This window comes from Paraburkholderia strydomiana (genome assembly GCF_046030495.1).
GTDB lineage: Bacteria > Pseudomonadota > Gammaproteobacteria > Burkholderiales > Burkholderiaceae > Paraburkholderia > Paraburkholderia strydomiana_A.
Genome location: NZ_JAQQCJ010000033.1, coordinates 1 through 85,688, shown reverse-complemented (window position 1 = coordinate 85,688; position 85,688 = coordinate 1). Strand labels below are relative to the sequence as shown.

The window sequence follows — 85,688 nt, the reverse complement described above, 5'->3', positions numbered from 1 at the left end:
CGTGGGAGCGGGCGCGGGAACAGCGTCGTGCGGACTAACGGAAAAAGACCGGGCGGCGGCTTCGCCCGTACGCTCCACACCCGTACCTCAGCGCTTCCCGATCCGCAGCGCGTCTGCATACACCAGCAGTGCTAAATGGCGCGAGTACATTTCCCGCCAATCACATTACCAACGCCATCACGCGCCCGCTCGGCAGCGCAATCCAAGCGGCGCTGCACAAACGCCGCCTCACATCACGACCGCTATTTTCCTTGCGCCAGAAACCGGTGTGCCAGACGAACCCAATACGTCGACCCGATTGGCAATAACTCGTCGTTGAAATCGTAACTCGCGTTATGCAGCATACAAGGGCCGGCTCCATGACCGGCATCCCGATGGCCGCCGTCGCCGTTGCCCAAAAATGCGTAACAACCCGGCTTCGCCAGCAGCATGAACGAGAAGTCCTCGGCGCCCATTGTGGGCTCAACTGCGTCGTCGACATTCTCTGCCCCAACGACCTCCTTCATAACCGAAGCTGCGAAACGGGCTTCTTCGCCACTGTTGATAGTCGGCGGATAATTTCGATGAAAGTGGATCGTGACGGAACAATCGTAAGCGTCGGCTGTACTTTCAGCGATCTTGCGCATGCGCGCTTCGATCAGATCGAGTGTTTCAGTGGTGAATGTCCGAACCGTCCCGGCGATCCAGGCATCATTTGGGACGACATTGACCGCGTCGCCGGCGTGAATCTGGGTAATGGACAGGACTGCAGTATCGAGCGGCTTTTTGTTCCGCGTGATGATGCTCTGCAGCCCGTTTGCGATCTGCACCGCTGTAAAGACGGGATCTCGGCCGTTGTGCGGGAGCGCCGCGTGCGAGCCCACGCCTTTAATTTCGATACGGAACTCGTTGCTCGATGCCATGATCGGGCCTTCGGTCACGCCGAAGTGCCCCGCCGGCATTCCCGGCCAGTTATGAATGCCGAACACCGCATCGACCGGAAACTTGACGAACAGACCGTCGTCGATCATCGCCTGGGCGCCGGCACCGCCTTCTTCAGCCGGCTGGAAAATGAATACGATCGTGCCATCGAATTCGCCGTGTTTGACCAGATGCCGCGCGGCCCCGAGAAGCATCGCGGTATGTCCGTCATGGCCGCATGCGTGCATTTTGCCGTCGTGTTTCGACCGATGATCGAAGCTGTTCAATTCCTGGATCGGCAGCGCGTCCATATCAGCGCGCAGGCCAATGGCGCGAGAACTATTGCCACGCTTCAAGATGCCGACCACGCCGGTTTTGCCTAATCCTCGATGAGTCTCAATGCCCCAGGACTCAAGCGTTCTGGCAACGAGATCTGCAGTCGAAGTCTCTTCGTAACGCAGTTCAGGGTTGGCGTGAATTGTTCGTCGAAGGGTCTGGATTTCGCCGTGAGCGGCTTGGATTTCTGGGATCAGTTTCATGATGGAGTGATATTGCGCTTGTGCTTTGACTTGCGTTGGATCGCTCGGGGTCAAATCGACCCGGGCACGGTGATAAACGATTCTACGCCGAAGGCAATTTTGGCGGCACCATCCAGGCTAACTGCCGATGGACGTAATAAAATCCCGCTTAACTCACCGCTTACTGCTTCTTCGACGAATCTCCGACAATGAACGCCCCGACTGAATTCGCTCGCGCCGTGTGCCCGCACGATTGCCCTGACACTTGCGCGATGCGTGTGACTGTCGAGAATGGCCGGGCGATCAAGATTGCCGGTGATCCCGAGCATCCTCCGACGCAAGGCGCGTTGTGTACCAAGGTCAGCCGCTATGCGGAGCGTGTGTACCATCCGAACCGGCTCACCACGCCGATGAAGCGTGTCGGCCGCAAAGGCGAGGGCCGCTTCGAGTCGATCACCTGGGACGAAGCGCTAGAACTCGCGGCCACCCGTCTATCGGAGATTGCGCGCCGTTCGCCGGAGGCGATCTTGCCTTACAGCTATGCCGGCACGATGGGGCTGGTGCAGGGCGACAGCATTGCGCAGCGGTTCTTTCACAAGCTCGGCGCCTCGCAGCTCGACCGCACGATTTGCGCGGCGGCCGGCGCAGCCGGCTTGAAGTACACGTATGGCGCGGGCATCGGCATGCTCACGGAGTTTTTCGCCGAGAGCGAGGTGATCCTGATCTGGGGCGCGAATCCCATCGCATCGAATTTGCACTTTTGGACCCGCGCCCAGGAAGCCAAGCGTCGTGGCGCGCGTCTGATTGCGATTGATCCGTACCGTTCGCTGACGGCGGAAAAATGCCACCAGCACATTGCACTGAAGCCCGGCACGGACGGCGCTCTAGCACTCGGCATGATGCACGTGCTGATCACGGAGAACCTGCTCGATCACGCTTACATTGCGGCTCACACACTGGGCTTCGCGGAACTGAAGGCGCGTGCGCTCAGTTATCCGCCGTCGCGCGTCAGCGAGATTTGCGGTATCGAAGAGTCGGTGATCGTCGATCTTGCGCGACTTTACGGCAGTACGAAGAAGGCCGCGATTCGCATGAACTACGGCTTGCAGCGGGTGCGCGGTGGCGGCAACGCCGTACGCGCGATTGCTTGCCTGCCGTCGCTGACGGGCGCATGGCGCGAAAGAGCGGGCGGAGCGTTGCTTTCATCGGGAGGCTGGGCACCGGTCGATTCGCATGCGCTGCAGCGTCCGGACCTGATGCCGGGTTGGCCCGCCAAGCCAAGCCGCGTGATCAATATGAACGCGATTGGCGACGCGCTGCTGCATCCGGGCGACGCCGCGTTCGGCCCCAAGCTCGAAGCCATCGTCGTCTACAACTCGAATCCTGTTGCGGTCGCGCCGGACTCGGAGCGGGTCGCGGCGGGTTTCGCGCGCGAAGACCTGTTCACGATCGTCCTCGAGCATTTTCAGACTGACACTGCGGACTATGCCGATCTGCTCCTGCCCGCGACGACGCAGCTCGAACATCTCGACGTGCACAAGTCGTACGGTCACACGCATGTGATGCTCAACTTGCCGGCGATCGCCCCGGTCGGAGACGCACGTCCGAACACGGAAATCTTCCGTGGCCTCGCACGCCGGATGGGTCTCGACGAACCGGCGCTGTTCGAAAGCGACGAAGCCGTTGCACAGGCCGCCTTCCGCTGGCAGGACAGCACGCTGGACGACGCTGACTGGGAGACGCTGAAGAAGGTCGGCTGGGCGAAGCTGAATCTGCCCGACGCGCCTTTCGCCGACGGTGGCTTCAGAACGCCGTCCGGCAAATGTGAGTTCTACAGTGAACGCCTCGCGCAACAAGGCCTGGATCCGTTGCCCGACTATCTGCCGCCCTACGAATCCGCCGACGGTGCGCCCGAACTCGCCGCGCGTTACCCGCTCGCGATGATCTCGCCGCCCGCCCGCAATTTCCTGAACAGCACGTTCGTCAATATCGAGAGCCTGCGCGCGACGGAAGGCGAGCCGCATCTGGACATCCATCCTGTGGATGCGCACGCGCGGGGCATCGTCGACGGTGTTCAGGTGCGCATCTTCAACGATCGCGGCTCGATGCAAGCGCGCGCCCGCGTCACCGACAAAGCGCGCGAAGGGCTGGTCGTCGGCCTCTCCATCTGGTGGAAAAAGCTTGCGCCAGACGGTCGCAATGCGAACCAGGTGACGAGCCAGGCGCTCACCGATCTGGGCGGATCCGCCACTTTCTACGACTGCCTCGTCGAAGTCGAGCGTGTCTGAGACCCGCTAGCAATCCCTGCAGCGCTCGCCTCCCCGCGGGTTGGAGGCTATCGTCTAACCCGGCCGCATTTCGCGAATAGCGACGAGGTGCCCATGCTACGATGCGTTTTTAGCACGACCATTCGAAAATAAATCAGGAGACGCTGCATGGACAAAATCTGGCTGAATTCCTATCCGCCCGGCGTTCCCGCAGACATCGACGCAACGCGCTATTCATCGGTTGCCGAGCTGCTCGAAGAGGCCTTTCGCGAGCATCGCGCCAAACCGGCATTCGTCTGCATGGGCCAGGAGATCAGCTACGGCGAGCTCGACGCGCTTTCGCGCAAGCTCGCTGCGTGGTTTCAGGCGAAGGGCCTCGCGCGCGGCGCGCGCATCGCGATCATGATGCCGAACGTGCTGCAATACCCGGTCGCGATTGCCGCGATTCTGCGAGCGGGTTACGTGGTCGTGAACGTGAACCCGCTGTACACGCCGCGCGAACTCGAACATCAGTTGAAGGACTGCGGCGCGGAAGCGATCATCCTGCTCGAAAACTTTGCGGTCACGCTGCAAGCGATCGTGCGCAATACCTCGGTCAAGCACGTCGTTGTGGCGGCGATGGGCGATCTGATGGGCATCAAGGGCACGCTGGTCAACTTCGTCGTGCGCAAGATGAAGAAGATGGTGCCGGTGTGGAATCTGCCGGGTCACATCAGATTCAACACTGCGATCTCGGAAGGCGGGCGCCAGCACTTCAAGCCGGTGCCACAAGGTCCGGACGACGTCGCATTTCTCCAGTACACAGGCGGAACGACCGGCGTGGCCAAGGGCGCGACGTTGCTGCATCGGAACCTGATCGCCAATGTCTTGCAGTCGGAAGTCTGGCTCAATCCGGTTCGCGAGAACCGTCCGGACATCGATCAGTGCATCACCGTCGTAGCATTGCCGCTCTATCACGTGTTTGCGCTGACCGTATGCGGGCTGCTGACGATCCGCACCGGCGGCCTTGGCGTGCTGATTCCGAATCCGCGCGACGTTCCCGGCATGATCAAGGCGCTGCAAGGTTATGCGATCACGACGATCCCCGCCGTCAATACGCTGTACAACGCGTTGCTGAACAGTCCGGACTTCCACAAGCTCGACTTCTCGAAACTGCTCACCGCGAATGGCGGCGGCATGGCCGTGCAGGAGGCGGTCGCTAAACGCTGGTACGAGTTGACGAATACGCCGATCGTCGAAGGTTACGGGTTGTCGGAGACGTCGCCGTGCGTGACGTGCAATCCGGTGACCGTCACCGAATACAGCGGGACGATCGGTTTGCCGCTACCGTCCACGGAAGTGTCGATTCGCGACGACGAAGGCAACGAAGTGCCGCTCGGTCAGCCGGGCGAAATCTGCATTCGCGGCCCGCAGGTGATGGCCGGCTACTGGAACCGGCCGGACGAAACCGCCAAGGTGATGACGCCGGACGGTTTCTTCAAATCGGGCGACGTCGGCCTGATGAACGCCAACGGCTTCGTGAAGATCGTCGACCGTAAGAAGGACATGATTCTGGTGTCCGGCTTCAACGTATACCCGAACGAAATCGAGGACGTGGTCGCCAAGTTGCCGGGCGTGTTCGAAGTCGCCGCGGTCGGCGTGCCGGACCAGCACTCGGGCGAGGCCGTCAAGCTGTTCGTCGTGAAGAAGGACGAGGCGCTGACCGACACGGATATCTTCGCGTACTGCAAGACGCAATTGACCGGCTACAAGCGGCCGAAGATCGTCGAATTCCGCGCGGAACTGCCGAAGAGCAATGTCGGCAAGATTCTGCGCCGCGAGTTGCGCGACGGGCGGGCATAAGGCGACCATCAAGGCGCCTGATTTGGCACGAAGCTGACGCAAGCTAATGCATAGCGAAAGAGAAAGCCCCGCAGACCTTCGTCTGCGGGGCTTTCTCTTTCGCCATCACATCGCACCACGCAACACAGCGCAATCCGCCATAAAAAAAGGCGCCCGAAGGCGCCTTGGAGGCAAACTGCTTTTTTACAACTTATTAGAACTTGTGGCGGATGCCGACGCGAGCCGCGAACTGGTTGTTGCTCGTCGAACCCGTCAGGCCGTTGATGCCTGCCGTTGCGTCGACCGGAGCGCCAGCCTGGTTGAGCGTTTCGCCCAGAGCATGCTGGTACACGCCGATCACGTAGACATCGGTACGCTTGGACAGGAAGTAATCCACGCCCACCGAGCCTTGGTGGTACTGAGCGCGGTCCGCACCGTTGATTTCCGCGCCGCGCGTGTAGTCATACGCTGCGCCGACCAGCAATGCCGGGGTCAACTGATACTTGAAGTTGATTTCGCCGTTGTTGAACGTAGCCGACTGGCCAGTGACCTGCGACGCGAACGTCTTGCCGAGGTTGGCGAAGCGGATGTTCGAGTACGTCAGGCCGATCGTTGCCGCGCCGAACGTGTATGCGCCGCCCGCACCGATCACCTGGTACGTGTTAGCCGACGTGAAGCCACCGTAGATCGGGTTCGTCACGGCAGCACCCGCTGCCGTCGTGGTGCCGCCGTTGTTGAACAGGCCGCCCGTCGCTGCCGGCGTGCGTGCGTTCAAGTAGCCGACGCCCAACACGAGAGGACCGTTGTTATAGCCAGCACCCAACGACCAGATCTGGTTGCCGGTGAAGTTGCCTGCCTGGCCACCAAGGCTGTACGTGCCGCCGAACGTCAGGCCGCCGTAGTTCACGCTCGTGAACTTGACCGTGTTGTTGGTGCGGTATGCGTTGTTGAAGTTGTCGATGTCGCCCGGGTGAGCACCGATGTAGCCGCCCCATTGGTCGCCCGATTCCAGCGGACCGACGTAGTCGACGACGGAGTCGTACTGACGACCCAGCGTGACCGTGCCGAACTGGCTCGACAGGCCGACGTAAGCTTGACGACCGAACATCAGGCCGCCTTGACCCAGCTTGCCGTTGGTCACGTCAAAACCGTTTTCCAACACGAAGATTGCCTTCAGACCGCCGCCCAGATCTTCCGTGCCGCGCAGGCCGAAACGCGAGCCTTGCATCACGCCGCTGGACATGTCGTACTTGTGGCTGCCGTTTGCGTTGGTATTCATGTTGATACCAACGTCAATAATGCCGTACAGGGTCACGCTGCTCTGAGCATGTGCGACGCCTGCGAATGCGCCCAGTGCTGCAAGAGCGAGAAGCGACTTTTTCATCGAATGATCTCCAAGGATTACGAATCTTTTGTACAAGGCGAATATTTATCTAGCGTTGAGGCCTTGCTGTCTAACTTCGCGAGAAGTTGCACGTAATGTAACAAAAGGCATACATGGCACAAAGAAAAAGGAGATCGCCAGGAACGCTCCTGTTTCGTTTACGCAACATGGTCTAAAATCGAAAATTGGCCGGTTGATTCATGTGGATTCGCGCTCGCCGCGAAATCGGTTTTGCGCCTTAAAGCCTTGTCGCGCGGACCCGCCGGTTCGAGAAAGCGGTTGTTGAATCAGGGAGTGCTTAATGTTTCTGGACGAGTTGATTAGCGAGTTTGATCGGGGTTTACGCTCAATGACGGGCGTATCGCGGATGAGTCGTCCGTTACCGGTTCCGCAAGAATCGGCGGTGACGGCGCAGGTGCCCGAACTGTCACCGGCGGAGCGTGCGCACGCGGCCGGATTGATGCGCGTGAATCATGTCGGCGAGGTATGCGCGCAGGCGCTGTATCAGGCCCAGAAACTCGCGACCCGGTCGCCGTCGTTGCGTGCCGTGTTCGATCACGCCGCCGTCGAGGAAGAGGATCACCTCGCGTGGACCGCCAAACGTCTCGAAGCGCTCGACTCGCGTCCCAGCCTGCTGAATCCGCTCTGGTATACCGGGGCGCTGGCGATCGGCCTCGCGGCGGGGCGTCTCGGCGACCGCGTGAGTCTCGGCTTCATGGCTGAAACCGAGCGCCAGGTGGAGCAGCATCTCGACAGCCATCTGGATCACCTGCCCGCTGCGGACCACGAGTCGCGCGCAATCGTCGCGCAGATGCGCGCGGACGAAATGGCGCACGGCAAGGCGGCCATGGATGCCGGCGGCGTTGAGTTGCCGTTCCCCGCGCGCGCGCTGATGCGTGCGGCTTCGAAAGTCATGACTCGCACTGCCTATTACATATAAAGGCGCGGCCACCGCGCACTCGCTTCCGAAAGTGGGACGGCGCCTCGCGCGCCGTCCCCCGCAGGTCCCCGAATCGCCCTCTGCTATCTCTTAATTCCCCGCCGCGATCTCTTTCATTCCGTACTGTTCCCTCAGACTTTTCACGTATCACCTTCACAAGTTGCACTAGCTCATTCATTTATAACGGTTTTCCGTTTTATGTCTGATGTGAAGTAGTCGCGCTAAGTCCTTGTTCTAACAAACAAAATTCGCTCGAAAACCGGCTAGCTCCCTTGACCCCTGTTTATCGTTACTCTAAAGTGGGAGACAGTGTGAGAAAGTGTATTTTTGTGTGATCTCACGGGCGGTTTGGGGTAGATTTTCACGAATCGGACAGCGGGCACAAAAGTGCCGCGAGCAACCAGTTGTATGGGAGCGGAGTAGGCGCTAAAGCGCCAACTCCGGTCGACAGGGGAGAACGAAGTGTTCCAAGGGGCGTCGGCGCTGACGCTCGATGCGAAAGGGCGGATGTCGATTCCCTCTCGCTATCGGGATGCGCTGCAAACACAGGCAGAGGGCCGGGTGACGATCACCAAGCACCCGGACGGCTGCCTGTTGCTCTTTCCTCGCCCTGAATGGGAAATCTTCCGCGACAAGGTCGACAAGCTGCCGATGAACGCGGCCTGGTGGAAGCGCATTTTTCTCGGCAACGCAATGGATGTGGATATGGACGGCGCAGGCCGCGTGCTCGTATCGCCGGAACTGCGCACGGCCGGTGGGCTGGAGAAAGAAGTGACCTTGCTCGGCATGGGGCGTCACTTCGAGTTATGGGACGCACAAACCTACGCCGCGAAGGAACAGGCGGCGATCGCCGAGGGCATGCCCGAAGCGTTGAAGAATTTCACGTTCTGATCGCGGCTTACATATATGGCACCTGCGATGGGAAACGAATTGCAGCATCGCACGGTGCTGCTGGATGAAGCGGTCGATGCGCTGGTCACACGCGCGGACGGCGTGTATGTGGACGGTACGTTTGGGCGCGGCGGTCATAGCCGCCTCGTGCTGGAGCGGTTGAGCGAGTCGGGGCGTCTGATCGCGTTCGACAAGGACCCGCTCGCCATCGCCACGGCGCAGAGAATCGCGGATCCGCGCTTTGGCATCGTGCACGAGAGTTTTGCTTCACTGCGCACCGCGATTGCGGAGCGCGGGGTAGGACGGGTGTCGGGGGTTTTACTGGATCTGGGCATATCGTCGCCGCAAATCGACGATCCGGAGCGGGGCTTCAGCTTCCGCGCCGACGGCCCGCTCGACATGCGGATGGACCCGACGCGCGGCGAGTCCGCGGCTGACTGGCTGGCGCGGGCCACAGTGCAGGAACTGACGGAGGTGATACGAGATTATGGGGAAGAACGGTTTGCTTTTCAGATTGCAAAGGCGCTTGTTGCTCGCCGGGCAGAGTCCGACCGTCTTGGGCCTCTCGTCAGCACGGGCGAGCTTGCCCAAATCGTGGCTAACGTCGTCAAAACCCGTGAGAAGGGCAAGGATCCGGCAACCCGCACCTTTCAAGCTATACGGATTCACATCAATCAAGAGCTTGCGGAGCTGCAAGTCGTTTTAGAAGCAGCGTTGTCGCTGTTGGAGCAAGGGGGGCGGCTGGTGGTCATCAGCTTTCATTCGCTCGAGGACCGGATCGTCAAGCGATTCATGCAGGCGCACGCCAGTGCGCCTGCGGTCGATCGCCGTCTGCCGATCCGCGCCGTCGATCTGCCGAGTCCCCCGCTCAAAATCATCGGCCGCGTGTTTGCGAGCGACGCTGAAGTCGCCGCGAATCCGCGTGCCCGTTCTGCCGTGATGCGTGTGGCGGAGCGGATCGCGCCATGAATCGTCTCAACATCTTCCTGCTGATCATCGTGATGGGTTGCGCCTTGTCGGTCGTCAATGCGACCAATCAGCAGCGCCAGATCTTCATCCAGTTGCAGCGCGCTCAATCGCAGGAGCGCCAGCTGCAGCAGGACTATTCGCAGCTTCAATATCAGCAGAGCGCGCTCTCCAAGACCTCGCGCATCGAGCAGCTCGCCACCGCTTCGCTGAAGATGCAGTCGGTCACGACCGGCCGCACGCAATATCTGACGCTCGATCCGGGCGCCGCGCGCGCCGAAGACGCGCCGATTCCGACCTCCGGTCCGGCGTCCGCGCCGGCGGCGACCCGTCGCGGAGGCGTGCGATGAAAAAATCGTCAGCTCGCAAGAGCGTCGCCTTTTCGGCCAATCCGATCCTGTCCGTGCGCTTGCCGATGTGGCGCTCGAAACTCGTCGTGTTCCTGCTGTTCATGGCGTTCGTCGCGCTGGCCGCGCGCGCCTTCTGGATTCAGGGGCCCGGCAATGCGTTCTACCTGAAGCAGGGTGAAATCCGCTATCAGCGCCGCCTCGAATTGCCGGCCACGCGCGGCAAGATTCTCGACCGCAACGGGCTCGTGCTCGCCACGAGCCTGCCGGTGCGTGCGATCTGGGCGATTCCCGAATCGGTGCCGGACGACCTCGGCGCGGACAAGCTGAATTCGCTCGGGCAATTGCTCGGCATGACGAACAAGGAACTGCGCCGCAAGCTGTCGGAGGACAAGAACTTCGTCTACGTGAAGCGCCAGGTGCCGGTCGACGTCGCCGCGAAAGTGACGGCGCTGGACATCCCCGGCATTTATGCGCGCGACGAATACAAGCGTTTCTATCCGGAAGGCGAGATCACGGCTCACCTGATCGGCTTCACGAACGTCGAGGACGAGGGCCAGGAAGGCGTCGAACTCGGCGACCAGAAGCTGCTCGCCGGCATGTCGGGCAGCCGGCGCGTGATCAAGGACCGCATGGGCCACATCATCGAGGATGTGGACGAGCAGGTCGTGCCGCACAACGGCCAGGACGTCGATCTGTCGATCGACAGCAAGATCCAGTACATCGCGTACACGAACCTGAAAGCGGCCGTCGAAAAGTTCAAGGCGAAGGCCGGCGCAGCGATGGTGATCGACGTGCGCACCGGCGAAGTGCTCGCGCTCGTCAATTATCCGACCTACAACCCGAACGATCGCTCGCACCTGACCGGCGACCAGTTGCGCAACCGCATCCTGACCGACACGTTCGAGCCGGGCTCGATCATGAAGCCGTTCACGGTGTCGCTCGCGCTCGATCTGCACCGCGTGACGCCGACTACACTGGTAGATACGGGAGGGGGCCGCTTTGTGCTCGATGGCGCACCGATTACCGACGACAGCGGCTTCGGCGTGCTGACGGTGGGCGGCGTGATCCAGAAGTCGAGCAACATCGGCGCGACGAAGATCGCGATGCAGCTCAAGCCCGAAGAGATGTGGAACATGTACACCAGCATCGGTCTCGGTCAGGCGCCGAAGGTCGGTTTCCCCGGCGCGGCGGCGGGCCGTCTGCGTCCGTGGAGAAGCTGGCGCCGCATCGAGCAGGCGACCATGTCGTACGGCTACGGCCTGTCGGTGTCGCTGTTCCAGCTGGGCCGCGCGTACACCGCGATCGCGCATGACGGCGAGATCATGCCGGTGTCGATTTTCCGCACGCCTGGAGACCAGCCGGCCACCGGCCCGCAGATCTTCGCGCCGACCACCGCGCGTGAAGTGCGCGCGATGCTCGAAACCGTGACGGCGCCCGGCGGCACGTCGCCCGATGCGGCGGTGCCGGGTTATCGCGTCGGCGGCAAGAGCGGTACCGCGTACAAGCACGGTGCGCACGGCTACGACCACTCCAAATACCGCGCATCGTTCGTCGGCATGGCGCCGATGCCGAATCCGCGCATCGTCGTGGCCGTGTCGGTCGACGAACCGACGGCGGGCAGCCACTTCGGCGGCCAGGTGTCGGGCCCGGTGTTCTCGGGCATCGTCGGCGATACACTGCGCTCGCTGAACGTGCCGCCGGACATGCCGGTCAAGCAGATGGTCGTGTCCGACGATTCGGCGCCGCCCGCCCCCGGCGCGCCGGCTACGCCGCCGGGCGCCAAGAAGATTTCCACCAGCGCCGGCGCGAAGAAGATGACGATTTCCGCCAGCGCGAAGAGCCACCCCGGAGTCGAGCGATGAGCGCGCTGCGTAAAAAGCATCCAGCGCACCGGCAGATCGCCGACGCCCTGACCTGGCTGCACGCTCACGTGCAGCCAGACGCGCATCTGCATGCCGACACGCGCTCGCTCGCGGCTGGCGACGTGTTTTTCGCCTATGCGGTGGAGGGCGCGGACAACCGCCCATTCATCGACGGCGCGATCGAGCGTGGCGCAGCTGCGGTGCTGGTTCAGCCCGAAGGCTTTGGCGGCACGATCGATCCGTCCATCACGCTCGCCGTGCCGGCGTTGAACGAACTCGCCGGTTCGATTGCGAGCGGCTGGTACAACGATCCGAGCGACAGCATGCTGACGGTCGGCATCACCGGGACGAACGGCAAGACCTCGTGCAGCCAGTGGATCTCGGCGGCGCTGACCGCGCTCGGCCAGCGTTGCGCGATCATCGGCACACTCGGCACCGGTTTGCCGGGTCAGCTCGTGCACACCGGGTTCACGACGCCCGACGCGCCGCAACTGCAGCGCAGCCTCGCGCAATTGCGCGAGGCGGGCGCGCAGGCGGTGGCGATGGAAGTGTCGTCGCACGCGCTGCATCAGGAGCGCGTGAACGGCACCGCGTTCGACATCGCCGTGTTCACGAATCTCACGCAAGACCACCTCGACTATCACGGCACGTTCGACGCCTATGAGGCCGCGAAGGCGCGTCTGTTCGCGTGGCCGGACCTGCGCGCGGCCGTGATCAATCGCGACGATGCCGCCGGCCGCCGCCTGCTCGCCAGCACGCGGGGCCAAGCGCGCACCCTTGCCTACGGACTCGACGCCGCATTGCAGGACGCGCCGCAAGCCGACGCGTTGCTGCTCGCCTCGAACGTACGCGCAACCGCCACTGGTACCGCATTCCAGCTGACCACGTCGGACTGGGGCAACGCCGAAGTCGAAGTGCAAACGCTCGGCGCGTTCAACGTCAGCAATCTGCTCGGCGTGCTCGGCGCGCTGCTCGCCGCCGACGTGCCGTTCGACGCCGCGCTCGCCGAGCTCGCGAAGCTCGAATCGGTGAACGGCCGCATGCAACGCCTCGGTGGTCGCCTGCAAAACGACGAACCGCTCGTTGTAATCGATTACGCACACACGCCGGACGCGCTCGAAAAAACGCTGGACGCGCTGCGCCCGATGGCCGCCGCGCGCGGCGGCGAACTGATCTGCATGTTCGGCTGCGGCGGCGACCGCGACGCGACCAAGCGTCCGCTGATGGGCGCGATCGCCGAGCGATTCGCGGACGCCGTCGTCGTGACCAGCGACAACCCGCGCAGCGAAGACCCGCAGTCGATCATCGAACAGATCGCCGCGGGCATGAAGGACGCGTCGAAGGCGCGCCGCGTCGAGGACCGCGCGAGCGCGATCCTGCAAGCGATCCGCGGCGCCGCGCGCGAAGACGTCATCGTGCTGGCCGGCAAGGGGCATGAGGCAACACAGGAAATCATGGGCAAGAAACGCGCTTTCTCCGATCAGGACCACGCCCGCCTCGCGCTCGCCGCGCGGGCGACGCACGCACGCGGAGGTGGCGAATGAGCATGTTCACGCTGCGTGACGCCGCCGCGCTGATTCCCGGCGCAACCGTGCTCGGCGACGACGGCGTCGCCTTCGAGCGCGTGTCGACCGACAGCCGCAGCGCCGGCCCCGGCGATCTGTTCGTCGCGATCAAGGGCGAGCGTTTCGACGCGCACGACTTCCTGCCGGAAGTCGCGGCGCGCCACGTCACGGCCGCGCTCGTCACGCGCACGCCGGACGGCTGGAACGTGCCCGCGATTCGCGTGGCCGACACGCGCGTCGCACTGGGCGCGCTCGCCCGCGGCTGGCGTCGCCAGTTCGGCATGCCGCTCGTCGCGGTGACGGGCAGCAACGGCAAGACCACGGTCAAGGAAATGATCGCGTCGATCTTCGCCGCCGCCGTCGGCGATCACGCGCGTCTCGCAACCGCGGGCAACTTCAACAACGACATCGGTTTGCCGCTCACGCTGTTCCGTCTGCACGCCGCGCATCAACTGGCGGTGGTCGAACTCGGCATGAACCACCCGGGCGAAACCTCGCTGCTCGCAAAAATCGCCGAGCCGACGGTGGCCGTGGTGAACAACGCGCAGCGCGAGCATCAGGAGTTCATGGCGACCGTCGAGGCGGTCGCGCTCGAACACGCGAGCGTGATTCACGCACTCAAGCCCGAAGGCGTCGCGGTTTTCCCGGCGGACGACGCCTACGCGAGCATCTGGCGGGTGGCCGCAACCGGCAACCGCATCATCGACTTCGCGTTGAACAACGATGGCCGCGCGACCGAAGCGGCGGTCACGGGCACGTTCGACGGCAAGCAACTGAGCATCGACACGCCCGAAGGTCATCTCGACGTCACGCTGCAAGTGCTCGGGGACCACAACGCGCACAACGCGTTGGCCGCAACGTCCGCCGCGCTGGCAGCGGGCGTGTCGCTCGACGCGATCAAGCGCGGCCTCGAATCGTTCGGCGCCGTGAAAGGGCGCTTGCAGGTGAAGCAGGCCGTGCTCGGCACGCTCGCCGGCGCCACCGTGATCGACGACACCTACAACGCCAATCCCGACTCGATGCGCGCCGCGATCGACGTGCTGGCCTCGCGCGCCGCACCGCGCGTGCTGGTGATGGGCGACATGGGCGAAGTCGGCGACAACGGTCCGGCGTTCCACCGCGAAATCGGTGCGTACGCCAAAGAGCGCGGCATCGACGCGCTGTACGCGATGGGCGACGCTTCGCGCGACGCCTGCACCGCATACGGCGCGGGCGCGCATCACGTGGCCGACGTCGGCGCGTTGATCGCGCAATTGCAGCAGGCCGGTTTCGGCGCTGCCGCAACGTTTCTCGTGAAAGGCTCGCGCTTCATGCAAATGGAGCGCGTGGTGGACGCCGTAACGAGTCCACAACCCAACGCTGCGGGCTCGACGCCCGCCGCACATTGAAATAGAAGGACCGAAGCATGCTACTGGCGCTGGCGCAATGGCTGCAGAATGACGCAAGCTTCTTGCGCGTGTTCAGTTATCTGACTTTCCGTGCGGTGATGGCGACCATCACCGCGCTGCTGATCGGGCTCGTCTGCGGCCCGGCGGTGATCCGCAAGCTGACCGCGATGAAGGTCGGCCAGGCCGTCCGCAAAGACGGCCCGCAGACTCACCTCGTCAAATCCGGCACGCCGACCATGGGCGGCGTGCTGATTCTGCTCGGCATCGCCGTGGCCACGCTGTTGTGGGCCGATCTGACCAACCGCTTCATCTGGATCGTGATGCTCGTCACGTTCGGCTTCGGTGTGATCGGCTGGGTCGACGACTATCGCAAGGTGGTCTACAAGGACCCGCGCGGCATGTCCTCGCGCGAGAAGTATTTCTGGCAGTCGGTGATCGGTCTGTTCGCGGCGGTGTATCTCGCGTTCAGCGTCTCGGAAGCGAGCAATGTGCGCGTGTTCGATCTGTTCATGGCGTGGGTGCGCAGCGGCTTGTCGATGGGCTTGCCCGCGCGCGCCGACCTGTTGCTGCCGTTCGTCAAGTCGATCAGCTATCCGCTCGGCGTGTGGGGCTTCATCGTACTGACGTATCTGGTGATCGTCGGCGCGAGCAACGCGGTCAATCTCACCGACGGTCTGGACGGTCTCGTGATCATGCCGGTCGTGCTCGTCGGCGCATCGCTCGGCGTGTTCGCGTACGTGATGGGCAGCTCGGTCTATTCGAAGTATCTGCTGTTTCCGCATATCGCCGGTGCCGGTGAATTGCTGATCTTCTGTTCGGCGATGGGCGGCGCGGGGCTCGCGTTCCTCTGGTTCAACACGCACCCGGCGCAGATGTTCATGGGCGACGTCGGCGCGCTCGCACTCGGCGGCGCGCTCGGCACGGTCGCGGTGATCGTGCGTCAGGAAATCGTGCTGTTCATCATGGGCGGCATTTTCGTCGCGGAAACGCTCTCCGTGATGTTGCAGGTCACGTGGTTCAAATTCACCAAGCGCCGTTTCGGCGAAGGACGGCGTCTCTTCAAGATGGCGCCGCTGCATCACCATTTCGAACTGTCGGGATGGAAGGAAACGCAGGTGGTCGTGCGCTTCTGGATCATCACGTTGATGTTGTGTCTGTTCGGTTTGTCCACGCTCAAACTGCGTTAAGCATTAGTCGAAGTTAAGGGAAAGCAAGCGATGTTCGGCGAGAAGTTTCGGGATCGGCAAAAGCCGATGGTGCTCGTGCTGGGACTGGGTGAATCCGGTCTCGCGATGGCGCGCTGGTGCGCGCGGCACGGCTGTCGGCTGCGTGTGGCCGATACGCGCGAGGTGCCGCCGAACCTGTCCGCGCTGGAAGCGCACGGCGTCGACGCTGACTTCGTCGGCGGCCCGTTCTCGACGGTGCTGCTCGAAGGTGTCGAACTCGTTGCTATCAGCCCGGGCCTGTCGCCGCTCGCCGCCGATCTGTTGCCGCTGATCACGGCGGCGCGTGAGCAGGGCATTCCCGTGTGGGGCGAACTCGAGTTCTTCTCGCAGGCGCTGAAGACGCTCGGCGAAAGCGGCTACGCACCGAAGGTGATCGCGATCACCGGCACCAACGGCAAGACCACGACCACGAGCCTGACCGGCCTGCTGTGCGAGCGCGCCGGCAAGAAGGTCGCGGTGGCCGGCAACATCAGCCCGGCCTTGCTCGACAAGCTCAGCGAAGCGATCGATCACACCGCGCTGCCCGACGTGTGGGTGCTCGAACTGTCGAGCTTCCAGCTGGAAACCGCGCACACGTTTTCGCCGGATGCGGCAGTCGTGCTGAACATCACGCAAGACCACCTCGACTGGCACGGCGGGCTCGACGCGTATGCGGCGGCGAAGGGCCGCATCTTCGGTACACAGACCGTGCGCGTGCTGAACCGCGACGACTCGCGCGTGATGTCGCTCGCACCTTCGGGCGACAGCGAAGCGGACACGATCACCTTCGGCGTCACTGAGCCGAAGAATGACGGCGACTACGGTTTGCTGCGCGACAACGGCATGATCTGGCTCGTCGAAGCGCACGATCGCGACCCGAGTGATGAGCCCACGCCGAAGCGCCGTCGCAAGAACGAAGTGGCGACGCCGCCGGCCATCGCGCTCAAGCGTCTGATGCCCGCCGACGCGTTGCGCATTCGCGGCCTGCACAACGCCGCTAACGCGCTGGCCGCTTATGCGCTGGCGCGTGCGATCGGCTTGCCGGGCGCGCCGTTGCTGCACGGTCTGCGTGAGTACCACGGCGAGCCGCATCGCGTGGAGTTGATCGCGTCGATCGACGGCATCGACTACGTGGACGACAGCAAGGGCACCAATGTCGGCGCGACGGTGGCCGCGCTCGACGGCCTCGCGCAGCGCGCGGTGCTGATCGCCGGCGGCGACGGCAAGGGCCAGGCGTTCGAACCGCTCGCCGCGCCGGTGATGCGCTGGTGCCGCGCGGTGATGCTGATCGGCCGTGACGCGCCGCTGATTCGCGCGGCGCTCGAACACTGCGGCATCGCCATGACCGATCACGCGACGCTCGAAGAAGCGACGCGTGCCGCCGCCGCGCTGGCCCAACCGGGCGACGTCGTGCTGCTGTCGCCGGCTTGCGCGAGCTTCGACATGTTCAAGGGTTATGCACACCGTGCCGCCGTGTTTCGCAGCACGGTGGAAGACATCGCGGCCGAACGGGGGACGATGATATGAGCTGGTCGGAACGTTTCGGTTCTCGCCAGGCGGCTGCCGGCGATGCGGGCGGCTCGGGTGGAGCGGCGCGCATGGCGGGCCGCACGGGCGGCAGCGGCCTGGCGAGCGCCGTCAACGGCGTGCGTCCGCTGCGTTCGCGGATGCTCGACTACGATCACTCGCTGCTGTGGGTCGTGGTCGCGCTGCTCGGACTCGGCGTCGTGATGGTGTATTCGGCGTCGATCGCGATGCCCGATTCGCCGAAGTACGCGTCGTATCGCGACTATGCATTCCTCGTGCGCCAGATCATTTTCGTGACGATGGGCGCGGTAATCGGCGTCGTGTCGTTCCGCATCCCGATCTCGACGTGGGACAAGTACGCGCCCAAGCTCTTCCTGATCTCGCTCGTCGCGTTGGTGATCGTGCTGATCCCGCACGTCGGCAAGGGCGTGAACGGTGCGCGCCGCTGGATTCCGCTCGGCATCACGAACATGCAGCCGTCGGAGATCATGAAGCTCGCGGTGACGATCTACGCGGCGAACTACACGGTGCGTAAGCAGGAATACATGCACAGCTTCGCCAAGGGCTTTCTGCCGATGGCGGTGGCGGTTGGTCTCGTCGGGGCGTTGCTGCTGCTCGAACCGGACATGGGCGCGTTCATGGTGATCGCGGCGATTGCGATGGGCGTGCTGTTTCTCGGCGGTGTGAACGGCAAGCTGTTCGGCGGCCTGGTCGCCACGGCCGTAGGCACGTTCAGCTTGCTGGTGTGGGCGTCGCCGTGGCGTCGCGAGCGGATTTTCGCGTACCTCGATCCGTGGGATGACCGTTACGCGCAGGGCAAGGCTTATCAATTGACGCACTCGCTCATCGCGTTCGGGCGCGGCGAGTGGTTCGGCGTGGGCCTCGGCGGCAGCGTCGAGAAGCTCAACTACCTGCCGGAAGCGCATACCGACTTCATCCTCGCGGTGATCGGCGAGGAGTTGGGTTTCGTCGGCGTGCTGGTCGTGATCCTGATGTTCTACTGGATCGTGCGCCGCTCCTTCGAGATCGGCCGTCAGGCGCTCGCACTCGACCGCACGTTCGCGGGCCTGGTTGCGAAGGGCGTCGGCATCTGGTTCGGCGCGCAGACCTTCATCAACATGGGCGTGAATCTCGGCTTGCTGCCCACTAAAGGTCTCACGCTGCCGCTCGTCAGCTACGGCGGCTCGGGCATTTTGCTGAACTGCGTGGCGGTCGCTGTGTTGATGCGCGTGGATTACGAGAACCGTGTGTTGATGCGTGGGGGCAAAGTATGACCGCTCTCCACCAACGCACGCTGATGGTGATGGCCGGCGGCACCGGAGGACACGTGTTCCCGGGTCTCGCGGTCGCGCATCTGATGCAGGCGTGGGGCTGGAAGGTCGTGTGGCTCGGCAATCCCGCGGGCATGGAAGCGACGCTGGTGCCGAAGCACGGCATCCCGATGGAATACGTGCGCTTCGGCGGACTGCGCGGCAAAGGTCTCAAGACCAAGCTGATGCTGCCGCTGAATCTGCTGCGCGCGTGCACGCAGAGCCTCTCCGTACTGCGCCGCGTGAAGCCGGACGTCGTGCTCGGCATGGGCGGCTACATCACGTTCCCGGCTGGATTGATGGCCGCGTTGAGCGGCCGTCCGCTGGTGCTGCATGAACAGAATTCGATCGCCGGTCTCGCGAACAAGGTGCTCGCAAAGCTCGCCAAACGCGTGCTGGTTGCGTTTCCGAATGCGCTGCCGCACGGCGAATGGACCGGCAATCCGATTCGTGAGGAACTTGCGCGCGCGATTGCACCCAAAGCACGCTACGCACAACGCACGGGTCCGCTGAATGTGCTGGTGGTGGGCGGCAGTCTCGGCGCGGCGGCGTTGAACGAAGTGGTGCCGCGCGCGGTCGCGCTTCTCGCGCCGAACGAACGGCCGCGCATCGTGCATCAGGCGGGCGCGAAGCATATCGACGCGCTGCGCGAGAACTACGCGGCAGCGGGCCTGCAAAGCGGAGCCGAGGTCGAACTCGTGCCGTTCATCGACGACATGACGAGCGCGTACGCGAAGGCCGACCTCGTGATTTGCCGCTCCGGCGCGATGACGGTGTCGGAGATTTCGGCGGTGGGCGTGGCGGCGTTCTTCGTGCCGTTCCCGTATGCAGTAGACGATCACCAGACCACCAATGCAGCGTTTCTCGCCGATCACGGCGCGGCGCTAGTCGTGCAGCAACGTGACCTGTCGGCGGACACACTCGCCGACTGGTTGCGCAGCCAGACGCGGGAAACTCTCGCGGACATGGCGGAGCGTTCGCGCTCGCTCGCGAAACCCGACGCCACGGAGCAGGTCGCGCAGATTTGCGCGAGCGTGGCGGGTTCGATTTCGGGCGCGAGCCCAGAAGGACAGCAATGAAACATATCGTCAAACACATTCACTTTGTCGGCATCGGCGGTGTCGGCATGAGCGGCATCGCGGAGGTGCTGGTCAACCTGGGCTATCAGGTAAGCGGCTCGGATCTGTCGAGCAACGCAATCACGGATCGCCTCGCCGCGCTCGGCGCGCGCATTGCGATCGGTCACGCGGCCGAGAACATCGAAGGCGCGAACGCGGTGGTGGTTTCCACGGCTGTGCGCAGCGACAACCCCGAAGTGCTGGCCGCGCGTCATCGCCGCATTCCGATCGTGCCGCGCGCGGTGATGCTCGCGGAACTGATGCGCCTGAAGCAGGGCATCGCGATTGCCGGCACGCACGGCAAGACCACGACCACTTCGCTGGTGGCGAGCGTGCTGGCCGCGGGCGGGCTCGATCCGACCTTCGTGATCGGCGGACGGCTCATCAGCGCGGGCGCGAATGCGCGACTCGGCACGGGCGACTTCATCGTCGCCGAAGCGGACGAGTCGGACGCGTCGTTCCTGAACCTGTTCCCGGTGATCGAGGTCATCACGAACATCGACGCCGATCACATGGACACCTATGGCCACGACTTCGCGCGGCTCAAGCAGGCGTTCATCGAGTTCACGCACCGTCTGCCGTTCTACGGCATCGCAGTGCTGTGCGTCGACGATCCGAACGTGAAGGAGATCCTGCCGTTCGTGTCGAAGCCGATCATCCGCTACGGCCTTGCGCCGGACGCGCAGGTTCGCGCGGTGAACGTTCAGGCGCGCGACGGCAAGATGCATTTCACTGCGATGCGCGAAGACGCGGCGCCGCTCGACATCGTGTTGAACCTGCCGGGCGAGCACAACGTGCAGAACGCGCTGGCCGCGATTGCGATCGCGACTGAACTTGAAGTGAAAGATGCCGATATCCAGCGAGCGCTCGCGGATTTCAACGGCGTGGGCCGGCGCTTCCAGCGTTACGGCGAAGTGCCGGTGGCAACGGAGGGCAAGGTCGCGGGCGCGTACACGCTGGTCGACGACTACGGTCATCACCCGGTCGAGATGGCGGCCACGGTGGCGGCGGCGCGCGGCGCGTTTCCCGGCCGGCGCCTGGTGCTGGCGTTCCAGCCGCACCGCTTCACGCGCACGCGCGATTGCTTCGAAGATTTCGTGAAGGTGCTGTCGACCGTCGACGCGCTCGTGCTGACCGAAGTCTATTCGGCCGGCGAAGCGCCGATCGTCGCCGCGGACGGCCGCGCGTTGGCGCGCGCGCTGCGGGTGGCGGGCAAGGTCGAGCCGGTGTTCGTCGATACGGTGGATGAAGTGCCGGACGCGCTCGCAGCATTGGTGCGCGACGGCGACGTGGTGATTACGATGGGCGCGGGTTCGATCGGCGGTGTGCCGGGTCGTCTCGCGCAGGAACTGAAGGTGTGAGATGAGCAGTAATAAATCGGGCGAACTCGCCAAACAATTCGGCAAAGTGGCAGTGCTGCTCGGTGGAGATTCCGCCGAGCGAGAGGTATCGCTCAACTCCGGACGTCTCGTGTTGCAAGGTCTGCGCGACGCGGGCATCGACGCGCATCCGTTCGATCCGGCCGAGCGTCCGCTCGCCGCGTTGAAGGAAGAAGGCTTCGTGCGCGCGTTCAACGCGCTGCATGGCGGCTACGGCGAGAACGGCCAGATCCAGGGCGCGCTCGACTTCTACGGCATCAAGTACACCGGCAGCGGCGTGCTCGGCTCGGCGCTGGGTCTGGACAAGTTCCGCACCAAGCTCGTGTGGCAGCAGCTCGGCATTCCGACGCCGCCGTTCGAAGCGGTGCTGCGCGGCGACGACTATGACGCGCGCGCGAAAGAAATCGTCGCGAAGCTCGGCTTGCCGCTCTTCGTGAAGCCGGCGAGCGAAGGTTCGAGCGTCGCGGTGATCAAGGTGAAGAGCGCGGACGCATTGCCGGCCGCGCTGATCGAAGCGGTGGAGTACGACAGGATCGTCGTGGTCGAAAAGAGCATCGAAGGCGGCGGCGAATACACCGCGTGCATCGCGGGCGACCTGGACCTGCCGGTGATCCGCATCGTGCCGGCCGGCGAGTTCTACGACTACCACGCGAAGTACATCGCCAACGACACGCAGTACCTGATTCCGTGCGGTCTGGCGGCGGACGAGGAAGCGCGCCTGAAAGTGCTGGCGCGCCGCGCGTTCGACGTGCTCGGCTGCACCGACTGGGGCCGCGCCGATTTCATGCTCGACGGCGAAGGCAATCCGTACTTTCTGGAAGTGAACACGGCGCCTGGCATGACCGATCACTCGCTGCCGCCGAAAGCGGCGCGCGCGGTGGGCATCAGCTATCAGGAACTGGTTGTCGGCGTGTTGGCGCTGACGCTGCAGGACTAAACGGGGCGACCCGAAAGCAACACCATGTGGAACAACGTTCGCCAGCTCAATCTTGCCACCAATGCATTGCATGTGTTGCTGGTGCTCGTGCTGCTGGCGGCGGGCGGTTACTGGCTGATCCAGCGCCCGAATTTCGCGCTGCGCGAAATCCAGATCGACGGCGACACCGAGCACATCAATTCGCCGACGGTGCGCGCCGGCGTAGTGGGGCGGTTGAAGGGCAACTTTTTCACGGTCGATCTCGACGTCGCGCGCCAGGCGTTCGAGCAGATGCCGTGGGTGCGTCACGCGAGCGTGCGGCGGGTCTGGCCGAACGCGCTGGCTGTCACGCTCGAGGAGTACAAACCGCTGGGAACGTGGGGCAGCGATCAGCTGGTCAGCGTCGATGGCGAGCTGTTCACCGCGAACCAGGGCGAGCTGGAAGAAGATCTGCCCGCGTTCGACGGCCCGGACGGCACGGCAAAAGAGGTGGTCGCGCGTTATCACGACTTCCAGAAGTGGTTTGCGCCGTTGGGCGCGACGCCGGACGAAGTGACGCTGTCGCCGCGCTACGCGTGGACGGTGAAGCTGTCGAACGGCACGCAGGTTGAACTTGGACGCGAACGCAATCAGGACACGCTGCTCGATCGCAGCAAGCGCCTGACGGCGGCGTGGAGCGCGGTGACGCAACGTTGGGGAAAGGATATCGAGTATGCGGACTTGCGCTATCCGAACGGTTTCGCGATTCGCGCGGCTGGCATGCGCTTTATCAGCGAACCCGACAAGGGCAAGAAGTAAACGGACATCACACGCAATGAGCACGCTATGAGTAAAGACTATAAAGATCTGCTGGTCGCCCTCGACATCGGGACGTCGAAGGTCGTGGCCATCGTCGCTGAGTTGAAGGGCGAAGGTCACTACGAGGTGATCGGCCTCGGCCAGAGCGAATCGAAGGGGCTCAAGAAAGGCGTGGTGGTGAATATCGAAGCCACCGTGCAGTCGATTCAGCGCGCCCTCGAAGAAGCCGAGCTGATGGCCGACTGCAAGATCACGAATGTGTTCACCGGGATCGCCGGCAGCCATATCCGCAGCTTCAATTCGAGCGGCATGGTGGCGATCAAGGAGAAGGAAGTCACGCAGACGGACGTCGCCCGCGTGATCGAAACGGCCAAGGCGATCAACATCCCGACCGATCAGCAGGTGCTGCATATCCTCACGCAGGAATTCATCATCGACGGTCAGGAAGATGTGCGCGAGCCGATCGGCATGAGCGGCATTCGCCTCGAAGTGAAGGTGCACATCGTCACCGGCGCGGTGAGCGCGGCGCAGAACATCGTCAAGTGCGTGCGCCGTTGCGGGCTCGAAGTGAACGATCTGATTCTGCAGCCGCTCGCGTCGTCGCTCGCGGTGCTGACGGAAGACGAGAAGGAACTCGGCGTGGTGCTGGTCGATATCGGCGGCGGCACGACTGATATTGCGATTTTCAGCGAAGGCGCGATCCGTCATACGGCGGTGATTCCGATCGCCGGCGACCAGATCACGAGCGACATCGCGATGGCCTTGCGCACGCCGACGCCGGACGCCGAAGACATCAAGGTCGATTACGGCATCGCCAAGCAGGCCTTGGCCGATCCGGACGAGATGATCGAAGTGCCGGGTCTCGGCGAGCGCGGTCCGCGCACGCTGTCGCGCCAGGCGCTGGCGGCGGTGGTCGAGCCGCGCGTCGAAGAACTGTTTTCGCTCGTGCAGCAGGTGGTGCGCGAGTCGGGTTACGAGGAACTGCTGAGCTCCGGCGTGGTGCTGACCGGCGGCGCGTCGATGATGCTCGGCATGGTCGAACTGGGTGAAGACATTTTCCTGAAGCCGGTGCGCATCGGCGTGCCGGAATACGCGGGCGGTCTCGCCGACGTCGTGCGCAATCCGCGCTATTCGACGGCGATGGGCCTGCTCGTCGAAGGACGCTCGCAACGCATGCGCGGGCGCAAGGTCGCGGTGCAGTCGGGCTCGATGGGACAGGTGTTCACGCGCATGAAGGACTGGTTCCTCGGTAACTTCTGACGCAACGGTTTTGCTGCACAGATTTAGCTGAACGGGTTTCGAACGGGTTCTAAAAAATACGCGCTGGTGCCGGCGGCCGGCGCGCGACAGGCGGTTGCCCGATCTCCTGCCGAATAACGGCCGAGTGGCTGTAATTTTTTATCTTGACGGAGGCAACATGGAATTCCAGATGCTGGAAACCGAAACGAACGGCACCATCATCAAGGTGGTCGGAGTAGGTGGCGCTGGCGGCAATGCCGTTCAGCACATGATCAACAAAGGCGTGCAAGGCGTCGACTTCATCGTGATGAACACGGACGCGCAGGCACTGTCGCGTTCGCGCGCCACCGCGGTGATCCAGCTCGGCAACACGGGTCTGGGCGCAGGCGCCAAGCCGGAAATGGGCCGCGCCGCAGCCGAAGAAGCCCGTGAGCGCATCGCCGACGCACTGCGCGGCGCACACATGGTCTTCATCACGGCCGGCATGGGCGGCGGCACGGGCACGGGCGCAGCACCCGTGGTCGCGCAGATCGCGAAGGAAATGGGCATTCTGACCGTCGGTGTGGTCAGCAAGCCGTTCGAGTTCGAAGGCGGCAAGCGCATGCGCGTCGCTGAAGCCGGTTCGCAGCAACTGGAGGATCACGTCGATTCGCTGATCGTCGTTCTGAACGACAAGCTGTTCGAGGTGATGGGCGACGACGCCGAGATGGACAAGTGCTTCCAGTGCGCAGACGATGTGCTGAACAACGCAGTGGCCGGTATCGCGGAAATCATCAACGTCGACGGTCTGGTGAACGTCGACTTCGAAGACGTGAAGACGGTGATGGGCGAGCAAGGCAAGGCGATGATGGGCACGGCGACGGTCGCCGGCGTCGATCGCGCGCGCCTCGCCGCCGAGCAGGCTGTCGCCAGCCCGCTGCTGGAAGGCGTGGATCTGTCGGGCGCGCGTGGCGTGCTGGTCAACATCACGTCGAGCCGTTCGCTGCGTCTGTCCGAAACGCGCGAAGTGATGAACACCATCAAGAGCTATGCTGCAGAAGACGCAACCGTGATCTTCGGCGCGGTGTACGACGATGCGATGGGCGACGCGCTGCGCGTGACGGTCGTGGCAACGGGTCTGGGCCGCGCGGCGAAGAAGCAACAATCGGCACCGATGACGCTCCTGCGCACCGGCACCGACAACCAGCCGATCGGCGCGATGCAGCACGCAGCGTATGCACCGTCGGCGTCGCACGCGAGCACGGCCGATTACGGCGCGCTGGACACGCCGGCAGTGTGGCGCACCTCGCGCGATACGGCCGCTTCGCATGTGCAGGCGTTGCAGGAAAAAGGCGTCGACACGTACGACATTCCGGCATTCCTGCGCAAGCAGGCGGACTGAGCGCGCGAGCAGGCTTTCGTTGCCGCGCTGTCTTCAGCAGCGCTGGCCGACGAATGCACGAGCGTGGCGGGTGAACGGCGAACAGGCCGCGTATCGTTCAGATTCGCGGCAAGGAAAAGTGCCCTCTTCGGATTCGCGAAGCGGATTGGGCGACTGTCGCCGGACGGCGGAGCCAGTAGTACGGTAGGGCCCAGCCGGATTTCACTGCGACACGAGAACGTGCGAGCGTGCTTCGCATCGATGCAAAGGACTGAGCATGATTCAAGCAGGTGACAAGCTGCCCGACGCAACGCTTTTCGAGTTTGTCGAAGACGAGCGGGCGGGCTGCACGTTGGGGCCGAACAGCTTCAGCGTGCGCGAGCAGACGGCGGGCAAGCGCGTGGTGATCTTCGGATTGCCGGGCGCGTTCACGCCGACCTGTTCGGCCAAGCATGTACCGGGTTATGTCGAGCACGCCGGGCAGTTGCGCGCTGCGGGCATCGACGAGATCTGGTGCGTGTCCGTCAACGACGCGTTCGTAATGGGCGCGTGGGGACGCGATCAGCACGCCTCGGGCAAGGTGCGCATGATGGCGGACGGCAGTGCGGCTTTCACACGGGCGCTCGGTCTCGAGCAGGATTTGTCGGCGCGCGGCATGGGAATCCGTTCCCAGCGCTACGCGATGGTGGTCGACGACGGCGTGGTCAAGACGTTGAACGTCGAGGCTGCCGGCAAATTCGAAGTCAGCGATGCAGGGAGTATTCTCGCCACGTTGAGCTAGTTGCGCGGCGTCGCGCCTTCGCCTCTCGCCTGCGCGGCTGTGCCGCGTTGTCGCAGGGCAACGGTGAGTAAGACGCTTTTGTGACAGGCCGTTACGCGGGCCGATGACCGGAAACGCCTCCGTTCCGGACATCGGCCCGTCACGCTTTCCCTGACGGGCGCCCATTGGGTAATGCAGCGAAACAGATTGATACGTTCCGCGCAACGACGCTCCTTAGGGTATTGGAGTATAATTCGCGCTATGGAATAAAAAGTCCCGATTGGGATTTTCAATCGAATAGAAGATCACCATGTTGAAGCAGCGCACTATCAAATCAATCGTCAAGACAGTTGGCATCGGCCTGCACTCCGGCCGTAAAGTCAACCTGACGCTCCGCCCGGCGGCGCCGGACACTGGCATCGTGTTTTCGCGCGTGGATCTGCCCACGCCGGTAGACATTCCGGCGTCGGCGATGGCGATTGGCGATACGCGTCTGGCTTCCGTGTTGCAGAAAGACGGCGCGCGCGTGTCGACCATCGAGCACCTGATGTCCGCCTGCGCCGGTCTCGGCATCGACAATCTTTATGTCGACGTCACCGCCGAAGAAATTCCGATCATGGACGGCAGTGCCGGTTCGTTCGTGTTCCTGATCCAGTCGGCGGGTATCGAAGAGCAGAACGCGGCGAAGAAATTCATCAAGGTCACCAAGCCGGTCGAAATTCGCGACGGCGACAAGTTCGCGCGCCTCGATCCGTACTTCGGTTTCAAGCTGAAGTTCACGATCGACTTCCGTCACCCGGCCGTTGACAAGACCGGTCAGGCGCTGGAAGTGGATTTTGCCAACACGTCGTACGTGCGTGAAATCGCGCGTGCCCGCACGTTCGGCTTTGCGCATGAAGTGGAAATGATGCGCGAACTGGGTCTCGCGCGCGGCGGCAGCATGGACAACGCGATCGTGCTCGACGAATACCGCATTCTGAACAACGACGGCCTGCGCTACGACGACGAGTTCGTGAAGCACAAGATGCTCGACGCGATCGGCGACCTGTATGTGGTCGGCCATCCGTTGCTGGCGTCGTACAACGCGTACAAGTCGGGTCACGGCCTGAACAACGCGTTGCTGCGCGAGTTGCTGGCGCACGAAGACTCGTACGAAATCGTCACTTTCGAAGACACGCAGAAGGCGCCACGCGGGTTCGCGTACGAGACGCAAACGGCATTCGCCTAACCCTTTGGTTTGATCGCGCGGAAGCAAGCGCATAAAAAAACGGCCCATACGGGCCGTTTTTTTCGTTCAGCGATTTCTCCGATGCCGGGCCGCCATTCTCGCCAGCGCTTCCTGGAGCGGCGACGGCGCGAGCGACTCGGAGAGCGCATGCAGCGCGTCGGCGCCGGTCGGCGTCATACGCGCCTGCTTGACCGGCGGCGGCGCCTTGACCGGCTGCGGTCGCACGCGAATTCTCAGCGCCTTGACCGGCCAGCCTCGTTGCTGCAAATCCGCCAGCAGCCGCGGCTCCAGATGCCGCAGGCGCGCCGCGAGCGCATTGTGCGCGGCAAAGAGGGCCAGCACGCCGTCCTTGATGAAGCCCGGCTCGACGCTCGTCGCCAGATAATCGGGCAGCAGCGCGCGCAGATCCTTTTCCAGCGCGGCAATCTGCTCGACGCCCGCGCGCAGGGCCGCGAAGGCGTCCGTGCGATTGAGCACCTCGGCGACAGGCTGGGGGCGGCGCGCTTTGAACTGCTGGGGCGGCGGCCTTGAAAAGGACGGAAAACGGCTCATGTTTGACGGTAGCGGCGTGTTCGCACCCGATGCGCGTTCACGTTGCGATTGTACCGTGCGGGATGCCCGCGAGCCCGTCTCGATGCGTACTGTCAAAGGTCGCTGCGGCGGGCTTCGGATGCCTTGCCGCCGTCGCGCCTCTGACACAGGCGCTGCCGGGGGCGCGTGCTAAAATGCCCGATTCGAATTCACTCTTGGACTAAGCCGCCGAGGCCCTTCCGACCCCGGAGCGCACGTGCCTGAACAGCACGCCGCGACCCAGCCGAAGCCGCGACGCAGACACCGATCCGATGACCACCGGTTTTCTACAAAAGATTTTTGGCAGCCGCAACCAGCGGTTAGTCAAGCAATATCAAAAGACCGTCGCGGCGATCAATGCGCTCGAACCGCAGATCGAGCAATTGACGGACGATCAACTGCGCGCCAAAACGGGTGAATTCCGCCAGCGCGTCGCGAGCGGCGAATCGCTCGACAAGCTGCTGCCCGAAGCGTTTGCCGTGTGCCGCGAGGCCAGCAAGCGGGTGCTGAAAATGCGCCACTTCGACGTGCAGTTGATCGGCGGCATGGTCCTGCATTACGGCAAGATCGGCGAAATGCGCACCGGCGAAGGCAAGACGCTCGTCGCTACGCTGCCGGTGTACCTGAACGCGCTATCGGGCCGCGGCGTCCACGTGGTCACGGTCAACGACTACCTCGCCCAGCGCGACGCCGAATGGATGGCGCGCCTGTACAACTTCCTCGGTTTGTCGGTCGGCATCAACCTGTCGCAGATGGACCACGAAGCGAAGCAGGCAGCTTACGCCGCGGACATCACGTACGGCACGAACAACGAATTCGGCTTCGACTACCTGCGCGACAACATGGTCTACGAGACCGACGCGCGCGTGCAGCGAGCCTTGAATTTCGCGGTCGTCGACGAGGTCGACTCGATCCTGATCGACGAAGCGCGTACGCCGCTGATCATCTCCGGCCAGGCCGAAGATCACACCGAACTCTACGTGCGCATGAACGCACTGCCGCCGCTGCTCGAACGCCAGATCGGCGAAGAGAAGGCGGACGGCACGGGCGTCGAAAAGCCGGGTGACTACACGCTGGACGAGAAGGGCCGTCAGGTGTTCCTGACCGAGTCGGGTCACGAAAAGGCCGAGCGTCTGCTCGCCGAGTGGGGCCTGATCGGCGAGGGCGAAAGCCTGTACGCGCCGCAGAACATCACGCTGATGCACCACGTGTATGCGGCGTTGCGCGCGCACACGCTGTTTTTCAAGGACCAGCATTACGTCGTGCAGAACGGCGAAGTCGTGATCGTCGATGAATTCACCGGCCGTCTGATGGCGGGCCGCCGCTGGTCGGACGGTTTGCACCAGGCCGTGGAAGCGAAGGAACACGTGAAGATCCAGAGCGAGAATCAGACGCTCGCATCGATCACGTTCCAGAACTACTTCCGCATGTACGCGAAGCTGGCCGGCATGACCGGCACGGCCGACACCGAAGCGTACGAATTCAACGAGATCTACGGCCTCGAAACGGTCGTGATCCCGACCAACCGTCCGCCCAAGCGGATCGACAAGCAGGATCAGATCTACAAGACCGCCAAGGAACGCTACGACGCGGTGATCCGCGACATTCGCGAGTGCTACGAGCGTGGTCAGCCGGTGTTGGTCGGCACGACGTCGATCGAAAACTCCGAGCTGCTCTCGCATCTGCTGAAGCAGGCCGGTCTGCAGCACGAAGTGCTGAACGCCAAGCAGCACGCGCGTGAAGCCGAGATCGTCGCCGAAGCGGGCCGTCCGAAGCGCATCACGATCGCCACCAACATGGCCGGCCGTGGTACCGACATCGTGCTCGGCGGCAACGCGGAAAAGCAGGCGTCCTTCATCGAGCAGGACGAGACGCTGGCCGACGAAGAGAAGCAGCGCCGCATCCAGAAGCTGCACGACGAGTGGCAGGCGCTGCACGACCAGGTGAAGGCCGCGGGCGGTCTGCATATCATCGGCACCGAACGTCACGAATCGCGCCGGATCGACAACCAGTTGCGCGGCCGTGCCGGTCGCCAGGGTGACCCCGGTTCGTCGCGCTTCTATCTGTCGCTGGAAGATCCGCTGTTGCGCATTTTCGCGGGCGACCGTGTGCGCGCGATCATGGATCGCCTGAAGATGCCGGAAGGCGAGGCGATCGAAGCGGGCATCGTGTCGCGCTCGATCGAATCAGCGCAGCGCAAGGTCGAAGCGCGCAACTTCGACGTTCGTAAGCAGTTGCTCGAATACGACGATGTGTCGAACGATCAGCGCAAGGTGATCTACCAGCAGCGCAATGAATTGCTTGAAGCGAACGACATCACCGAGACCATCGGTGCAATGCGTCATGGCGTGATCGCCGACATCGTTCACCAGTTCGTGCCGGCAGGCAGCATCGAAGAGCAGTGGGACGTGCCCGAGCTGGAGGAAGTGCTGCGCAACGAATGGCAGCTCGACCTCGCGATCCAGGAAATGATCAACGAGTCGAACTCGATCAGCGCGGACGAGATTCTCGAAGCGGTCGAAGCTGCCGCGGACGAAGCGTACGAGGCGAAGGTCGAACTGGTCGGCCGCGAATCGTTCAGCGCGTTCGAACGCTCCATCATGCTGCAAACGCTGGACCGCAGCTGGCGCGAACATCTGGCCGCACTCGACCATCTGCGTCAGGGCATCCATCTGCGCGGCTATGCGCAGAAGAACCCGAAGCAGGAATACAAGCGCGAGGCGTTCGAACTGTTCGCCGCGATGCTCGACGCGGTAAAGCTCGAAGTCACCCGTGTGGTGATGAACGTGCAGATCCAGTCGCCGGAACAGTTGGAAGAGGCCGCCGAGCAACTGGAAGAGCAGGGCAGCCATCTCGAGAACGTCGAGTTTCGCCACGCCGAGTTCGCCGAAGCCGCGGCCGCAGCGCCGGTCGCCGCCGAAGCGGCCACCGCTGCGATGATCGGCGAAGCGATGAGCCACGGCCACGGTGCGGCGTCGCAAGCGGCAGTGAATGTCGGTGCGGACAACGTGCCGAAGGTCGGCCGCAACGACCCCTGCCCGTGCGGCAGCGGCAAGAAATACAAGCAGTGCCACGGCAAGATCGTCTGATGCCGAAAGCGGCGCGCTCCTGAGCGCGCCGCGTCGTTTTACGCAGTGCTTTGCTGTTGATTTCGCGGTGGTCCGGCAACCTGCCCGGGCCATCAGTTCCGTTTCCTCGATGCCGGCGCCTGCCGGCATTTTCTTCGACAGGTCGCGACCATGGCTGTCAATTTCCCCTCGATCGATCCCGCTCAACTCCACCCCGTCGCCGGCGTTACGCTCGGCTGGGCCGAGGCGAACATCCGCAAGCCGAACCGTAAAGACGTGCTCGTCATCTCCGTCGACGAAAGCGCGACGGTAGGCGGCGTGTTCACGCAGAACCGCTTTTGTGCGGCGCCCGTCACGGTGTGCCGTGAGAATCTGGAGCGTGTGCGCGCTGGCGGCAGGGCGATCCGCGCGCTGGTGATCAACACGGGCAACGCGAACGCGGGCACGGGTGAGCCGGGTCTCGTGGCGGCGCGCGAAACGTGCGCCGAACTCGCGCGTCTCGCCGACATCGCACCGGAACAGGTGCTGCCGTTTTCGACCGGCGTGATTCTCGAACCGCTGCCGGTCGATCGTCTGAAGGCCGGTTTGCCGGCCGCGCTGGCCAACCGTAAGGAAGCGAACTGGTACGACGCCGCGCAGGCGATCATGACCACCGACACGCTGCCTAAAGCCACCTCGCGCCAGGTCACGATCGACGGCCATACGGTCACGCTGACGGGCATCAGCAAGGGCGCCGGCATGATCAAGCCGAACATGGCGACCATGCTCGGCTTCCTCGCGTTCGACGCAGCGCTCGCGCAGCCGGTGCTGGACGCGCTGGTCAAACACGTCGCGGACCGCTCGTTCAACTGCATCACGATCGATGGCGATACGTCGACCAACGATTCGTTCATCCTGATCGCGTCGGGCAAATCGAGCCTGCCGGCGATCACGTCTACCGATTCGCCCGCTTATGCAGCGCTGCGCGATGCGGTGACCGAAGTCGCCCAGACCCTCGCGCAACTGATCGTGCGCGACGGCGAAGGCGCGACCAAATTCATGACCGTGCATGTCGAAGGCGGCTCGAGCGTTAGCGAATGCCGCCAGATCGCGTATGCGATCGGCCACTCGCCGCTCGTGAAGACAGCCTTCTATGCATCGGACCCGAACCTCGGCCGCATTCTGGCGGCCATCGGTTATGCCGGCGTGGACGATCTCGACGTCGGCAAGATCGATCTGTATCTGGACGACGTGCTGGTCGCGACTGCCGGCGGCCGCAACCCGGCGTACCGTGAAGAAGACGGCCAGCGCGTCATGAAGAAGAGCGAGATCGGCATTCGCGTCGTACTCGGCCGCGGCGATGCGCAAGCCACGATCTGGACTTGCGATCTGTCGCACGACTACGTGAGCATCAACGCCGACTATCGCTCGTAACCAGGTTCATTGCGCGGCCTCCCGCCGCGCAATGGGCCGCTTACTTCACCGTCATGGATAAACTCGAACAGTTTTTGACCCGGGCCGAAGCCGTGCTCGTCCGTCTGGAGGCAATGCTTCCGCCCGCCGCGCCTGAGATCGACTGGTCGGCTGCGGTCGCATTTCGCTGGCGCAAGCGCCAGGGGCGCGGCTACCTGCAGCCGGTGCCCGCCATCTCGTCGATCACGCTCGACGACTTGCAGAACATCGATCGCCAGAAAGGGCTGATCGAGCAGAACACGCGCCAGTTCGTGCACAAGCAGCCGGCCAACAACGTGCTGCTGACGGGCGCGCGCGGCACCGGCAAATCGTCGCTGATCAAGGCGTGCCTGAACGCGTACGCGAAGGACGGCCTGCGTCTGATCGAAGTGGACAAGGACGATCTGCACGATCTCGGCGACATCGTCGACCTGATCGCGAAGCGGCCGGAGCGCTTCGTGGTGTTCTGCGACGACCTGTCGTTCGAAGACGGCGAGTCGGGCTACAAGGCGCTGAAGGTTGCGCTCGACGGTTCGATCGCCGCGCAGTCGGATAACGTGCTCATCTACGCGACGTCGAACCGCCGCCATCTGCTGCCCGAGTACATGAGCGACAACGAGACGTACAAGCACACGTCCGACGGCGAGATTCATCCGGGCGAACTGGTGGAAGAAAAGATTTCGCTGTCGGAGCGTTTCGGCCTGTGGGTCAGCTTCTATCCGTTCAAACAGGATGATTACCTGTCGATCATCGCCCACTGGCTGCGGCATTTCGGTTGCGACGACGCCGAAGTCGAGGCCGCGCGCGGCGACGCGCTGGTATGGGCACTCGAACGCGGCTCGCGCTCGGGGCGCGTTGCGTGGCAATTCGCGCGTGACTGGTCCGGCCGGAAGAGCCCCGCATGAGCGACGCGCAGAAGAACGCCGTCGGCCGTCCGGTGACGGAAGTCGCCGTCGGCGTGCTGATTCAGCCGGACGGGCGCTATTTGTTGGCGCAGCGTCCGGCGGGCAAGCCATATGAGGGCTACTGGGAGTTTCCCGGTGGCAAGCTGGAGGCGGGCGAGTCGGTCGAGGCCGCGCTTGCTCGCGAGCTGCACGAGGAACTGGGGATCGACGTAGAGGCAAGCCATCTTTGGCATACGCTCGAACACGATTACCCACACGCCTATGTGCGGCTTTTCTTCTGCAAGGTGACGCAGTGGTCCGGCGAGCCGCATGGCCGCGAAGGCCAGGCATTCGTCTGGCAGGCGTTGCCTGCGGACGTCGCACCGCTGTTGCCGGCGACCATTCCAGTGCTCGAATGGCTCGCGGCGGAAAAGAACTGATAGGCAGAAGGGTACGGCGGGCGCTGTGCTAGTAGCGTCCGCCGTCACAGCGAGCCCGCTCAATGCGGGTTGTAGTCCTCGCCGGGCGTCTCATCCGACGACGCTTCCTGATCGGTCCCACCGATCTTGTATTTCTCAGCGGCCCAGGCGCCGAGATCGATCTGCTTGCAGCGATCGGAGCAGAACGGACGGTAGCGGCTTTCAGGGGTCCAGCGGACATCCTTGCCGCAAGTGGGGCATTTGACGACGGTAGGCATACGGTCAGGCAGTCAATCGCAAACGGAACAAGTAACGAATATAGGGGCATTTCGCGCCGCTTTAAAGGCGCATCCCTCTATCCGGATCTGGCGGGCGAACGTGGCACGCCAGATTGCGGGCCTGCTTACAGGCTGCAAAGCGTGAGCTGGAACGGTACGTCGACATCCACTGCACGCGGACGCAAATCGCCGTCCTGCACCGTGAAACGCACCCACAGCATGTACTTGTTGGCACTCGCCTCGGGAATCACCCGCAATTCTGGTGCCACCCGAACCTGCATCAGTTGATACGAACGCCCCGACAGCATCTGCTGATAGCTGCCTTGCATCGCCATCACCTTCGACGCCTGGCCGGATTCGCGCGCGAGCCGCAGAACGATGGTGGCCGCGTCACGCAGCGGCAGCAGCGGCGTGACCCACTTGGCGATGTCCTGGCGGCGCTGATCGGGATGAAGCTGTTGCCACGCGTAGTAGGACGGCAGGTCGAATTTGCACGTGCCACCCGGGATAATCGCGCGGCTGCGAATGCTGGCGAGCCACTCGTTGTCTGCAAGATGCTGGCCGGTCTTGCCCTGCATCTGCCCGAGTCCCGCGAGAGTCTGTTCGATTTCGCCGAGCACGGCTTCCAGCGCGTTCTGCTCGATTCCCGGGTTGCCGCGAAACGGCGCCAGCGTTTGCCGTTGACGCTCGAGTTCCTTCATCAGATCGGACTTCAGATCCGCGCGACCCGCAACTTCTGAGATTTCGAACAACGTTGTCAGTGCGACGTGATGTTCCCTGGCGTCTTCCTGAGTCAGAAAGAACGTGAAGCGCTCGAACAGATCTTCGAGGCGCAACAGCGTCCGGATTCGCTCGTTGAAGGGATACTCGTAAAGGATCAAGCGGGCTCGCCTCGGGCGTGGTCGGTGACGGGAATGCAGAACATTCTAATGCCGTGGGACTACCCTAGCAATCACGCACTTTTTCAGCGCGCTTTCGCAACTTTTTTCACGTGTTTCGGGCGCTTTCTGCGTGCTTTGGCTTACACGCTGCCGCAAAGTTCAACGAGAAGGGCGTGGAGCGGCGCGCGGTTTTCATGTGTCGCGCGCGTTTTTCGCTTCGCCGATGGCATGGTTTCAGCTCATGCGCCCGCGAGAGACAGATACGCGCGATGCTGCTCGTCGACTTGCGCCTGCAGTGTGCCGAGCGATACGTTGTCGTTGTCGATCACGTCGTCGGCTGCGGCGAGGCGCGCTTCGCGCGTGGCCTGGCGGGCGATGATCGCCAGCACCTGGTCGCGGCTGAAGCCGTTGCGGCTCATGACGCGCGCGATCTGCGTCTCGACGCTGCAATCGACGGTCAGCACGTGGTTCACGCGATGCTTCCAGCTTCCCGACTCGACCAGCAGCGGCACCACGACGATCACATAAGGGCCTCGCGCTTCGCGCTGCTCGCGCCTGGTCTCCGCACGAATCAACGGATGCGTGATGGCTTCGAGACGTTTGCGCGCGCCTTCGTCGCTGAATACGAGCTCACGCATGCGCGCGCGGTCGAGCGAGCCGTCGGCGGCGACGAACTCGGCGCCGAATTCGGCGGCAATCGGCGGCATCGCGATGCCGTGCGGCGCGGTGATGCGATGCGCGATCAGGTCCGTGTCGACGAGTGGCACGCCGTGCGCGGTGAACAGATCGGCGACGGTCGACTTACCGCTGCCAATGCCGCCGGTGAGTCCTACGACAAACATGCTTCAGCCTCCCAGAGCCAGATAGAGCGGTGTGCCGAGAAACAACGTGAGCGCGCCACCCGCTGCGAGAAACGGCCCGAACGGCAGCGGCTCCTCGAAGCGCATGCGGCCGCGCCACGTCGCCGCGAGGCCGACCACTGCGCCCGTCACCGCCGCGATCAGCACGATCTGCGGCAGGGCGGCCCAGCCGAGCCACGCGCCGAGCGCCGCGAGCAGCTTGAAATCACCGTAGCCCATGCCTTCGACACCGCGCACCAGCCGGAACAGCCAATGCACGGCCCACAGCACAAGGTAACCGAAGATGGCGCCGAGCACCGCATCGTGCAGGCTCGCAAACATGCCGTTGAAATTGACGATGAGGCCAGCCCACAGAAGCGGCAGCGTCATCGAGTCGGGCAGCAGATGTGTGTCGATGTCGATCGCGCTCATCGCGAGCAGCGCCGCGCAGAAGCCGAAGGCGGCGAGCGCCGTGGCGCTCGGGCCGAACAGTGCGAGGGCGCCCGCCGCGAACGCGCCGCTGGCAATTTCGAGCAGCGGATAGCGCAGGCTCACGTGTGCGTTGCAGGCGGAGCAGCGTCCGCGCAGCAGCACATAGCTGAGTACCGGCAGATTCTCCCACGCGCGCAGGACGTGCCCGCAATGCGGACACGCGCTACGCGGCACCCACAGGTTATAGCGCGCGGGCTGGCCGTCTTCGGGCGGCGGCTGGTCGCTGGTGTCGCTGATTTCCGCATGCCACGCACGCTCCAGCATGATCGGCAGCCGATGCACGACCACGTTCAGGAAGCTGCCGATCACGAGGCCGAACACGATCGCAAACGCCATCTGCAGGCCGGCGGGCAAGCTGCCGAACGCGACGCCGATGCCGGTCGCGAGGTGGCCGGGCAGCAAGCCCGAGAGCAGACTGGAAGAAGTTTCTGACACGAGTGGAAAAGGCGCCTGCATGGATAAGGGATTGGATTCGGCTGCGATCCTACACCACGTTGCCGAGTTGAATAATGGGAAGATACATCGCGATCACGAGGCCGCCGACCAGCGCCCCCAGCACGACGATCACGAGCGGCTCGCACAGGCTCGACAGCGTGCCGATCTTCTCGTCTACCTGACGATCCGCGAGCGAGGCCACGTCGATCAGCATGGTGTCGAGCGCGCCGGACTCCTCGGCCACCGCCACCGGCTGCACGACCTCGGGCGGAAAGCAGCGTGCCGCGCGCATGGCCGCCGCAAGTCGCTCGCCGCGCCGCAGCCGTGCGGCGATGTCGAGCGTGGCCCGGTCGAAGAAAGCGTTGCCGGTGGCGTGAGTCAATGAATCGAACGCGTCGGCGAGCGGTGTGCCGGCCGATAGCAAGGTGCCGAGCGCGCGGCTCCAGCGTGCCGCGCACAGCGTACCCAGCAACGGCCCGGCGACCGGCATTCTTAGCGACAGGCGCGCGAACCGGATGCGCGCAATTTCGGAACGTCGTAGCAGAAACGTCACGGCCGAAGTCGACGCGAAGATCAATGCGATGACGGGCAGGCTCCAGCGCGCCGCGCCCGACGACAACGCGAGCACGAACTGCGTCGGTGCGGGCAGCTTCGCGCCGAAGCCGTCGAAGATCTGTTTGAAGGTCGGCACGACCCACACCAGCAAGGCAGCCGTGATTGCCGTGGCCAGCAACAGGATTGCGACGGGATAGGTCAGTGCCGCGCGCACTTTCGCGCGCTGCGCGGCGGCGCGTTCGCGGTCGTCGGCGATTCTCGCGAGGACGGCGGCCAGCGCGCCGGCCGCCTCGCCCACTTCGACGAGTTGACAGTACAGCGCATTGAATTGCGCCGGGTGCCGCTGCAGCGCCGCGGAAAAGCGCAGGCCCGCGGTGATGTCGCGAGCCAGTGCGCCGACGATTCGCGGCATGCCTTGCCGGTTCGACGACTGCCCTTGCGCCAGCAGATCCAGCGCGGGCGCGAGTGGCAAACCGGCACGCAGCAGACTGGCGAGTTGCCGGGTGAACAGCGTGACGTCCGCGGCGCGCGCTTTGGGACGCGGCGCCGCTCCATGCGCGGCGAGTTCGACGATGAACAGATCCTCGCGTTTGAGCATGACTCGCGCGGTGCCCGCGTCCGGCGCGATCAGCGTTCCGTTTTTGTGAAGACCGTCGGCGGTGACGCCGCGCCATCTGAAGCGCGTGTCGGTCGCAGAAGGCGGATGAGTCGTGACCGTGTTCATGCGACTTCGGTGGCAGCCAGTGCTTCAGCGAGACTGGTGGTGCCGTCTCGTACACGCGCCAACGCCGCGTTGCGCAACGTGGCCACCTGTTCGGTTTGCGCGAGTCGGGCGAGCTCATGCGTGCCGGCGCTTGCGACGATCAGTTCGCGCATCGCATCGGAGACCGGCATCACTTGATGGACTCCGACGCGGCCTCTGTAACCGATGCCGTGACAAGCCGCGCACCCGGTCGCCGCATACGGATGCCAGCCATCGAGGTGCTGCTCGTCGAAGCCAGCGGCCCGCAGCGCTGCCGCCGATTGCGGCGCAGGCGCCCGGCACGCGACGCACAGGCGCCGCACCAGACGCTGCGCCGTCACCATCCGCAGCGCTGCCGCGAGGTTGTATGGCTCGACGCCGATATCGATCAGGCGCGCGATCGCGGCCGGCGCATCGTTCGTGTGCAGGGTCGAGAGAACGAGATGGCCCGTTTGGGCGGCTTTCACCGCGACATCGGCGGTTTCGTCGTCGCGAATTTCGCCGACCATGATCACGTCGGGATCCTGTCGAAGGAACGCGCGCAGCGCCACCGCGAAAGTGAGCCCGGCCTTTTCGCGCACGCTGACCTGATTGATGCCGGCCAGCTGGATTTCCGACGGGTCTTCCACTGAGCACAGATTGCGCGCCTCGCCGTTCAGCAGATTCAGGAAGCAGTACAGGGAGAGGGTCTTGCCGCTGCCCGTCGGCCCCGTGACGAGCACGAGACCGTGCGGCGCGCGAATCGCCGCGTCGAGCGCCTCGCGTTGGTGTGGGTCGAGACCGAGTGAGTCGAGCGAAAGATCGGTGGGCAATGCGTCGAGCCGGCGTAAGACCAGTTTTTCGCCGAACAGCGTCGGCAGCGAATTAACGCGATAGTCCTCGATCCGACCGGGCGACGTCGCGATACGCAGGCGGCCGTCCTGCGGCACGCGCCGCTCGGCGATGTCCATGCGCGCCAGCACCTTCACCCGCGTAATGAAGGCGTCGCGCAAATGAGCGGGCGGCTGCGGGATTTCATGCAGCACACCGTCGATTCGCAAACGCACGCGCCAGCCGTGCTCGGCCGGCTCGATGTGAAGGTCCGACGCATTACGGCGGGTCGCTTCCTGCAATGTGTCGGTCAACAGACGTACGGCAGGTGCGTTGTCTGGATCGCCGAGTTGGGCCGCGCCAGCTTCAGTGGCGAATGGATTGGGCTTCGTGCGTGCCGTGCCGTCGTTATCGAAAGCGATGGGCCGCGGCGACGTTGCCGCTGCCTGAAAAGATGCTTGCATGGGAAACCGGTGATGAGCCGCCTGTAGAACATGACGGCTTCATCTTCCGGTAACGCGGCTGGCGCCGCCATTCGGCCAAACGGCCAATGGCGCACGCCGTGCGAGTGTGCGATGCTGCCTGCCGCGTATCGGAGATCGACGGCGTGGAGGACCTCAGCCCAGCAGCGTTTTGCTGCCCTTCGTACGCGCCGGCGGTTTGAACAGCTTGACGGTGCGAATCGCCTGATCGTCGCTGCGCATGACTTCGAGTTTGATCTCGCCGATCTGCACGCACACGTCGCCATCGGGAATGTCTTCGAGAATTTCGAGGATCAGGCCGTTGAGCGTCTTCGGGCCGTCGGTGGGCAGTCTGAGTTGCAGCCAGCGGTTCAGCTCGCGCAACGGCATGCTGCCCGCGACGATGCATTCGCCTTTCTCGTTCCAGCCGCCGCGCGAATTGGCGCTACGCGGAATCGACGTGGTGAATTCACCGATCAGTTCCTCGATGATGTCTTCCGGCGTGACGAGACCTTGCAACTCGCCGTATTCGTTGACAACCAGCGCGGTGCGGTGACGGCTTTCCTGGAAGTACTGCAGTTGCTGGAACACGGGCGTGCCGCTCGGCACGAAGTACGGCTCGGCGAGCAGTGCGCGCAGCGTCTCGCGTTCAAGCTCCTGGTTGTGCAGGGCCGCGAGCGTCTTGCGAACATGCAGCACGCCCAGCACCCGGTCGATGTCGCCCTGGTAGACGATCAGCTTGTTGTGATAGCAGGTTTCCAGTTGATGCAGGATCTCTTCGAACGGCGCATCGAAGTCGAGCGCTTCGATCCGGCGGCGCGGGATCATCACGTCGTCGACGGAGATGTTTTCGAGGTCGAACAGGTTCAGCAGAATGCTGCGGTGCTTGGTCGGCATGAAGCTGCCCGACTCCAGCACGATGGTGCGCAGTTCCTCCGTGGACAGGCGCTGGTCGCGCGCGCCTTTCGTATTGATGTGCAGCACGCGCAAGATGCCGTTGGCGAACAGGTTCACGAACCAGACGAGCGGCTTTGCGGCGCGCATCAGCGGCGCGATCAGCAGGCTCGCCGGCAGCGCGATCTTTTCGGGAAACGTCGCGCCGACGATTTTCGGCGTGATCTCCGCGAACACGATGATGAGGAAGGCGACGATGCCGGTTGCGATCGACAGCACCAGATTGTTGTGGCCGAACGTGTGCAACGCGATCGAGGTGGTGAGCACGGGGATGATCGTGTTGAACAGATTATTGCCGATCAGCACGACACTCAATAGTTGATCGGTGTGGGCAAGCAGACCCTGAGTGGTCTTTGCGCCGAGCGCGTTCTGGCCGGCGAGGTGTTTCAGGCGATGGCGATTGATCGCCATCATCGCCGTTTCGGAAATCGAAAAGAAGCTGGAGCAGATAAGCAGCAGAAAGACGGCGCCAATCTGCGCCCATAAGGGAAGTTGTTCCACGCGTCGTGAAGAATAGGGGGAGAGGATGAAGAGAATATAGCAGAGGGCGCGCGGCGAACCGTCTGGCCGGAGGCTGTGGTGTGCTAATGCGCGCATATGCGGCGAGTGTCGCGCGGGATGCAGGAAAATCGCGCGCAAAACAAAAAACCGCCCAGCAAGCTGCGGCGGTTTTTCGAGCCTTGAACTAACAAGGCAAATCTGGTCGGGGTGAGAGGATTCGAACCTCCGGCCTCTACGTCCCGAACGTAGCGCTCTACCAGGCTAAGCTACACCCCGATTTGTACTGCGAACTCGATTCGGACTAACCCGGTGTTTCAGTCTCGTTCAAGACTGTCTTGCCGTCGAGTAAGAGCATAATTCTAGCAGGCTATCTTTGAAAATGGAACTGGGAAATGAAGAAATTGCCGCCGCGGCGGCCTGAGCTTCCTGTTTCGCGCACTCGAGCGTGTGATCCAGCGCGCCCGAACGCGTGATCGCCTCGAAAATCGTGTCGAACCGGTCCGTGCCGCCTTGTTCGATCGCTTCGCGCGCCAGTGCCGATTGCTCGGGCGTGCCGCGCTCGATCAGATAGATCAGCGGAAGCGTGGGTTTGCCTTCGCGCAGATCGTCGCCGGCGTTCTTGCCCATCGACTCGGCCGTGCCGGTGTAGTCGAGCCAGTCGTCCATGATCTGGAAAGCTGTGCCGATGCGGCGGCCGAATTCCGCGGCGGCCGCTTCGGTTTTCGCGTCCGAACCGGCCAGCACCGCGCCGAGCTGCGCTGCGGCTTCGAACAGCTTGGCGGTTTTGTAGCGGATCACCTGCATGTAGCGGGCTTCGTCGACGTCCGCGTCGTGCATGTTCAGCAGCTGCAGGACTTCGCCTTCGGAGATGATGTTGGTCGCCTCCGACAGAATCTCCATCACGCGCATCTTGCCCACGCCGACCATCATCTGGAACGAGCGCGAGTACAGGAAGTCGCCTACCAGCACGCTCGCGGCATTGCCGAACAGCGCATTGGCGGTCTGGCGGCCGCGCCGCAGATCGGATTCGTCGACCACGTCGTCGTGCAGCAGCGTCGCGGTGTGGATGAATTCGACGACCGCCGCCAGCTCATGCCGGTGCCCCGTGGTTTCGCCCAACGCGCCCGCCACCAGCAACAGTAGCGCGGGCCGCAGCCGCTTGCCGCCGGCGCTGATGATGTACTCGGAAATCTGGTTGATCAGCATCACGTCGGACGCAAGACGGTGCCGGATGACGCGATTGACCTGCTGCATGTCTTCGGCAATCGGAGCAAGCAGGCTGGCGGCGTTGGAGGAGGGGGTGGCAGTCGACGACATGATGGCTGAATTGGGTAGTGCCGCGAATTATAAGGCGAATCGCGGCAGTTCCGGGTCGCTGGCTGCGGCGCGGCGCACTCGGGGCCACATTCAGGGCCGCGCGCCGGGGCCGTGCGGCAAGGCGCGGGGCTTCGCGCGCGGCGGCTCTCAATGAGTTTTGACCGAGCAGCTAACTCTATGTATAATCACGGGTTTCCGCGCGCGGTGCGTGGGAAAAATGAACACAGAGTGAGGTTCTCAATGTACGCGGTCATAAAAACCGGTGGCAAGCAGTATAAAGTTGCCGTCGGCGAAAAACTTAAAGTAGAACAGATACCGGCAGACATTGACGCTGAAATCACGCTCGACCAGGTTCTCGCAGTGGGCGAAGGCGAATCGATTAAGTTCGGTACGCCGCTGGTCAGTGGGGCTTCCGTCAAGGCTACCGTCGTGTCGCAAGGTCGTCACGCAAAAGTGACCATCTTCAAGATGCGTCGCCGGAAGCACTACCAGAAGCATGGCGGCCACCGCCAGAACTATACCGAACTGCGCATCGACGCGATCAACGCGTAAGCGCACCGGTTAAGGAGCAAATCAAATGGCACACAAAAAGGCAGGCGGATCATCCCGCAACGGCCGCGACTCTGAATCGAAGCGCCTCGGCGTGAAGGTTTACGGCGGCCAGGCTATCAACGCTGGTGGCATCATCGTGCGTCAACGCGGTACGCGTATGCACGCTGGTGAAAACGTCGGTATCGGCAAGGATCACACCTTGTTCGCGCTGACGGACGGCCACGTCCAGTTCTCGACGAAAGGCGCAGCGAAGAAGCACATGGTCAACGTCGTCCCGGCAGCAGTCTGAGTTTACTCAGGCACGGGCTTCAGGACCGGAAAAAGGCCCCGCGAAGTTAGCGGGGCTTTTTTTATTGCAGCGCTTTCGCCTGATTCGCGAGATCGATCGTTCATGACGAGGCGGCTATGCCGTTCGGTCGATTGATCAACCTGCGGCGGGCGCGGCAAAATAGCAGCATCCGATAGCAACAAACCTAGCAGCACCATCTGGCAGTACACCACGGGACGGAGTTACGCATGAAGTTCATTGACGAAGCGAGGATTGAAGTCATCGCCGGCGACGGAGGGGATGGCAGCGCGTCGATGCGCCGCGAGAAATTCGTTCCGTTCGGCGGCCCGGATGGCGGCGACGGCGGCCGGGGCGGCAGTGTGATCGCGGTCGCAGACCGCAACATCAACACGCTGATCGACTACCGCTACGCGAAAAAACACCTGGCGCGCAACGGCGAAAATGGCCGTGGCGCGGACTGCTACGGCAAGGGCGGTGACGACATCACGCTGCGCATGCCGGTTGGCACCACGATTACCGACATGGAAACCGGCGAGCTGATCGCCGATCTGACCGAGCACAACCAGAGCGTGCAGATCGCGCAGGGCGGCGCGGGCGGCCTCGGCAATCTGCATTTCAAATCCAGTACGAACCGCGCGCCGCGTCAGAAGACCGACGGCAAGCCGGGCGAGCGCCGCATGGTGCGCCTTGAACTGAAGGTGTTGGCCGACGTCGGCCTGCTCGGCATGCCGAATGCGGGCAAGTCGACCTTCATCTCGTCGGTGTCGAATGCGAAGCCGAAGATCGCCGACTACCCGTTCACCACGCTCGCGCCGAATCTCGGCGTGGTGCGTGTCGGGCCGAGCCGCAGCTTCGTCATCGCCGACATTCCCGGTCTGATCGAGGGCGCGGCCGAAGGTGCGGGTCTCGGTCACCAGTTTCTGCGTCACCTGCAACGCACTGGCTTGCTGCTGCACATCGTCGACCTCGCACCGTTTGACGATGCAGTCGATCCGGTCGCGGAAGCCAAGGCGATCGTCAACGAACTGCGTAAGTACGACGAGCTGCTGTACGAGAAAACGCGCTGGCTGGTACTGAACAAGCTCGACATGGTGCCCGAAGACGAGCGCGAAGCGCGGGTTTCGGCATTCCTCGAAGGCTTCGGCTGGGATGGTCCGGTGTTCGAAATCTCGGCGCTGACCGGTCAGGGCTGCGAAAACCTCTGCTACGCGGTGTTCGATCACATCGCTGCGCATTCGGACGCGCAACGCGCGGCCGAAGCCGAAGATCTCGCCGCCGACGTGCGTTTCCGCGAGAAGCCAGAAGCACCGGCCGGCGCTGACGAATCCAGCGCCGACCCGCAGTAATAAAAAGCTCGAGCGCCGGCGGGCTTGGGCGGGCTGCCGGCATGCATCATGCGTCATCTTGGGAGACAGCGCACAATGCGTTCCGTCATCGCAGATTCACGGCGATTGGTAGTGAAAGTCGGTTCGAGCCTCGTCACGAACGACGGGCGGGGCCTCGATCATGCTGCAATCGGCCGCTGGGCCGCGCAGATTGCCGCGCTGCGTGCGCAAGGCAAGGAAGTGGTGCTGGTCAGTTCGGGGGCCATCGCCGAGGGAATGCAGCGGCTCGGCTGGACCAAACGACCACGCGAAATCGACGAATTGCAGGCGGCCGCGGCCGTCGGTCAAATGGGCCTTGCGCAGGTTTACGAAAGCCGCTTTGCCGAGCACTCCATCCAGACCGCGCAGATTCTGCTCACTCACGCGGACCTGGCCGACCGCGAACGCTATCTGAACGCGCGCTCCACGTTGCTCACGCTGCTGCGTCTGGGAGTGGTGCCGATCATCAACGAGAACGACACGGTCGTTACCGACGAAATCAAGTTCGGTGACAACGACACGCTGGGCGCGCTGGTCGCCAACCTGATCGAAGGTGATGCGCTCGTCATCCTCACCGATCAGCAAGGTCTCTTCACCGCCGACCCTCGCAAGGACCCGAGCGCCACGCTCGTTCAGCAAGCCGATGCGGGCGCGCCGGAACTCGAGGCAATGGCCGGCGGCGCGGGTTCGAGTCTGGGTCGCGGCGGCATGTTGACCAAGATTCTCGCTGCGAAGCGCGCGGCTCACAGCGGCGCGAATACGGTGATCGCGAGCGGACGCGAAGCGGATGTGCTGTCGCGGCTGGCGTCAGGCGAGGCGATCGGTACGCAGCTGATCGCGCGCACTGCACGGATGGCAGCACGCAAGCAGTGGATGGCCGATCATCTGCAGGTGCGCGGCCATGTGGTGATCGACGATGGTGCGGTCGAAAAGCTGACGGCGGGCGGCAAGAGCTTGTTGCCTATTGGCATCGTCGGTGTGCAGGGCGCTTTTGCGCGCGGCGAGGTGATCGCTTGCCTGAGCCCCGCGGGGCACGAAGTGGCGCGCGGCCTGACGAACTACAGCAGCGCGGAAACCAAGCTGATTCAACGGCGTCCGAGCGGCGAGATCGAATCGGTGCTCGGCTACATGCTGGAGCCCGAGTTGATCCACCGTGACAACCTGGTGCTCGTCTGATTTACTGACCGGCAGACGTGTACGGCCGATAAAAAAGCCGTTCCAGCAAAAGCTGGAACGGCTTTTTTCATGTCCACGACGATTCAACAAACGCGCTTACGAACACCGCCTCAGTGAATCAACGAGGTCGCGGTACGCTTGTAGCGGATGTTTTCGACAATCTGCGCGGCCTTCCCCGTAGGCATCTTGTTCGCGCACATATAGTCCTGATACAGCGCCGCGTGATAAGCGTTCAGCGCGCCGTTCTCGATGCGCGAAAACTCGTTGGCGACCGTCCTGTCCCAGTCGTCATGATCCGCATTCAGGCCCGCATACAGACGCCATTCGTAAGTGTCGCAGCGGATTCCTTCGTAGTTCACATTGCGAGCGCCGCTTGGGCTCGTCACGACCACGGTATAGCGCACCACGCCGTCGGTGCCCACGCTCAGCGAATTCCGGTCGATCGCGAACTGCAGCGGTGTATTGCCCGACACCTCGAACGGCAGCAGATTCGACTCTTGCGGCAGCGGCGGCAAGGTGTCCACCTGGTTTTCAACCCAGTTGCCTTTACGGTCGAGCAGGTAGACAAACGCGCTGTCGTCTTTATTGGTGGGTTTGCTGGCGCTCGAGCAGCCAGCCAGCAGGGCGCCGGTGGCGACACACGCCACGACGAGTGCAAGTGCTTTCAATATGGTTTCCTCGAAACACTGGCGCGGCTCGAGGAGCCGCGCCAGCAGAGGCGGCATGGACAGCCGCACAGAGTTGTTAATTGCGCACGCCCGGGCGGAACAGCGAGCCGGCGGTTTCGTCGGCCGATTCTTCCAGGCGTTCCGGATCGGCGCCCACCTCGGCCGCTGACCTGGAATCCTGACCGCAATCGGACGCGATCGTGACGTGAACCGATGTTTCGACGCTGACGGTGGTGATGGAAGTCACCGTCATTACCGTGGAATCCGGTGGACTTTCCATCGACGACGCTATCCGGGGATAACGCGGCCCATGGTGCCCGCCAGGTTTTTCCGCACGCGGCGCAGCCCGGCGCATGAAACGGGATAGCTCCGTCAGCGCCAACTGATACACATCCCGCTTGAACTCGATCACACAGTCGAGCGGCACCCAGTACTCGTTCCAGCGCCACGCATCGAACTCAGGGTGGTCGGTGGCGCGCAAGCAGATGTCGCAGTCGCGTCCCACCATCCGGAGCAAGAACCAGATTTGCTTCTGGCCGCGGTAATGACCGCGTACTTCGCGCTTGATGAACTTGTCAGGCACCTCGTAACGCAACCAGTCGCGCGTGCGACCGATCACCTTGACGTGCTCAGGAAGCAGTCCGGTTTCTTCGTGTAACTCCCGATACATCGCTTGCACGGGGGTCTCTCCGTACTTGATGCCCCCTTGCGGAAACTGCCAGGAATGTTCACGGAGCCGTTTGCCCCAAAACACCTCGTTGTGCGCGTTCAAGAGGATGATGCCGACGTTCGGGCGAAAGCCTTCACGATCCAGCATACAACCACCTTCGAATCCTTTAAAATTGCTTTGATTATAAACAGATAACGGACCCGACGCACCGAATCGCACCAGAATGGAACGAATCGCCGCAAAAGCCCCGTATTTGCGGTAGCCTGTCAGTCTTTCCGGGCCTTATCCCTTGTGCATAAGCTTTGCGCGCGGCTTCGGCGCCGCGCTCGGGCAGCGTCGTTGCCGGTGTCAGGCGAACCGTGCTGGCTCAGCGCCGGATCTGTATCGATTTCCCCACCGTTTTCACCTTTCGGGCGGTCCCTCCGGAGCCGCCGCTTTTGGATAATCTGAATGAAAGCTTCCCGTTTCTTTATCGGCACTTTGAAAGAAGCTCCCGCCGACGCCGAAATCGTCAGCCACAAGCTCATGGTGCGCGCCGGCATGATCCGCCGCGTCGCCGGCGGTATCTATAACTACCTGCCGGTCGGCCTGCGTTCGATCCGCAAGGTGGAAGCCATCGTGCGCGAAGAAATGAACCGGGCAGGCGGGATTGAATTGCTGATGCCGTCGGTGCAGCCGGCCGAGTTGTGGCAGGAATCGGGCCGCTGGGAAAAGTACGGCCCCGAGTTGCTGCGCTTTAAAGACCGCAAGCAGTCCGATTTCGTGCTCGGCCCGACGCACGAAGAAGTAGTCACGGACATCGCGCGCAACCAGATCAAGAGCTATCGCCAGTTGCCGGTCAACTTCTATCAGGTCCAGACGAAGTTCCGCGACGAGATCCGTCCGCGTTTCGGCGTGATGCGCGGCCGCGAGTTCATCATGAAAGACGCGTACTCGTTCGACAAGGACGCCGAAGGTCTGCGCGAGTCGTATCGCAAGATGTACGACGCGTACGTGCGCATCTTCACGCGCCTCGGTCTGGACTTCCGCGCGGTGGCCGCGGACAACGGTTCGATCGGCGGTAGCGGCTCGCACGAATTTCACGTGATCGCCGACACGGGCGAAGACGCGATCGCCTACTGCCCGACCTCGGACTTCGCCGCGAACGTCGAAGCGGCCGAAGCGCTGCCGCTCTACGCGCAACGCGCCACGCCGGCCGAAGCCATGACCAGGACCGCGACGCCCGGCAAGGCGAAGTGCGAGGCCGTCGCCGAACTGCTGAACATTCCGCTCGAACGCACGATCAAGTCGATCGTGCTGGCAACGGAAAACGAAGGTGCCGAGCCGACCATCTGGCTGCTGATGCTGCGCGGCGATCACGATCTGAACGAGATCAAGGCGAGCAAGCTCCCCGGTCTGGCCGACTTCCGCATGGCAACCGAAGCCGAAATCATTGCAACTTTCGGTACGCCGCCGGGTTACCTCGGTCCGATCAACACGAAGAAGCCGGTCAAGGTTGTCGCGGATCGCACGGTCGCGAACATGAGCGATTTCGTGGTCGGCGCGAACGAGGTGGATTACCACATCGCCGGGGTGAACTGGGGCCGCGATCTGCCGGAGCCGGTCGTCGCCGACATCCGCAACGTGAAGAAGGGCGATCCGTCGCCGGACGGCAAGGGCGAGATCGACATCTGCCGCGGTATCGAAGTGGGCCACGTGTTCCAGCTCGGCACCAAGTATTCGGAAGCGATGAACGCGAACTGCCTCGACGAAACCGGCAAGCCGCAGCCGATGGAAATGGGCTGCTACGGTATCGGCATCACGCGTATTCTCGGCGCCGCGATCGAACAGAATTTCGACGACAAGGGCATCATCTGGCCGGAGTCGATCGCGCCGTTCGAAGTCGTGCTGTGTCCGATGGGCTATGACCGCAGCGAGGCCGTGCGCGAGCAGGCCGACAAGCTGTACGCGGCCCTGGTCGAAGCGGGCATCGACGTGATTCTCGACGATCGTGGTGAGCGCCCCGGCGTGATGTTCGCCGACTGGGAGCTGATCGGCGTGCCGCACCGTCTCGTGATCGGCGACCGTGGCCTGAAGGACGGCAAGCTCGAATACCAGGGCCGCCGCGATGCCGAAGCGACGCTGCTGCCGGTCGAGGACGCCGCCCAGACGGTCATCGGGAAAGTGCGCGCGGCGTTGGCGCGCTAAGCGGAGCGGACGGTGGAGTACACCTTCCTCTCGGCCACCGTCCTGCTGATCCTGATCACCGATCCGCTCGGCAACATTCCGCTCTTCATTAGTTGCCTGCGCGGGGTGGCGCCCGAGCGTCGCACGGTCGTCATTCTGCGCGAAGTGGCGATCGCCTTCGCGATCCTGCTGATCTTCATGGTGCTGGGCCAAGGCTTTTTGCGCATGATGAGCCTGAGCGACCAGTCGTTGCGCATCGGCGGCGGGATCGTGCTGTTTCTGATCGCGCTGAGAATGGTGTTCCCGCATCCGGACGGTCCGTTCGGCGGCGACGCGCGCGGCGGCGAGCCGCTCATCGTGCCGCTCGCGATTCCGGCGCTGGCGGGCCCATCGGCGCTGGCGACGGTCATGCTGCTGACGTCGCAGGCGCCCGGCAAGATGTTCGAGTGGATCGGCGCGCTGACCGTCACGATGATCGTCTGCGCGATCGTGCTGATGCTGGCCGAGCGCATTCAGGTCCTGCTCGGCGAGCGCACGATGGCGGCCTTCGAGCGGCTGATGGGCCTCGTGCTGGTGGCGATCTCGGTCGAGATGATGCTCGGCGGCATCCGCTCATTCGTGCAGCACCTGTGAAGCGGGGCCGCGCGAGAACCGTTCTGCAAAGGCATTGAGTGCGCTCACATTGCGCTCCTGGCGCACCAACAAAAAAGCGGCCCACACGGGCCGCTTTTTTTTACGCCATCTCTTTGCAGGGATCGACACATGCCGCCATGGCAGCGGCGCGGTCGAACAGGTTTCGATCAAGCCCCTTCTGTCAGCGCGCGAATCGTCGGCAGGTTGCGCCAGTAACCCTTTGCGTCCATCCCGCAGCCGAACACGTAGCGGTCCGGCACTTCGAAGCCGCAGTAATCAGGGCGCAGCGGCTTGGCCTTCGGAATGATCTTCTCGCACAGCACCGCGGACAGGAAGCGCTTCGCGCCCATCGCAAGGATGCGGTCGCGGATCGCGGCCATCGTCTCGCCTTCGTCGAGGATGTCGTCGAGCACCAGCACGACGCGGTCCTTCACCGACTCGGCCGGCGCGACGCGCCACTGCATCTCGTTGCCGCCCTTGGTGGTGTTGCGGTAGCGAGTCAGATGGATGTAGTCGAACTCGAGCGGGAAATCGAGGTGCGGCAGCAGCATGCCGGTGAACACCGCGGCGCCACCCATCACCGACAGCACGAGCGGGAAATCCTCGCTCATCTCGTCGCGAATGGCGGCCGCCATGCCGCTGATCGACGCGTTGACGTCGCTGGCCGAAACGATTTCTTCGGAGTGGCTAAAAATGTGGAGGGCTTCTTCGCGGTTCATGACGTCTGGCGGGCGGTAACTGTATACATAGGGTGAGAGAGCGCCCCGCAGGAAGCTCCCTTGGGCAACGGCGGCCTGCGGTACAGAATAAACCCGCACGAGCCTGGCGTCAGCCGCGCGCGCCGTGCTTCGTGTACGTGGCGCGCGCCCATCGTTTTGCTAAAGCTTAGCGCATGCCGGGCAACATGCCCTTCATGCCTCGCATCATCTTCTGCAGATTGCCGCCCTTGAGCTTCTTCATCATCGTGCGCATCTGGTCGTACTGGTTCAGCATGCGGTTGACTTCCTGCACCTGCACGCCCGCGCCCGCGGCAATGCGGCGCTTGCGCGTAGCCTTGATCAGATCGGGCTTGGCGCGCTCCAGCGGGGTCATCGAGTTGATGATGCCTTCCATGCGGCGCATCTGCTTTTCGGCTTGGCCCATGTCGGCGCCAGCGGCGGCCTGCTGGAACTGCGCGGGCAGTTTGTCCATCAGCGACGACAGGCCACCCATGCCCTTCATTTGCGTGAGCTGCGCACGGAAATCGTTGAGGTCGAAGTCGCCGCCTTTCTTGACCTTGTCGGCGAGCTTCTGTGCGGCTTGAACATCCACGCCGCGTTGCGCTTCTTCGACGAGAGCGAGAATGTCGCCCATGCCGAGAATCCGGTTCGCCATCCGATCCGGGTAGAAGATTTCGAGGCCGTCGAGTTTTTCCGCGACACCGACGAACTTGATCGGCTTGCCCGTCACGTGGCGCACGGAGAGCGCCGCGCCACCGCGCGAGTCGCCGTCGAGCTTGGTGAGGACCACGCCGGTGAGCGGCAGTGCGTCGCTGAACGCCTTGGCGGTGTTCACCGCGTCCTGGCCGAGCATCGCGTCGACGACGAAGAGCGTTTCCGCCGGCTTCAATTCACGGTGAAGCGCGGCGATTTCCTGCATCATCGCTTCGTCGATACCCAGGCGGCCGGCCGTGTCCACCAGCAGCACGTCGTGGTAGTGGCGCCTCGCCCAGTCCACGGCGGCGCGCGCGATGTCGACCGGCTTCTGGTCCGGTTCCGACGGGAAGAAATCCGCACCGACCTGCTCGGTCACCGTCTTCAACTGTGCGATAGCGGCAGGCCGGTAGACGTCGCACGAAACCGTCAGCACTTTCTTCTTGTACTTCTCGCGCAGCAGCTTGGCGAGCTTGCCGACCGTGGTCGTCTTACCCGCGCCCTGCAGACCCGCCATCAGAATGACGGCCGGCGGCGTGACGGCGAGATTGAGCTCGACCGCCTTGCCTTCGTAGTCGCCGCCGATGATCGCGGTCAGCTCGCGCTGCACCACGCCGACCAGCGCCTGACCCGGCGACAGACTGCTGATGACCTCTTCGCCGAGCGCCTTTTCCTTCACCTTGGCGATGAACTCGCGCACGACGGGCAGCGCCACGTCGGCCTCGAGGAGCGCCAGGCGAACTTCGCGCAGCATTTCCTGGGTGTTCGCCTCGGTGAGCCGGGCTTCGCCGCGCAGCGTCTTGACGACGCGCGCCATCCGTTGAGTCAGATTGTCGAGCATGGGGAGCGATGAACAGTGCGGCCCGCGCAGCACGCAACGTGGAAGACGTCGCGGAGTAGGGGCCTAGTGTAAACTTCGAATATGGATATTGTACTGTATGCCCTCACTGCGCTCCTCTATGGCGGTCTTGCCGTGGCAGGCTGGCGCTCGCACCGGCACGCCGCCGCGCGTCCCATGCTGGAGAGCGTGCCGCCGATGCCCGCTGCCGCGAATGTCCCGGTCGCTTCGGCCGCTTCGGGCATGAGCACGCCGGGCCGCGCGCTGCTGTTCGTCGCGCTGCTCGCCCATGGCGTGCTGCTGCATACCACCATCTTCCCGCAGAACGCGATGGTGTTCGGCTTCGCGTTCGCGCTGTCGGCGATGTTCTGGCTCGGCGCCGGCATCTACTGGATCGAGAGTTTTTTCTTTCCGCTCGATGGCCTGCGTGTGCTCGTGTTGCCGCTCGCGTGCGTCGCGTCGCTGTTGCCGCTGGCCTTCAACGGCGTGCGCGTGCTGCCCTATTCGGCCGCGCCGATGTTCAAGCTGCACTTCCTGATCGCCAACATCGCGTATGGTCTCTTTGCGATCGCGGCGCTGCACGCCATTCTGATGCTGCTCGTCGAGCGGCGTCTGCATGCGATGCGCGGCGGCCCCGCGCAGCGGCACGCGGCCGCCGCGAGCAATGGCTGGCTGTCGAGCTGGCTCGACACGCTGCCGCCGCTGCTGACACTGGAGAAGCTGCTGTTCCGCCTGATCGGCGCGGGCTTCGTGCTGCTGACGCTCACGCTCCTATCGGGCATCCTGTTCAGCGAGCAACTGGTCGACCGCGCGTTGCGGCTCGATCACAAGACCGTCTTCGCGATTCTTTCCTGGGTGATGTTCGGCGCGTTGCTGACCGCGCGCAAGGTATCCGGCTGGCGCGGCCGTGCGGCATTGCGCTGGGTGCTGGCGTCGTTCGTCGCGCTGTTGCTGGCGTACGTCGGCAGCCGTTTTGTTTTCGAGGTGCTGTTGCACCGTGCCGTAGTGTGAGCGTGTCCCCATGCGACAAATTTTTTTGCTGATCCTGCTGTTCATCGTCGGCCAATGGCTGGTGAAGGCGGTGCGCCGTCATGATGCGCAAACGGCCCGCCGCACCGGCACGGGCGCGCAGGGCGCCGGCGCTAGAAGTGCGGATGGCGCCGCCAACGGCGGCGCGCATCCGGGCGCCGCGCCGCAACTCGCCGAGCCGATGATCCGCTGCGTCGAATGCGGCGTGCACGCGCCGAAGAGCGACTCGGTCGTGGTGGCGGGGCAGCCGTTCTGCAGCGCCGCGCACGCGCAGCGTCACGGCGCGCGTCCCTCGGGCCGCGACGCTCGATGAGCGTCGAATTCGCCGTCGATGCAGACGGCTGGGTCGCCGCCGCTCGCCAACTGCCATCGCCGAATTTCGAAGCGCGGCCCGCCGGGGCCGTGCCCACGCTCATCGTCGTCCACAACATCAGCCTGCCGCCCGATGAGTTCGGCGGCACGGCGATCGCCGAACTGTTCCAGAACACGCTCGACTGCGATGCACACCCGTACTACGACTCGCACCTGCGCGGCGTGCGGGTGTCGGCGCATTTCGTGATTCATCGCGACGGCGCGCTCGAACAGTTCGTGTCGTGCAACGAGCGCGCGTGGCACGCGGGGCCGTCGAATTTTTTCGGCCGCGAGCGCTGCAACGATTTCTCGATCGGCATCGAACTGGAGGGCAGTGACACCACTGCCTTCGAAGCGGCGCAATACCGCACGCTCGGTGCCCTGGTGAGCGCGCTGAAGGCGCGCTATCCGGTCGACGCGCTGGCCGGTCACTCTGACATCGCCCCTGGTCGCAAAACCGATCCAGGGCCGTATTTCGAGTGGCAGCGGCTGCAAAAAGATACGGCGCTTGCGGATCAGTACTTCCCCTATCTCAAGTTTTCCAAAACGCGGTAACGCCCCTTCGCGCGAGTTCGCGTGATGCGAGGAGAGCCAGGCGCAGCCTCGTTCTCCGGGAGATGGCTTCGCAACGCGCGATGCAAAAAGTCAACCCCGACAGGCCAAATAAAACGATTTGACCTGCCTTGAATCTCCACTATACTTGGTGCCGTAGATTCGGTTGCACACTATATCTTGTGTCGAGTGTGCATAACTGTGTGGATAACCCGGTGCATAAATCAGCGGCGCCCCGTTCGGTGGAACATGGCGCCGCAAGCATTCCAGCAGCGAAAAAAATCTTTGGGGCGCAACCGGTAGAGACCGCCGGCCGCCTCCAGAAGCATTCAGGAAAAGGGCACAGCAAGTGATCGCGACACATCCGATGAAGACCGTTACGAATTCGAACCAGGCTTCATCGCAGTCGCATCCCGCCAACCGGCCCGGCCGGTCTTTTTCCTACCCCTCAGCGCTTCCGCTCGCGGCGGCGCAGCGTTCGATTTAATCCGCGGCACTCGCCGCAACATTTCCAGGACCAGGAGCTTTGCACATGCAAACCACCGACAACGTGACGACCCGGTACGAGGGTTCACCGACTGGCCAGGCCTTTGGCCAGGCACAAGGCGCCCAGGCGCTCGCGCCGCAGACGACCTACGCCGACTACAAGGTGATCCGTCGCAATGGCAGCGTGGTGTCGTTCGAACCGTCGAAGATCGCCATCGCCGTGACGAAGGCGTTCCTCGCCGTCAACGGTGGTCAGGGCGCGGCATCGGCGCGCGTGCGCGAACTGGTCGAGCAACTCACGCAGAGCGTGGTGCGCGCGCTCGTGCGCAGCCGCCCGAACGGCGGCACGTTCCATATCGAAGACATTCAGGATCAGGTCGAACTCGCGCTGATGCGCGGCGGCGAGCATAACGTCGCGCGTGCGTACGTGCTGTACCGCGAGAAGCGCACGCAGGCGCGCGGTCACGACGAGCAGGTCGCCGCGAGCGCGCCGGGTCTGAACGTCACCGACAACGGTGTCACGCGTCCGCTCGATCTGGTCGCGCTGCGCGGCATCATCGAATCCGCTTGCGCGAACCTGGGCGACGCCGTGAGCGCCGACCCGATCATCGCGGAAACGGTGAAGAATCTGTACGAAGGCGTGCCGATGAGCCAGGTCTACGACTCGGCCATTCTCGCTGCGCGCACGATGATCGAAAAGGACCCGGCGTACAGCCAGGTCACCGCGCGCATCCTGCTGCACACGATCCGCCGCGAGATCCTCGAAGAAGAAGTCACGCAAGCCGAAATGGGCGAGCGTTACGCCGAATACTTCCCGCAGTTCATCAAGCGCGGCGTGCAAGCCGAGCTGCTCGACGACAAGCTGCTGCAGTTCGACCTGAAGCGCCTCGGCGCCGCGCTCGACAATAACCGCGACCTGCAATTCGGCTACCTCGGTCTGCAAACGCTGTATGACCGCTACTTCCTGCATCACGACAACGTGCGCATCGAAATGCCGCAGGCATTCTTTATGCGTGTCGCGATGGGCCTGTCGCTGAACGAGATCGACCGCGAAGCGCGCGCGATCGAGTTCTACAACGTGCTGTCGAGCTTCGACTTCATGTCGTCCACGCCCACTTTGTTCAACTCGGGCACGCGCCGTTCGCAACTGTCGTCGTGCTACCTGACGACGGTCGACGACGACCTCGACGGCATCTACGAAGCGCTGAAGGAAAACGCGCTCCTCTCGAAGTTCGCCGGCGGTCTGGGCAACGACTGGACGCGTGTGCGTGCGCTCGGCTCGCACATCAAGGGCACCAACGGCAAGTCGCAAGGCGTCGTGCCGTTCCTGAAGGTCGTCAACGACACGGCGGTCGCCGTGAACCAGGGCGGCAAGCGCAAGGGCGCGGTGTGCGCGTACCTGGAAACGTGGCACCTCGACATCGAGGAATTCCTCGAGCTGCGCAAGAACACCGGTGACGACCGTCGCCGCACGCACGACATGAACACGGCGAACTGGATTCCCGACCTGTTCATGAAGCGCGTGATGGAAGGCGGCGACTGGACGCTGTTCTCGCCGTCCACCTGCCCGGACCTGCACGACCTGTTCGGCGCCGAGTTCGAAGCGGCTTACACGGCTTACGAAGACAAGGTCGCTCGCGGCGAGATCAAGCTGTTCAAGAGAATTCCGGCGGCGCAACTGTGGCGCAAGATGCTGGGCATGCTGTTCGAAACCGGCCATCCGTGGATCACGTTCAAGGATCCGTGCAATGTGCGCTCGCCGCAACAGCACGTCGGCGTCGTCCACTCGTCGAACCTGTGCACGGAAATCACGCTGAACACCAGCGACGCGGAAATCGCGGTCTGCAACCTGGGCTCGGTGAACCTCGTCGCGCACCTGAAGGAACAGGCCGACGGCACGCTCGCGCTCGACCACGACAAGCTCAAGCGCACCGTCAGCGTGGCGATGCGCATGCTCGACAACGTGATCGACATCAACTACTACGCGGTCGCCAAGGCCCGTAACTCGAACCTGAAGCACCGTCCGGTCGGCATGGGCATCATGGGCTTCCAGGACTGCCTGCATCTGCTGCGCACGCCGTACGCGTCGCAAGAGGCGGTCCAGTTCGCCGACACGTCGATGGAAGCGGTCTGCTACTACGCTTACTACGCATCGACCGAACTGGCGCAGGAGCGCGGCCGTTACTCGAGCTACCGTGGCTCGCTGTGGGATCGCGGCATCCTCCCGCAAGACTCGGTGAAGCTGCTCGCCGACGCGCGCGGCGGTTACGTCGAAGTCGATTCGAGCGAGTCGATGGACTGGACCGAACTGCGTTCGCGCATCGCCACCTACGGCATGCGCAACTCGAACTGCGTCGCGATCGCGCCGACGGCGACGATCTCGAACATCATCGGCGTGTCGGCCTGTATCGAACCGACGTTCCAGAACCTGTATGTGAAGTCGAACCTGTCGGGCGAATTCACGGTGGTCAACGACTACCTGGTGCGCGATCTGAAGGCGCGCGGCCTGTGGGACGAAGTGATGGTCGCCGACCTGAAGTACTTCGACGGCACGCTCTCGCGCATCGACCGTATCCCGGCCGACCTGCGCGCGATCTACGCGACCGCGTTCGAACTCGATCCGGTGTGGCTCGTCGAAGCGGCCTCGCGTCGTCAGAAGTGGATCGACCAGGCGCAGTCGCTGAACATCTACATGGGCGGCGCGTCGGGCAAGAAGCTCGACGAAATCTACAAGCTCGCATGGGTGCGCGGTCTGAAGACGACCTACTACCTGCGCACGATGGCGGCGACGCACGTCGAGAAGTCGACGGTGGCGCACGGCGCGCTGAACGCGGTGAGCTCGGGTGGCGGCGAAGGTTCGGGCGGTGCAGCAGGTGGCGCAGCGGGCGGCTTCGGCGTGAGCGGCGGTGCGGCGTCGGGCGGCATTCAGGCTGCTGCAGCAACGCCGGCAGGCGCGGTGGACGCAGCGCCGGAAGCGGATGGTCCGGTGTGCATGATGCGTCCGGGCGACCCTGGCTTTGAAGAGTGCGAGGCTTGCCAGTAAGCACGCGGCAGGCAGCAGGATCGCTGTTTGCTGACAGGTTGTAGGTGATGACCCGCATGCAGCGATCCGCGCACCTGATCGAGGTGCGACAGAAGTGAAGTCGATGAGCGGTCCAGTTTCGATCGAGTGGCCGAAGCAGGTGAAACGAAGGTGACGCGATCGAAGCCGAGCCGCTCATCGACAGCAGTGCAGGCAACTGAAGACGCAGCAAACTGAAGACGTGAAGCAAGAGACCTGGCAGCAGAGCGGGGCTCGGCAGTCGGCGGCACCAGGCCAAGCGCGCGGCACAGCGCGCTCAGCAAACGGCTTCGAACGATGGACCGCTCAACCAGGTGGCCGCATGCATCGTTCGACATGGCATTGAACTTCACCTCGCTCACGCTGACGAAGTGGCCAATGCGAGGCAGCAGTCAGCAAGCAGTCAGCAAGCAGTCGGCAAGCGCAAGACGCTGCAAACACACTCCGCGATACAGATAGATAGAGCAGCGAAATGTCGCTTCGACACGTTGCTCTTCGAGCTCGCGAAGCACGTCGACGACACGCGTTCAACACGCTTCACTCGAAGCGTCATACACAGTCTGTTGAACAAAGTGTTGTATGAACGTAGCAACGCGAATCGAAAACAGGATTTTTCGCAAGCGAACTCTTTTATCGCTCGTGAAAAGATGGTACAAACCGTTCTAAATTGATGGTGACATTTATGCTCAACTGGGATGACGAGATCACTGCCGTAACTCCCTCGAGCGGCGCGCAACAGAATGCGTTGCGCAACGCAGCGGGACCGGCTGTCGGTTCGCAAGTCGGAACGCGTTCCGCTCCTCATGCTCCCTCGGCTCAAGACGTGTTCGCGAACGACATCGCTGTCGCTCCCGTCGCTCACGCTTCCGGCGCGGCTGCCGTTTCGGAAGCGCGGGTCAATGTCGCCGACAAGCGCATCATCAACGGCCAGACCGACGTCAATCAGTTGGTGCCGTTCAAGTACAAGTGGGCCTGGGAAAAGTATCTGGCTGGTTGCGCCAACCACTGGATGCCGCAAGAAGTGAACATGTCGCGCGACATCGCCTTGTGGAAAGACCCGAACGGTCTGACGGAAGACGAGCGCCGCATCGTCAAGCGCAACCTGGGCTTCTTCGTGACGGCCGACTCGCTGGCCGCCAACAACATCGTGCTGGGCACCTACCGCCACATCACGGCGCCCGAATGCCGCCAGTTCCTGCTGCGCCAGGCGTTCGAAGAGGCGATCCACACGCACGCTTACCAGTACATCGTCGAATCGCTGGGCCTCGACGAAGGCGAAATCTTCAACGCGTATCACGAGGTCACCTCGATCCGCGCGAAAGACGAATTCCTGATTCCGTACATCAACGTGCTGACCGATCCGGGCTTCAAGACCGGCACGCTCGAGACAGACCAGACTCTGCTGCGCTCGCTGATCGTGTTCGCCTGTGTGATGGAAGGCCTGTTCTTCTACGTCGGCTTTACACAAATCCTGGCGCTTGGCCGTCAGAACAAGATGACCGGCGCGGCGGAGCAATACCAGTACATCCTGCGCGACGAGTCGATGCACTGCAACTTCGGCATCGACCTGATCAACCAGATCAAACTCGAAAACCCGCAACTCTGGACGGCTGAGTTCCGCGCGGAAATCCGCGAGATCTTCCAGCAGGCCGTCGAACTTGAATATCGTTACGCAGAAGACACGATGCCGCGCGGGGTGCTCGGCCTCAATGCGTCGATGTTCAAGAGCTATCTGCGCTTCATCTGCAACCGCCGTTGCCAGCAGATCGGTCTCGATCCGCTGTACCCGAACGAGGAAAACCCGTTCCCGTGGATGAGCGAGATGATCGACCTGAAGAAGGAACGCAACTTCTTCGAGACGCGAGTGATCGAATATCAAACGGGCGGCGCGCTGACCTGGGAGTGATCCGGGTTCGTGTCGCAGATGCATTCATCGATGGGGATGCCGCCGGCTTCGGCCGCGGCAAATTTGGTTAGGAGCAGAACCGCCTGATGCAAAGCGTGCCCGGTGCCTTAGCGGCCCACAAACATGACAGGCACTTTGCGAACCCTTCAGTGGGATGGGCAGACTTCCCCCCGGAAAAAGCCGCTGGCGACGCCGCCAGCGGCTCGATCAAGCAATTGCCGGCGTTCCGCTTGAACGCCGACCAGATCTGGCGCGCGGTGCCTTGTGGCACGGCGCGCCTTACCGCATTCATTAGCGTAAGCGCGCGGCACCTGCGTACGCCGATGAATAGCCCGCTTCGTAGCGCGCGCCCTGAGAAGCGTCCGCGGGAAGCGGGTTTTGACGAAGGGTGTAGTTTGAACTGACTCTCATCTGAAAACCTGAAGGAGAAAATGATGGCAACTGCAAAGAAAGCCGCCGCTAAGAAACCCGCAGCGAAGAAGGTCGCAGCAAAGAAGGCTGCTCCGGCTAAGAAAGCTGCGCCGGCAAAGAAAGTCGCTGCCAAGAAAGTCGCAGTGAAGAAGGTTGCAGCGAAGAAGGCAGCACCGGCGAAGAAGGTTGCAGCGAAGAAAGCTGCGCCGGCCAAGAAGGTTGCAGCGAAGAAAGTCGCAGCGAAGAAAGTTGCTGTGAAGAAGGTCGCGGCAAAGAAGGCAGCACCGGCCAAGAAGGCTGCACCGGCGAAGAAAGCCGCAGTGAAGAAGGTTGCAGCGAAGAAGGCAGCACCGGCGAAGAAGGCCGCAGCGAAGAAGGCTGCACCGGCCAAGAAGGCTGCTGCGAAGAAGGCTGCGCCCGCGAAAAAGGCTGCTGCTAAAAAGGCTGCGCCCGCGAAAAAGGCTGCCGCTAAAAAGGCTGCGCCTGCCAAGAAGGCTGCTGCGAAGAAGGCGGCTGCTCCTGCGAAGAAGGCTGCTCCTGCGAAGAAGGCTGTCGCCAAGAAGGCAGCGCCTGCACCCGCAGCGACTTCTGTCTCGAGCGCACCGGCGGCGACGGTGAAGACCGCGCTGAACCCGGCAGCGGCATGGCCGTTCCCGACGGGCAGCCGTCCGTAAGCAGTCGATAAGCAGTAGAAATACTTCGGCACGTCGCACGATGTGTCCGATGATCGAGTGGCGCTTAAGCTGTGATGAGCGCTACTCGGTCAGGGTCCCGTTGCCGGTTTCCGGCGGCGGGATTTTTTTTGCCCGGCGTTTTGACGAGCCCGTTCGCGATCGATGGAGGATCGGCTGAAAGGGGCTCGGAGGGAAAAGCTGGAGGCGAAAAAAGACGCATGCACAGGGGAGGGCATGCGTCTGAGGTCGTCGCGGTGGCGTGTCAGCCGGCCGCGCGAGAGGGAAAGCTTGAGTTAGTGCGTGACGCGCGTAACGCCGCCGCTGGAGAGAAGCCGCACGCGGTCGCCGGCGCGGAAGATTTCGCCGGTGGTGGTTTGCGTGATGGCACGCATGTCGCCATTGTCGAGCCGCACGGTGATCTCGACGCCGTCGCGCATCGCGACGCTGTTTTCAATCGCATTGCCGGCAACTGCACCGCCTATGCCGCCGATGATGCCCGTGGCGACCGAGCCGCGGCCGCCGCCGATCGTGCTGCCGGCCAAAGCGCCCAGGGCGCCGCCACCGACCGCGCCCAAGCCGCTCGGCTGGCCGTTGTTCGAGCTGATGCGTACTGCGCGCACGCTGTCGACCGTGCCCATGCGGACCGTCTGTTCGCGCTGCGCCTGCGACGCCGTGAAGACGTTTGGAGAACTGCTGTTGCTCGCGCAACCCGACATGGCCAGCGAACCGGCGATCAGCGTAGCGACGATCAGGCGACTCGTTGTTCTCATTCCCTAACTCCCATAGCTCTCGGTATCAAGGCAGGCTGTAACCGAATGCCTGCGCGAACCGTTCGTTGATCTCCGCCCGGGTGGGCGCATAGTTTTGCGGGCCTTGCTGCTCGATTTTCAAGGCACCCATCAGACTCGCGAGGCGTCCCGTGGTGGCCCAGCCAAGCTTGTTCTCGATACCGTACAGCAAGCCGCCGCGGAAAGCATCGCCACAGCCGGTGGGATCGAGCACCTGCTTCGCCTCAACTGCCGGAATGCTTTCGACACCGCCGGCATGATGGATCTGTGCACCCTGTTCGCCGAGCGTGACGATCAACGCTTCGACCTTGCCGGCGATCTCTTCGATCGACCAGCCGGTCTTGTTGCTCACCAGCTTGGCTTCGTAATCGTTGACAGCTACGTACGTGGCAAGTTCAATCATGCGCCGCAGCGTAGCGCCGTCGAAGAGCGGCAGACCTTGGCCCGGATCGAAGATGAACGGCACGCCGGCCGCCGCCAGATGTTCCGAATGCTGGATCATGCCGTCGTAGCCGTCCGGTCCCACGATGCCGAGCGTGATGCCTTTCGCTTCGTCAGCGCGGTTCAGATGCGACTGCATCATCGCGCCCGGATGGAACGCGGTGATCTGATTGTTTTCCAGGTCGGTGGTGATCATCGCCTGGGCCGTGTAGGTGTCCGGCACGACGAGCACGCTTTCAGTCGACAGCCCGAGCTGCTCGAAGCGCTCGACGTAACGCTGCGCGTCTACTGCGCCGAGCGTGCCCATGATGCGCGCGTCGCCGCCGAGCAGATGCAGCGCGTAACCGATGTTGCCCGCGCAGCCGCCGAACTCGCGGCGCATGGTCGGCACGAGAAAGCTCACGTTCAGGATGTGGACCTGCTCCGGCAGGATGTGCTCCCGGAAGCGCCCTTCGAAAGTCATGATGTTGTCGTAGGCGAGCGAGCCGCAGATGAGCGTAGCCAAGGCGAGCGTTCCTGTAAAAATGCGATTGAGAGAGGGCGCGCGGCGATGCGACAACGCCGCGCACGAGGCGCGGCGCCGGGCTCGTGCGCGAAGGTTTTTACTTCAGCGCGGCGAGTGCTGCGTCGTAGTTCGGCTCGTTCTTGATTTCGCCGACCAGCTCCGCGTGCACGACCTTGTCGTTCTCGTCGATCACCACCACGGCGCGCGCCGTCAGGCCCGTCAGCGGGCCGCTCGTCACGTCGACACCATACGCTTGCGCGAATTCATGGCCGCGGAACGTGGAAGCCGTGACGACGTTCTCGATGCCTTCGGTCGTGCAGAAGCGCGATGCGGCGAACGGCAGATCACCCGACACGACGATCACGGCCGTGTTGGTCAGCTTCGCGGCGGCTTCGTTGAACTTGCGGGTCGAGGTGGCGCAGGTCGGCGTGTCGAGGCTCGGAACGATGTTCAGCACCTTGCGCTTGCCCGCGAAATCGGCGAGCGACAGCGGCTTCAGATCCTTGCCGACCAGCGAGAAAGCGGCTGCGCTCTGGCCCACCGACGGGAACGTGCCGGCTACTTCGATCGGGTTGCCACCCAGCGTGACTTGACTCATGTTGTTGTGCTCCGAAAATTCGTCAGTAATGACGGTGAAAGCGCCCGGTCGTGGCCGGGCGCGCGAGGGTGCGTTACGGATAGAAGATCTGTACGCGGAAATTGGAGGCGACCGCCGTGCCCGTGTCGAGATGCACGATCATGGTTTGCGTCGTGTGCGCCGGCAGGCCCGCAGCGATCGGCGTGCCGGGCGGCACATAGTCTTGCGGCCACAGCACGCGCCGCACGGCCACGTTATTCTGGTCGTCGAGCAGTGTGAGTTCGATGGCGGGATAGGCGAGCGCGATGCCGTAGCGGTTGTGCAGCGGCATCTTCAGTTCGAGCTTGTGCGGGCCGTCGATCTGCCGCAGATCGGATGGTTCGACCTGCAAACCATCGATGTCGTGCGGCGGCGTCAGCTGGCAGCCGAGATACGAGCAAACTTTCACGTACAGCGTCTGTGTGCGCGGCAGATACACCTGCACGGTTTCGCGCTGCCACCATGCGAGTTGCGCGAGCAGCACGAAAACCAGTATCAGCCCCAAGATCGATGCGGCAATCGCCCGGCCCATGCGCCGCGCGTCGGCGGGACGGGTTTCGCGCACGACCGGGAAGGGATCGCTGCCGTCGTTCACGGGGTTGACGGAAAAGGGTTCGCCGCCGGAAGCGGCCGGAGCCGGACCCCCGATGCCGGGACCACCGGGACCGCCCGTGCCTGACCCGCCCGCACCCGCCGCCGTGGCCGCGCCGAAACCGGCCGCGCCCAGATCCGCGGCGGCGCCTAAGCCCGAGGTGCCGAAATGCGGTTCATTGTCGGCGATGCCATGCAAGCTCGCCGCTTCACCCGGAGCCGGTTCGGACGTACGTTCGGTCTTGTGCCAGACCCGCGGCGCTTCTTCCACGGGCGGCTCGTCGTTGGCCTGGTACGCGTAGGGGTCGAGCGGCGCGTCGGCCAGCACGGGTTCGTCGTCGGGGGGCAGGGGCTTGCTGAAGACGTCGGGCGGCAGTTCGGGTTCGACGGGCCGGGGTGTGAGGGTGGCGCCCGCGTCGGTCGAGACGGGCGCGAGCGGCACATTGCGGGCGTTGTGCAGCAGACGGTTGTCGATGGAGGCGTCGGGCGCGGGCGCCGACGGGTCCCACGCTTCGGCGCTGAAGTCGGGGCCTTGCTGACGCACGCCCGACAGCGCCTCGATTGCCGCCGCAGCGGCGACCGGTTTGGCGGTGGAGAAGTCACCGCCCCCGGTAACGTCGAACAGGCTGCTCGACGCGTCGAATACTTCGTGGCAATGCCCGCAGCGCACGAGGCCGCGGCGCTGCGCGAGCTGCGCCGGTTGCAGACGGAAGACGGTTTCGCAGAAGGGGCAACGCGTCGCCAGGAGCATATTGAGCCGTTAAGCCAGAAGGCCGATGGTTGGACAATACGCCTTATTCTAATGGCTTTCGCGGCGCGTTCCCGTGAGACATACCCAACCTTCGTGTTCGCGCCATACGCCGATGTCGATCCAGCGCGCGTAGACCTGCGCGACTTCATCGGCCTGCCGCGCCAGAATCCCGGACAACGCGATCCGGCCGCCCGGCTTGACCTTCGACGAGAGCATCGACGCCATCAGCTTGAGCGGGTTGGACAGGATGTTGGCGACCACGATATCGAACTCACCGGTGGGGCATTCGTCAGGCAAACCGTAGGTGACTTCGGCCCGGTTGCGTTCGCTGTTGTGACGCGCCGACTCGACCGCTTGCGGGTCGATGTCGATGCCGAACACCGGATTCGCGCCGCACTTCTTCGCGAGGATCGCGAGAATGCCGGAGCCGCAGCCGTAATCGAGCACGGACTGCTCTGGCTTGACCGATTGCTCGAGCCACTCCATGCACAGACGAGTGGTCGGATGGCTGCCCGTGCCGAACGCGAGGCCCGGGTCCAGTTCCAGCACGAGTGCTTCGGGGTCAGGCGCATCGTGCCACGACGGCACGACCCAGATGCGTTCGCCGATCGGAATCGGATCGAACTGCGACTGCGTGAGCCGCACCCAGTCCTGCTCTTCGACTTCCCGCACGGTGAACGACGGCGCGGCGTCCAGCCCGATCTCGTTGGCCGCGGCGGTCAGCAGCACCGCCGGCTCGTGTTCCGGCGCGAGCAGCGCGATCACGCGCGAGCGCTGCCAGGCCGTGCGATCCGGCGTGAGACCGGGCTCGCCGAACAGCGGCTGTTCGTCGGGCGTGTCGGCGTCCGCGTCTTCGACCGATACGGACAACGCGCCCAACTCGAGCAGTGCGTCGGAAAATTCCTCCGCGTGCTCGCGTGCCAGCTCGGCGATCAGTTCCCGGTAGCTCATGACTTACGCTTCTTCCGGCGCGGCCTGCAGCTTCGCGGCCAACCGGTTTTCGAGGTAGTGAATGCTGGTGCCGCCTTCGACGAACTTCGCGTCCAGCATCAGCTCGCGGTGCAACGGGATGTTGGTCTGAATACCTTCGACCACCATCTCCGACAGCGCGATGCGCATGCGCTTGATCGCCTGCTCGCGGGTTGCGCCGTAAGCGATCAGTTTGCCGATCATCGAATCATAGTTCGGCGGGACGAAATAGCCGTTGTACGCGTGCGAATCGACGCGGATGCCGGGGCCGCCCGGCATGTGCCACGAGGTCAAACGACCCGGCGAAGGAATGAACTTGAACGGATCTTCTGCGTTGATCCGGCATTCGATCGCATGACCCTTGAAGACGATGTCGCGCTGACGGAAGGCGAGTTTCTCGCCGGCCGCGATGCGGATCTGTTCCTGCACGATGTCGACGCCCGTGATCAGCTCGGTCACCGGATGCTCGACCTGCACGCGCGTGTTCATCTCGATGAAATAGAACTCGCCGTTTTCGTACAGGAACTCGAACGTGCCCGCGCCCAGATAGCCCATCTTCTTGCAGGCGTCGGCGCAACGATCGCCGATGCGGTCGATCAGACGGCGCGCGATACCCGGCGCCGGCGCTTCCTCGATCACCTTCTGGTGTCGGCGCTGCATCGAGCAGTCACGCTCGCCGAGCCAGACCGCGTTCTTGAACGAGTCGGACAGCACCTGGATTTCGATGTGCCGCGGGTTCTCCAGGAATTTCTCCATGTAGACCTGCGGGTTGCCGAACGCGCGACCGGCTTCTTCGCGGGTCATGTTGACCGCGTTGACCAGCGCCGCTTCCGTGTGCACCACGCGCATGCCGCGGCCGCCGCCGCCGCCGGCGGCCTTGATGATGACGGGGTAGCCGACCTGGCGGGCAATCTTCACGATCTCTTTCGGATCTTCCGGCAACGCGCCTTCCGAACCCGGCACGCAAGGCACGCCGGTCTTGATCATGGTCTGCTTGGCCGTGACCTTGTCGCCCATCATCCGGATCGTTTCCGGGCGCGGGCCGATGAAGGTGAAGCCGGACTGCTCGACGCGCTCGGCGAAGTCGGCGTTCTCCGACAGGAAGCCGTAGCCGGGGTGGATCGCTTCGGCGTCGGTTACTTCGGCGGCGCTGATCAGCGCGGGCATGTTCAGATAGCTCAGATTCGAAGGCGCCGGGCCGATGCAGACCGCCTCGTCGGCGAGCTTCACGTACTTGGCTTCCTTGTCGGCTTCCGAATAGACGACGACCGTCTTGACGCCGAGTTCGCGGCAGGCGCGCTGGATACGAAGCGCGATCTCGCCACGATTGGCAATGAGGATTTTTTCAAACATAGCGGGTTTTCGACTCATCAATGGGCGCCGGGTTGGTTGCAACACCGGCCGCCTCAGAGGATCGGTCGCGCGCCTTTCGAACAGCGGGCGCGCGGGCGGCGAACAATGCGTGCCGCGTTAGCCGACCACGAACAGCGGTTGGCCGTACTCGACCGCCTGGCCGTTTTCGACGAGGATTTCCTTCACCACGCCGGACTTGTCCGACTCGATTTCGTTGAGCAGCTTCATCGCTTCGATGATGCAGATCGTCTGGCCTTCCTTGACCGTGTCGCCTACCTGGACGAACGGGTCGGCGCCCGGCGACGGCGCGCGGTAGAACGTCCCGACCATTGGCGAGGTCACCACGTGGCCTTGCGGCGCGGCGACTGCCGGCGTTGCCGGAGCGGCTGCGGCGGCAGTCGCTTCCGCGCCCGGGACTTGCGGCGGTTGCGCGTATTGCGGCGCATACGAGGCGGACGGTTGCACGTAAACCGGCGGCGCATTCTTGACGATGCGCACCTTGCCTTCGCCCTCGGTCACTTCGAGTTCGGAAATACCGGACTCCGAGACGAGGTCGATCAGAGTTTTCAGTTTACGTAGATCCATCAGGAGGCCCCTTTCAATGCGTAAAGTGCCGGCATTTGCAATCGTGCAGTAGCCGGCTCAAATTAGTCGTGTTGGATTCAGCCGCGCGACGAGCCGGCGGCGAGCCGGTCAAGCGCGAATTCGAGCGCGTACAGATATCCCTTCCAGCCGAGGCCGCAAATCACGCCTTCTGCCTGGTCGGAGAAATACGAGTGATGCCGGAACGGTTCGCGACGATGCACGTTCGACAGATGAATCTCGACGAACGGGATGCCGACCCCCGCCAGTGCGTCCCGAATGGCCACGCTGGTATGCGTGTACGCGGCGGGATTGATCAGTATGAAATCGGTGTTTTCAGTCCGCGCGGATTGGATGCGATCGACCAGTGCGCCTTCGTGATTGCTCTGGAACGACGCGAGCTCGACGCCCGCGTCCGCGGCGCGGTCCGCGAGGGCCTGATCGATCTGCGGCAAGGTCACGCGACCGTAGACCTCGGGTTCCCGGGTGCCGAGAAGGTTGAGGTTGGGTCCGTGCAGTACCAGCAGTCGCGTCATGGTCGCTTCTTTTTCCGTGGAATTGGGCGCACTTTAGCGCTGATTAGAGAAACTTGTCTAGTTTCCCAGACGTACGGAGCGACGCTTGCGTCGATCCGCCGCCGCACCGGGCGCCCATCTTCTCTCAAATTCGTGCGATTTGCGCGTATTTCTGTGCGTTCCGCATGGAATGGGCCAGCAAAAGAATGCGAAATTTAAAGTGCGTCGAGCGTCTGCCGGAGCGCGGCCGGGTCGATCTGCCCTAATTTTGTCGAGCGGACGTTGCCCTTCGCGTCGATCACGACGGTGAACGGCAGCCCGCCCGCGTTGTTGCCGAACGCGCGGGCAAGGTCGGCGCCGCCAAAGCCGGTCACGTAGACCGGGTAGGCCACCTTGACCTTCTGCAGGAAAGCCTGGATGTTTTTCTCCGAATCGACGCCAAGTCCGATGAACTGGATGCCTTTCTTCGCATATTCGCGCTGAAGTTGGGACAGCGCCGGCATTTCCTCGACGCACGGGCCGCACCACGACGCCCAGAAGTTGACGACGATGGGGTGTCCTTTATGCAAACTTAGCGACTGCGGCTTGCCGTCCACGCTGGTGACCGGCGCGGCCCACAGCTGATCGACCGCGCTGCGCGGCGAGCCGGCCTGCGCCGCGTGCGCGACCTCGGAGCCGTCGTTGAGCCAGTGATTGGCCAGCACGCCGCCGCCCGCGGCAACGATGGCGACCAGTGCGCCCGCCAGAATCCGTCTCGTGTTCATGCCTGGACTGTCTAATTAGTGGAAGGGGTGGCTTCGCTGTTGTCGAGCAGCGCCTGGACCGCCTGCAGATTCGCCCGCGCCGTGCGGCCGCGCGCATCGGCCTTGACTGCGCCGCGCAGGTCGTCCGTCTCATACAGCGCGACGTGGATGCCGACCGGTTCCGCGTCGCGCCCTTCGTTCGTGGGGCGCCACAGGAAGCTCAGCGTCTCGACGTAGCCGCGGCCGGCGAAGTGCCGCGTTTCCGACACGTCGTACTGAATGTTGGCGTTCAGAAAGTAGATCGCGACTTCCTTCGGGTTGTCGCAGAACGCCTGCAGATGTACATCCGAGTGTTCGCCAGCCGTGCCGCCGAGCACCGCGCCGGTGAGGTACGGGTTGAACGGCGCGAGCCGTTCCATCCAGTCCAGCGCGATATGGCGCAGCCGCCGCAGCAGCGCTGGCTGGCTGTCGCCCTGAAAGAGCGACTGATATTCACGGATTTCTTCTTCGATCTGGTCGTTATCCGGCAGCCATTCGCCGGCAACGCGAGTCTCGCCGACGACTTGCCGCGCTGCCTTGCGCTTGGCCGTGGCGTAGTCCAGACCGTCTTCGGCGATCATGCGTGCAGCCGCGATGGCGATTTCCTCGCGCACGCGCTGCGGATCGAAATGTGATTTGCGGACCATCCGTCAATCATACTAGAGATTGACGACGGCCTTTTGGGGCGGGGCGCGCCGCGCGGCCGGCGAGGCGGAGCGGGCGAGCATCATGGGGCGCGCGGATGCTGTCGGTTACAATAGCGTCCTTTGCAGACGGTCGTTCCGGCCGCTTTGCAGCACTCCCATCCCTCGCAAAAAACGCCCGCGCGGCACGACAGGCTTATGCACATCCACATCCTCGGCATCTGCGGCACGTTCATGGGCGGTCTCGCGGTGCTCGCGCGCGGCGCGGGCCACACCGTGACGGGTTGCGACGCCGGCGTCTATCCGCCGATGAGCACGCAGCTCGAGGCGCAAGGCATCCGTCTGATCGAGGGTTACGACGCGGACCAGTTGAACGCCCTGAACGCGGACCTGTTCGTGATCGGCAACGTGGTTTCGCGCGGCAACCCGCTGATGGAAGCGATCCTCGACCGTGGCCTGCCGTACGTCTCCGGCCCGCAGTGGCTCGGCGAGCATGTGCTGAACGGCAAGTGGGTGCTGGCGGTGGCCGGCACGCACGGCAAGACCACCACCAGTTCGATGCTCACCTGGCTGCTCGAAGACGCCGGCCTCAATCCGGGTTTCCTGATCGGCGGCGTGCCGGTGAACTTCGGCGTGTCCGCGCGGCTCACGGATTCGAGCTTCTTCGTGATCGAAGCCGACGAATACGACACTGCGTTCTTCGACAAGCGCTCGAAGTTCGTCCACTACCGGCCCAAGACGGCGGTCCTGAACAATCTCGAATTCGATCATGCTGACATCTTCCCCGATCTCGCCGCGATCGAAACGCAGTTCCATCATCTGATCCGTACGGTGCCGGGCATCGGCCGGGTGGTCACGAACGGCCGTGAAGACGCGCTCGAACGGGTGCTGACGCGCGGCTGCTGGAGCGACGTCGAGCGCTTCGGCGTGCAGGGCGGCTGGGAAACCCTGCCGGCCGAAGACGGCGTGCCGGTCGACGAACGCTTCGCCGTGTATCACAACAGCGAGCGCGTCGGCGTGGTCGAGTGGCAGGTGCAGGGCGAGCACAATCGCATGAACGCGCTGGCCGCGATCGCCGCCGCGCGTAGCGTCGGTGTGCCGCCGGCCCAGGCCGCGAAGTCGCTGGCGAGCTTTCGCAACGTGAAGCGGCGCATGGAAGTGCGCGGCAGCGTCGACGGCGTGACCGTCTACGACGACTTCGCGCATCATCCCACCGCGATCGACACGACCGTGGCCGGGCTGCGCGCGCGCGTCGGCCGCGACAACACGCGGATTCTCGCCGTGCTGGAGCCGCGCTCGAACACGATGAAGCTGGGCGTGATGAAAGCGCAACTGCCCGCCAGTCTCGCCGACGCCGACCTCGTGTTCGGCTACGGCGCGCCGAACGGCCGCGACGCGCTCGGCTGGAATCTCGGCGAGGCGCTCGCGCCGCTCGGCGGCAAGGCGCAGGCCTTCGACAATCTGGACGCGCTGGTCAAAGCGGTGGTTCACGCCGCGCGCCCCGGCGACCAGATTCTGGTGATGAGCAACGGCGGCTTTGGCGGCGTGCATCAGAAGCTGCTCGACGCTCTTTCCGCGCGAGGCAACTCGTGATTCTCTATCTGCACGGGTTCCGCTCGTCGCCCAATTCGTTCAAGGCGCGTGTGCTGGCGGCGCGCCTGGCCGAACTGGGCCGTGCCGACGAATGGTGCTGCCCGATGCTGCCCGTTTCACCATTCGACACGGTCGGGCTCGCCGAATCGTTGGTGAATGCCGCAAAACCGAAGAACGTGACGGTGATCGGCAGCTCGCTCGGCGGCTATTTCGCGACGCATCTGGCGGAGAAGCACGGCTGGCCGGCTGTGCTGCTGAACCCGGCGGTCGTGCCGCAGCGCGACCTGAGCGCCTATCTCGGCGAGCAGCCGTTGTGGCACGGCGGCGGCAGTATCGTCGTCGAACCGCATCATCTCGATGAGCTGCGCGCGCTCGGCGTCGCGTCGATCACGCGGCCCGAACGCTATTATCTGATGGCCGCCACCGGCGACGAAGTGCTCGACTACCGCGAAATGCTTGCGCACTATCCCGGCGCACGCACTACGCTGATCGAAGGAAGTGACCACGCGATCAGCGAGTTCGCGCACTACGTCGACGACGTGCTGGCTTTTTGCGACGCCGAAGACGTCGAGCCGCCGGCGCCGCGCGAAGCGGCATGAAGCAATCGCGGCCCGAAGCGTCCTGATGTTGTGCGCCGACGCGGCGGCCCGAAGCGACGTCCTGAGCAGAGGCTCAGGCGCACGACCTGGCGGCGAAGCCGCCGCCGGTCACCCGATGCATCTGACCCGCAGCGAAGCCGCTGCCTGTCACCAGATTGGAATCAGATTCAAGCCGCTGGCGCGCGTATCCGTACGTAAGGCGCCGCGGATCCACTACCACGAACACGTTGCCGTGCCGCGCATGTAGTGACCGATCGCTGAATGAAATCGGGCGCGCCGGCAGATGCAAGTCAGAACGAGAGTATTGAGTGAACGTTTTCTTCGAGGAATCGGGCAGTTTCAAGGCTGGCAGCGTGCTGTCGCGCCAGGGTGACGCGTTTCAGGTCGAGTTGCCGGGCGGGCGGCGCGCGAAGGTGCGCGCCAAAGACGTGCTGATCGAATTCGACAAGCCGAGCGCGGCCGAACTGATGCAGCAGGCCGACGCCGCCGCGCAGGACATCGACCTGGACTTTCTGTGGGAATGCGCGCCTGACGACGAATTCCCGTTCGCCACGCTCGGCGCCGAGTACTTCGGCGAGCGCTTCGGTTCGATCGAGCGCGCGGCGCTGGTGCTGCGCATGCACGGCGCGCCGGTGTACTTCCGCCGCAAGGGCCGCGGCATGTATCAGCGCGCGCCGCAGGAACAACTGAAGATGGCGCTGGCCGGTCTCGAACGCAAGCGTCAGCAGGCGCTCGTGCAGCAGGGCTACGAGGAAGAGCTGAAGGCCGGCCGTCTGCCGGAAGCCTTCACCGGCAAGACCGCGCTCGCGTTGCTGACCAAGCCGGACAAGAACACGATCGAATACAAGGCGCTCGAAGGCGCGGCGGCCGCGCGCGGCATTTCGCAGGCGCGCCTGATGCTCGAATGCGGCGCGATCCCGTCGGCGCGCGCGCTGCACGAGGCGAAATTCCTCTCCGAGTTCTTCCCGCACGGCACGGGCTTTCCGCCCGTCGCCGTCGGCGGCTTGCCGGAAGATTTGCCGGAAGCGAACGTCGAGGCGTTCTCGATCGACGACATCACCACTACCGAGATCGACGACGCGTTTTCCGTCGAGCATCTGGCCGACGGCCGAGTGCGGATCGGCGTGCACATCGCCGCGCCGGCGCTCGGCATCCAGCGTGGCGACGAAGTCGACGCGATCGCGCGCACGCGTTTGTCGACCGTCTACATGCCGGGCGACAAGATCACGATGCTGCCCGACAGCGTCGTCGAAGCATTCACGCTGGCTGAAGGCGGCTTGCGGCCGGCGCTGTCGCTGTATGTGATCGTCAATCGCGAAACCCAGGAGATCGTCGCGAGCGAAACGCGCGCCGAGCGCGTGTTCGTGAAGAACAACCTGCGTCACAACACGCTCGACGAACTCGTCAACGAAGAGGCGCTCGCCGCCGGCACCGGCGACTATCCGCACAAGGAAGACATCGCCGTGCTGTGGCCGTTCGCGCAGGCGCTGTTCGAAAAGCGCCAGACCGCGCGCGCCGGCTACGGTCTGCGCCGCGAAGTGCAGCGCAATACGGACTTCAACTTCTACGTGGAAGGCGAGCACATCACGATCACGCCGCGCCGGCGCGGTTCGCCGCTCGACACGATCGTCGCCGAGCTGGCGATTCTCGCGAACTCGTCGTGGGGCGCGTTCCTGCACGACCACGGCGTGCCGGGCATCTATCGCACGCAGCGCGCGTTCGGCGCGCCAACCGGCCCGAAGCGCACGCGCATGCAGACCAACGCCGCGCCGCACGAAGGCCTCGGCGTCACGCAATACGCGTGGAGCACGTCGCCGCTGCGCCGTTACGTCGACCTGGTGAACCAGTGGCAACTGATCGCCTGCGTGCAGCATGGCGTGACCGCGAAACTCGCCGCGCCGTTCAAGCCGAAGGACGCCGATCTGTTCGCCGTCGTGCAAGGCTTCGACGACACCTACACTGCGTATGCCGATCATCAGCGTCGTATGGAGTACTTCTGGTGCCTGCGCTGGCTGAAGCAGGAGAACCGCAAGCAGGTGGTGGCGTCGGTGGTGAAGGGCGATCTGGTGCGCCTCGAAGAGATTCCGTTGCTGCTGCACGTGCCGGGCCTCGGCGTGCACGCGCGCGGCACGCGTTTGCAGATGGAAGTGATGTCGATCGACGAGCTGACCGTCGAAGCGTCCGTGCGTCTGTTGCACGTGCTCGACGCACCGACCGTGACGAGCGGCACCGAAGCGGAAGAGGCGGATGAAGGCGATGACGAAATTATCGACGCGGCCGACGACAGCGCCGAAGGCGAAGCCGAGGCGCAGGCCGAAGCCGCAGCAGCCGATGCCGATACCGACAACAACAACGACGACAGTGCAAGCGACGCAGCCGCCGATCAACATATCGCGGAGCCGGGACGATGAGCGCCAATCAGACACGCGAGCGCTATGCGGTCATCGGCAATCCGGTCGGGCATAGCAAGTCGCCGTTCATTCATGGCCGATTCGCCGAGCAAACCGGCGAGCCGGTCGAATACGGCGCGCTGCTCGCGCCGGTCGATGCATTCGTGCCGCACGTGCGCGCCTTCATCGACGTGGGCGGACGCGGCCTGAACGTGACCGTGCCGTTCAAGCTCGACGCCTATGCGTTCGCCACGACGTTGTCGCCGCGCGCGGCGGCGGCGGGCGCGGTGAACACGTTGCGCTTCGACTCGAACGGCATCTACGGCGACAACACCGACGGCTTCGGTCTCGTGCGCGACATCGAGGTGAATCTCGGCGTGTCGCTGAAGGGCGCGCGCATCCTGTTGCTCGGCGCAGGCGGCGCCGCGCGCGGCGTAGTGCTGCCGATGCTGGAGCGCGCGCCGCATACGCTCACCATCGTCAACCGCACGGCGGCGAAGGCCGAAGCGCTGGTCGATCAGTTCGCGCAGGCCGCGCGCGACGCCGCGTGCCGCCTGACGGGCGGCAGCGCGCGCGCGATCGAAGCGGGCCAGTACGACGTGATCGTCAACGCGACGGCGGGCAGCCTCGACGCGTCGTTGCCCGACTGCGACGACCGCGCGTTCGGCAACGGCACGCTCGCGTACGACATGATGTACGGCGCGCATCCGACGGTCTTCATGGAGCACGCGCGCAAGCTGGGCGCGCGCGGCGCCGACGGTCTCGGCATGCTGGTCGAACAGGCCGCCGAATCGTTTCACGTGTGGCGCGGCGTGCGGCCCGACGGCGCACCGGTGCTGGCCGAGTTGCGTGCGCTGCTGACGGCGCCGTCGCACGCGTAGACCCGCGCATCGCCGGACGGAACTGACCCATTCGAGGACTGGAACGCACATGACAGCAACGCGGCGCGCAAGCCGGCCCAGTCCGGTGCGATGGGTGGTTTATCTGGGCGCCGTGCTGGTGATCGCCTGGCTCGCGACGCAGGCGTTCTACTTCACGCAGATCGCGGTCTGGAATTACGTGAACCCGCGCTCGACCGCGTTCATGCGCTCGGACGCGTGGCGCCTGTCGCAGGATCGGCCGGATCTGTCGGTGCAGCATACGTGGATGCCGTACGACCAGATCTCGCGCAATCTGAAGCGCGCGATCATCGCCTCCGAAGACGCGAATTTCGTCAACAACAAAGGCTATGAAACCGACGCGATTTTGCAGGCGTGGGAGCGCAACAAGGCGCGCGGCAAGATCGTGCGCGGCGGTTCGACGATCACCCAGCAACTCGCGCGGAATCTGTTTCTGTCCCGTGAGAAAAGCTATATCCGCAAGGGCCAGGAGCTGATCATTACCTGGATGCTCGAAACCTTGATGGACAAGGAACGGATCTTCGAGATCTATCTGAACTCCGTCGAGTGGGGCAATGGGGTCTACGGCGCCGAAGCGGCGGCGCAGTATTACTACAAGACGTCGGCGGCCAAGCTGAGCGCGGCACAGTCCGCACGCCTCGCCGTGATGCTGCCGCGGCCCAGGTACTTCGATGAACACCGCAGCTCCGCCTATCTGACCCAGCGCGCACGCGTGATCGCGCGGCGCATGGGCGCGGCGGAATTGCCGGACTAAACGTTTTTCGCACGTGCGGCGCGGCCGCGTGTGCATGGCCTCGCGGGAAACTCCGATGGAACTGCGGCAGCTGCGTTACTTCATCAGCGTGATCGAACACGGCAGCATGGGCAAGGCGGCGCTCGAACTGGGCGTCGTGACTTCGGCGTTGAGCCAGCAGATCGCGCGCCTCGAAAGCGAGCTGTCGACCCGGCTGTTGCAGCGAACCTCGAGCGGCGTCGTGCCGACCGACGCCGGGCTCGCGTTCTGGCGGCAGGCTCAACTGGCACTGCGCCATATCGACGACGCGGCGCTCGCCGCACGCGAGGCGCGGCTCTCAGGACACGTCAGCGTCGGACTCGCGCCCAGCACCGCTGGCGTGCTCGGTCTGCCCTTCATGCGCGCGATGCGCGAACGCTATCCGGACATCCGGTTGCGCATGGTCGAAAGTCTGTCCGGCTATCTCGCATCGATGCTCGGCGCGCGGACCATCGACCTCGCCATCCTGTTTCAGGAAGCCCCCACCCAACGCTGGAGCGTCATGCCACTGCTCGATGAGCGGCTGTTCGTGATCGGTGCGCGTGATCTGGCCGGCATGCCGACGCAACGCGAAGTGCGTTTGTCGAAGCTCGGCGATCTGCCGCTGATCCTGCCGAGCGGCTCGCACGGCTTGCGAGCCTTGCTGACCTCCGCGTTCAAACGCGCGAAGTATGAGCCGCATCTCGCCGCCGAGGCGGACGGCCTCGCGATCCTGATGGACGCGGTGCGCGGCGGATTGGGCGCGACCATCCAGCCCGGCGCGGCGCTCGCGCGATCGGAGAACGCGATGCTTGCAAGCAGCCGCATCGCGGACACCGACGCGCTCAGGGCGAACCTGCTGGTCAGCGTGTCCGACGACGAATTGTCCCCGGCTGCGCTGGCGGCGCGCGTCGTGCTCGCGGACGTCGCGCGTACGCTGGTGAAAGAGGGCCGCTGGCCCGGCGCGAAGCTCAGATAACTCGATCAAGTCCGTCCCTTCACGAAAACTGAAGACCTCTAGCCCGTTTGCTGATGGCGGCGTTTGCCGCCGCTGACTACAGTTCGCCTCGAAGCAATTACGTTGCATGGGACCGGAGTCAGCGCGCTGTATGGCCGACAGCCACAGCACCAACGCCGGTCGACAGGAGGCAAGCTAGATGGTCGATGTACTCGTGATCGGGGGAGGCAATGCCGCGCTGTGCGCCGCGCTGATGGCGCGCGAAGCGGGCGCATCGGTCCTCCTTCTCGAATCGGCCCCGCGCGAGTGGCGGGGCGGCAACTCACAACATACCCGCAATCTGCGCTGCATGCACGATGCACCGCAAGACGTGCTTGTCGAAGCGTATCCGGAAGAAGAATACTGGCGCGATCTGCTGAAGGTGACGGGCGGCATCACGAACGAGCACCTCGCGCGTCTCGTGATCCGCGCGTCCGCAACCTGCCGTCCGTGGATGCGCAAACACGGTGTGCGCTTTCAGCCGCCGTTGTCCGGCGCGCTGCACGTCGCGCGCACCAACGCGTTTTTCATGGGCGGCGGCAAGGCGCTCGTCAACGCCTACTACCGCAGCGCCGAAGCGCTCGGCGTGCGGGTTCTCTACGACACGCCGGTCGACACGATCGAACTCGATGATGGCCGCTTCGTTGCGGCGCGCAGTGGCAGCCGTCGTTTCGAGGCGCGTGCCTGCGTGCTTGCGGCGGGCGGCTTCGAATCCAATCGCGAATGGCTCAGACAAGCGTGGGGCCAGAATGAGCGCGGCGAATGGCCGGCGGATAACTTCCTGATTCGCGGCACGCGCTTCAACAAGGGCGTGTTGCTCAAGTACATGATCGACGTGGGCGCGGATTCGATCGGCGATCCGTCGCAATCCCATTGTGTCGCGATCGACGCGCGCGCGCCGCTCTACGACGGCGGCATCTGCACGCGGATCGACTGCGTGTCGCTGGGCGTGGTCGTCAATCGTGACGCCGAGCGGTTCTACGACGAGGGCGAGGACTTCTGGCCGAAGCGTTACGCGATCTGGGGACGCCTCGTCGCGCAGCAGCCAGGGCAGACCGGCTATTCGATCATCGACGCCAAGGCGATCGGCCGTTTCATGCCGCCGGTGTTTCCCGGTGAGAAATCCGACACGCTGGCCGGACTGGCTCGCCAGCTCGGTCTGCCGGAAGCGGCGTTCGTGCGGACCATCACCGCGTACAACGACGCCTGCCACGTCGGCACGTTCGATCACACCGCGCTCGACGACTGCCACACCGAACAGCTCGACCCACCGAAGACCCACTGGGCCCGGCCGATCGACACGCCGCCGTTCTACGGCTACGCGCTCAAGCCCGGCATCACGTTCACTTACCTGGGGCTCCAGGTCAACGACCGGGCCCAGGTGCATTTTGGCGGCGAGCCGAGCGAGAACCTGTTCGTCGCGGGCGAGATGATGGCCGGCAATGTGCTCGGCAAGGGCTATACGGCCGGGGTCGGCATGTCGATCGGCACGGCGTTCGGGCGCATCGCCGGCACCGAGGCGGCGCGGGCCGCACAGGCGGCTGCGCAAGCGGAGTGCGCGGGACACGCGGCTCGAAGCGCACGCGAATCATCAGGAGTTCTCAGTGCAGAAAATTGAAGCGCTGACGCGTGAAGCGCAGCAATTGGCCGGCTCGCCTGACCGCGCCGATCACGCCGTCGCGCGTGATCCGCAGTCGCGAGTCATCCGTATCGTGCCGCTGACCGATAACGAAACCGAAGTCGCGCGGCAAATGCAGATATGCAACGCATGCCGCTATTGCGAAGGTTTTTGTGCGGTATTCCCGGCGATGACTCGCCGCCTCGAATTCGGCAAGGCCGACGTGAATTACCTGGCGAACCTGTGCCACAACTGCGGCGCGTGCTATCACGCGTGCCAGTACGCACCGCCGCACGAATTCGCGGTGAACGTCCCGCAGGCGATGGCGAAAGTGCGGCTCGAAACCTATACCGAGTACGCGTGGCCGCCCGTGATGGGCGCGCTGTACAAACGCAATGGCTTGACCGTCTCGCTGGCACTGGCCGCCGGGCTCGCGCTGTTCCTGATACTCGGCACCGCGCTGTCGGGTTCGCTGCTCGACTACCGCCCGGGCGCACAGGCGTCGAGCTTCTACGCGATCTTCCCGCACAATCTGCTCGCGCTGATCTTCGGCGCGGTGTTCGGCTTCGCGGCGCTCGCGCTGGGTATCGGCGTGACGCGGTTCTGGCGCGACGTGTCGGCGGGCACGGCCTCGGCGCCGGCGATCGTCGAAGCGACGCGCAACGTGCTCGGCCTTACCTATCTCGACGGCGGACACGGCGACGGCTGCAACGAAGCGGACGACCGCTTCACGCTCGCACGCCGGCGCTTTCATCACTTCACGTTCTACGGCTTCATGCTGTGCTTCGCCGCGACCGTGGTGGCGACGCTGTATCACTACGTGCTGGGCGAGGAAGCGCCGTATCCGATGCTGAGCTTGCCGGTCGTGCTGGGCTCGATGGGCGGCGTCGGTCTGCTGATCGGGCCGGCCGGTCTGCTGTGGCTCAACCTGCGGCGCGACCCCGCGCGCGGCGACGCGAAGCAGCGACCGATGGATCGCGGTTTCATCGCGTTGCTGTTGCTGACGAGCGCCACCGGCCTCGCGCTTCTAATAGGCCGTGACACATCCGCCATGCCCGCATTGCTCGCGTCGCACCTGGGCATGGTGATGGCGCTGTTCGCGACGCTGCCGTACGGCAAGTTCGCGCACGGCATGTATCGCAGCGCGGCGCTCCTCAAGTCCGCGATCGAAAAACGCCGCGGCAGCGGCCCGCAAGCCGGCGCCGACTGAGCCTGAAGCGTGAAGCGTCGCCGGCATCGCAAACACAGAACAACGGAGACCCCGATGATGAACCCCACAAACACGATCGAGACGAGCGCGGCCACGGTCCGCGTGTCGAAAGTCGGCGCGGTACTGCGCGTGACCAGCGGCAACTTTCTCGAACAGTTCGACTTCTTTCTGTTCGGCTTCTACGCCCCTTACATTTCGAAGGTGTTCTTCCCGACGAGCAGCGAATTCGCGTCGCTGATGCTCACGTTCGCCGTGTTCGGCGCGGGTTTCCTGATGCGGCCGCTCGGTGCGATTTTCCTCGGCGCGTACATCGACCAGGTGGGGCGCCGCAAGGGCTTGATCGTGACGCTGTCGATCATGGCGAGCGGCACGATACTGATCGGCTGCGTGCCGGGCTTCACGTCGATCGGTCTGCTGGCGCCGGCCCTCGTGCTGCTCGGGCGGCTGTTGCAGGGCTTTTCCGCGGGCGCCGAACTGGGCGGCGTGTCGGTCTATCTCGCCGAGATCGCGACGCCGGGCCACAAGGGTTTCTATACGAGCTGGCAGTCGGCGAGCCAGCAGGTCGCGATCGTGATCGCGGCGGCGCTCGGCTACGGCCTCAATCACTGGATGAGCGCCGAGACGATCGGCGCGTGGGGCTGGCGCATTCCGTTCTTTATCGGCTGCGCGATCGTGCCGCTGCTTTTCGCGTTGCGCCGCTCGCTGGAAGAGACAGAGCAGTTCAAGGCGCAGCGGCATCGTCCCAGCGCGCGCGAAGTGTTCGGCACGCTGTTGCAGAACTGGAAGGTCGTGTTCGCGGGCATGCTGCTGGTCGCGATGACCACCACGACGTTCTATCTGATCACGGTCTATACACCGACCTTCGGCAAGACCGTGCTGAAGCTTTCGACCGCTGACAGTCTGATCGTGACGCTGTGCGTGGGCATCGGCAATTTCATCTGGCTGCCGGTCGGGGGCGCGCTGTCGGATCGCATCGGCCGCCGGCCGATCCTGATCGCGATTACCGTGCTGGCGATCCTGACCGCGTATCCGGCGCTGTGGTGGCTGGCGTCGTCGCCGAGTGTCGGCCGCATGCTGATCGTGCTGCTGTGGTTCTCGTTCTTCTTCGGCATGTACAACGGCGCGATGGTTGCCGCGCTCACCGAAGTGATGCCGGAGAACGTGCGCGTGGCTGGTTTTTCGCTCGCGTTCAGCCTCGCCACCGCGATCTTCGGCGGCTTTACGCCAGCGGTGTCGACCTACCTCATCCAGGTGACGGGCGACCGGGCGGCGCCGGGTTACTGGCTGAGCTTCGCCGCCGTGTGCGGCCTGGCCGCGACGTTGATTCTTTATCGTCGCAGCGAGGTGGCGAAGCGGTTTGCGATGTAGCTTTGGTGACGGTTCTGCCTGGGAAAAAGCCCGCCCTTGCGCGGGCTTTTTTCATGCGCGGCGAAACGGGCCCGACGCTCCGGTGAGCGCTCTGCCACCGTCCCCGGCGTGCTTCACGCCGCTACCCCGAGCGGCCGGAACCCGGCCTTCCCACGATCCAATCCGAATCAAAACACCCTGAATCCCATTATCTGAATTCACCATTCACATATTGGAGATTTCTCAAAAACGGTCCTACAATCCAACCCAACACGCAACGTGAGCCGGAAAGCCTCATCCATCCGGCCGCGCAAAAGCGACAGCAAAAAAACTGGAGACAAGGCCAAACCATGCCCGACATCACGAGGCAGCACCCCTGCGCCCGCCACTTCGCGCGTATTCAAGGCTTCTCCTCCGGCCCCGCGCTGTAAGCGCACACACCATCCAAAGCCAATCGCCATGAACAAAGCGATGCCTACTCACGCCGCAAGCGCGTCCGAAGCCGATCACGCGAACAACGCCGCGCCGCGCCCGGCCGCCGCCGCCAAGGCGCGCGCCAGCGTTCAACCGGCCGGCGCCAACGGAATCGCCGTGCCCAGCACGCTGCTCGACATCACGCCGCAACAGGCCGGCACGCAGACGCTGCTGCGCGGTCTGGCGATTCTCGAAGCCGCCGCCGCCGGCGTGCGCGATCTGCGCACCTTCGGCGCCGCGCTCGGCACGACCCGCAGCACCACGCACCGGCTGGTGAGCAGCCTCGTGCAGGCGCGCTATCTGCGTCAGGTGCAAGGCGGCTATCTGCTCGGCCCGAAGCTGATCGAACTCGGCACCATCGCGCTCGAACAGATGCCGCTCACCGCGGTTGCGCGCCCGCACCTCGAATCGCTCGCGGAACAGACGCTCGACACGATTCACCTCGGCGTGCGCGACGGCGACGACGTGCTGTACATCGACAAGATTCCCGGCACCCGTGGCCTCGAAATGCGTTCGCGCGTCGGGCACCGGATGCCGCTGGCGTCGACGGGGATCGGCAAGGCGATGATGCTCGACCTCACGCCGGACGTCTGGCAGACGTTGTTCGAGGCATCGCGCCGCGCGCTCGCCGGCGTCACGTTCAAGCCGGACAACCGCCCCGACGCACCGACCTTCATGCAGCGCATGACCAATTATGCAGCCGGCGGCTATACCTTCGACCTCGAAGAGAACGAAGCGGCGATCCGCTGCGTGGCGGCCCCGGTGCGTGACGCGTCGGGTGCGGTGGTGGCGGCATTGTCGGTGGCGAGCACGATTCCGTACATGCCGCTCGAACGCATGGACGAACTGATCCCGGTCGTGCAGCGCGAAGCGCGCGCGATCTCGGAAGAACTCGGTTGGCGCGCGCCGCAACCGACAACCCGCAGGATCAAACGATGACACAGGCGGGTTCTCTCACACCGGCAGGCAACCATCTGGCCGCGGGCGTCGTCGCCGACGCCGGCCTCGCAAATGCCGCGCTGATTGCGCTCGACTGGGGCACGACCTCGTTGCGCGCCTATCTGTACGACGCCGAGGGCCGGGTGCTGGCGACACGCGCGTCGCCGGCCGGCATCATGAATCTGCCGCGCAGCGCGGAACAGGGCGGCTTCGACGCCGCTTTCGAGGATGTGTGCGGCGCCTGGCTCGACGCGGCGCGCGGCGTGCCGGTGATCGCGGCGGGGATGGTCGGCAGCGCGCAGGGCTGGCTGGAGGCGCCGTACGTCGACGCACCGGCGAGCGCCGATGCGCTGGTGAGCGGGCTCGTTCGCGTGCAGGCGGCATGCGGCGCGACGCTGCACATCGTGCCGGGCATCCTGCAACGCGGCGAATTGCCCAACGTGATGCGCGGCGAAGAAACGCAGATTTTCGGCGCGCTCAGCGAAGACGCGAACGCCGCGGACTACGGCAAGCGCGCGCTGATCGGCTTGCCGGGCACGCACGCGAAATGGGCGCTCGTGCAGGCAGGCCGCATCGAACGTTTTCATACCTTCATGACGGGCGAAGTGTTCGCGGCACTGCGCGAGCATACGATTCTCGGCCGCACGATGGTCACGCCGGATCGTCCGGATACCGAAGCATTCCTGCACGGTGTGAGCATCGCGCGTGAAAAGGGCCAGGCGGGCATGCTCGCGACCGTTTTTAGCGCCCGCACGCTCGGCCTCACCGGACAACTCGCGCGCGACGAGCAGCCCGACTATTTGTCGGGCCTGCTGATCGGCCACGAACTGGCCGGCCTCAACGCCGTGCTGACGCAACAGCAGAGCTCGCTCGCCGCACAGAGCCTGCGCCTGATCGGCAATGAAGCGCTATGCGAGCGTTATCGACTCGCACTCGCGCAATTCGGCTGCACCCAGGTGGAACTGGTCAAGCAGGCCACCGAGCGCGGCCTGTGGCGCGTCGCCTCGCAGGCGGGGCTCGTCAATCCGGCCGCTCACGCGGCGCGCGCCGACTAAGCGGCGCGCCAGGCCATCTCCGTGCCGCTTACGAAACAAGGAACCGACATGCAACCTCACATCAATCTGCCCGCACCGTACATGCCGCACGCGGGCCTGATCGCGGCGTTCGAAGTCTGTCCGCTGATCGCGATCATGCGCGGCGTGACCCCCGCCGACGCGGCCGACCACGGTCAGGCGCTGTACGAAGCGGGCTTTCGCATCGTCGAAGTGCCGTTGAATTCGCCGCAGCCGTTCGACAGCATCGCCGCGATCCGCAAGGTGTTGCCCGCGGATGCGATCGTCGGCGCGGGCACGGTGCTGCATCCGAGTTTCGTCAACGACGTGAAGTCGGCGGGTGGCGAGCTGATCGTGATGCCGCATAGCGATCCCGAAGTCGTCGCCGCCGCTAAAGCGCAGGGCCTTGCCTGTGCGCCGGGCGTCGCCACGCCGACCGAAGCGTTCATCGCGCTGAAGAACGGCGCGGACGTGCTCAAGATGTTCCCCGCCGAACAGCTCGGCTGCCAGGTCGTCAAGGCATGGCGCGCGGTGATCGCGGCGCAGGTGCCGCTGGTGCCGGTCGGCGGCATCACGCCGGACAACATGGGACCGTTCCTGAGCGCCGGTGCGAACGGCTTCGGCCTCGGCTCGGCGCTGTACAAGCCGGGTCAGAGCGCCGCCGTGACCGCCTCGCATGCGAAGGCGTTCATCAACGGCTTGCGCATCGCCCGCGCGGGTGCGAAGAAATGAAACGGCTCGCCGGCAAAGCCGCCCTCGTGACCGGCGCCGGACGCGGCATCGGCGCGGCGATCGCGCTTGCGTTCGCGCGGGAGGGCGCGTCGGTCGTGCTCGCGGAACTGGATATCGACACCGCCCAGCAGACGGCGGCGCACATCAAGGCGCAAACCGGGGCGCGCGTGCTCGCGGTGCGCACGGACGTCACGCAGTCCGCATCGGTTCAGCAGGCGGTGAGCGAGGCGCAGCAGGCGTTCGGCGCAGTGGACGTGCTGGTGAACAACGCAGGCATCAACGTGTTCTGCGATCCGCTCACCATGACCGACGACGATTGGCGGCGCTGCTTCGCGGTCGATCTCGACGGAGTGTGGAACGGTTGCCGCGCGGTGTTGCCGGGCATGGTCGAACGCGGCGCGGGCAGCATCGTGAATATCGCGTCGACGCATGCGTTCAAGATCATTCCGGGCTGCTTTCCGTACCCGGTGGCCAAACACGGCGTGATTGGCCTGACGCGCGCGCTCGGCATCGAATACGCGCCGCGCAACGTGCGCGTCAACGCGATCGCGCCAGGGTACATCGAAACGCAATTGACGCACGACTGGTGGAACGAACAGCCCGACCCGGCCGCCGCGCAGCAGGCGACGCTCGATCTGCAGCCGATGAAGCGCATCGGCCGCCCGGAAGAAGTGGCGATGACGGCGGTGTTTCTCGCCTCGGATGAGGCGCCGTTCATCAACGCCAGTTGCATCACCGTGGATGGCGGCCGCTCGGCGCTGTACCACGACTGATTCACGACGGATTTTTGCAGTACGCAGGTTTGCGCAGGGGCGCAAAAGTACACCGGACGACGCGCTGGCCGCGTGTGTCATCACCGGTATAAGAAGACGCGGCCGCTTACCTTCTCGTTATCAATTAGTCAGGAGACACGCATTATGAAACGTAGAATTTTCCTCACGCTGGCAGCAGCGGCGACGGGTGTGCTCTTCAACGCACCGGTCGCGCAGGCGGCCGATCCGGTCAAGATCGGCTTCCTCGTGAAGCAGCCGGAAGAGCCGTGGTTCCAGGACGAATGGAAGTTCGCGGAAATCGCTGCGAAGGAGAAGGGCTTCACGCTCGTGAAGATCGGCGCGCCGTCGGGCGAGAAGGTGATGAGCGCAATCGACAACCTGTCGGCACAGAAGGCGCAAGGCTTCGTGATCTGCACGCCCGACGTCAAGCTCGGACCGGGCATCGTCGCGAAGGCGAAGGCCGACAAGCTGAAGATGATGACGGTGGACGACCGCCTCGTCGACGGTGCGGGCAAGCCGATCGCATCGGTGCCGCATATGGGCATCTCGGCGTACAACATCGGCAAGCAGGTCGGCGACGGTCTCGCGGCCGAAATCAAGAAGCGCGGCTGGGACATGAAGGACGTGGGCGCGATCGACGTGACCTACGAACAGCTGCCGACCGCGCATGACCGCACCAGCGGCGCGACCGACGCACTGGTCGCCGCCGGCTTCCCGAAGGCGAACGTGATCGCCGCGCCGCAAGCGAAGACGGACACGGAAAACGCGTTCAACGCCGCCAACATCGCACTGACGAAGAACCCGCAGTTCAAGCACTGGGTGGCTTACGCGCTGAACGACGAAGGCGTGCTCGGCGCGGTGCGCGCAGCGGAAGGCCGCGGCTTCAAGGCCGACAACATGATCGGTATCGGCATCGGTGGTTCGGACTCGGCATTGAACGAGTTCAAGAAACCGACGCCGACGGGCTTCTACGGCACGGTCATCATCAGCCCGAAGCGCCACGGCGAAGAAACCTCGACGCTGATGTACGACTGGATCACGCAAGGCAAGGAACCGCCGCTGCTCACGCTGACGACCGGCATGCTGGCCACGCGTGAGAACGTCGCCGATGTGCGCCAGAAGATGGGCCTCGCGTCGAACTAAGCCTGTGACACGCGGTGCAATGAAGTGAACTGCCGGGGGGGGGGCCGGCCCAACAGGGCCGCCGGCG

The 85,688-nt window shown here is 64.0% G+C and carries 76 protein-coding genes and 1 tRNA gene; 51 read left to right on the top strand and 26 right to left on the bottom strand.

The window, feature by feature from the left end:
- Positions 1 to 242: 242 nt before the first annotated feature.
- Positions 243 to 1,439 carry a M20 aminoacylase family protein gene (locus PQQ53_RS31255; protein WP_408156774.1) on the bottom strand — a complete coding sequence of 399 codons (1,197 nt, stop codon included), beginning with the start codon at positions 1,437 to 1,439 and terminating at the stop codon, positions 243 to 245.
- 188 nt (positions 1,440 to 1,627) lie between these two features.
- Between PQQ53_RS31255 and PQQ53_RS31250 the strand changes: the two genes are divergently transcribed.
- Both PQQ53_RS31250 and PQQ53_RS31245 read left to right on the top strand, forming a co-directional pair.
- Positions 1,628 to 3,706, top strand: coding sequence for a molybdopterin-containing oxidoreductase family protein (locus PQQ53_RS31250; RefSeq protein ID WP_408328422.1), 2,079 nt, complete (start codon positions 1,628 to 1,630; stop codon positions 3,704 to 3,706).
- A gap of 147 nt (positions 3,707 to 3,853) precedes the next feature.
- Positions 3,854 to 5,527 (top strand): long-chain fatty acid--CoA ligase, encoded by a 1,674-nt coding sequence (locus PQQ53_RS31245; protein ID WP_408328419.1) that lies wholly within the window; start codon positions 3,854 to 3,856, stop codon positions 5,525 to 5,527.
- A gap of 193 nt (positions 5,528 to 5,720) precedes the next feature.
- On the opposite strand, the gene PQQ53_RS31240 is transcribed toward PQQ53_RS31245, so the two are convergent.
- Positions 5,721 to 6,890, bottom strand: a complete 1,170-nt coding sequence (locus PQQ53_RS31240) for a porin (RefSeq protein ID WP_408150319.1) — start codon at positions 6,888 to 6,890, stop codon at positions 5,721 to 5,723.
- Positions 6,891 to 7,191: 301 nt separating this feature from the next.
- Here PQQ53_RS31240 and coq7 point away from each other — a divergent pair, with 301 nt between their 5' ends.
- From coq7 to lpxC, 18 genes are all read left to right on the top strand, one after another.
- Complete coding sequence (gene coq7 / locus PQQ53_RS31235; protein ID WP_408150317.1) at positions 7,192 to 7,830, top strand: 2-polyprenyl-3-methyl-6-methoxy-1,4-benzoquinone monooxygenase; 639 nt, start codon at positions 7,192 to 7,194, stop codon at positions 7,828 to 7,830.
- A 462-nt stretch (positions 7,831 to 8,292) separates the two neighbouring features.
- Positions 8,293 to 8,721 (top strand): division/cell wall cluster transcriptional repressor MraZ, encoded by a 429-nt coding sequence (gene mraZ / locus PQQ53_RS31230; protein ID WP_120289375.1) that lies wholly within the window; start codon positions 8,293 to 8,295, stop codon positions 8,719 to 8,721.
- Between the two features lie 15 nt (positions 8,722 to 8,736).
- Positions 8,737 to 9,690, top strand: coding sequence for a 16S rRNA (cytosine(1402)-N(4))-methyltransferase RsmH (gene rsmH / locus PQQ53_RS31225; RefSeq protein WP_408150315.1), 954 nt, complete (start codon positions 8,737 to 8,739; stop codon positions 9,688 to 9,690).
- On the top strand, positions 9,687 to 10,037 hold the full coding sequence (gene ftsL, locus PQQ53_RS31220; protein ID WP_408150313.1) for a cell division protein FtsL: 351 nt from the start codon (positions 9,687 to 9,689) through the stop codon (positions 10,035 to 10,037). Before rsmH ends, ftsL begins: the two co-directional genes overlap by 4 nt.
- On the top strand, positions 10,034 to 11,899 hold the full coding sequence (locus PQQ53_RS31215; protein ID WP_408150311.1) for a peptidoglycan D,D-transpeptidase FtsI family protein: 1,866 nt from the start codon (positions 10,034 to 10,036) through the stop codon (positions 11,897 to 11,899). Before ftsL ends, PQQ53_RS31215 begins: the two co-directional genes overlap by 4 nt.
- Positions 11,896 to 13,443, top strand: coding sequence for a UDP-N-acetylmuramoyl-L-alanyl-D-glutamate--2,6-diaminopimelate ligase (locus PQQ53_RS31210; RefSeq protein ID WP_408156781.1), 1,548 nt, complete (start codon positions 11,896 to 11,898; stop codon positions 13,441 to 13,443). The genes PQQ53_RS31215 and PQQ53_RS31210 overlap by 4 nt, the downstream gene beginning before the upstream one ends.
- Entirely contained in the window at positions 13,440 to 14,852 is a 1,413-nt protein-coding gene (locus tag PQQ53_RS31205) for a UDP-N-acetylmuramoyl-tripeptide--D-alanyl-D-alanine ligase (RefSeq protein ID WP_408150308.1), read from the top strand. Before PQQ53_RS31210 ends, PQQ53_RS31205 begins: the two co-directional genes overlap by 4 nt.
- Positions 14,853 to 14,869: 17 nt before the next feature.
- Positions 14,870 to 16,039 carry a phospho-N-acetylmuramoyl-pentapeptide-transferase gene (gene mraY / locus PQQ53_RS31200; protein ID WP_063497428.1) on the top strand — a complete coding sequence of 390 codons (1,170 nt, stop codon included), beginning with the start codon at positions 14,870 to 14,872 and terminating at the stop codon, positions 16,037 to 16,039.
- Positions 16,040 to 16,069: 30 nt separating this feature from the next.
- Positions 16,070 to 17,584, top strand: coding sequence for a UDP-N-acetylmuramoyl-L-alanine--D-glutamate ligase (gene murD, locus PQQ53_RS31195; protein ID WP_408150305.1), 1,515 nt, complete (start codon positions 16,070 to 16,072; stop codon positions 17,582 to 17,584).
- Positions 17,581 to 18,858, top strand: coding sequence for a putative lipid II flippase FtsW (gene ftsW / locus PQQ53_RS31190; RefSeq protein WP_408150303.1), 1,278 nt, complete (start codon positions 17,581 to 17,583; stop codon positions 18,856 to 18,858). The genes murD and ftsW overlap by 4 nt, the downstream gene beginning before the upstream one ends.
- Entirely contained in the window at positions 18,855 to 19,973 is a 1,119-nt protein-coding gene (gene murG / locus PQQ53_RS31185) for an undecaprenyldiphospho-muramoylpentapeptide beta-N-acetylglucosaminyltransferase (protein ID WP_408328416.1), read from the top strand. The genes ftsW and murG overlap by 4 nt, the downstream gene beginning before the upstream one ends.
- Positions 19,970 to 21,373, top strand: coding sequence for a UDP-N-acetylmuramate--L-alanine ligase (gene murC, locus PQQ53_RS31180; protein ID WP_408156787.1), 1,404 nt, complete (start codon positions 19,970 to 19,972; stop codon positions 21,371 to 21,373). The genes murG and murC overlap by 4 nt, the downstream gene beginning before the upstream one ends.
- Position 21,374: 1 nt before the next feature.
- The gene (locus PQQ53_RS31175) at positions 21,375 to 22,328 is read left to right on the top strand and encodes a D-alanine--D-alanine ligase (RefSeq protein ID WP_408328413.1); all 954 of its coding nucleotides are present in this window, start codon (positions 21,375 to 21,377) and stop codon (positions 22,326 to 22,328) included.
- A 24-nt stretch (positions 22,329 to 22,352) separates the two neighbouring features.
- On the top strand, positions 22,353 to 23,105 hold the full coding sequence (locus PQQ53_RS31170; RefSeq protein ID WP_168665836.1) for a cell division protein FtsQ/DivIB: 753 nt from the start codon (positions 22,353 to 22,355) through the stop codon (positions 23,103 to 23,105).
- 27 nt (positions 23,106 to 23,132) lie between these two features.
- Entirely contained in the window at positions 23,133 to 24,365 is a 1,233-nt protein-coding gene (gene ftsA, locus PQQ53_RS31165) for a cell division protein FtsA (RefSeq protein WP_007180311.1), read from the top strand.
- A gap of 157 nt (positions 24,366 to 24,522) precedes the next feature.
- The gene (ftsZ, locus tag PQQ53_RS31160) at positions 24,523 to 25,725 is read left to right on the top strand and encodes a cell division protein FtsZ (protein ID WP_408150294.1); all 1,203 of its coding nucleotides are present in this window, start codon (positions 24,523 to 24,525) and stop codon (positions 25,723 to 25,725) included.
- Between the two features lie 256 nt (positions 25,726 to 25,981).
- Entirely contained in the window at positions 25,982 to 26,485 is a 504-nt protein-coding gene (locus PQQ53_RS31155) for a peroxiredoxin (protein ID WP_408150292.1), read from the top strand.
- A 289-nt stretch (positions 26,486 to 26,774) separates the two neighbouring features.
- Complete coding sequence (gene lpxC / locus PQQ53_RS31150; RefSeq protein WP_408156791.1) at positions 26,775 to 27,692, top strand: UDP-3-O-acyl-N-acetylglucosamine deacetylase; 918 nt, start codon at positions 26,775 to 26,777, stop codon at positions 27,690 to 27,692.
- 66 nt (positions 27,693 to 27,758) lie between these two features.
- Here the strand turns inward: lpxC and PQQ53_RS31145 are convergent, their stop codons facing one another.
- A complete protein-coding gene (locus tag PQQ53_RS31145) occupies positions 27,759 to 28,244 on the bottom strand; it encodes a DciA family protein (protein WP_408150327.1) in 486 nt (161 codons plus the stop codon).
- 290 nt (positions 28,245 to 28,534) lie between these two features.
- On the opposite strand from PQQ53_RS31145, the gene secA reads away from it, so the two are divergent.
- From secA to PQQ53_RS31125, 4 genes are all read left to right on the top strand, one after another.
- Positions 28,535 to 31,351, top strand: a complete 2,817-nt coding sequence (gene secA, locus PQQ53_RS31140) for a preprotein translocase subunit SecA (protein ID WP_408150288.1) — start codon at positions 28,535 to 28,537, stop codon at positions 31,349 to 31,351.
- Between the two features lie 150 nt (positions 31,352 to 31,501).
- Complete coding sequence (gene argJ / locus PQQ53_RS31135; RefSeq protein WP_408328410.1) at positions 31,502 to 32,743, top strand: bifunctional glutamate N-acetyltransferase/amino-acid acetyltransferase ArgJ; 1,242 nt, start codon at positions 31,502 to 31,504, stop codon at positions 32,741 to 32,743.
- A 53-nt stretch (positions 32,744 to 32,796) separates the two neighbouring features.
- The gene (locus PQQ53_RS31130; protein WP_408149830.1) at positions 32,797 to 33,666 is read left to right on the top strand and encodes an ATP-binding protein; all 870 of its coding nucleotides are present in this window, start codon (positions 32,797 to 32,799) and stop codon (positions 33,664 to 33,666) included.
- Complete coding sequence (locus tag PQQ53_RS31125; RefSeq protein WP_408328407.1) at positions 33,663 to 34,085, top strand: NUDIX domain-containing protein; 423 nt, start codon at positions 33,663 to 33,665, stop codon at positions 34,083 to 34,085. Before PQQ53_RS31130 ends, PQQ53_RS31125 begins: the two co-directional genes overlap by 4 nt.
- Positions 34,086 to 34,144: 59 nt before the next feature.
- Here PQQ53_RS31125 and yacG read toward each other — a convergent pair whose 3' ends face one another.
- From yacG to PQQ53_RS31080, 9 genes are all read right to left on the bottom strand, one after another.
- The gene (yacG, locus tag PQQ53_RS31120) at positions 34,145 to 34,342 is read right to left on the bottom strand and encodes a DNA gyrase inhibitor YacG (RefSeq protein WP_408149827.1); all 198 of its coding nucleotides are present in this window, start codon (positions 34,340 to 34,342) and stop codon (positions 34,145 to 34,147) included.
- A gap of 125 nt (positions 34,343 to 34,467) precedes the next feature.
- Positions 34,468 to 35,223, bottom strand: a complete 756-nt coding sequence (zapD, locus tag PQQ53_RS31115) for a cell division protein ZapD (RefSeq protein ID WP_042320771.1) — start codon at positions 35,221 to 35,223, stop codon at positions 34,468 to 34,470.
- Positions 35,224 to 35,462: 239 nt separating this feature from the next.
- Entirely contained in the window at positions 35,463 to 36,065 is a 603-nt protein-coding gene (gene coaE / locus PQQ53_RS31110; protein ID WP_408149824.1) for a dephospho-CoA kinase, read from the bottom strand.
- 3 nt (positions 36,066 to 36,068) lie between these two features.
- Positions 36,069 to 37,010: a prepilin peptidase gene (locus PQQ53_RS31105; RefSeq protein WP_408328404.1), complete on the bottom strand. Its 942-nt coding sequence runs from the start codon at positions 37,008 to 37,010 to the stop codon at positions 36,069 to 36,071.
- Between the two features lie 28 nt (positions 37,011 to 37,038).
- A complete protein-coding gene (locus PQQ53_RS31100; RefSeq protein WP_408149820.1) occupies positions 37,039 to 38,268 on the bottom strand; it encodes a type II secretion system F family protein in 1,230 nt (409 codons plus the stop codon).
- Entirely contained in the window at positions 38,265 to 39,560 is a 1,296-nt protein-coding gene (locus PQQ53_RS31095; RefSeq protein ID WP_408328401.1) for a GspE/PulE family protein, read from the bottom strand. Before PQQ53_RS31095 ends, PQQ53_RS31100 begins: the two co-directional genes overlap by 4 nt.
- A gap of 153 nt (positions 39,561 to 39,713) precedes the next feature.
- Positions 39,714 to 41,012: an HlyC/CorC family transporter gene (locus PQQ53_RS31090; RefSeq protein ID WP_408149816.1), complete on the bottom strand. Its 1,299-nt coding sequence runs from the start codon at positions 41,010 to 41,012 to the stop codon at positions 39,714 to 39,716.
- Between the two features lie 199 nt (positions 41,013 to 41,211).
- Positions 41,212 to 41,288, bottom strand: a tRNA-Pro gene (locus tag PQQ53_RS31085).
- A 48-nt stretch (positions 41,289 to 41,336) separates the two neighbouring features.
- Positions 41,337 to 42,329, bottom strand: coding sequence for a polyprenyl synthetase family protein (locus PQQ53_RS31080; protein ID WP_042320787.1), 993 nt, complete (start codon positions 42,327 to 42,329; stop codon positions 41,337 to 41,339).
- A 240-nt stretch (positions 42,330 to 42,569) separates the two neighbouring features.
- Here PQQ53_RS31080 and rplU point away from each other — a divergent pair, with 240 nt between their 5' ends.
- The 4 genes from rplU to proB all read left to right on the top strand — a co-directional run bounded on the left by rplU (position 42,570) and on the right by proB (position 45,710).
- Positions 42,570 to 42,881: a 50S ribosomal protein L21 gene (rplU, locus tag PQQ53_RS31075; protein WP_007180329.1), complete on the top strand. Its 312-nt coding sequence runs from the start codon at positions 42,570 to 42,572 to the stop codon at positions 42,879 to 42,881.
- A gap of 25 nt (positions 42,882 to 42,906) precedes the next feature.
- Positions 42,907 to 43,170: a 50S ribosomal protein L27 gene (gene rpmA / locus PQQ53_RS31070; RefSeq protein WP_020071242.1), complete on the top strand. Its 264-nt coding sequence runs from the start codon at positions 42,907 to 42,909 to the stop codon at positions 43,168 to 43,170.
- A gap of 227 nt (positions 43,171 to 43,397) precedes the next feature.
- Positions 43,398 to 44,516 carry an Obg family GTPase CgtA gene (gene cgtA / locus PQQ53_RS31065; RefSeq protein ID WP_408149813.1) on the top strand — a complete coding sequence of 373 codons (1,119 nt, stop codon included), beginning with the start codon at positions 43,398 to 43,400 and terminating at the stop codon, positions 44,514 to 44,516.
- Positions 44,517 to 44,591: 75 nt separating this feature from the next.
- On the top strand, positions 44,592 to 45,710 hold the full coding sequence (gene proB / locus PQQ53_RS31060; protein ID WP_042320793.1) for a glutamate 5-kinase: 1,119 nt from the start codon (positions 44,592 to 44,594) through the stop codon (positions 45,708 to 45,710).
- Between the two features lie 110 nt (positions 45,711 to 45,820).
- Here the strand turns inward: proB and PQQ53_RS31055 are convergent, their stop codons facing one another.
- Both PQQ53_RS31055 and PQQ53_RS31050 read right to left on the bottom strand, forming a co-directional pair.
- Positions 45,821 to 46,378 (bottom strand): CNP1-like family protein, encoded by a 558-nt coding sequence (locus tag PQQ53_RS31055; RefSeq protein ID WP_408328398.1) that lies wholly within the window; start codon positions 46,376 to 46,378, stop codon positions 45,821 to 45,823.
- Positions 46,379 to 46,454: 76 nt separating this feature from the next.
- The gene (locus PQQ53_RS31050) at positions 46,455 to 47,195 is read right to left on the bottom strand and encodes an RNA pyrophosphohydrolase (protein ID WP_408149809.1); all 741 of its coding nucleotides are present in this window, start codon (positions 47,193 to 47,195) and stop codon (positions 46,455 to 46,457) included.
- A 303-nt stretch (positions 47,196 to 47,498) separates the two neighbouring features.
- On the opposite strand from PQQ53_RS31050, the gene PQQ53_RS31045 reads away from it, so the two are divergent.
- The gene (locus PQQ53_RS31045) at positions 47,499 to 49,235 is read left to right on the top strand and encodes a proline--tRNA ligase (protein WP_408328395.1); all 1,737 of its coding nucleotides are present in this window, start codon (positions 47,499 to 47,501) and stop codon (positions 49,233 to 49,235) included.
- A gap of 12 nt (positions 49,236 to 49,247) precedes the next feature.
- Entirely contained in the window at positions 49,248 to 49,847 is a 600-nt protein-coding gene (locus tag PQQ53_RS31040; protein WP_408149805.1) for a MarC family protein, read from the top strand.
- A 167-nt stretch (positions 49,848 to 50,014) separates the two neighbouring features.
- Here PQQ53_RS31040 and PQQ53_RS31035 read toward each other — a convergent pair whose 3' ends face one another.
- Positions 50,015 to 50,566 carry a hypoxanthine-guanine phosphoribosyltransferase gene (locus PQQ53_RS31035; RefSeq protein ID WP_042320806.1) on the bottom strand — a complete coding sequence of 184 codons (552 nt, stop codon included), beginning with the start codon at positions 50,564 to 50,566 and terminating at the stop codon, positions 50,015 to 50,017.
- 166 nt (positions 50,567 to 50,732) lie between these two features.
- Positions 50,733 to 52,100 (bottom strand): signal recognition particle protein, encoded by a 1,368-nt coding sequence (gene ffh / locus PQQ53_RS31030; RefSeq protein WP_408149803.1) that lies wholly within the window; start codon positions 52,098 to 52,100, stop codon positions 50,733 to 50,735.
- An 81-nt stretch (positions 52,101 to 52,181) separates the two neighbouring features.
- Between ffh and PQQ53_RS31025 the strand changes: the two genes are divergently transcribed.
- From PQQ53_RS31025 to PQQ53_RS30995, 7 genes are all read left to right on the top strand, one after another.
- Positions 52,182 to 53,108 carry a cytochrome C assembly family protein gene (locus tag PQQ53_RS31025; protein WP_408328392.1) on the top strand — a complete coding sequence of 309 codons (927 nt, stop codon included), beginning with the start codon at positions 52,182 to 52,184 and terminating at the stop codon, positions 53,106 to 53,108.
- A 10-nt stretch (positions 53,109 to 53,118) separates the two neighbouring features.
- Positions 53,119 to 53,439, top strand: a complete 321-nt coding sequence (locus PQQ53_RS31020) for a PP0621 family protein (protein ID WP_408149799.1) — start codon at positions 53,119 to 53,121, stop codon at positions 53,437 to 53,439.
- Positions 53,436 to 54,032, top strand: a complete 597-nt coding sequence (gene ampD, locus PQQ53_RS31015) for a 1,6-anhydro-N-acetylmuramyl-L-alanine amidase AmpD (RefSeq protein ID WP_408149797.1) — start codon at positions 53,436 to 53,438, stop codon at positions 54,030 to 54,032. Before PQQ53_RS31020 ends, ampD begins: the two co-directional genes overlap by 4 nt.
- Before the next feature lie 529 nt (positions 54,033 to 54,561).
- Positions 54,562 to 57,558: a ribonucleoside-diphosphate reductase subunit alpha gene (locus PQQ53_RS31010; protein ID WP_408149795.1), complete on the top strand. Its 2,997-nt coding sequence runs from the start codon at positions 54,562 to 54,564 to the stop codon at positions 57,556 to 57,558.
- A 700-nt stretch (positions 57,559 to 58,258) separates the two neighbouring features.
- A complete protein-coding gene (locus PQQ53_RS31005; protein ID WP_121315744.1) occupies positions 58,259 to 59,482 on the top strand; it encodes a ribonucleotide-diphosphate reductase subunit beta in 1,224 nt (407 codons plus the stop codon).
- 86 nt (positions 59,483 to 59,568) lie between these two features.
- Positions 59,569 to 59,886 carry a hypothetical protein gene (locus PQQ53_RS31000; RefSeq protein WP_121315743.1) on the top strand — a complete coding sequence of 106 codons (318 nt, stop codon included), beginning with the start codon at positions 59,569 to 59,571 and terminating at the stop codon, positions 59,884 to 59,886.
- A 30-nt stretch (positions 59,887 to 59,916) separates the two neighbouring features.
- Positions 59,917 to 60,567, top strand: a complete 651-nt coding sequence (locus PQQ53_RS30995) for a histone H1-like DNA-binding protein (protein ID WP_408149792.1) — start codon at positions 59,917 to 59,919, stop codon at positions 60,565 to 60,567.
- Between the two features lie 293 nt (positions 60,568 to 60,860).
- Here the strand turns inward: PQQ53_RS30995 and PQQ53_RS30990 are convergent, their stop codons facing one another.
- From PQQ53_RS30990 to PQQ53_RS30945, 10 genes are all read right to left on the bottom strand, one after another.
- Entirely contained in the window at positions 60,861 to 61,337 is a 477-nt protein-coding gene (locus tag PQQ53_RS30990) for an outer membrane lipoprotein (RefSeq protein WP_168667277.1), read from the bottom strand.
- 25 nt (positions 61,338 to 61,362) lie between these two features.
- Positions 61,363 to 62,301, bottom strand: coding sequence for a carbohydrate kinase family protein (locus tag PQQ53_RS30985; protein WP_408149790.1), 939 nt, complete (start codon positions 62,299 to 62,301; stop codon positions 61,363 to 61,365).
- A 97-nt stretch (positions 62,302 to 62,398) separates the two neighbouring features.
- Complete coding sequence (gene tpx, locus PQQ53_RS30980) at positions 62,399 to 62,899, bottom strand: thiol peroxidase (protein WP_408156809.1); 501 nt, start codon at positions 62,897 to 62,899, stop codon at positions 62,399 to 62,401.
- A 73-nt stretch (positions 62,900 to 62,972) separates the two neighbouring features.
- A complete protein-coding gene (locus tag PQQ53_RS30975) occupies positions 62,973 to 64,259 on the bottom strand; it encodes a zinc-ribbon and DUF3426 domain-containing protein (RefSeq protein ID WP_408328389.1) in 1,287 nt (428 codons plus the stop codon).
- Positions 64,260 to 64,307: 48 nt separating this feature from the next.
- Complete coding sequence (prmA, locus tag PQQ53_RS30970; protein ID WP_408156813.1) at positions 64,308 to 65,210, bottom strand: 50S ribosomal protein L11 methyltransferase; 903 nt, start codon at positions 65,208 to 65,210, stop codon at positions 64,308 to 64,310.
- Positions 65,211 to 65,213: 3 nt separating this feature from the next.
- Positions 65,214 to 66,581, bottom strand: a complete 1,368-nt coding sequence (gene accC / locus PQQ53_RS30965; RefSeq protein WP_020071265.1) for an acetyl-CoA carboxylase biotin carboxylase subunit — start codon at positions 66,579 to 66,581, stop codon at positions 65,214 to 65,216.
- A gap of 117 nt (positions 66,582 to 66,698) precedes the next feature.
- Positions 66,699 to 67,166: an acetyl-CoA carboxylase biotin carboxyl carrier protein gene (gene accB / locus PQQ53_RS30960; RefSeq protein WP_408149782.1), complete on the bottom strand. Its 468-nt coding sequence runs from the start codon at positions 67,164 to 67,166 to the stop codon at positions 66,699 to 66,701.
- Between the two features lie 77 nt (positions 67,167 to 67,243).
- The gene (gene aroQ / locus PQQ53_RS30955; RefSeq protein WP_121315735.1) at positions 67,244 to 67,699 is read right to left on the bottom strand and encodes a type II 3-dehydroquinate dehydratase; all 456 of its coding nucleotides are present in this window, start codon (positions 67,697 to 67,699) and stop codon (positions 67,244 to 67,246) included.
- Positions 67,700 to 67,893: 194 nt separating this feature from the next.
- Positions 67,894 to 68,442: a TlpA family protein disulfide reductase gene (locus tag PQQ53_RS30950; protein WP_408149779.1), complete on the bottom strand. Its 549-nt coding sequence runs from the start codon at positions 68,440 to 68,442 to the stop codon at positions 67,894 to 67,896.
- 11 nt (positions 68,443 to 68,453) lie between these two features.
- Positions 68,454 to 69,107 (bottom strand): UDP-N-acetylmuramate--alanine ligase, encoded by a 654-nt coding sequence (locus tag PQQ53_RS30945; RefSeq protein ID WP_408149777.1) that lies wholly within the window; start codon positions 69,105 to 69,107, stop codon positions 68,454 to 68,456.
- Positions 69,108 to 69,302: 195 nt separating this feature from the next.
- Here PQQ53_RS30945 and mpl point away from each other — a divergent pair, with 195 nt between their 5' ends.
- From mpl to PQQ53_RS30875, 14 genes are all read left to right on the top strand, one after another.
- A complete protein-coding gene (mpl, locus tag PQQ53_RS30940; protein ID WP_408149775.1) occupies positions 69,303 to 70,697 on the top strand; it encodes a UDP-N-acetylmuramate:L-alanyl-gamma-D-glutamyl-meso-diaminopimelate ligase in 1,395 nt (464 codons plus the stop codon).
- Positions 70,694 to 71,296 (top strand): YqiA/YcfP family alpha/beta fold hydrolase, encoded by a 603-nt coding sequence (locus tag PQQ53_RS30935; RefSeq protein ID WP_408328386.1) that lies wholly within the window; start codon positions 70,694 to 70,696, stop codon positions 71,294 to 71,296. Before mpl ends, PQQ53_RS30935 begins: the two co-directional genes overlap by 4 nt.
- 308 nt (positions 71,297 to 71,604) lie before the next feature.
- Positions 71,605 to 73,707 (top strand): ribonuclease catalytic domain-containing protein, encoded by a 2,103-nt coding sequence (locus PQQ53_RS30930; protein WP_408149771.1) that lies wholly within the window; start codon positions 71,605 to 71,607, stop codon positions 73,705 to 73,707.
- Positions 73,704 to 74,567: a shikimate dehydrogenase gene (gene aroE, locus PQQ53_RS30925; RefSeq protein ID WP_408156821.1), complete on the top strand. Its 864-nt coding sequence runs from the start codon at positions 73,704 to 73,706 to the stop codon at positions 74,565 to 74,567. Before PQQ53_RS30930 ends, aroE begins: the two co-directional genes overlap by 4 nt.
- A gap of 49 nt (positions 74,568 to 74,616) precedes the next feature.
- On the top strand, positions 74,617 to 75,339 hold the full coding sequence (gene mtgA, locus PQQ53_RS30920) for a monofunctional biosynthetic peptidoglycan transglycosylase (RefSeq protein ID WP_408149767.1): 723 nt from the start codon (positions 74,617 to 74,619) through the stop codon (positions 75,337 to 75,339).
- Positions 75,340 to 75,394: 55 nt separating this feature from the next.
- Positions 75,395 to 76,315, top strand: coding sequence for a LysR family transcriptional regulator (locus PQQ53_RS30915; protein ID WP_408149765.1), 921 nt, complete (start codon positions 75,395 to 75,397; stop codon positions 76,313 to 76,315).
- Between the two features lie 178 nt (positions 76,316 to 76,493).
- On the top strand, positions 76,494 to 77,951 hold the full coding sequence (tcuA, locus tag PQQ53_RS30910) for an FAD-dependent tricarballylate dehydrogenase TcuA (RefSeq protein ID WP_408149763.1): 1,458 nt from the start codon (positions 76,494 to 76,496) through the stop codon (positions 77,949 to 77,951).
- Positions 77,938 to 79,161: a tricarballylate utilization 4Fe-4S protein TcuB gene (gene tcuB, locus PQQ53_RS30905; RefSeq protein ID WP_408149761.1), complete on the top strand. Its 1,224-nt coding sequence runs from the start codon at positions 77,938 to 77,940 to the stop codon at positions 79,159 to 79,161. The genes tcuA and tcuB overlap by 14 nt, the downstream gene beginning before the upstream one ends.
- 57 nt (positions 79,162 to 79,218) lie before the next feature.
- On the top strand, positions 79,219 to 80,529 hold the full coding sequence (locus PQQ53_RS30900) for an MFS transporter (protein ID WP_408328424.1): 1,311 nt from the start codon (positions 79,219 to 79,221) through the stop codon (positions 80,527 to 80,529).
- A 438-nt stretch (positions 80,530 to 80,967) separates the two neighbouring features.
- Positions 80,968 to 81,921: an IclR family transcriptional regulator gene (locus PQQ53_RS30895; protein ID WP_408149758.1), complete on the top strand. Its 954-nt coding sequence runs from the start codon at positions 80,968 to 80,970 to the stop codon at positions 81,919 to 81,921.
- Positions 81,918 to 82,976, top strand: coding sequence for a 2-dehydro-3-deoxygalactonokinase (locus tag PQQ53_RS30890; protein ID WP_408149756.1), 1,059 nt, complete (start codon positions 81,918 to 81,920; stop codon positions 82,974 to 82,976). The genes PQQ53_RS30895 and PQQ53_RS30890 overlap by 4 nt, the downstream gene beginning before the upstream one ends.
- Before the next feature lie 48 nt (positions 82,977 to 83,024).
- Positions 83,025 to 83,705: a 2-dehydro-3-deoxy-6-phosphogalactonate aldolase gene (locus PQQ53_RS30885; RefSeq protein WP_121315721.1), complete on the top strand. Its 681-nt coding sequence runs from the start codon at positions 83,025 to 83,027 to the stop codon at positions 83,703 to 83,705.
- Positions 83,702 to 84,478, top strand: a complete 777-nt coding sequence (locus PQQ53_RS30880; RefSeq protein ID WP_408149754.1) for an SDR family oxidoreductase — start codon at positions 83,702 to 83,704, stop codon at positions 84,476 to 84,478. The genes PQQ53_RS30885 and PQQ53_RS30880 overlap by 4 nt, the downstream gene beginning before the upstream one ends.
- A gap of 144 nt (positions 84,479 to 84,622) precedes the next feature.
- Positions 84,623 to 85,621: an arabinose ABC transporter substrate-binding protein gene (locus PQQ53_RS30875; RefSeq protein ID WP_168667246.1), complete on the top strand. Its 999-nt coding sequence runs from the start codon at positions 84,623 to 84,625 to the stop codon at positions 85,619 to 85,621.
- Positions 85,622 to 85,688: the final 67 nt, after the last annotated feature.

Excerpts from the sequence above, each read along its gene's own strand:
- coaE (WP_408149824.1), bottom strand. The coding sequence starts at position 36,065 with ATGTTTGTCGTAGGACTCACCGGCGGCATTGGCAGCGGTAAGTCGACC.
- coq7 (WP_408150317.1), top strand. The coding sequence starts at position 7,192 with ATGTTTCTGGACGAGTTGATTAGCGAGTTTGATCGGGGTTTACGCTCA.
- ftsA (WP_007180311.1), top strand. The coding sequence starts at position 23,133 with ATGAGTAAAGACTATAAAGATCTGCTGGTCGCCCTCGACATCGGGACG.
- PQQ53_RS31215 (WP_408150311.1), top strand. The coding sequence starts at position 10,034 with ATGAAAAAATCGTCAGCTCGCAAGAGCGTCGCCTTTTCGGCCAATCCG.
- secA (WP_408150288.1), top strand. The coding sequence starts at position 28,535 with ATGACCACCGGTTTTCTACAAAAGATTTTTGGCAGCCGCAACCAGCGG.
- PQQ53_RS31170 (WP_168665836.1), top strand. The coding sequence starts at position 22,353 with ATGTGGAACAACGTTCGCCAGCTCAATCTTGCCACCAATGCATTGCAT.
- tpx (WP_408156809.1), bottom strand. The coding sequence starts at position 62,899 with ATGAGTCAAGTCACGCTGGGTGGCAACCCGATCGAAGTAGCCGGCACG.
- ftsW (WP_408150303.1), top strand. The coding sequence starts at position 17,581 with ATGAGCTGGTCGGAACGTTTCGGTTCTCGCCAGGCGGCTGCCGGCGAT.
- PQQ53_RS31080 (WP_042320787.1), bottom strand. The coding sequence starts at position 42,329 with ATGTCGTCGACTGCCACCCCCTCCTCCAACGCCGCCAGCCTGCTTGCT.
- PQQ53_RS31145 (WP_408150327.1), bottom strand. The coding sequence starts at position 28,244 with ATGAGCCGTTTTCCGTCCTTTTCAAGGCCGCCGCCCCAGCAGTTCAAA.
- argJ (WP_408328410.1), top strand. The coding sequence starts at position 31,502 with ATGGCTGTCAATTTCCCCTCGATCGATCCCGCTCAACTCCACCCCGTC.
- PQQ53_RS30885 (WP_121315721.1), top strand. The coding sequence starts at position 83,025 with ATGCAACCTCACATCAATCTGCCCGCACCGTACATGCCGCACGCGGGC.
- proB (WP_042320793.1), top strand. The coding sequence starts at position 44,592 with ATGCGTTCCGTCATCGCAGATTCACGGCGATTGGTAGTGAAAGTCGGT.
- PQQ53_RS31155 (WP_408150292.1), top strand. The coding sequence starts at position 25,982 with ATGATTCAAGCAGGTGACAAGCTGCCCGACGCAACGCTTTTCGAGTTT.
- PQQ53_RS31035 (WP_042320806.1), bottom strand. The coding sequence starts at position 50,566 with ATGAACCGCGAAGAAGCCCTCCACATTTTTAGCCACTCCGAAGAAATC.
- yacG (WP_408149827.1), bottom strand. The coding sequence starts at position 34,342 with ATGCCTACCGTCGTCAAATGCCCCACTTGCGGCAAGGATGTCCGCTGG.
- PQQ53_RS30900 (WP_408328424.1), top strand. The coding sequence starts at position 79,219 with ATGAACCCCACAAACACGATCGAGACGAGCGCGGCCACGGTCCGCGTG.
- mtgA (WP_408149767.1), top strand. The coding sequence starts at position 74,617 with ATGACAGCAACGCGGCGCGCAAGCCGGCCCAGTCCGGTGCGATGGGTG.
- ftsZ (WP_408150294.1), top strand. The coding sequence starts at position 24,523 with ATGGAATTCCAGATGCTGGAAACCGAAACGAACGGCACCATCATCAAG.
- PQQ53_RS30915 (WP_408149765.1), top strand. The coding sequence starts at position 75,395 with ATGGAACTGCGGCAGCTGCGTTACTTCATCAGCGTGATCGAACACGGC.
- ampD (WP_408149797.1), top strand. The coding sequence starts at position 53,436 with ATGAGCGTCGAATTCGCCGTCGATGCAGACGGCTGGGTCGCCGCCGCT.
- PQQ53_RS31010 (WP_408149795.1), top strand. The coding sequence starts at position 54,562 with ATGCAAACCACCGACAACGTGACGACCCGGTACGAGGGTTCACCGACT.
- PQQ53_RS31105 (WP_408328404.1), bottom strand. The coding sequence starts at position 37,010 with ATGCAGGCGCCTTTTCCACTCGTGTCAGAAACTTCTTCCAGTCTGCTC.
- PQQ53_RS30890 (WP_408149756.1), top strand. The coding sequence starts at position 81,918 with ATGACACAGGCGGGTTCTCTCACACCGGCAGGCAACCATCTGGCCGCG.
- PQQ53_RS31255 (WP_408156774.1), bottom strand. The coding sequence starts at position 1,439 with ATGAAACTGATCCCAGAAATCCAAGCCGCTCACGGCGAAATCCAGACC.
- PQQ53_RS31050 (WP_408149809.1), bottom strand. The coding sequence starts at position 47,195 with ATGCTGGATCGTGAAGGCTTTCGCCCGAACGTCGGCATCATCCTCTTG.
- PQQ53_RS31125 (WP_408328407.1), top strand. The coding sequence starts at position 33,663 with ATGAGCGACGCGCAGAAGAACGCCGTCGGCCGTCCGGTGACGGAAGTC.
- rpmA (WP_020071242.1), top strand. The coding sequence starts at position 42,907 with ATGGCACACAAAAAGGCAGGCGGATCATCCCGCAACGGCCGCGACTCT.
- PQQ53_RS31210 (WP_408156781.1), top strand. The coding sequence starts at position 11,896 with ATGAGCGCGCTGCGTAAAAAGCATCCAGCGCACCGGCAGATCGCCGAC.
- mpl (WP_408149775.1), top strand. The coding sequence starts at position 69,303 with ATGCACATCCACATCCTCGGCATCTGCGGCACGTTCATGGGCGGTCTC.
- tcuA (WP_408149763.1), top strand. The coding sequence starts at position 76,494 with ATGGTCGATGTACTCGTGATCGGGGGAGGCAATGCCGCGCTGTGCGCC.
- prmA (WP_408156813.1), bottom strand. The coding sequence starts at position 65,210 with ATGAGCTACCGGGAACTGATCGCCGAGCTGGCACGCGAGCACGCGGAG.
- accC (WP_020071265.1), bottom strand. The coding sequence starts at position 66,581 with ATGTTTGAAAAAATCCTCATTGCCAATCGTGGCGAGATCGCGCTTCGT.
- PQQ53_RS31025 (WP_408328392.1), top strand. The coding sequence starts at position 52,182 with ATGGATATTGTACTGTATGCCCTCACTGCGCTCCTCTATGGCGGTCTT.
- PQQ53_RS31005 (WP_121315744.1), top strand. The coding sequence starts at position 58,259 with ATGCTCAACTGGGATGACGAGATCACTGCCGTAACTCCCTCGAGCGGC.
- PQQ53_RS30975 (WP_408328389.1), bottom strand. The coding sequence starts at position 64,259 with ATGCTCCTGGCGACGCGTTGCCCCTTCTGCGAAACCGTCTTCCGTCTG.
- PQQ53_RS30990 (WP_168667277.1), bottom strand. The coding sequence starts at position 61,337 with ATGAGAACAACGAGTCGCCTGATCGTCGCTACGCTGATCGCCGGTTCG.
- PQQ53_RS31100 (WP_408149820.1), bottom strand. The coding sequence starts at position 38,268 with ATGAACACGGTCACGACTCATCCGCCTTCTGCGACCGACACGCGCTTC.
- PQQ53_RS31020 (WP_408149799.1), top strand. The coding sequence starts at position 53,119 with ATGCGACAAATTTTTTTGCTGATCCTGCTGTTCATCGTCGGCCAATGG.
- PQQ53_RS31130 (WP_408149830.1), top strand. The coding sequence starts at position 32,797 with ATGGATAAACTCGAACAGTTTTTGACCCGGGCCGAAGCCGTGCTCGTC.
- PQQ53_RS30875 (WP_168667246.1), top strand. The coding sequence starts at position 84,623 with ATGAAACGTAGAATTTTCCTCACGCTGGCAGCAGCGGCGACGGGTGTG.
- murD (WP_408150305.1), top strand. The coding sequence starts at position 16,070 with ATGTTCGGCGAGAAGTTTCGGGATCGGCAAAAGCCGATGGTGCTCGTG.
- PQQ53_RS30950 (WP_408149779.1), bottom strand. The coding sequence starts at position 68,442 with ATGAACACGAGACGGATTCTGGCGGGCGCACTGGTCGCCATCGTTGCC.
- PQQ53_RS31205 (WP_408150308.1), top strand. The coding sequence starts at position 13,440 with ATGAGCATGTTCACGCTGCGTGACGCCGCCGCGCTGATTCCCGGCGCA.
- rplU (WP_007180329.1), top strand. The coding sequence starts at position 42,570 with ATGTACGCGGTCATAAAAACCGGTGGCAAGCAGTATAAAGTTGCCGTC.
- PQQ53_RS31245 (WP_408328419.1), top strand. The coding sequence starts at position 3,854 with ATGGACAAAATCTGGCTGAATTCCTATCCGCCCGGCGTTCCCGCAGAC.
- murC (WP_408156787.1), top strand. The coding sequence starts at position 19,970 with ATGAAACATATCGTCAAACACATTCACTTTGTCGGCATCGGCGGTGTC.
- PQQ53_RS30880 (WP_408149754.1), top strand. The coding sequence starts at position 83,702 with ATGAAACGGCTCGCCGGCAAAGCCGCCCTCGTGACCGGCGCCGGACGC.
- lpxC (WP_408156791.1), top strand. The coding sequence starts at position 26,775 with ATGTTGAAGCAGCGCACTATCAAATCAATCGTCAAGACAGTTGGCATC.
- ftsL (WP_408150313.1), top strand. The coding sequence starts at position 9,687 with ATGAATCGTCTCAACATCTTCCTGCTGATCATCGTGATGGGTTGCGCC.
- PQQ53_RS31250 (WP_408328422.1), top strand. The coding sequence starts at position 1,628 with ATGAACGCCCCGACTGAATTCGCTCGCGCCGTGTGCCCGCACGATTGC.
- PQQ53_RS31000 (WP_121315743.1), top strand. The coding sequence starts at position 59,569 with ATGCAAAGCGTGCCCGGTGCCTTAGCGGCCCACAAACATGACAGGCAC.
- PQQ53_RS30895 (WP_408149758.1), top strand. The coding sequence starts at position 80,968 with ATGAACAAAGCGATGCCTACTCACGCCGCAAGCGCGTCCGAAGCCGAT.
- PQQ53_RS30995 (WP_408149792.1), top strand. The coding sequence starts at position 59,917 with ATGGCAACTGCAAAGAAAGCCGCCGCTAAGAAACCCGCAGCGAAGAAG.
- PQQ53_RS31045 (WP_408328395.1), top strand. The coding sequence starts at position 47,499 with ATGAAAGCTTCCCGTTTCTTTATCGGCACTTTGAAAGAAGCTCCCGCC.
- ffh (WP_408149803.1), bottom strand. The coding sequence starts at position 52,100 with ATGCTCGACAATCTGACTCAACGGATGGCGCGCGTCGTCAAGACGCTG.
- aroE (WP_408156821.1), top strand. The coding sequence starts at position 73,704 with ATGAGCGCCAATCAGACACGCGAGCGCTATGCGGTCATCGGCAATCCG.
- aroQ (WP_121315735.1), bottom strand. The coding sequence starts at position 67,699 with ATGACGCGACTGCTGGTACTGCACGGACCCAACCTCAACCTTCTCGGC.
- accB (WP_408149782.1), bottom strand. The coding sequence starts at position 67,166 with ATGGATCTACGTAAACTGAAAACTCTGATCGACCTCGTCTCGGAGTCC.
- mraY (WP_063497428.1), top strand. The coding sequence starts at position 14,870 with ATGCTACTGGCGCTGGCGCAATGGCTGCAGAATGACGCAAGCTTCTTG.
- rsmH (WP_408150315.1), top strand. The coding sequence starts at position 8,737 with ATGGCACCTGCGATGGGAAACGAATTGCAGCATCGCACGGTGCTGCTG.
- PQQ53_RS31095 (WP_408328401.1), bottom strand. The coding sequence starts at position 39,560 with ATGCAAGCATCTTTTCAGGCAGCGGCAACGTCGCCGCGGCCCATCGCT.
- PQQ53_RS30945 (WP_408149777.1), bottom strand. The coding sequence starts at position 69,107 with ATGGTCCGCAAATCACATTTCGATCCGCAGCGCGTGCGCGAGGAAATC.
- PQQ53_RS31240 (WP_408150319.1), bottom strand. The coding sequence starts at position 6,890 with ATGAAAAAGTCGCTTCTCGCTCTTGCAGCACTGGGCGCATTCGCAGGC.
- PQQ53_RS31175 (WP_408328413.1), top strand. The coding sequence starts at position 21,375 with ATGAGCAGTAATAAATCGGGCGAACTCGCCAAACAATTCGGCAAAGTG.
- cgtA (WP_408149813.1), top strand. The coding sequence starts at position 43,398 with ATGAAGTTCATTGACGAAGCGAGGATTGAAGTCATCGCCGGCGACGGA.
- murG (WP_408328416.1), top strand. The coding sequence starts at position 18,855 with ATGACCGCTCTCCACCAACGCACGCTGATGGTGATGGCCGGCGGCACC.